This is a genomic window from Aeromonas sp. FDAARGOS 1402, assembly GCF_019046925.1.
Taxonomy (GTDB): domain Bacteria; phylum Pseudomonadota; class Gammaproteobacteria; order Enterobacterales; family Aeromonadaceae; genus Aeromonas; species Aeromonas caviae.
Genome location: NZ_CP077201.1, coordinates 1220172 through 1333645, shown reverse-complemented (window position 1 = coordinate 1333645; position 113474 = coordinate 1220172). Strand labels below are relative to the sequence as shown.

The window sequence follows — 113474 nt, the reverse complement described above, 5'->3', positions numbered from 1 at the left end:
GAGCGGGCTGGCCAAGTCCTTCTTCGGGGTGCTGGACGAGCTGATCCGGCACGTATGCGACGCCATGACCCTGGACGTGGCGCGCATCTCCCTGCATGGGGACTGCCACCCGGGCAACATCCTGTGGCGTGACGGCCCCCTGTTTGTCGACCTCGACGATTGCCGCACCGGCCCTGCCATCCAGGATCTCTGGATGATGCTGAACGGGGAGCGTCATGAGCAGCAGATCCAGCTCGATACCCTGCTGGCGGGGTATGAGGAGTTCATGGAGTTCGACCCGCGGGAGCTGGCGCTCATCGAGCCGCTGCGCGCCATGCGCATCGTCCACTACATGGCCTGGCTGGCAAGACGCTGGGAAGATCCCGCCTTCCCCCGCCACTTCTCCTGGTTCAACACCGAACACTACTGGCGCCAGCAGATTGCGACCCTGCATGATCAGCTCGAGGCATTGAAGGCCCCGCCGCTCAGCCTGATGCCGCAGTGGTAGGGGCGCGAACCCGGCAGATCGCCACGCCACGGGGCGTCCGTTGGTGGTGTCGCCCGCACCATTGCCACAGCGGCAAGGTGCCCGTGGGAGGCGGGATGGCGGTCCCGCCTGTCTGCCTTTGCCATTGACGGCACGAGGGTGAGGCAATAGGCTTGGACTGCTTCGGTTCGCCGGGCGTGCCTCACAGTGATCCCTTAACAGGAAACGTCATGAAAAAAGTACTATTTTTCCTCGCTGCCATGCTGATGATCCCCATGGTTCACGCCGCCCCGCAATTCAAGGAAGGTGTCAACTATGACGTGGTCAGCCAGACCGGCAGCGCCCAGCCGGAAGTGATGGAGTTCTTCTCCTATTTCTGCCCGCACTGCGCCAAGTTCGAGCCGATTGCCGAGGATCTGAAGAAGAGCCTGCCGGAAGGCGTGCCGATGAAGAAGAACCCGGTGGCCTTCCTGGGCCGTGAAATGGGCCCCGAGATGCAGCGTGCCTACGCCGTCGCCAATCTGCTGAACGTGGAAGGCAAGCTGACCCCGGCCATCTTCGACAAGATCCACACCCAGCGCCAGATCCCCCAGAGCCGCGCCGACGTGAAGCAGGTTTTCGTGGACAATGGCGTGCCGGCCGAGGAGTTCGACGGTGCCGTCGACAGCTTCGCCGTCTCCGGCATGGTCTCCCAGTTCGATCGCAACACCGAGAGCTACAATGTGCGCGGTGTGCCGGCCTTTCTGGTCAACGGCAAGTACATGGTGAAGATTGAATCCATCACTTCCCAGGAGCAGTTCAACCAGCTGGTGAAATTCCTGCTGGCCAAGAAGGACTGATCATTCCTGAGTCGATACAAAAGCCCGCCGGTGCAAACCGGCGGGCTTTTTGTTTGGCGTCTCGCGGGCCTGACTCAGACCCCGACGTGGAAGGCCTGTTTGAGGTTGCGAATGAAGTCCGCATCCCGGCAGAGGGTCTTGCCCGGGCTGTCGGAGATCTTGGCGACCGGGCCGCCGTTGCACTCCATCAGCTTGAACACGATGTTCATCGGGCTGACGCCGGGCAGATCGCAGGTGAGCTTGGTGCCGATGCCGAAGCTGGTGTTGATGCGGCCGCGGAAGTGGCGCAGCAGCTCGACGGCCTTGTCGAGGTTGAGCCCGTCGGAGAAGACCAGTGTCTTCTCGGCAGGGTCGATGCCGAGCCGCTGATAGTGGCTGATGGCTTTCTCGCCCCACACCACGGGATCGCCGGAGTCGTGGCGCAGCCCCTGGTAGCGGCTCGCCAGCTCGAAGTCGAAGTCACGCAGGAAAGCATCCATGGTGATGCAGTCGGTGAGCGCGATACCGAGGTGGTTGGTGAATTCGTCCAGCCAGCTGGTGAGGGCGGCGCGCTGGCTGAGCTCCAGCGGGAAGCCGAGCTGCTGGTGGGCCTGGAACCACTCGTGGGCCTGGGTGCCCACCGCGGGCAACCGGTACTTCTGGGCCAGCAGGTAGTTGCTGGTGCCGCGAAACGCCGGCAGCCGCTCCTTGAGGCGACCCACCACGGCGTCTTGTACCGCGAGGGAGAAGCGGCGACGGGTGCCGAAGTCGATGAGGTTGAACTCGCTCATCTCCTCCCGGCTCAGTTCCCGTTCCAGCTTGTCGATCTTCTGATCGAGCCGCTCCAGTGCCTGGCTGACACCGAACTGGGGATAACGGAAGCGGTTACGCATCTCGCTGATGATGGCGAGCACCGGGATCTCCCACAGGATCACGTCCTGCCAGGGGCCTTCGACCCGCACATTGATGCGGCCATTCTGCTCGAACACCTTGAGCAGGGAGGCGTCCAGCGGCTTGCGGCGCAGGTGGTCCAGGTAGTCGGGCGTGAAGAAGGGGCGTTCGGCCAGGAAGTCGAGTTCGGACCGGGTCAGGCGCAGGGAGCCGGCGAGGCGCAGTTGTTCCTCGATCTGGCCCATCATGGGCAGCAGGTCTTCTTCGTTGCGGCTGTGGAACTCGGCGACGACGTCGGCATCCGGATAGCGATGGAACACCGCCTGCTGCATGTGCAGCTTGTAGGCATCGGTGTCGAGCAGGCTGTGGAGGATGGGAGGCATATCAGGCTCCTGTGATGAGTGCTGCGCGGGCAACGCACTCTGGCTGCATCTGTGACGGGTGGGCGCCGGTGTCGGGTGGGCAGTGGAAAATGGAAGGCATGTCAGGCATCCAGCAGGCGTTGAATGTCGGCCAGGGTCTGGGCCAGCTCGGCGCCGGCCTCGATCATCCGGGTGCGGGCCTGGTCGATTGTCTCGGGGGCGATGCCGCGGCAGGCGTCGAGGTGGACGATGACCCGGAAACCGGCGCGACGCAGTTGCAGCACGCTGGTCTTGACGCAGTAGTCGGTGGCGAGACCGCCGACCAGCACGGTAGTGACGCCGCGGGCTTGCAGAAACTCGATGAGCCCGGTGCTGCGCCGCTCCGCCAGGTCGTGATAGCAGGCGCCATAGGGATGCAGGTCCGGCTCGACCCCCTTCCAGACGAAGAAGTCGTAGTCGATGGGGGCGGGCAGGCCGTCGAGCAGCTCGAACCCAGGTGTGCCGGGCACGCAGTGGGCCGGCCAGGTGAGATCGGCATTCGCCAGTGCAAGGGGTTGCAACATGGCGCCGGGTTCGGTCACCACCCAGGGGGCGTTCGCGGGGTGGGCATCCTTGCTGCCGGCTCGCAGGGTGGCGAGGGCAGCCTGGGCATTGAGCGCCGCTACTATGGTATCCCCGCCAGCGACGGGCAGCTCGTTCGGGCAGAGGGGGGTGAATCCCTTCTGCGCATCAATATCCAGGCTGGCGATGATTCCCATGGATGGCTCCTTCACATAATATTCTTGTGATATTATCTACCAAACATTATTAGAAGGCGAGCAGGTCGACCAGGATGCCGAGAATGAGTCTGGATATGGTGGTGCTGCGGTTGCGCGAGGAGCGGCTCGAGCTGCTTCTCGAGACCCGGGATCGCCCCCCCTTTGCCCACTGCTGGCAGTTGCCGGCCCTGCGCATCGACGAGGCCCGGGATCGGGATCTGGACGCGGCTCGCCATCGCCTGTTGGCAGAGTGGGGGCTGGAGCACTGCTACAGCGAGCAGGTCTGTACCCTCGGCAACCTGGAGCGGGATCCCCGCGGCTGGTCCACCACCCTCGTCTATCTCTGTCTGGCGGATCCCGATGGGGGGGCGGTGCGCGGTCGCTGGCATCCTCTGGACGATCTGCCCGGCCTGAAACTCGCCTTCGATCACGGCAAGCTGGTCGCCATGGGGCTGGAGCGGCTGCGCATCAAGAGCCGTTACAGCACCCTGCCGCTGCATCTGCTGGGGGCAGAATTCACCCTCTCCGAGGTGCAACGGGCGTTCGAGATCGTCCTGCAGACCCCCATGAACACGGCCGCCTTTCGCAAGCGGCTCCACCGTGCCGACATCCTGGTGGACACAGGGCGCAAGCGCACCGGCAAGCAACGTCCCGCCATCCTCTATCGGCTGGAGACCCCCTGCTGCGTCATGTTCGATCAGGTCATGCACGGTGCGGAAGCATAAGCTGATGTCTGCGAAAGCCGGATTGTTGCCCCATAGCGGGTCTGGTGCACTGGCACCTCACACAGGAAGTGAAAACATGGGAGAGACGGGAATGCACAAGGTGCTGGTGAGTGCCTGTCTGCTGGGGCAGCCAGTGCGTTACGACGGCCAGAGCAAGGGGATTGTCAGCGACTGGCTGCAGGCGCTGGGAGCCGAGGGGCGGGTACTGGCCTTCTGCCCCGAGGTGGCGGGTGGCCTGCCGACGCCACGCCCCCCTGCCGAGCGCCAGGGGGAGCGGGTGGTTACCGAAAGCGGGCTGGATGTGACGGAGGAGTTCGATCGGGGCGCTGCCCTTGCGCTGGCCCTCTGTCAGCAGCAGGACATTCGCTTCGCCCTTCTGAAGGAGGGGAGCCCCTCCTGCGGCAGCGGCCGCATCTATAATGGCCGCTTCGAAGGGGTTTCACTGGCGGGAGAGGGCAAGACCACGGCTTTGCTGCGCCGCCATGGCATCGCGGTGTTCAGCGAGGATCAGCTGCCCGAGCTGGCCTCGGCGCTCGCCTTGGCTGCCTGCGGATCGGTCTGAGCCGCCGCATCGGCCGCCTGCCACTGCGCCAGCACCTCGTCTTTTTCCTTCCAGCGTGCATTCAGCCACTCCTGGAAACCGCGTTTGAACTGCTTGTCGTTGAAGTAGTCCCCCACCAGTTGCTCGTCCACCGGCAGCTCCTCGATCCGCACCCGGATGCGCTTCATCTTCCCCATCAGGAAATCCTTGAAGGGGGTGTCGGGGTTGTCCGGGTAGCTGATGGTGACGTTGATCAGGCTGTCGAACTGATCCCCCATGGCTGCCAGGGTGAAGGCGAGTCCTGCCGCCTTGGGGGGCATGAGATGGCGATAGCGGGAGCGGGCGGCCTCGCGCTTCTGATCGGTGAAGCGGGTCCCCTCCACGAAGTTGATGACGGTGGTGGGTATGTGGCGAAACTTCTCGCAGGCGTTGCGGGTGGTCTCGATATCCTTGCCCCGCAGATGCGGATTTCTTAACAGAAACTCTCTCGAATAGCGGCGCATAAAGGGCATGTCCAGCCCCCAGCAGGCGAGCCCCAGCAGCGGGATGTAAATGAGCTCGTGCTTCATGAAGAACTTGGGCACCGGCAGCCGATTGCGAAACAGGTGGCCGAGCACCACGATATCGGTCCAGCTCATGTGGTTGCTGATGATGAGATACCAGCCATCCTTGCGCAGCCGGGTATTGTCCTCAATCTGCCAGTCGATGCGGGTAGTGAGGCGGATCACCAGGGCGTTGCAACCGAGCCACAGGCCCATGAAGCGATTGTTGAGCCGGCTGCAGGCGCGACCAAAGGCCGGCACGGGCAGCAGCAGTTTGGCCAGAGAAACCAGCAGGATCAGGCTGGCACACAGGGCGGTAAACAGTATGGTCAGGCCGGCGCTGATGAACAGCACCAGGGGGCCCGGGAGCAGGTTTGGCATGAGTGTCTTACTGCGTCTTGTCCGCCAGCAGCTTATCCAGGGTCTGGTCCTTCTCGTGCCAGATCCCGTTCAACCACTGTTGAAACTCTTGTTGGAACTCGGGGTCATTGAAGTAATCCCCCACCAGATTGCGTTCGATCGGCAGAAAGCGGACCCGAACCTTGATCTCCTTGACCCGACCACACATGAAGTCCCAGTAGCTGGGGACGCCGCCGGGATAGGCGATGGTCACATCCACCAGCTTGTGCAGTTGATCCCCCATGGCCGCCAGGGTGAAGGCGATGCCCCCTGCTCTCGGGTACAGCAGATGACGATAGGGTGCCTCTTGCCTGTCGTGCTTGCCGACGGTGAAGCGGGTCCCTTCCACGAAGTTCATCACACTCACCGGCATATGGCGGAAACGGGCACACGCCTTGCGCGTGGTTTCTATGTCTTTTCCCCTCAGATGCGGGTGCTTTTCCAGAAATTTTCGGGAATAACGCCGCATGAATGGGAAATCCAGCGCCCACCAGGCCAGACCGAGAAAAGGTACCCAAATCAGTTCTTTCTTGAGGAAAAACTTCAGGAAGGGGATTTTTTGATTAAAAATCCGCTGCAATACCAGTATGTCGACCCAGGATTGGTGGTTGGCAATCACCATATACCACTCATTCCGGCGCCCTTTGTCCACTCCGACCACATCGAAAGGGGTGTTGATGATGGTTTTCTGGATCAGATTGTTAAAACCTATCCAATGGGTGGCGCAGCCGTCCAGGAGTGTGTTGCAGAGACGTCGCGCCCCCTTGAAGGGCAGCAGCAGCTTGATGAGGCCAAGCAGCAGGACGGGGACAAACCAGAACAGGGTGTTGATGAAATAGAGCAGGGTCGAGAGGCTGCCGCGCAGTCGCTCTATCAGCTTGTTGGGCATGGTGGAATCCGTCTTCGTATCGGTGGATGGCAACCAAGTGGTCAGATCTGTTGCCATAATATCAGCCGGCCCACGACTAGACCATGGTGGCGCCCTTTCCGGGTCGGGTGGTGGCTGCTGTCGTTCCCCCGCTCACTGGCCCCCGCGCAGCCGCGACAACAGCCTGTCCATGGCACGATAGCCCAGGGCTTCGATCAGATGCGCTCTCTCGATGGTGGCGTGCCCCGCCAGATCGGCGATGGTGCGCGATACCCGCAGGATGCGGTGCCAGGCCCGGATGCTGAGCCCCAGCTTCTGGATGGCACCTTCCAGAAACTCGGCATCCTGTGGCGATAATCTGCAAACATCTTCGATTTCACGACTATCCAGCAGGTTGTTGAGTTTTCCGCTGCGACTCAGCATGCGCTCTCGCGCCCCCAGCACCCGTTCGCGTATCTGCTGGCTCGATTCCCCCCGCTCCGCCTTGCCGGTCAGGCTCCCCCTGGGCAAGAGCGGGACCTCTACCGTCAGATCGAACCGATCGAGAAAGGGGCCGGAGAGCTTGCCCAGATAGCGCAGGATCTGATCCGGGCTGGAGCGGGTCTGGCCGTCGCCATAATGGCCGCAGGGGCTGGGATTCATGGCACCCACCAGCTGGAAGCGGGCGGGAAAATCCACCTGGCGGGCGGCACGACTGATGGTAATGTGCCCGGTTTCCAGCGGCTCGCGAAGGGAGTCGAGCACCTTGCGCTCGAACTCCGGCAGTTCATCCAGAAACAGTACCCCGTTGTGGGCGAGGGAAATTTCGCCAGGCCTGGGATGGGTACCCCCGCCCACCAGCGCCACCGCCGAGGCGCTGTGATGGGGCGTGCGATACGGCCTGTGGTGCCAGTGGCCGGCGCGGGGGGTGAGGCCGCCGATGGAGTGGATGGCTGCGGTCTGCTGCGCCTCCTGTTCGCTCAGCGGTGGCAGAATGCCGGGCAGACGGCTGGCCAACATGCTCTTGCCGGTGCCGGGGGGGCCGATGAACAGCAGGTTGTGGCTGCCAGCTGCGGCGATCTCCAGCGCCCGCTTCGCCTGGGACTGACCGATCACATCCTGCAGATCCGGCACGTCGGGCAGGGTCTCCGCGCTCTGGGGTTCCGGCAGCGGCAGTTCGTACTGGCCCGCCAGCCAGGCGGTGACCGCCAGCAGCTGGTGGGCGGTGCGCACCTCGGCATCCTGTATGAGGGAAGCCTCCGGACCGTTCTCCCGTGGGACCAGCAGGGTGCGCCCTGCGTCGCGGCAGGCGAGCACCGAGGGGAGCACCCCAAGCACGGGGCGGATCTCGCCCGTCAGGGCCAATTCCCCTAAAAATTCGTGATCGAGCAGGTATTTTGCGGGTATCTGCTTGGATGCGGCGAGAATGCCGATGGCGATGGCCAGGTCGAAGCGGCCCCCCTCTTTGGGCAGATCCGCAGGGGCCAGGTTGACCGTGATGTGCTTGGCCGGAAATTCGAAATTGCCGTTGAGCAGGGCGCTGCGCACCCGATCCCGCGACTCTTTCACCGAGGTTTCCGGCAACCCCACCATGTTGAAGGCGGGCAGGCCGTTGGAGAGGTGCACCTCCACCGTGACTTGCGGCGCCGCAATCCCCAGGCTGGCACGGCTATAAACAACAGCTAATGACATAAATACCGTCCTTGGTTTGATGTATATGCTGGTTAACCGTTTTTTATTAGTTTTTTGTTCCAGTCGTCAGGTTTCAGAGCAGTTAAAATCAGAGTCTTGTCAGGTAAAAAGTGCTTGCCCAATAAAAATCACCGTGCTAGTTCTAATAGCCATTCGCGGCAAGCTCCGCTCCCATTTCACAGGATTTCCGGTTGTAACTATGAACATGGCCTCCCGTTTCGTCAGCATTATTGTGGTCCTAGTGGTGATTATTATCTCACCGCTCGGGGCTCGTTTGGCTGCACGGAACAAGGGATAGACCCACCACCGGACAGAACGAAACAAGCGACCCCCGAGCCTCACGGCCCGGGGGTTTTTTTTCGACCAAAGGACAGGATTTTCCACATGAACGGCGCGCAGTTTTTGGTACAGGCTCTCAAGAAACAGGGTGTGACCCAGGTGTTTGGTTACCCGGGCGGGGCCATCATGCCGGTCTACGACGCCCTGTATGACGGTGGCCTGGCCCATCAGCTCTGCCGCCACGAGCAGGGGGCCGCCATGGCCGCGGTGGGTTATGCCCGCGCTTCCGGTCAGGTGGGGGTCTGCATCGCCACCTCTGGCCCCGGCGCCACCAACCTGGTCACCGGCCTCGCGGAGGCACTGCTCGATTCGGTACCGCTGGTGGCCATCAGCGGCCAGGTGCCCTGCGCCGCCGTCGGTACCGATGCCTTTCAGGAAGTGGACGTGCTCGGCATGTCCCTTTCCTGCACCAAGCACTCCTTCATGGTGACGGACCCGGCGGATCTGGGACGGGTCATTGCCGAAGCCTTCGCCATCGCCACCGAAGGGCGTCCGGGCCCCGTGCTCATCGACCTGCCCAAGGATGTGCAACTGGCCGCCGTTCCCTCTCAAAGCCCGCTGTTTGCAGTGGAGGAACCCGACCCCCTGAATCCGGCCGAACTGACGGTCGCCCGCACGCTGCTGGCCGCTGCCGAGCGTCCGGTACTCTACGTTGGCGGCGGGGCGGGCATGGCCAATGCCGAGCAGCAGCTGCGCGACTTTGCCGCCACCACGGGGATGCCGGCGGTCACCACCCTCAAGGGGATAGGTGCCCTCGACCCCGACAGCCCCGTTTATCTGGGCATGCTCGGCATGCACGGTACCAAGGCCGCCAACCTGGCGGTGCAGCAGTGCGATCTGCTGGTGGTGGTAGGCGCCCGTTTCGATGATCGGGTGACCGGCAAGCTGGAAGAGTTTGCCCCCGAGGCGAAGGTGATCCACCTGGATGTGGACGCCGCCGAGTTCGGCAAGCGCCGCGCCGCCGATGTGGGCATCACCACGGATCTCAAGCGTGTGCTGCCCGCCCTGGCGATGACGCTGACCCTCGACCCCTGGCGCGAGCACTGCGCCACCATGGCTCGGGAATACGCCTTCCGCTACGACCATCCGGGTCAGGCCATCTACGCCCCGGCCCTGCTCAAAGAGCTTTCAAGCCAGCTGCCTGACACCAGCGTGGTGGCCTGCGACGTGGGTCAGCACCAGATGTGGGTGGCCCAGCACATGCGTTTCACCAGCCCGCGCAACCACCTGTCCAGTGCCGGTCTCGGCACCATGGGCTTCGGCCTGCCCGCCGCCATCGGCGCCAAGATGTCGCGCCCCGATGACGAGGTGGTGCTGGTGAGCGGTGACGGCTCCTTCATGATGAACGTGCAGGAGCTCGGCACCATCCGCCGGGCCCGGCTCAAGGTGAAGATGGTGCTGCTGGACAACCAGCGCCTCGGCATGGTGCGCCAATGGCAGGAGCTGTTCTTCGACGGTCGCTACAGCGAGACCAATCTGTCCGACAACCCCGATTTCGTCGCCCTGGCTGCCGCCTTCGGCATTCCCGGCGAGACCATCACATGCAAGGAAGAGATAGGTCCGGCACTGGATCGCCTGCTGGCGAGCGAGAGTGCCTATCTGCTGCATGTGGCTATTTCAGAGGAAGAAAATGTCTGGCCCCTGGTTCCGCCAGGAGTCGCCAACCACAAGATGATGGAGCAACGCCCATGAACCAGCTCAATACCAGCACCCTGGAAATCCATGCCCAACCCAGACCCGAAGTGATGGAACGGGTGCTGCGGGTGGTCCGTCACCGCGGTTTCAATCTCTGCGCCCTCAACATGGAGCAGGATTGCCAACAGCTGCGGATCACGGTTACTGTCGAATCGGTACGTCCCATCCAGCAGTTGTGGAGCCAGCTGGTGAAGCTGGTGGATGTCTCCCGGGTCGATGCACTGGAACAGCAACCCCGGATCAGAGCTTAAGGAGCCAAGCCAATGTCACAGCCTTCCCAATCCGCCGCCCACCCCCAATACATCTGGTTCAACGGCAAGCTGGTCCCCTGGCAGGATGCCCAGGTGCATGTCATGAGCCATGCCCTGCACTACGGCTCCTCGGTGTTCGAGGGGGTGCGGGCCTATGACACTCCCAAGGGGACCTGCATCTTCCGCCTGCAGGAGCACACCCGCCGCTTGTTCGACTCCGCCAAGATCTACTGGATGGACGTCCCCTACAGCGAGACCGAAGTGAATGAAGCCTGCCGCACCGTGGTGCGCGAGAACGGCCTGAAGAGCGGCTACCTGCGCCCGCTGGCCTTTGTCGGCAACGTGGGGCTGGGGCTGCATCCGCCGCTGGATGCCAAGGCCGACCTCATGGTCGCGGCCCTGCCCTGGGGCGCCTACCTCGGAGAAGAGGGGCTGAAAAACGGGGTGGATGTGTGCGTCACCTCCTGGAACCGGCTCGCTCCCAACACCATCCCGACCGGTGCCAAGGCGGGGGGCAACTATCTCTCTTCCCAGCTCATCAGCCGCGAGGCCAAGCGCAACGGCTTCGCCGAGGGGCTGGCGCTGGATGTGAACGGCTATCTGAGCGAAGGGGCGGGGGAGAACCTGTTTCTGGTGAAGAACGGCGTGCTGTTCACCCCGCCCGCCACCGCCGCCATCCTGCCCGGCATCACCCGCGACACCATCATGACGCTGGCGCGCGACTTGGGTTACGAGGTACGCGAGCAGGCGCTGCCCCGTGAAGCGCTGTACGTCGCAGACGAAATCTTCATGACCGGCACGGCGGCCGAGGTGACCCCGGTGCGCTCGGTGGATCGGATGAAGGTGGGCGCCGGTTGCCGTGGCCCGGTGACCGAGCAGTTGCAGAACGCCTTCTTCGGCCTGTTCAACGGCAAGACCGAAGACAAGTGGGGCTGGCTGACGCCGGTCAACGACTGATGAGAGCGGGGAGGCGTCACGCCTCCCCGAGTCGCTTCCGGTGAAGGCTCCCCGAGGTGCCTTCACCAGGATCGATTCCCGATCCGCGAATCACACATTCATGTTGAAAGACAATGCGCCCCAGGGGCATTCAGGGAGTAGAGACAATGCCGAAGTTGAGATCCGCCACCACCACCCACGGACGTAACATGGCCGGGGCCCGCGCCCTCTGGCGTGCCACCGGCATGACCGATCAGGATTTCGGCAAGCCCATCATCGCCGTGGTCAACTCTTTCACCCAGTTCGTGCCGGGCCACGTCCACCTCAAGGATCTGGGCCAACTGGTCGCCCGCGAAATCGAGGCGGCTGGCGGGGTCGCGAAGGAGTTCAACACCATCGCCGTGGATGACGGCATCGCCATGGGCCACGGTGGCATGCTCTATTCCCTGCCGTCCCGGGAGCTCATCGCCGACTCGGTGGAGTACATGGTCAACGCCCACTGCGCCGACGCCATGGTCTGCATCTCCAACTGCGACAAGATCACCCCGGGGATGCTGATGGCTGCCCTGCGCATCAACATCCCGGTGATCTTCGTCTCCGGCGGCCCCATGGAAGCGGGCAAGACCAAGCTCTCCGACCAGATCATCAAGCTGGATCTGGTGGACGCCATGATCCAGGGCGCCGACCCCAAGGTCTCCGATGCACAGAGCGATCAGATCGAGCGCAGCGCCTGCCCCACCTGCGGCTCCTGCTCCGGCATGTTCACCGCCAACTCCATGAACTGCCTGACCGAGGCACTGGGTCTCTCCCAACCGGGCAACGGCTCCCTGCTGGCGACCCACGCCGATCGTGAGCAACTGTTCAAGCTGGCGGGCCAGCGCATCGTCACTCTGGCCAAGCGCTGGTATGAGCAGGACGATGCCTCGGCACTGCCGCGCAACATCGCCACCAAGGCGGCGTTCGAGAACGCCATGGCGCTCGACATCGCCATGGGCGGCTCCACCAATACCGTGCTGCACCTGCTGGCGGCAGCCCAGGAGGCGGGCGTCGACTTCACCATGGCCGACATCGACCGCATGTCCCGCAAGGTGCCCCAGCTGTGTAAGGTGGCGCCTTCCACCCAGAAGTACCACATGGAAGATGTGCACCGCGCCGGCGGCGTGGTCGCCATCCTGGGTCAGCTGGAAAAAGCGGGCCTGGTGCACGGCGATGCCCGCAACGTGCTGGGCACCTCCCTGGTGGAGCTGCTGGCCGAATATGACGTCAGCCGCAGCAATGACAAGGGGGTTCACGACTTCTACCGTGCAGGCCCTGCCGGCATCCGTACCACCAAGGCGTTCAGTCAGGATTGCCGCTGGCCCGAGCTGGATCTGGACCGCGCCGAGGGGTGCATCCGCTCCTTCGATCACGCCTACAGCCAGGAAGGTGGCCTGGCGGTCCTCGCTGGCAACCTCGCCCTCAACGGGGCCATCGTCAAGACCGCCGGGGTGGACGAGGAGAACCTCACCTTCCGCGGCCCGGCCCGGGTATTCGAGAGCCAGGAGAGCGCGGTGAGCGGCATTCTGGACGGCACGGTGAAAGCCGGTGAAGTGGTGGTGATCCGCTACGAGGGCCCGAAAGGGGGCCCCGGCATGCAGGAGATGCTCTATCCCACCACCTATCTGAAATCCATGGGATTGGGCAAGGCGTGTGCCCTCATCACCGACGGTCGCTTCTCCGGCGGTACCTCGGGTCTCTCCATCGGTCATGTCTCCCCGGAGGCGGCCTCTGGCGGCACTATCGGTCTGGTAGAGGATGGCGACATCATCAACATCGACATCCCGGCCCGCAGCATGGTGCTGGAGGTGGCCGACAGCGTGCTGGCTGCTCGTCGCGCCGCCGTCTCTGCCCGTGGCTGGAAGCCGGTCGATCGTCAGCGCGAGGTCTCCTTTGCCCTGCGCGCCTACGCCATGTTCGCCACCAGCGCCGACAAAGGCGCGGTGCGCGATCGCACCCTGCTGGGGGAGTGAGAGAATGAACTGTCATGATATGGGCGCATTGCGCGCCCTTCGCCACGAGACGGGGGTATAAACCATGGTCTCTGCGGCGGATTATCTACGCAAGGTGCTGCTCTCCCCCGTCTACGAGGCGGCGCGGGTCACCCCCTTGCAAACCCTGAAGAAACTCTCCGACAGGCTCGGCAATCACGTCAGCCTGAAGCGGGAGGATCTGCAACCGGTTCACTCCTTCAAGCTGCGCGGCGCCTACCACAAGATCGCCACCCTGACCCAGGAGCAGAAAGAACGCGGCGTCATCGCCGCCTCTGCCGGCAACCACGCCCAGGGGGTCGCCCTGTCGGCCGCCAAGCTCGGCATCAAGGCGATCATCGTGATGCCCAAGACCACGCCGGACATCAAGATCGACGCGGTGCGCCGTCAGGGCGGCAACGTCATGCTGTTTGGCAACAGCTTCGATGAGGCCTACGGCGAGAGCCGCCGACTCGCCGAGTTGGAGGGCTACACCCTGATCCCGCCGTTCGACGACGTCGAGGTGATCGCGGGCCAGGGCACCATCGGCAAGGAGCTGCTGGAGCAGGATACCCACCTCACCCACGTCTTCGTGCCGGTGGGCGGCGGCGGCCTGGCCGCCGGGGTGGCGGTCTACATCAAGCAGCTGCTGCCGGATGTGAAGGTGATCGGGGTGGAGGCGGAGGGGTCCGCCTGCCTCAAGGCGGCGCTGGCGGCCGGTGAACCGGTCAATCTGGACCGGGTCTCCCTGTTTGCGGACGGGGTGGCGGTCAAGCGCATTGGTGAGGAGACCTTCCGCCTGTGCAACCAGTATCTGGACGAGGTGGTGACCGTCTCCAACGACCAGATCTGCGCCGCACTGAAAGACATCTTCGATGACTGCCGCGCCATCGCCGAGCCGTCGGGGGCCTTGTCCCTGGCGGGCCTCAAGGCCTACAGCGAGCGGGAGCAGGTGAAAGGGGGGCGGATGGCGGCCATTTTGTCCGGCGCCAACGTCAACTTCCACAGCCTGCGTTACGTGTCGGAGCGCTGCGAGATCGGCGAGAAGCGCGAGGGCATGCTGGCGGTGACCATCCCCGAGCGCAAGGGGGCCTTCCTCGACTTCTGCCGTCAGCTGGGGCCCCGCATGGTGACTGAGTTCAACTACCGCTACGCCGATGCCGAGCAGGCGTCGCTGTTCGTTTCGGTGCGCCTCACCGGCGGTGACGAGGAGCTGGGCCAGATCATCGATCAACTCGGCGGCAACGGTTATCCGGTGGTCAACATGACCGAGAGCGAACTGGCCAAGAACCACGTGCGCTACATGATTGGCGGCCGCCCGGCCCGGCCCCTCGGTGAGCGTCTTTACAGCTTCAAGTTCCCGGAGCAGCCGGGGGCCCTGATGCGCTTCCTGGAGACCCTGGGCTGTCGCTGGAACATCAGCCTGTTCCACTACCGCAACCACGGAGCCGACTATGGACGGGTGCTCTGCGCCTTCGAGCTGCCGGACGAGGACGTGGCGGCTTTCCACGACTACCTGCACGAGATTGGCTACGGCTGGAAAGAGGTGAGCGAGGATCCCGCCTACCGCCTGTTCCTGGCGAGCCAGGGCAGTCAGTGAGCGGGGAGCCATCCCCTTGCCAGATGAAAAACGAAGAGCCCGGCTCTTCGTTTTTTTATGGGCAACGCGCCGGCCCGCATGATTGGGGGCACGGTGGCCGATAATGTCGCCAATATCACACTCCTGAGTCCCTGGTCGTTTGAGGCTGGTTGCAGATGGGATAATCTGAATGCGGGGCTTGGGTTCAGGGCCCCGTCAGGGAAGAGAGACGCAGCCGCGTCATAACAATTCATTGCAGGGGCTCATCCATGAACAGATCTATGCTCGCCGTCCTGATCGGCGCTTTGATGGCAACAGGGACGGTGCAGGCTGCCGCCCAGGACAACACCTGGTATGTCGGCGGCAAGGCCGGCTGGTCAAATTATTACGGGGTGGATTACAACGCTCAGGTCGAAGAGCTGTTTGATGCGACCAAGGTGAACGAGAACAGCGATGATCTCGGTCTGGGGCTGTTTGCCGGTTATCAGGTGAACAGAAACGTGGCGGTTGAGCTCGGCTATGACTGGCTCGGCAAGTATCAGGTGGACAAGCACTACTCGGGCAACGGGGTTGATTTTGCACTCGATGGCGAGGCCAAGGCCCAGATGGTGCAGGCCACCATGAAGATCATCCTGCCTGCAACCTCGGCACTGGATATCTACGGCCGTCTCGGGGGGGCCTATGCCTGGACCGAGAGCTCACTCAACGTCAGGGCCAGCGATGGCACCAGCAGCCTCTCCGAATCCCATGAGGGCAACAAATATCATGGTGCCGCCTTTGTCGGGGCGCTGGGGGTCGAATACGCCATCGACAAGGATTGGGCCGCCCGCCTCGAATACCAGTACACCACACCCCTTGGCAAGACTTCCCTCGACGAGTCAGGCATCGAGATGGACAACGGCCTGCTGTCGGTCGGCATGCTCTATCGCTTCGGCCAGATCGGCGACGAGCCGGTGGCACCAACGCCTGCGCCCGAACCTGCGCCCGCCCCGGCCCCCGTGCTGGTGGAGAAACAGTTCAGCCTGGATTCCGATGTGCTGTTCGAGTTCAACAAGGCGACCCTGAAGCCAGCCGCCAGCCAGGCCCTCGACAACCTGTTTGCCCAGATCCTGGCGGCCAATCCGAAAGACGGGGTGGCGACGGTGATCGGTCATACCGACCGCATCGGCTCGGAGGCCTACAACCAGTCCCTCTCCGAACAGCGTGCCCGCACGGTGGCGGATTATCTCATCGCCAAGGGATTGTTTGCCGACAAGGTGCGTGCCGAAGGGCGGGGAGAGTCTTCGCCCGTGACCGGGGGCAGCTGCCCGGATGGCGCCAAGGCGCAGATGATCGCCTGTCTGGCCCCGGATCGCCGGGTCGAGGTGCGCCTGACCGGGGTCTCCCAGGTCGCCGAATAAGCCATCTTTGCCTTGCTATTGAACAACGAGGGGGCCTTGGCCCCCTCGTTGTTTATGTGGGTGTGAGCCGTGACGTTTGCAGCCGCCTGGCGCAATGACTCACCATGATCAGCAGCAAGGCGCCGGGCAGCACTGTTTGCCAGAGGAAAGGCCAGGACTGGGTGGTGAGCAGGATCAACAGTGGATTGGCTCCGGCGGGTGGGTGGATCAGCCCCAGTCCCTGCATGAGTGCAATGGACAGGCCCACACCCAGCGCCAGCTTGAGCTCCATCGGTAGCGGGAGCAATTGCACCACCAAACCCACGGTGGCCGATAACAGGTGGCCTCCCAGCACGTTCTGCGGACGGGCCAGCGGACTGTCCGGCAGGGAGAAGAGCAGCACACAGCTTGCCCCGAACGGTGCCATCAACAGGGTCGACTGCCAGCTCATGTCCAGCCAGCCGAGCAACATTATGGCCAGGCAGGCACCGAGCCCTGCCAGCCATGCACTTCGCCATCGTCTTGTTTCCATCTCCTGTCTCCTTGTCTGTGCCGGATCACTTGATCCAGCCTGCGACATTAGGTAGACAGATCGGTGTACTTCAAGAGGAAATTCACCATGAGCGAAAAACGGCAACAGCTGATGACGACAGCCTATCGGTTGTTCAATCGTCACGGCTTTCACGCCACCGGCATCGATCGCATCTGGGCCGAGGCAGGCAGTACCAAACGTACCCTCTATCGCCACTTCCCCACCAAGGATGCCTTGATCGAAGCCGTGCTGATGGCGCGGGATGCGGAGTTCTTTGCCCTGCTCGATGCCAGGATGGATGGGGTGTCGGGGCGGGAGGCCAGGTTGCTGGCGCTGCTCGATGGCTTTGCGGACTGGTTTGGCCGCAGCGACTTCTACGGCTGCAACTTCATCAACGCGAGCGCCGAGTTCTCCGATCCTCGCCACCCGGTGCGCAAGCTGGTGGTGGCCCACAAGCGTGCGTTGCTGAACTGGGTCAGGGAGGCCCTCGAATGCACCGAGGTGCAGGCCACCGGGTTATGCCTGCTGCTGGAAGGGGCCGTGGTGATGGCCCACAGCTATCAGCAGCCTCTGGCTCTGGAACAGGCCAGGGTGTTGGCGGAGGCCGTGCTGGCAGAGCCGCGCTAGTTCAGTTCCGTGGGGTCGATATCCAGACTCCAGCGCACCCGCTTGGTCTCGGGCCACCCCTCCAGCTCCTTCACCGCCCAGTCGAGCAGCTGGGCCAGCGGTGCCCGGCTGGGCCCCTGCACCAGCAGCTGCATGCGAAACTTGCCCGCCTTGCGCTCCATGAAGCCGCTGATGGGCCCCAGCACCTGCACCTGGGGATAGCGGGCGCTGCGCAGGGTATCGGCGAGACGACTGAGGAACAGCTGTACCTCGTCGCGGCCGTTGGCCTCGGCCCGGAACAGTCCCTGATGGCTGAACGGTGGCAGCCCCAGCAGGCGGCGCTCTTTCAGCGCCGTGTCGGCGAAGTGGCCATAGCCGTTCTGGGTCAGATCCTGCAGCAGAGCGTGTTCGGGATGGTGGCTCTGCAGCACCACCAGCCCCGGTTTGCTGGCGCGACCAGCCCGGCCCGCCACCTGGGTGTAGAGCTGGGCCAGCTTCTCGGCGGCGCGAAAATCGGCGCTGAACAGGGCGCCATCCACGTCCAGCAGGCCCACTAGCGTCACGTCGGGGAAGTGGTGGCCCTTGGCCAGCATCTGGGTGCCGATCAGGATCTTGTACTTGCCCGCCTTGATGTCGCCGAGGTGCGTCTCCAGCTCCCCCTTGCGGCGGGTGTTGTCCCGGTCGATGCGCACCACCGGATATTGGGGAAAAACGGTGCCAAGCAGCTGCTCCAGCTGCTCTGTGCCGACCCCGGATCCGATCAACTCGCTGCTGCCGCACTCTGGGCAGTGATGGGGCAGAGGGCGCACGCTGTCGCAGTGGTGGCAGTGCAGCCGTCGCCCGGCCTGGTGCCAGGTGTACCAGGCGTCACAGCGCTCGCAGGCGGCACTCCAGCCGCACTGGTGGCAGATGAGTGCCGGCGCATAGCCGCGGCGGTTGAGAAACAGCATTACCTGGTTGCCCGCTGCCAGATGCTCGGCCATCAGCTGTTCCAGCTGGGGGGAGAGCCCCGCCTGCAGCCGCACGTTCTTGATGTCCAGGATCACCTGGCGAGCGGTCTGGGCGTTGCCGGCGCGGCGAGTGAGAGTGAGGTGGTGATACTTGCCGCTGCGGGCGTTGTGCAGCGTCTCCAGCGACGGGGTGGCAGATCCAAGCAGGATGGGAATGCCGGCGCGATGGGCCCGCATCACCGCCAGATCCCGCGCGTGGTAGCGAAAGCCGTCCTGTTGCTTGAAGGAGCCGTCGTGCTCCTCGTCGATGATGATGATGCCGAGGTCCTTGAACGGCGTGAACACCGCGGATCGGGTGCCGATCAGAATGGCGGCACCACCGTCGCGGCAGGCGAGCCAGGCATCGAGCCGCTCCCTGTCGTTCATGGCGGAGTTCATCGCCACCACGGGCACGTTGAAGCGGCGGCGGAAGCGGTTGATGGTCTGGGGGGTGAGGCCGATTTCCGGCACCATCACCAGCGCCTGCTTGCCCGCCTTGAGCAGGGGCTCGAGGATGCTGAGGTAAACCTCGGTCTTGCCGGAGCCCGTGATGCCGTCCAGCAGGAAGGCACCGAACTTGTTGCTCTGGCTGGTGACGGCGGCCACCGCCAGCGCCTGCTCGCCGTTGAGGCGCAGCCCCTCACCCGGCTCGAAGCGGGTGGCCCAGTCGCCATCATGGCTCGGCTCCAGCGAGCGCTTCTCCAGCAGTCCCTTCTTCTCCAGCGCGGTGAGGGCCGCGCTCTGGATCTCCTCCTGCTTGAGGGCGGAGGGGGTCTGCGGCCCCTTGCGCAGCAAGGCGAGGGCCTGCTGCTGCTTGGCCGCCCGCTTGAGCTCGTTGAGGTCGATGGCCATACCCGCATCGGTAGCAAACCAGAACTCCAGCTCCCGATAGGCGGCGGGCTCCCCCTTGCGCACCAGCACAGGCAGGGCATGGGGCAGCACCTCCCCCTGCGGGTGCTGGTAGTAACCGGCGCTCCAGGCCATCAGCGCCAGAATGTCGGGCCCCAGCACGGGGGCGCTGTCGAGCACCCTCTTCAAGGGTTTTAATTTGTTGCGGGGGACCTGGCTCTCGGTCGGGTGATCCACCACCAGACCGACCAGGGTCTGCGGGCCGAACGGGATCTCGACCCGGCAACCAGGGGCAGGCAAGGGCAGGGGAGAGAGATAGTCGAAATGACGGCGTAACGGCACCGGCACAGCCACACGAACCAGATCCAGCGTTTGGGAAGAATTCACCAGGGGTTGCCTATTTTTTCTGCGAAGCCACTTGCCTGATCTCAGGCGTTTCCTATATTATTCGCAGCCTTTGAAACTGTGTTCAACAATCGTGTGGTGTCCGACAAGAGATCGGATGGCGACACGGCCTGATAATTGAGGTTGTCCATGAAAGCTGGTATCCATCCTGACTACGTAGCCATCACCGCCAAGTGCTCTTGCGGTAACGTCATCAACACCTTCTCTACCATCGGTAAAGATCTGAACCTGGACGTGTGCTCCGAGTGCCACCCGTTCTACACCGGCAAGCAGAAAGAAGTTTCTAGCGGCGGCCGCGTAGACAAGTTCAACAAGCGTTTCGGTGGCTTGACCTCCAAGAAGTAATCTTGCTTCTGAAGAATTCTGAAAAAGGCGCCCATCGGGTGCCTTTTTTATTGGCCGCCATTCTGTAATTCCCCGCTTTGCCCTATGGTGTTGGCTCAACCAAGGGAGAAGAGCCGATGCGCACATGTCTGGTGATGGGAGCTGCCGGGTACATAGGATCCTACCTGGTGCCCCATCTGCAGGGTCTGGGGTACAGGGTCATCGCCGGGGCCCGTCGTCCCTGCCGTCTGCCGGAGGGGGTGGCGTTTCGCCTCGCCGACAGCCTCAAGCCTGCCACCCTGCCCCCTGCGCTGGCGGGGGTCGACACCGTCTTCTATCTGGTACACGCCATGGGGGCGGGGGCCGGTTTTCACCGGCTGGAGCAGCAGGGAGTGAAGAACTTCGCCGCTGCCGCCCGTGCCGCCGGGGTGCGCCGCATCATCTATCTCGGCGCCATCCAGCCCGAGCCCTGCAACAGTCGCCACCTCAACTCCCGGCGCTACTGTGGCGAGCTGTTTCGCAGCGCAGGGGTGCCCACGGTAGAGCTGCGCGCCGGCATCATCATAGGCCCCGGCTCGGCGGCGTTCGAGGTGATGCGGGATCTGGTGTACAACCTGCCCATGATGGTGACGCCCAAGTGGGTGCGTTCCCGCACGCCCCCCATCGCCCTCTCCAACCTCTTGCACTATCTGGGCGGGCTGGTGGAAGCCGACGGGGTGGATGGCCAGATCTTCAATGCGGCCGGCCCCGAGCTGCTCAGCTACCAGCAGCAGCTCCAGAAATTCGCCGCCCATATCGGCAAACGCTGCCCCATCATTCCGATCCCCTTTTTGAGCCCCCGGCTCTCCGCCTGGTGGCTGCAGTTCGCCACCTCGGTTCCCCAACCCATCGCCAAGGCGCTGGTGGGGGGGCTCAAGCACGACATCCCGGCGGATGATGGCCCCTTGCGCGCCCTGTTGCCCCAGCATCTGCTCAGCTTCGACGAGGCGCTGGCGGAGAGCCTGGCGCTGGAGCAGAGGCTCGGTGCCGAGCAGCACGGGGAGGAGACGCCCCTGGGTCTGCGCTGGCGCCATCCTGAATATGGCTTCTACGACCGCACCGCCAGCGGGGAGGCGGATTGCCTCGCCGCCCCCGAGGTGGTGTGGCAGGTGCTGCAGCAGCTGGGGGGTGAGCAGCGCTACTTCTACATGAACGAGCTGTGGGTGGTGCGCGAATGGATGGATCATCTGATCGGCGGCCCGGCCCGGACCCGGGGACGCACCAACCCGGATTGCTTCGTGAAGGGGGACATGCTGGACTCCTGGCAGATCCTCGGGGTGGATGAAGGACGCAGGCTGGATCTGCTGTTCAACATGAAGGCCCCCGGCGTCGGTCGGCTGGAGTTCAACATCCAGCCCCTGGAGTCCGGCCTGACCCGGCTGCGGGTGACGGCCCACTGGCATCCGCAGGGGGCCTGGGGGCTGGCTTACTGGCTTGCCATGCTGCCGTTTCACCTCTTCATCTTCCAGGGGATGACGGAGGCCATCGCCCGGCAGGCAGAGGCAAAAGCCGGCATTCCAGTCATGGATTGAAATCGAATCTATAACTAATTAGGTAGTTTTGGGTGGCATGACATGCTACTGACTAGCGTGTCATTGCTATCCAGCGATATTTTATGCTGTGAAAGGGCAGGGGATTTCTTTATGATCCTCAGCCCTCGCCCGCTGGCGAGCCAACGCATCACTCATTCATTTCCGTATCGGGGTCCCCCATGTCCGATCAGCAGCACGATCTCCGCCAACAGGCACTCGACTACCACGCCCAACCTGTCCCGGGCAAAATCGCCATCGCCCTCACCAAGCCCGCCGAGACCGCTCGCGATCTGGCGCTGGCCTACAGCCCGGGCGTTGCCGAACCGGTACGCGAGATCGCCGCCAATCCGGCCGATGCCTACCGTTACACCGGCAAGGGCAACCTGGTGGCCGTCATCTCCAACGGCACCGCCATCCTGGGGCTGGGCAATCTGGGCCCGCTGGCCTCCAAGCCGGTGATGGAGGGCAAGGCCCTGCTGTTCAAGCGCTTTGCCGGCATCGACGCCATCGACATCGAGGTGAAGCACGAGACCAGCGCCCAGTTCATCGATACGGTGGCCGCCATCGCCGACACCTTCGGCGGCATCAACCTGGAAGACATCAAGGCCCCCGAGTGCTTCGAGATTGAAGAGGCGCTGATCGCCCGCTGCGACATCCCGGTGTTCCACGATGACCAGCACGGTACCGCCATCGTCACCGCAGCCGGGCTGCTCAACGCGCTGGAAGTGCAGGGCAAGGAGATTGGCACCAGCCGCATCGTCTGCATGGGCGCCGGTGCCGCCGCCACCGCCTGCATGGAGCTGCTGATCAAGTGCGGGGCTGCGCCGCACAACATCTTCATGCTGGACCGCCAGGGTGTGATCCACAGCGGCCGCACCGATCTCAACCAGTACAAGCAGCGTTTCGCCAACGACACCCCTCTGCGCACTCTTATGGATGTCATCGACGGGGCTGACGTCTTCGTCGGCGTCTCCGGCCCGGACGTACTGCCCGCCGAGGCGGTGGCCCTGATGGCCCCCAACCCGGTGATCTTCGCCTGTTCCAACCCGGACCCCGAGATCAAGCCTGCCCTGGCTCACGCAGTGCGCGGGGATCTCATCATGGGAACCGGCCGTTCGGACTACCCGAACCAGATCAACAACGTGCTCTGCTTCCCCTTCATCTTCCGCGGCGCCCTCGACGCCCGTGCCAGCCGCATCAACGATGCCATGAAGATCGCGGCAGTGGAGGCGATCCGTGCTCTGGCCAAGGAGCCGGTGCCCGCCGAGGTGCTGACCGCCGCTGGCGTGAGTGAACTCGCCTTCGGCAAGGATTACGTCATTCCCAAGCCCATGGACGCCCGCCTGCTGCCGCGGGTTGCCCGTGCCGTGGCACTGGCGGCGGTTGCCTCCGGGGTGGCCCGCATCGAACTGCCGGCGGATTACATGCTGGGTTGAGTCACGGCAAGCGCGTAAAAAACAGAAGGGGCCCCCTGTCGGGGGCCCCTTTTTCATGGCGGAAGCGGGCGGCTTACTTGGTCTTGGGGGCAACCTTGACGGCCGGCGCCTTGGCGTGGGCAGCCTTGTGATGCTTTTTCACGACCTTGGTCTGGGTGGCGTGGGGAGCGGCGGCCTTGGTCGGGGTGGCGGCCATGGTGAAGCCGGAGGTCAGGGCGAAGACAGCGGCCAGAGTCAGGGGGATCAGCTTGTTCATATTCCAGTTCCTCGTTCGGTTTGATGACATGGAGCGTTTCTCCATGACTTCATCCTAGGGCTGTTCGACCTGCGGTTCAGTGAGCGACTGGTGACGGTTTGTATCCAAATGTACGGGCAGGGTCAGGCAGAAACGGGCACCGCTGCTGCTTGGCAGCAGTTGCACCTCGCCGCCGTGGTGGTGGGCGATGCTGCGCACGATGGCCAGCCCCAGCCCGGCGCCGCCGGTGCGTCTGTCCCGGCTCTGATCCAGGCGCACGAAGGGCTCGAAGATTTGCGGGGCCAGCGCGGGATCGATGCCGGGGCCATCGTCGGCGACCTCCAGCAGATAGTCGTCCCCCTGTCGCGCTATGCAGAGGCTTGCCTGGCTGGTGGCATGGCGCAGGGCGTTGCCGATGAGGTTTTCCAGCGCCCGGTCCAGCAATCGGGTGTCGCCGCGCCAGGGCAGAGCCATGGCCGGGCGCACGAAGTCGAGCCGCTTGTCCGGTCGCAGGGCCTGCCAGTCGGCCAGGCGGCTGCCGGCCCAACTGCCGAGCTCCAGATCGCTGCATTGCAGCGGCAGTTCGGGGCGATCGAGCCTGGCATAGGTGAGCATCTCCTCGATGAGGGCATCGAGGGCGCCGAGGTCCCGCTCCAGTCCCTGCTGCTCCTCGGGTGAGGGAGGCTCGGCCAGCATGGCGAGGCGATAGCGCAGCCGCACCAGGGGGGAGCGCAGCTCGTGGGCGATGGCGTCGGTCAACTGCTTGCGACTGGCCAGCATGGCCTGCAACTGCTCCGCCATCTGGTCGAAGGTGCGGCCGACCCGGCCCAGGCTGCTGCCGGGCGGCAAACCGGTGCGACAGGAGAGATCCCCGTCGCCGACCCGGCGGGCGGTCTGTTCGAGCTGTTGCAGGCCGCGCCAGTGAGGGCGCAGCCAGAGCAGGATGGGCAGGCCGAGGGAAAGGCCGATGAGCAGCAGCAACCCCACGTCCACCCAGTGCAGCTCGTGCAGGTAGGAGAGGTAGGGGACGGGGCCGACGATCAGCACCTTGTCGGTGTTCGGGATGCGCTGCAGGAAGGTGTCATCCTCTTCGACGATGACGATGTTGCCCGCCTCGAGGAAGGCCTGATCCTCGCTGGCCAGGGGCTGGTTGGCGAGGACGCCGATCTGCAGCGGCAGATTGAGCTGGCGGCTCTGCTCGCCGGTGCGGGTGGCCCAGTGTTCCGGCGGCAGCCGGGCCAGCTCGCCAGTGAGCAGGCCGAGGGAGCCTTGCATCATCCGCTCCAGATAACGGTCCCCCGCCCGCTCTGCACTGACCTGATAGACCAGCCCGATGAGCAGAATGGCGAGGGTGAAGCAGCCTATCAGCAGCAGATAGAACTGGATAAACAGGCGTCGCATCGGGGCTCTCCTCTTGCCTGGATTGCGTCTGGGCATTGCCTTGTTGCCCCTCATCCCCAACCCTTCTCCCGCAAGGGGAGAAGGGCGCTGAGAGCATCAAGGTCATTCGGCGGGGCTTATTCCCAGGCCTGGGGTACTAGCAGGTAACCCTTCTGGCGCACCGTCTTGATCCAGATCGAGTTGTTGCTGTCATTCCCTGGCTTCTGGTGTGCAGGCGTGTGAGACACCAGCTCATTCCCAGGCCTGGGGTACGAGTAGATAACCCTTCTGGCGCACCGTCTTGATGCGGGTCGGGTTGTTGCTGTCATCCCCGAGCCGGCGGCGCAGACGGGAGATGGCCACGTCCATGCTGCGATCCTGGCCGTCGTAGTCGCGCCCCCGCAGGCTGCGAAACAGCGCCTCCCGCCCCAGGATCTGGCCCGCGTGGCAGGCCAGCTCCCACAGGAGGTCGAAATCGGCGGTGGAGAGGGGGATGCTCTCCCCATCGAGGCGCACGTCCCGACCCGGGCCGTCTATCTGGAGGCGGCCGAACTGCAGGCGCTGGGGTGGGGCGGCGGGGACCACGGCCTGCTGGCTCTGCCCCTGCTGGCGAAACTGGACCCGCAGCCGGGCCAGCAGCACCGGGGGGGGCGTGGTCTTGAGGATGTAGTCGTTGGCCCCCAGCTCCAGGCTCAGGATCTGGTTCATGTCGCTGTCGAGCGAGGTGAGCATGACGATGGGGCCGGCAAAGCGCGGACGCAGATCCCGGCACAGGGAGAGGCCATCCTGCCCCGGCAGCATGATGTCGAGCAGCACCAGATCCGGCTGCTCGGCCAGGGCCCTGTCGAGAGCCCGGTCACCCCGGGTCTCCAGCAGCACCTCGATGTCGTGGCGACCGAGCCAGCTGCTGATGAGCTGGCCTATCTCGGGATCGTCTTCAACAAACAGAACGCGTGGCATGGTGGCGTGATTCCCCGGTCATGGCGTGAGTGGGCGTGTCGCCAGCATAACGGCTGCGTCCGCGCTCTGCACCGGGATAACTAATCAATGCGGGGGTTTTTGCCCCTTCTCCCGGGGGGATGGGGGGCAGGATGAAGCGGTTGGCATCGGGCCGCCCCCACTTGTCCCGTGGCGGGTCGGGGCAGCGCGATGAGGCAGGATCCGTGCCCTTCAGTGGCCATAGCGGCCCCTGCTGCCATGGAGCAGCCGGGGAACCACCCGGATCAGCCGCCCTTGCGCTTCAGGTACACCCCGGCTTCCATGTGGTGGGTCCAGGGGAACTGGTCGAACAGGGCGAAGCGGGCGATCTCGTGGGTTTCACCGAGCACGGCCATGTTGGCCTGCAGGGTCTCGGGGTTGCAGGAGATGTAGAGGATGTTGTCGTAATCCTGCACCAGCTTGACGGTGGCGTCGTCCAGACCGGCCCGGGGCGGGTCGACGAAGATGGTGTTGCACTGGTAGGCGCGAAGATCGACCCCCTTGAGGCGGTTGAACTCCCGCTCGCCGCGCATCGCCATGGTGAACTCCTCCGCCGACATGCGCAGGATGATCAGGTTGTCGACACCGTTGGCGGCGATGTTGAACTGGGCGGAGTCCACGCTCGGCTTGGCGATCTCGGTGGCCAGCACCTTGCGAAAGTTCTGCGCCAGAGCGATGGAGAAGTTGCCGTTGCCGCAGTAGAGCTCCAGCAGGTCCCCCTCGCTCCCCTTGGTCACGTCCAGGGCCCAGCCCAGCATCTGTTCGTTGATGGCGGCGTTGGGCTGGGTGAAGCTGTTTTCCACCTGCTTGTAGACCAGCTCGCGCCCCTGCACGGTCAGGCGTTCGATGACGAAGTCATCCCCGAGACAGATCTTCTGCTTGTGGGCGCGGCCAATCAGTTGCAGCTCGAACCCCTTGGCCCGCAGGTCGGCCTGCAGGGCCTCGGCGGCCTGCTGCCACTCGGCTTCCAGCTTGCGGTGGTAGAGCAGGCTGACGCAGATCTGGCCGGACTGGGTGGAGAGATAGTCGATCTGGAACAGCTTCTTGCGCAGCACGGGGTGCGGGCGTAGCCCGGCCAGCAGCACCGGCATCAGCCGGTTGATGAGCAGGCTGGCGGTGGGGAAGCTGTCGACCCGGATGATCTCCTTGGTGGCCGGTGCATACATGCAGTGGAAGAGGTCGTCCCCCTCGTGCCAGATGCGGAACTCGGCGCGCATCCGGTAGTGTTCGGCGGGAGAGGCGTGCAGCTCCAGCGCAGGCGGATTGAAGGGGGCGAACAGCTGGGTGAGGCGATCGCGCTTCTCGTCGAGCTGGGCCTGGTAGTCGGCAGGAGTCCGTCTGCCCTGGGCGTCGGCGGAAGAGGGCTGGGATTGAGTCATGGATACCTCGCATGCACCGGGCTGAGCCGGGGAAAGACCGGGGGAAGGCCGCAGCCAACCAAAGGGTGGGGATTTTAAAAGGCCGTTGCGGATTGTCCAAGTTTTTTGTGGTCAAGAAGTGGCCAGTCGGGCCGATAACCGATCCACCACTATAGGCGGGAGAGTAATGATGCAAATTGATGGCATGGGCACAGCCCAACCCAAGGGAGTGGGCATTGCTCCCAAATCGCCTCAACAGACGGAGTCGAAGACGGCGGACAAGGGGGATGAGGTCTCCCTGAACAAGCCCCCGAAATGGGCCCAGGTGCTGATCCAGCAGGCGCTGCAATTTGCGCTGGAGATCAATGGCCAGGGCTACAAGGCACCCAAGGTGCAGGAGCCCCAGGAGATCACCCCGGAGACCCTGTTCGATTTCCAGTCGGTGGCGGACAACGTGTTGCAGTTCGTCACCGGGCGGATAGGCGCGGCCCGTGCCGACGGCAAGTCCGACGACGACCTGACCAAGATGATGGAGCAGGCCCGCAAGGGGGTGGACAAGGGCTTCGGTGACGCCAGGAAGCAGCTCGGTGACTGGGCGGACAACGAGGACATCAAGACCGGCATGGATCAGAGCTACAAGCTGATCCAGAAGGGGCTCGACGAGTTCGAGAAGGAGTTCTTCGGCAAGGTGTCGACCACGGATCTGGGGGATGCCAGGATGGCCAGCCGCCAGCAGGCCCTCCTCGAGATCGAGACCCGGGACGGGGACAAGGTGATGCTGCGCTTCAGCGACAGCTGGCAGTTCAAGTCCCAGAGCGACGGGGGTGGCAGCCAGTTCAGCCTCAAGTCGAGCCAGAGCTTCGACTTCTCCCTGGAGGGGGATCTCGACAGTGCCGAGATGGATGCCATCGGCACCCTGGTCAAGGGGCTGGACGAGCTGGCCGGGCAGTTCTTCAAGGGGGGCGACGGCAAGACCCTGGCGGACGGGCTGAACGGGCTGCAACTGGATGACAGCCAGCTGGTCTCCTACTCCCTCAAGCTCAAGCAATCGGCCAAGTTGAGTCAGACCTACCAGGGGGCCAGTTCCCTGCAGGAGAGCCTCAAGCCCCTGGCGGACTACCTGCCGAGGCTCAGCCGGTTGCAGCAGCAGGCCGACGCCCTGCTGCCCCCTTCCCAGCAGGAGGCGCTGACACCCACCGTGCTGGCGGCGCGGGGTCAGGACGGGGCGACCCAGGGGGCAGGCTTCATGGGCTTCAACCAGCGGATGCTGGAGGCCATGAGGCTGCTTGGCCAGCAGATGGCGACCGGCTAGTCTGGCGACGCCCCCGTGATGCTGGCGGGGGCGGGGTGTTTGCCAGCCCGTCCCCGGGCTGGCACACTGCCCTTTTCCCCAGCCCGGCGATGCCATGAACCCCAAGAAGCCAAGAGACAAGCGCGAGCTCTGCTACCCCTTCATCTTCGAAACCCAGTTCCAGTGCGACTACGAGATCGCCACCGACGAGCTCTGCTGCCAGGTGGGGGCCGTGCTCTCTCATCTGATGCCGGATGAGGATACCCGGCCCGTGATGGCGGATCTGGCGACCCTGCAGCGGCTCATCTACAACCTCAACGGCTCGGTGCGGGGACGGCTCGGCATCTTCGAGGAGGATCTGGACTGGCTGAAGGGGCGGTACGATCACTACAACGAGGCGAGTCGCGGCCGGGTGACCGGCTTCGTGCTGCCCCAGGGGCCCCAGCCCATTCCCACCCTGCACCTGTGCCGCTGTGGCAGCAAGAAGGTGGTGCGTCTGCTGGTGCGCCTGGAAGAGAGCGGCGTGCGCTTCGATCCTATCCTCTATCGCTTCGCCAACCTGCTGGCCAACTTCTTCTTCGTGCTCACCGTCTACCTCAAGCAGGCGTGGGATGTGACCGAAGTCCCCTATGTCAGCATCAACTACTGATGAAGAGATGATGTTTGATGCATTCGTCGCATCACACATGGCGACGTAGGGTTATTGGATCGAAAAACAGCGATGAGGCAGCATCCGTCACTTCGGGGGATGCAGGCATAAAAAAACCGGCGCCCCGAGCGCCGGTTTTCTATTGCCGCTATCCCTAGCTCGACAGCAGTACCCTGGCCGAGTTGGCCGGGATGGTGAGCTGCACCTCCCCCTGCACCACCTCGAACTTGTCGCCGTTGAAGGCGTCGGTGAAGCGGCTGGCGGGGCTGGCGGTCTGCCACAGGGGCAGGCTGATGGTGCGCGGCTCCGTGGGGTGGCGGTTGCAGGCGACCACCACCTGATCGCTTTGCAGGGTACGGGCGAACACATAGCTGTGAGGGCCGGCGTAGAGGGTCTGGATGTCTCCCCGACGCAGGGCCGGGCGCTGGCGGCGCAGCTGGATCAGGCGGCGATAGTGGTCGTGCAGCACGTGATCCCAGTCGGTGGTATCCCAGGGGAAGCAGCGGCGGCAGTCCGGGTCGTTGCCGCCGGAGAGCCCCACCTCGTCGCCGTAGTAGATGGAGGGCACGCCGATGTAGGTGATGAGCAGGGTGGCGGCGAGTCGCATCCGCTGCTTGTCTTCCCCCAGCAGGTGCAGGAAGCGGGCGGTGTCGTGGCTGTCCAGCAGGTTGAACTGGGCCAGCTGGTTCTTGAACGGAATATGGGCCCGCGCCAGCTTGAGCCAGTGATCCAGCTCGGTGGCGCTGATCTTGATGGGGTGATAGGCGATGTCCTGCCCCGCCAGGAAGGCGCGGATGGGGTGGGCGAAGCCGTAGTAGTTCATCGCGCCATCCTCCTGATCCCCCTGCAGCCACTGGCTCGCCTCGAAGAAGTGCTCGCCCAGCACGTAGGCGTCCGGATTCTCCTGCTTCACCGCGCCGCGAATGGCGCGCACATGGCCGCGATTGCCCTCGGCAGTGCCCCGCTCCCCCAGCATGTGGATGACGTCAAAGCGCCAGCCATCGATCTGGTAGGGGGCGCGCATCCAGTAGCGCAGAATGGCGTTGTCTGCCCGATAAACGGCGTCCTGCACCTGTTCACTTGAGAAATCCAGCTTGGGCAGGCTGCGGATCCCTTTCCAGCTAACATAATCCCCTTCCTGATCGAAGGTGTAGAAGCTGCGCCAGGGGGAGTCCGGGTTGCTCTGGGCGCCCAGCGGCGGGCAGAACCAGGGGTGCTCGGTGGAGGTGTGGTTGACCACCGCATCCAGGATGATCCGCATGCCGCGCTGGTGCAGGTTGCGGGTCAGCTCGGCAAACTGGGCATTGGTACCGAGGTGCGCATCCACCTTGAAGTAGTCCTGGGTGTCGTACTTGTGGTTGCTCGGCGAATCGAAGATGGGGTTGAGGTAGAGCGCCGTCACCCCCAGGGATTGCAGGTAGTGCAGTTTGGCGTCGATGCCCGCCAGATCCCCGCCGTAGAATTCACAGGCGCCGTGCCCCTCTTCGTGGCGGCTGACCGGCTCGCCCCAGGCCTTGCTGATGACCGCCTTGCCCCTGTACTCGTACTCGTGATGCTTGACGCTCAGCGACGGGTCGCCGTTGCAGAAGCGGTCGGGGAAGATCTGGTAGAACACCTGATCCTGCACCCAGGCCGGGGGCTGGTGATGGCTGTTGAAGCGGAAATGCTGCTCCCGTGGCGGCATGGCGGCGCTGACGCCTGCCCCGTGCAGCCACCACTGCTCCTCGTCGGTGAGGCACTTGAAGCAGTAGAGGTGGATCTCCTGCCCCCTGGCCAGCGGCAGTTCGACCTGCCAGACCTGAAGCCTGTCCCGGGTGGCGACCGGCGTCATGGCGACCAGATACTCCTCGTTGTCCGGCTCGTGGCGCAGCCACACCTCGCGGATGGGGGCGTCCAGCTCGCTGAACAGGGTGAGCTGCAGGGTGTCGGCACTCTCTTTGAACCAGGGTGCCGCCTGGGGGTGAAACAGGAAGGGATGGGTCATGGTATCTACTGTGTCAGAGAGGCTCAGGAATGGGGGATGGGCGCAGGCCATCTTATCCCGTCCATGGGCGTGTGTATGTGACGACCGGCCAGAATGAGACGGTGCTTCCGGCTTGGCTGGGCGGTCTGCCGTGACGCTATTGGGTCAGCAAATCGGCCAGGGCGTTGCCTTGTTCGTGCAGCTGTTCGAGCTGATCCGCCAGAATGAGACGGGGATCCGGCTCCTGCTGATCGGCCGTTGTACATCTACTGGGTCAGCAAATCGGCCAGGGCGTTGCCCTGCTCGTGGAGCTGCTCCAGCTGATCCGCCAGGCTGGCGGGATCCAGCCCCAGCTGGTCAGCCAGGGTTCTGGGGAAACGGGCGATGATGGCCTGTGCCGGTACGCCGGCCTGCCAGGCGAAGGAGACGAAGACGGCGAGCCGGATGAGCACGGCCTCCTTGCTGACCGGATCGTGGGAGAGGGGGTCGAGCTGCTGGGCGATGGCATCCACGAAGGCGGGCGACAGGTTCCAGCGCCGCGCCAGCTCTGCGCCGAGCTGGGCATAGTCGTAACCCAGCATCTCCCGCTGGGCATCGACCCGGCTGCTGCCTTTCTCGATGGCCAGATTGATGAGCCCCGCCTCTTCCGGCAGGGTGCTCTGGATCAGCAGCTCGCCGATGTTGTGAATGAGGGCGCAGGTGAAGGCGGTCTCGGGATCCACCGAGGTGGTCTGCTGTGCCAGGGTGCGGGCAATGGTGGCGACCTGGAAGGTCTGGGTCCAGAAGTGGAGCTTGTCAAAGCCGGGAGGGGCCTTGAAGCTGCTGATGATACCGGAGGCGACCACCACGGAGCGCAGGCGGTTGAAACCGAGGCGGATCACCGCCTGTTCGATGGAGGTGATTTCATTGCCACGGCGCAGGGCGGCGGAGTTGGCCATCCGCAGTACCTTGACGCTGATCACCTGGTCCATGGCGATCTTGGCCGCGATCTCGTCGATGCGGGCATTCTCGTCGTTGAAACTCTGCATCAGCTCGTGCAGCAGTTTCGGAATTGTGGGCAGTTGCTTGATCTTGCCAAACAGGCGATCCATCGACATGGCTGAGGCAGCCTCCATTGCTAACAATGCCTCATATTGTGCCACAGCCTGGCCAGTTGTTCCTGCTGGCGAGCGGTTTTGTGAGCCCTAGTACACCCAGTCTTGCAGCCTGTATTCCAAACGGTGCCGTTTTCCCTGGAGGATCAGGGTCTGGGTGGAACCGCTCAGTGTGGCCCCCTCCGTCAGGGTGGCGAGCACGGCCTGCTCTATCAGATCGAGTTCGGGGGGGCAGGCCATGGCGGTGCTGCCGAGGCTGGTGACCCAGAGCTTGTTCCCCTTGAGGTGACCCTGGCCGAAGTAGCGGTTGCAACCGGCGATGCCGTTGACGGTGAAGTGTTCACCGATCTCGATGTCGGGGGGATTGCTGCGGCGGCTGGCGATGGCCTGGCCATCCAGCCGATCGAGCACCCAGTGATGGTGTTGCAGATCTTGCGAGGCAAAGCGGGGAGCACTGCTGCAGGCGCTGAGCAGAAGCAGGGCGAGCAGCAGTAGCAGGTATCTGGGCATTGAAGGGGCTCCGGTGGTGGGTATGACAAGCATACCCGTCCCCGGGCCCGGGCGGCAGGGCGAGGGGGGAGGAGCCCGACCGCTTCTGTCGCCCCGGGGGAAGAGGGGGTGTCGGCAAATGGCAACACCCGCCCCGAGCGAACCTGTCTACCGGTTGCCCATGGCTCCCCTGGCCGTCTCAGTCCGCAAACAGGCGCTCGGCATAGCGGGCGAGGCCCGAGGCCACCGAACCGAAGTCATCACCCCCCTCCAGCGGTACCTTGGGCAGTTTCTGCTGGATGAAGGCCTTGATGAGGGGGGAGCGGGCACTGCCGCCGGTGACGAAGACCCGGTCAGGCTGCACGCCTGCCGCCAGGATAGCCTCGTCCATCAGCTCGCCAATCTTCTCCAGCAAGGGGGCGGAAGCACTGGCCAGCTGGGGGCGGGTGAGTGCCGCCTCCAGCCCTTTTTCCAGCTCGTTCAGGGTCTGGTGATTGTGCTCGTGGTCGGAGAGGGCGATCTTGCCCTGCTCGGCGCGCCACACCAGTTGATGGCTCAGCTTGTGGGCCCGCAGGCTGGCGAGGCGCGGGAGCTTGCTGCCTGGCTGGCTGTCGAGCTGGAGATCCTGCAACTGGCGGGCGGTATCCAGGCTGTAGAAACGGCTCTGGGCACTGACGTCATTGATGGCGGCGGCATCCCAGAACAGGGGATGGGGCAGCGGCTTGCCGGTCTTGAGGGTCTCGTGCATGCCGAGCAGCGGCATCATGCCCTCCACGGTCAGGCGGATGTCGAAGTCGTTGCCCCCGATGCGCTGGCCGCTGTGACCGAGCAGATCGCCGCTGCGATCCAGCTGGTCACGGTGGCTCGGGCCCATGCGCAGTACGGAGCAGTCGGTGGTCCCGCCCCCGATGTCCACCACCAGCACCACCGCATCCTCGGTGAGGCGCGCTTCGAACTCGAAGCCGGCGGCCACCGGCTCATAGAGGAACTCCACCCGCTCGAACCCGGCGAGGCGTGCCGCCTCCCTCAGGATGGCGATGGCCTGGCGGTTGCTCTCTTCCCCCGCCAGTCCCTGGAAGTTGACCGGTCGGCCGATCACCGCCTGGCGGATGGTGCTGCCCGTCTGCTGCTCCGCCTCCCGGCGCACGTGCAGCATCATGGCGCAGACAATGTCCTCGAACAGGGCGATCTGGGGAGCCTTGAGGCCATAGGCCCCGAGAAAGGATTTGGGTGACTTGATGTAGTAGCCCTCGTCCGGCTCTTCCAGATAGCGCGCCAGCGCCGCACCGCCGAAGCTCAGCTCGTCGATGAGTCCCTCTTCGCGCATCTGGCGGCGCACCGCTTGTGCCCGGGTCACCACGGGACCGCGCAGCTTGAGGTATTCGCTCTGCTGGACGGGGGCCAGGCCTTCGGCCAGGAGGCCGGCGATGGCGTCCCGGTGGGGGGCGTGCAGGGTGGAGGGAAGGTAATGGGAACCGGAGAGGGTCAGCAGCCTGGGGCTGCCCTGTTCCATCACGGCGACGGCACAGTTGGAGGTACCGTAATCAAATCCGATGAACATGCTGGCCAGACTCCTGTACAAAAAAGGGCTGGTAGCCTACCCGATGCCGCCGGGTCTCACAACCCGGCGGCGGGATCAATGGCGTGGCGACAACGCCTCAGGGATCACTCCACTTCGTTGTCAGAGCGGCCCTGGCTCTCGATGGCCTGGATGTTGCTGAGGGTGGTGTCGGCGATGGCGTGCAGCGCCTCCCGGGTCAGGAAGGCCTGGTGACCGGTGAACAGCACGTTGTGGCAGGCAGACAGGCGGCGGAAGACGTCGTCGGTGATCACCTCGTTGGACTTGTCCTCGAAGAAGAGGTCTTCCTCCTCCTCGTAGACGTCCAGCCCCAGGGCGCCGATGCGGGAGGTCTTGAGGGCCTCGATGGCGGCGTTGGAGTCGAGCAGGCCGCCCCGGCTGGTGTTGATGATCATCACCCCGTCCTTCATCTTGGCGAAGGCCTCCTTGTTCAGCAGGTGATAGTTCTCCTTGAACAGGGGGCAGTGCAGGCTGATGACATCGGACTGGCGGAACAGAGTATCGAGATCCACGTACTCGGCGCCCAGATCGATGGCCGCCTGGTTCGGATAGGGATCGCTCACCAGCAGGCGCATGCCGAACCCCTTGAGGATGCGCAAGGTGGCGATGCCGATCTTGCCGGTGCCTATGATGCCGGCGGTGCGGCCATGCATGTTGAAGCCGACCAGCCCCTCCAGGGAGAAGTTGGCGTCCCGGGTGCGCTGATACGCCTTATGGATGCGGCGGTTGAGGGTCATCATCAGGCCCACCGCATGTTCGGCAACGGCCTCGGGGGAGTAGGCAGGCACCCGCACCACCTTGAGTCCCAGCTCCTTGGCAGCGGCCAGATCCACGTTGTTGTAACCGGCGCAGCGCAGGGCGATGACCCTGGTGCCGTACTGCGCCAGCTCGGTCAGCACTTCGCGGTCGGCATCATCGTTGACGAACAGGCAGACCACGGGGAAGCCGTGGGCGAGACGGGCCGTCTTGGCCTCCAGCCGCACGTCGAAGAACTCCAGATCGAAACCGTACTGGGTGTTGGCCTGGTGGAAATGTTCCTTGTCGTAGCTCTTGGTACTGAAAACGGCGACTCTCATGGTGCGCTCTCCGTAGATAATGATGTGGTTAAATTACAACAAATAGTGACCGTCATCACGGGATAAGTGGTGCTGTTTCAACCCCAGGGCATGATGGGGACGGCACTCACCGCACTCTTGTACGAACCATCCACCAACTTGGTGCTGTAAGTCAGATAGACAAGGGCATTGCGCTTCTCGTCGTAAAAACGCACCACCTTCTGCTCCTTGAACACCAGCGAGGTGCTGACATCGAACACCTCTTCCCCCGCCTTCAGCTTGGTGGGCAGGGTGATGGGGCCGATCTGGTGGCAGGAGAGGGAGGCGTGGGAGGGATCTTCCGCCAGCCCAAGGCCACCCTTGACGCCGCCGGTCTTGGGGCGGGCCAGATAGCAGGCGACACCGGCGATTTTCGGGTCGTCGAACGCCTCCACCAGGATCTTGTGGTTGGGGCCGAGCAGCTTGAAAGCGGTGCTCACCTCGCCGACGGGATCTGCCTTGTCGGCCAGCACCGGGCCGGCCATCAGTGCCCCCAGCAGCAGGGGCAGGGGGCGAGCAAGGGTCTGAAGATGTCTCATGGTCTCTCCTGTTGGCCTCCCTCAGAAAGGGATGCCCAAACGACGATAGAGGCTGGCCAGCACCCAGGCGGGGCCTACCAGCAGAAATTGCAGGTCGGTGAGAAAGGAGGGGCGTTTCCCCTCGATATGGTGACCGACGAACTGGGCTATCCAGAACAGCACGAACCCGATGAGGGCAGGCCACAGCAGCGGCCCCTGCCAGACGTGGCAGAAGGCCAGTCCCAGGGCGGTCAGGGCCGTCATCCCCGTAAAGATCGTCAACGACAGCCGCAGGTAGAAGACCAGCACCGGGATGGCCGCCAGCCCCGCCCAGTTGAGGGACGCTGGCAGGGGACCGGCGGGCAGGCACCAGAGCAGTGCCAGGATGCAGAGGTAGATGCCTGGCACCGCCACCTTGTGGATGGCCACATTGACGGGGTGTTGATGGCTCTGGCCGTAGTCGCGAAACCAGTCATCCAGTCGTTTCATGGCACCTCCCTGGTGCGCGTATTGAGGCCGGGCGACCTCGCGTTCCTGTGCGTCTGCGGCGGGCTGCGCCCACCGGATGGGATGACCCGCGGCTGATCACGCTCCCGGCGGCGGATATTCTCAACGCCGGATATTGTGTCCGTTTACTCCTGCGACGGTGGATATTCCCAATATTGGGCCGGAATGCTTTTGAGCAAGGGGGTCATGTCGGGATTGGGCAGGGCGATGGTGACTCTCTGCTCCAGATTGGCGCTGGCCAGGGCCTCGCGGATCTTGGGGTTCTCCCGAAAGAACGCCATGAAGCTGCCGTCGGCATAGGCACGCTCGAGGCCGGTCTGGATCGCCTTGGCCAGCTTCGGCGACTCCGGGCTGACGAAGAAGAACTCGGCGAAGGGGTAGCGGATCAGCAGGTGCTGATCGATCACCAGGTTGGGATATTGTGCCGCCAGCTCGCTGCGTTCGGCGAAGATTTCCACCAGGCCACGGGGGAAGAAGTCCAGCTTGTCGCCGTCATTCATCAGGCGAAACAGGTTGCTGTAGCGCCCGGCATAGGTGGGAATGCCTGCCAGTTCCAGGATCTTGTTGTCGGCCCAGCCCACCCCCTGTGCGGCTTTCAGTTTCTTGAGGTCTGCCAGGGTGTTGATCTGGTTGAACCGCTCCTGGGCATCGGCGTGGATGAAGGAGAGGCGCAGCCCTTCCAGGCCACGAAACAGCGGGATTGGTACTGCGGTGAGGGAGGATTCCAGCGCGCTGGAGGTACCCATCCAGAACACATTGATGACCTTGCCCTTGGCAAGCGCCTGCTGGAGGCTGTACTGGTTGAGATTGAGGTCGACCCGCTCCAGCTTGTAGGGCTGCCCGGCGTGGTTGAGCGCCAGTTCCAGCAGCTTGAGCTGGTATTCGTTGTCGAGATCGTTGATCGGTCGGCTGGGGACCTTGACGGTGAGCGTCTGTGCTTGTGCCAGCAATGGCAGGCACAAGCACAGCCTGATGAGCCATTTCACGCTTTGATCTCCTGTAGGATCCGGGACTTGCCCGGAGTCTAACAGAAGTTGTCACGCTCTTGCTGTGAAAGGGGCCGGGGATCACCCGGCCGCGTCATCTTCGGGCATGACCTGCCCTGTGCCCGGCTCGTACCGAGGCCGGGCTTGTTCGCCGTATCAGGCGACGCGACGGAACACGTGAGTGTCGTTGAATTCCTTGGTGCTCTGGCATTCAACACAGAAGCGGGACTCGGGACGGGCCTGCAGCCGCTTGAGAGAGATCTCGTCGCCACAGGATTCGCAATAGCCGAAATCCCCTTCATTGATGCGCTTCAACGCCCCTTTCAGCTTGCGCAGGTGCAACTTGTCGTGCTCGATGCGGTTCAGCTCCAGGCGACGGGCCTCCTCGACACTGGCACGGTCAATTTCATCCGCCATCTCGTTGGTATCGGTGGCGATAGCCTGGCTGGCCTGGGAGTTGAGACGTTCTTCGAGCTCAAGGATTTGTCGCTCGATCTGGCCTTTGTAGAAGGTCAGTTGGTCTTCTGTCATGAAATCACACATACGGTTTGCTACCAGTCAGTTTCCCAATGTTACCCATTGATGGGGGCTGTCTGTCGTCAGACCAAGCCCTTGTATCCCGTTTTGCACCAAATCCATGCAGGAGAGTGCAAATCAGGGCGGGCCTTGTACCAAAAAAATGCAGACATGCAAAGGAAATTGGATAAGGAGTGTGCGCCCTTGCAAAGAAATGGGCCTTCTCCGACAGGGTCTGACTGAGTATCGAACGAGATCCCGCCGCCGTTGGCATCGAGCTTGCAGTGGGCTGATCGTGACACAAAGTGTTTAGTATTTGGTGCCGCGCTGGTCATTATACAGGCCGTTGTTTATAGTTTTTTAAACACCGCTGCTTGACAAAGGCCTTTATCACGGGCTTTTATGGTGTGGTCGATTACATTTTCTTAACAAGGGTGTTCCTTATATTAGACACCCTTGACAATGGCAACCGTAAAGTCGGGGTTTAACATGGACAGTATCAAGGGCTGGATGGAGAGCAATCGCATCACGGAAGTGGAGTGCCTGTTTCCGGATTTCACCGGCAATGCCCGAGGCAAGATCATTCCAGCCAACAAGTTTCTGCGCGAGGGGGGCATGCGGCTGCCCGAGGTCATCTTCACCCAGACGGTGACCGGCGAGTACCCGGATGACGACAGCATGATAGACCCGCTGGAGCGGGACATGCAGCTCTATCCCGATCCCAACACCATTCGTTTCGTACCCTGGGCGCTGGAGCCCACCGCCCAGGTGATCCACGACTGCTTTGACGTCAACGGCAAGCTCATCGACATCGCTCCCCGCTCCGTGCTGCGCCGGGTTCTGTCATTCTACGAGAAGCAGGGCTGGAAGCCGGTGGTGGCGCCGGAGCTGGAGTTCTACCTGGTGACCCGCAACGAAGATCCCGACTATCCGCTGGTACCGCCGGTGGGCCGCAACGGCCGCCCGGAAACGGCCCGCCAGTCGTTCAGCATCGATGCGGTGAACGAATTCGACCCCATCTTCGAGGACATGTACGACTACTGCGAGGCCCAGGAGCTGGAGGTGGACACCCTGATCCACGAATCCGGTGCCGCCCAGATGGAGATCAACTTCCTGCACGGGGATGCCATCGATCTCGCCGACCAGGTGTTTCTGTTCAAGCGCACCATGCGCGAGGCCGCCCATCGCCACGGCATCTATGCCACCTTCATGGCCAAGCCCATGAGCAACGAACCGGGTTCCGCCATGCACATCCACCAGAGCCTGGAAGACATGGATGGCAACAACCTGTTTGGTACCAGCGAAGGGGGCAACTCCGATCTGTTCATGCATTTCATCGCCGGCCTGCAGAAATACACCCCGGCAGTGACCGCCCTGCTGGCGCCGAACGTCAACTCCTACCGCCGCCTCACCTTTGGCGAGAGTGCGCCGCGCAACGTGCAGTGGGGGGTGGAAAACCGCACCTGCGGCCTGCGGGTACCCTTCTCCGAACCGAGCGCACGTCGGGTCGAGAACCGCTTCGCCGGGGCCGATGCCAACCCGTATCTGGCCCTGGCCGCCACCCTGGCCTGCGGCTACCTCGGCATGCTGGAGAAGCTGGAACCCATGCAGGAGATGAAGGCGAGTGCCTATGACCTGCCCTACAGCCTGCCCCGCTCGCTGGAGGAATCGCTGAGCCACCTGGAGCAGTGTGAACCCATCAAGGACATGCTGGGGGAGCGCTTCATCCGCGCTTTCGTGGCCGTCAAGCGCAAGGAGTACGAGACCTATTTCGGCGTGATCAGCCGCTGGGAACGGGAATTCCTGCTGCTGAACGTCTGATCTGTCCCCGGGGGAGGCGAGGTCTCTCCCCGTCATATCGCAAGCAAGGGGCCGAAGGCCCGTCTCGCGGCGGCGCCCGCGACCCGGAAGGCACCGAGTAAAGGTGAGGCCCGCTCCCACAATGGAGAGGGGGATCACCTGCAATCAACTGGCGACGATGTTCGCCCCACGGAAAGGCATCGAGCAGGCAAGAGAGTGCCAGCCCCGTGAATGGCAGTGACCGGGCAGGCCATCCGAGCCCTCATGAATGGCGACAAGATTCGCCGAATCGAAGGAACCGAGGAGCAAGCAATGCAGCACACCACCCGTGAGTGGCAGCAACTGGAAGCCAGCCATCATCTGCATCCGTTTACCGATTTTCAGGCCCTGAACAAGAAGGGCAGTCGCATCATCACCAAGGCCGAAGGCGTCTATCTGGAAGACTCCGAAGGCAAGCGCATTCTGGACGGGATGGCAGGTCTGTGGTGCGTCAACATGGGCTACGGCCGTCAGGAGCTGGTGGATGCCGCCACTCGCCAGATGCAGCAGCTGCCCTACTACAACCTTTTCTTCCAGACCAGCCACCCCCCTGCTGCCGAGCTGGCCACCCTGCTGGCCGAGATCACGCCTTCCCACCTCAACCACGTCTTCTTCACCGGCTCGGGTTCCGAGTGCAACGACACCGTGCTGCGCATGGTGCGCCATTACTGGGCCAGCAAGGGACAACCTGACAAGCAGGTGATCATCAGCCGCCACAATGCCTATCACGGCTCCACCGTGGCGGGGGCCAGTCTGGGCGGCATGAAGGGGATGCACGCCCAGGGCGGCTTGCCCATTCCGGGCATAGTACACATCGACCAGCCCTATCACTTCGGTGAGGGAGAGGGCATGAGCGCCCACGAGTTCGGTCTGGCCCGTGCCCGCCAGTTGGAAGAGAAGATCCTGGAGCTGGGGGTGGACAAGGTAGCCGCCTTCATCGGCGAGCCTATCCAGGGTGCGGGGGGAGTCATCATTCCCCCCGAGAGCTACTGGCCCGAGATCCAGCGCATCTGCGACCAGTACGGCATCCTGCTCATCGCCGACGAGGTGATCTGCGGCTTTGGCCGCACCGGCCACTGGTTTGCCAGTGAAGGTTTTGGCATCAAACCCGATCTCATGTGCCTGGCCAAGGGCATTACCTCCGGCTATCTGCCGATGGGCGCCGTGATGGTGGGGGACAGGGTCGCCAGGGTGCTGGTGGAAGAGGGGGGGGAGTTCAACCATGGCTTCACCTATTCCGGTCATCCGGTCGCCTGCGCCGTGGCCATTGCCAACATCCAGCTTATGCAAAGGGAGAGCATAGTTAAGCGAGTTCATGATAGTATCGGCCCCTATTTGCAGCGCCGCTGGGCTGAGCTGGCGGACCATCCGCTGGTGGGGGAAACCCGTGGAAAAGGCCTGGTCGCCGCGCTGGAAATAGTGCAGGACAAGCAGACGAAACGTCGCTTCCCGGCCGAGCTCCATGCCGGGATGACCTGTCGGGAGTTCTGTTTTAACAATGGCTTGGTGATGAGGGCTGTCGGCGATACCATGATCATATCGCCCCCCTTGGTGATCACCGAGGAACAGGTGGATGAATTGGTCAAACTGGCCAGGCTCAGTCTGGACCTGACGGCTGCAAAGCTGCGGGAATAGGCGGGAACCGGGCAGGTTGGCTTACGCATACAATTTGCTTAGGAGACAAGGACTATGTCTTTTAAAAAGGGAATGATGGCTGCTTCCGTGGCGCTGGTCATGATGAGTACCGGGGCGATGGCCGACGAGAAGGTGCTGCACGTCTACAACTGGAGCGACTATATCGCGCCGGATACGCTGGAAAACTTCCAGAAGGAGACGGGCATCAAGGTGGTCTACGACGTGTTCGACAGCAACGAAGTGCTGGAAGCCAAGTTGCTGGCAGGCAAGTCGGGCTATGACATCGTCGTACCGTCCAACCCCTTCCTGGCCAAGCAGATCAAGGCAGGTGTCTTCCAGAAGCTGGACAAGTCCAAACTCTCCAACTGGCAGAACCTGGACGTCGACCTGCTCAAGGCGCTCGAACCGAGCGATCCGGGCAACCAATACTCCATCCCTTACCTGTGGGGCACCATCGGCTATGCCTACAACGCCGAGAAGGTGAAGGCCGTGCTGGGGGCCGATGCCCCGGTGGACTCCTGGGATCTGGTGTTCAAGCCGGAGAACATGGCCAAGCTGAAGGAGTGCGGTGTCTCCTTCCTCGACTCGCCGACCGAAATGCTGCCGGCCGCCCTGCAATACCTGGGCTTCAAGCCGGACAGCCAGAAGCCGGATGAGCTGAAGAAGGCAGAGGCGTTGTTCCTCTCCATCCGTCCCTATACTGCCTACTTCCACTCCTCCAAGTACATTTCGGATCTGGCCAACGGCAACCTGTGCGTGGCGGTCGGTTACTCCGGTGACCTGCAGCAGTCCAAGGCGCGTGCCGCCGAGGCCAAGAACGGTGTCAGCCTGACTTACACCATTCCGAAAGAGGGGGCAGGCAGCTTCTTCGACATGATCGCCATCCCGGCGGATGCCAAGAACGTCGAGGCGGCCCACACCTTCATCAATTACCTGATGAAGCCGGACGTGATCGCGAACATCACCAACGTGGTGCAGTTCCCGAACGGCAACAAGGCGGCCACGCCGCTGGTGGACGAGGCGATCCGTACCGACCCGGGTATCTACCCGACGCCGGATACCCTCAAGAAGATCTACACCTTCCCGGATCTGCCGGCCAAGGTGCAGCGTCTGATGACCCGCAGCTGGACCAAGATCAAGTCAGGCAAGTAAGAGTGACGAGTACCCCTCCCGGTCCGCAGTTCGGCCGGGAGGGTGGTGACCACCCGACAGGTTGGACGGCGCGTATGGATGCGCGACTGGCAAAATCACACAAATGAGGACTGATAAGTGCACATGACCAAGATGGCAACGCTGGCCCTGACCCTGGGGTTTGCAAATCTGACCCAGGCAGCCCCTGTGGTTCATTTTTACAACTGGTCCGATTATATCGGCGAGACCACCCTCAGTGACTTTCAGCAGAAGACCGGGATCAAGACCGTCTACGACGTGTTTGACTCCAACGAGACGCTGGAAGGCAAGCTGCTGACCGGACGCACCGGCTACGATCTGGTCGTGCCCTCCAACAATTTCCTGGCCAAGCAGATCAAGGCGGGGGCCTTCCAGAAGCTGGACCTCACCCTGCTGCCAAACCTGAGCAACCTGGACCCCATGCTGCTCAAGCAGCTCGAGAAGGTGGATCCGGGCCATCAGTACGCCGTGCCCTACCTCTGGGGCACCAACGGCATCGGCTACAACGTCGACAAGATCAAGGAAGTGCTGGGTGTCGACAAGATTGACTCCTGGGCGACCATCTTCGAGCCGGAAAACATGAAGAAGCTCTCCCAGTGCGGCGTGGCCTTCCTCGATTCGGCGGACGAGATGATCCCGGCTGCCCTCAACTACCTGGGGCTCAACCCCAACAGCCATGAGCCGGCGGATATCAAGCGGGCCGAAGAGCAGCTGCTCAAGGTGCGCCCCTATGTGGCCTACTTCCACTCCTCCAAGTACATCGGTGACCTCGCCAACGGCAACATCTGCGTGGCGGCGGGTTTCTCCGGCGACATCCTGCAGGCGGCGTCCCGGGCCGAGGAGGCGGGCAAGGGGATCAATATTGCCTACAGCATCCCCAAGGAGGGTGGCAATCTCTGGTTCGACATGATGGCGATCCCGGCCGATGCCACCAACGTGAAAGAGGCTCACGCCCTGATCAACTACATTCTCGAACCGCAGGTCATCGCCAAGGTGAGCGACTATGTGGGTTACGCGAACCCGAACATCAAGGCGGGAGAGTTCATGGACAAGGCCGTGCGCGAGGACGAGTCTGTCTATCCCCCCCAGGCGGTGCTTGAGCGTCTGTATGTGCAGGAAGCACATCCCCGCTCGGTGCAGCGCCTGATCACCCGGAGTTGGACCAAGATCAAATCCGGAACCTAACCTTGGCGCCCATCCCGGGGCGCCAGATTGTATTGATGGATCGGCCCAGGCCGGAATCACCTTTGGGAGTTTGGTAATGGCGATAGCCTCCAGTGCCTACAAGAAAGCCCTCGAGGGCAGCCAGCAGCGTAAAGAAGTGCTGGTCAAAATAGACAGGGTAAGCAAGCAGTTCGACGAAACGCTGGCGGTCGACAACGTGTCTCTCAACATCCACAAGGGCGAGATCTTCGCCCTGCTGGGTGGGTCCGGCTCCGGCAAGTCCACCTTGTTGCGGATGCTGGCCGGGTTCGAGCGACCCACGGAAGGACGGCTGTTCCTCGACGGCGTCGACATTACCGACATGCCGCCCTATGAACGCCCCATCAACATGATGTTCCAGTCCTACGCCCTGTTCCCCCACATGACGGTGGCCCAGAACATCGCCTTCGGCCTCAAGCAGGATGGCCTGCCCAAGGCGGAGATCGATGCCCGGGTGGAAGAGATGCTCAAGCTGGTGCAGATGACCCAGTACGCCCGCCGCAAGCCGCACCAGCTCTCCGGTGGTCAGCGTCAGCGGGTGGCCCTGGCCCGTTCCCTGGCCAAGCGTCCCAAGCTGCTGCTGCTGGACGAGCCCATGGGGGCGCTGGACAAGAAGCTGCGCTCCACCATGCAGCTCGAGCTGGTCGAGATCATCGAGCGGGTGGGTGTGACCTGCGTCATGGTGACCCACGATCAGGAAGAAGCCATGACCATGGCCGAGCGGATCGCCATCATGCACCTCGGTTGCATCGAGCAGATCGGCAGCCCGATGGACATCTACGAGACCCCGGCCAGCCGGCTGGTGTGCGAGTTCATCGGCAACGTCAACCTGTTTGACGGCCTGCTGGTGGAGGATGAGCAGGACCACGCCATCATCGCCTGTGCGGATCTGGAGCAGCCCATCTATGTGGGTCACGGCATCAGCTCCCGGGCGGAGAACAAGAAGGTCACCTATGCCCTGCGTCCGGAAAAACTGCTGATGAGCCTGCAAAAGCCGGAAGAGATCGAGCATCCGGACTTCAACTGGACCAAGGGCGAGGTTTATGACATCGCCTATCTGGGCGGCCATTCCGTGTATCACATCCAGTTGCCCTCGGGCAAAATCGTTCAGGCTTTCATCGCCAATGCCGAACGCCACGGCAAACGGCCGACCTGGGATGACCAGGTGTTCCTCTACTGGGAAGATGACAGCGGCGTGGTGCTGCAATCATGAAGGCATTGAGACGACTCAAACAGGTGGGAGGGCGGCAGCTGGTCATCGGCATCCCCTTCTTCTGGCTGTTCCTCTTCTTCCTGCTGCCCTTCATCATCGTCGTGAAGATCAGCTTCGCCGAAGCGGACGTGGCCATCCCGCCCTACACGGACGTGGTGAGCTGGGCAGACAATCAGCTCACCATACTGCTCAACCTGGGCAACTACCTGCTGCTGCAGGAGGATGAGCTCTACATCGCGGCTTATCTTGGGTCCCTCAAGATAGCCCTGGTCAGCACCCTGCTCTGCCTGTTGATCGGTTATCCCATGGCTTACGCCATTTCGCGGGCCAACAAGGAGACCCAGACCGTTCTGCTGCTGCTCATCATGATGCCGACCTGGACGGCGATCCTGATCCGGGTCTACGCCTGGATGGGGATCCTCAGCAACAACGGCCTGCTCAACAGCGTCCTGCTGGGCATCGGGGTGATCGACGAACCGCTGCAGATCCTCAATACCAACCTGGCGGTCTATATCGGCATCGTTTACTCCTACCTGCCGTTCATGGTGCTGCCGCTTTATGCCAACCTGGTCAAGCACGACCAGAGCCTGCTGGAGGCGGCCTCCGATCTGGGTGCCCGCAACCTGACCCGGTTCTGGCAGATCACGGTGCCACTCTCCAAGAACGGCATCATCGCCGGTTGCATGCTGGTCTTCATCCCGGTGGTGGGCGAGTTCGTCATCCCCGAGATGCTGGGTGGCCCGGAGACCCTGATGATCGGCAAGGTGTTGTGGCAGGAGTTCTTCAACAACCGTGACTGGCCGGTGGCCTCCGCCCTGGCGGTGGTGATGCTGGCAGTGCTGATCATTCCCATCATCCTGTTCAACCGCAACCAGGCCAAAGAGCTGGAGGGCAAGGCATGAGACGTTTCGGTTTTGCCAAGCTGATGCTGTGGCTGGGGCTGCTGTTCATCTACCTGCCCATGATCATCATGGTCATCTACTCCTTCAACGCCTCCAAGCTGGTGACGGTGTGGGGGGGCTGGTCGCTCAAGTGGTACTTCGGCCTGCTCGACAACAAACAGTTGATCGGGTCCGTGTTCCGCTCCCTGGAGATCGCCTTCTACACCGCCATCGCGGCGGTGGCGCTGGGGACGGTGGCGGCCTTCGTGCTGACCCGGATCCCGCACTTCCGTGGCCGGACCCTGTTCGGCGGCATGGTGACGGCGCCGCTGGTGATGCCCGAGGTGATCACCGGTCTCTCCCTGCTGCTGCTGTTCGTGGCCATGGCCCAGCTGGTGGGTTGGCCCGCGGAGCGGGGCATGCTGACCATCTGGATAGCACATACCACCTTCTGTACCGCCTATGTGGCGATTGTGGTGTCGGCGCGGCTGCGGGAGCTGGATCTCTCCATCGAGGAGGCGGCCATGGACCTGGGTGCCAAGCCCTGGAAGGTGTTCTTCCTGATCACCATCCCGATGATCGCCCCGTCGCTGGCGGCGGGTGGCATGATGTCGTTCGCCCTGTCGCTGGATGATCTGGTGCTGGCGAGCTTCGTCTCCGGCCCGGGTTCGACCACCTTGCCGATGGAGGTGTTCTCGGCGGTGCGTCTCGGCGTGAAGCCCGAGATCAACGCCATCGCGAGTCTGATCCTGCTGTCGGTATCCCTGTTCACCTTCGGTAGCTGGTATCTGATGGCCCGGGCGGAGAAACGCCGCCGTGCCGAAATCGCCATGACCACCCAGATGCAGGCAGTTGCCTGACTTGCCCCGTGATAAGATCCGCATTCCCCCATCCGTCAGGAGAATGGAATGCGGATCTCCCTCTTCATCGGCCAGAGCGCCGAACTGAACCCAGAGCAGGCCCCCGGCCTCATCAGTGCCATCCACAAGCAGCCTGCCGACGCCCCTCTGTGGTGCGATTTCCTCGGCCTTCGCGGAGATGAGCAGAGTGACAGACGCCATCATGGCGGCCCGGATCGAGCCCTGCACCATTACCCTGCGGAGCACTACGCCTGGTGGAAAACCTGGCAAACCGCGCTGGGACTGCCTGTACCACGCACACCCTGGCAGCCTGCCGCCTTTGGCGAGAATCTCTCTGGTTCGGGGCTGACGGAGGCGCAGGCCTGCATCGGCGATGTCTATCGACTTGGGGAGGCGCTGATCCAGATAAGCCAGCCCAGATCCCCCTGTTTCAAGCTCAACCAGCGCTTTGGCTATGGCCAGCTCTCCCAGGTGATGCAGCTGAGTGGTCGCTGTGGCTGGCTGCTGCGGGTGCTGGAAGAGGGAAGGGTGGATCCGCAGGGGGAGCTGACACTGGTGGACAGACCCTACCCTGAGCTGACGGTGAAGCGCACCGCCGATATCCTGTTCAACCAGGCCCGCAATGAGGAAGATCTGCAACTGCTGCTGGAGAACCCGGCGCTCTCTCCCAACTGGCGCCAGCATGCGGCCCATTGGCTTGAACATGGTGTGGTGGCGGATTGGAGCCGGCGTTTGCTGGGGCCGACCGAGTTCAGGTTGCCTCGACAGGGCTGAAGGCAGGCGGAAAGATACCTTGTGGCGATTTTTGCTGCGACTAGCTGAATTATTGAGCGTAAAGCCATTTTTTTAGAGTGAATGCAAAAAAAGGCTTGTGTCGGGTCGGGGCTTTCGGTAAATTCTCGCCCCGCAGACATCGGTGTGTAGCGCAGCTTGGTAGCGCACTTCGTTCGGGACGAAGGGGTCGGAGGTTCGAATCCTCTCACACCGACCACATTTGAAAAGGCCGCTCAATGAGCGGCCTTTTCGCATTTGGTTTGTTGAAGCAAAGCTGACATTTCCATTGTCGATTGCTGCTCCTGCTCCGATCTTCCTCATTTGCCCAACTAAAAGGGCCACCGCTCGGTGGCCCCACTGGTGGAGTCTTATCCTGACTCCGGCACTCTAGATTGTGACAATCTCGTTATGGGTCTTGTCGATGGTGCCCTCCTTGCGCCCCAGGCGCTCATTCAGATATGCCAGTGTTGATGCCGCAATGCCTTGAAACCGTGTTGGGTTTGCAGGGCCGCATGCTTGGGGTACTCACTAATGAAATGTGCTATTCCCTCCATCAGTTGTGAACGCAGCGAAGACACGGGCTCATGCCAGGCTTGCAGGCAGAGATGACCAGGGATCAGCTGCTCTCGATACGCTTCCAGCAGCGATTCCGGCCAGGGCTCGATATGGGAATCGTGACGCAGTAAATAGTGGGCGGCGGGTTCACGGGCATAGATGAACTGAACTTGGGCCAGGTCGCGTTGGCTTAGCGTTTGGCTGCCGATATGGCAAGTCAGATATTTTCCCGTCTTCAGATTCAGGAAGTGACCGCGTTGCCGACAGGCAATGATGCGATACCAGGGCAGGGGTGAACAGAGAGAATACCCCTCCAGCTCCTGTTCCAACCAGTGACGGCACTCTGGGGTCTGCACTTCTTCGCGCATGGCCTCAAGTCGTGTCAGCAAGGCTCTGGATGGTTGGGTAGCCAGTATCGCGCTCATCGTCTGCAATCCTCCCTCTGCACAGAATCCCGACTTTCAGTATGGACCCTGAGCGGAGGAGGGGGTAAGAATTCTAATGATTAAAATCAGCTTAGAAGCGCACTTTTTATGCAATAAAAACCATTAGCCGACGAGGTAGGTCCCCGTGCCGAAGGCGATGTGAGTGCCCTCTTCGTTGTGCAGCTCCATGCGGGCGACCGCGACCTTGCTGCCTGCCCGGATGATGTGGGCGGTGGCGATGAACTCGTTGCCGCGACCGGGACGAAGATAGTCCACCCGCAGATCGATGGTGCCAAGCCGCGAGAAGCGCTCCTTGAGATAGCTGGGGGAGAAGTCCTCCAGCTCGTCGATGCAGGAGGCTGCGACTATCATGCCGCCCGCCACGTCGAGCAGGCTGGCGGTGACGCCGCCGTGCAGTATGTTGTGGAAAGGGTTGCCGATGAGCTTCTGTTCCATCTTGATGCGCAGCTCCACTTTATCGAAGTCGTAGTGGGTGACTTGCATGCCGATCAGCTTGTTGAAGGGCATCTTTTCGGCGAACAGGTTGGCTATGCCACTGAGCGCCATCTTCTTGAGCATCTGTTTCATTCCTTGAGTCCGCCCTGTCATCAAAGCCGAGTAAAAACACCAGCCAGTCTGCAACACTTCCTTAACACTCGCAATGGCAGGTTTATTGTGGGCGGCGGCTGCTTTAGAATGGCGACCCCAAAGGAGAGCCCATGACCGTCATTGCCGAAACCCTGCCTGACCCTCAGCCAGAGAATCCCCTTGCCCTGTTGCAGGCGGTGTTTGGCTATCAGCAGTTTCGGCCGGGCCAGCTCGAGATCATCGAGCAGATAGTGGCGGGGCGCGATGCCCTGGTGCTCAAACCCACCGGCGGCGGCAAGTCGCTTTGCTACCAGATCCCGGCGCTGCTGCGACCCGGGCTCGGTGTGGTGGTCTCCCCCCTCATCTCGCTGATGAAGGATCAGGTCGACACCCTGCGCGCCAACGGCGTGGCGGCGGTCTACATCAACTCGGCACTGAGCCGGGAAGAGATGATCCAGAACTTCGCCGCCATGCGCCGGGGCGAGATCAAGCTGGTTTATGTTTCCCCCGAGCGTTTGCTGCAGCACGAGTTCATGGACCGGTTGGCGGAGCTGCCCCTCGGCCTGTTCGCCATCGACGAGGCGCACTGCGTCTCCCAGTGGGGGCACGATTTTCGGCCGGAATACGCGGCGCTGGGACGGCTCAAGCAGTGGTTCCCCCAGGTGCCGGTGGTAGCGCTCACCGCCACCGCCGACGAGGCGACCCGCAGCGACATGCTGCACCGGCTGGAACTGAACGATCCCTTCATCCACACCGCCAGCTTCGATCGGCCCAATATCCGCTACAGCCTGGTGGAAAAGTTCAAGGCGGCGGAGCAGCTGCTGCGCTACGTGCAGAGCCAGAAGGGCAACTGCGGCATCGTCTACTGCTCCAGCCGCAATCGGGTGGAGGAGGTGGCCGAGCGGCTATCCCGTCACGGCTGCAAGGCGGCACCCTATCATGCCGGTCTGCCGCTGGAGCTGCGTCAGCAGACCCAGGAGGCCTTCCTCAAGGATGACATCGAGATCGTGGTGGCGACGGTGGCGTTCGGCATGGGCATCGACAAGCCCAACGTGCGCTTCGTGGTGCACTACGACATCCCGAAGAACATCGAATCCTACTATCAGGAAACCGGCCGTGCCGGGCGCGACGGCACCCCGGCCGAGGCGCTGCTGCTCTACGATCCCGCCGACATCGGTCGGGTGCGCCGGCTGCTCGACAACATCGAAAACCCACAGCAGTTGCAGGTGGAGCAGTACAAGCTCAACGTGATGGCGGCCTTCGCCGAGGCGCAGACTTGCCGCCGTCAGGTGCTGCTCAACTACTTCGGCGAGTACAACGACAAGCCGTGCGGCAACTGCGACATCTGCCTCGATCCGCCCCAGAGTTATGACGGCACCGAAGACGCCCAGAAAGCGCTCTCCTGCGTCTGGCGGGTGGGACAGAATTTCGGGGTGGGTTATGTGGTGGAGGTGCTGCGCGGATCGCTGAACCAGCGCATCAAGGATCACGGTCACGACAAGCTGTCGACCTACGGCATCGGCAAGGATCAGAGCCACGAATACTGGATGAGCGTCATCCGCCAGCTGATCCACAAGGGGTTGCTGACCCAGAACATCACCCGCAATCTGGTGTTGCAGCTGACCGAAGCGGCTCGACCCGTGCTGCGTGGCGAGATGAAGCTTGAACTGGCAGTCCCCCGCCTGCAGCCCATCTCCAGTCGCAAGGAGAAGCGCAACGGCCTGCTCGACAACGCCAACTATGACAAGCGGCTGTTCAAGGAGCTGCGCGCCCTGCGCAAGCAGATCGCCGAGGATGAAGAGGTGCCGCCCTATGTGGTGTTCAACGACGCCACCCTGGTTGAGATGGCACAGCTCATGCCGATGACCGAGGAGGAAATGCTGGCGGTCAACGGTGTCGGTCACCGCAAGCTGGAGCGCTTCGGTGAGGCCTTTATGGACCTGATCATCGACTACTGCCGCCGGTAGGGTCGGCCCAGGTAGACCTTGTCATCGACCGCTGCAGGCCCAGGCCGGTAGGCTGGCACAACAAACAGTGGAAAGGCGCCCGTTGGTCGGCGCCATGCATTATTTCAGGCTGGCGTAATAGGCTGCCAGATTCTCCATGTCCGCCTCGGTCAGCATCGCCATGAAGGGAACCATCAGCGGCTCGGTACGGGAACCCTCCTTGAACGCTTTCATCTGCTTGAGCAAATAGGCCTGGTTCTGGCCCGCGAGGTGGGGGTAGGTCGGGACGCTCGCCTTGCCATCCGCGCCATGACAGGCGGCACAGACCACGGATTTGGCCTTGCCTGCGTCTATGTCGGCCGCCTTGGCCTGATGGCCCCAGGCAAGCGCCAGCAGGGGCAGGGTATAGACCCACTTTGGCATCGTCTTCTCCTTGAAATGAATAATCGTGATCGCCTGTTAGCCTCGACGAGCCGACGGCGGTATAAAGAGTGACACGAGCATACGCAGGGACAACCTCCATCACCATGAAGTTGATCAACACTTTTGCCACCGAACTCCCTTGGGCTTGCGAGCCCGTTGCCCCGCAGCCGCTGCATGGCCCCAGATTGCTGCATCTGAACCGTGCGCTGCTTGGTGAGCTGGGGTTTGGGGAGGTGAGCGAGGCGCAGTGGCTCGCTTGTTGCGGCCAGGGGCAGTCCCTGCCGGGCATGCAGCCGGTGGCCCAGGTCTATGCGGGCCACCAGTTCGGTGGTTACAGCCCGCGCCTCGGGGATGGCCGCGCCCTGCTGCTGGGGGAGCAGCTGGCGCCGGATGGCAGCCGCTGGGACCTGCACCTGAAAGGGGCGGGCAAGACGCCATTCTCCCGCTTTGGCGACGGCCGTGCCGTGCTGCGATCCAGCATTCGCGAGTACCTGGCTTCCGAGGCGCTGCATGCCCTCGGCATTCCCACCACCCGGGCTCTGGTGCTGCTGGGCAGTGACGAGCCTGTCTACCGGGAGCAGGTGGAGAGCGGGGCGACCGTGCTGCGCACCGCGCCGAGCCATCTGCGCTTCGGTCATTTCGAGTATTTCGCCTGGAGCGGGCAGGGGGAGAAGATCCCCGCCCTCATCGACTATGTGCGGCGTTACCACTTCCCCGAGCTGGCCGATGGCGCCGAGCTGTTTGCCGAAGTAGTGCGCCGCACCGCGCGGCTCATCGCCAAGTGGCAGGCGGCGGGGTTCTGTCACGGGGTGATGAACACCGACAACATGTCCCTGCTCGGGCTGACCCTGGATTACGGCCCCTACGGTTTCATCGACGCCTATGTGCCGGACTTCGTCTGCAACCACTCGGATCCGGATGGTCGCTATGCGCTGGATCAGCAGCCTGCGGTCGGATACTGGAACCTGCAGAAGCTGGCACAGGCGCTGGCCGGCCATGTGGATGGCGACGCGCTCGCGTCGGCCCTGGCCCAGTACGAGCACCAGCTGATGTTGCACTACTCCGAGCTGATGCGCGCCAAGCTGGGGCTGGCGGTGTGGGAAGAGGAGGATCCGGCGCTGTTCCGCGAGTTGTTCCGGCTGCTGGCGGCGCACAAGGTGGATTACCACCTCTTCCTGCGACGTCTCGGTGAGGTGACGCGAGAGGGAGCGTGGCCCGCCAGCCTGCTGGCCCTGTTGCCGGATCCTGCCGTCTGGCAGGGGTGGCTTGAGGTCTATCGGGCACGCCTCGCCCGGGAAGGGAGCGAGGATGGCGTGCGCAAGGGGCAGATGGATGCAGTCAATCCCAAGTATGTGCTGCGCAACGCGCTGGCCCAGCAGGTGATCGAGGCGGCAGAGCAGGGCGACATGGCGCCGTTCGAGCGGCTGTTTGCGGCCCTGCAGCATCCCTATGATGAGCAACCGGCATACGAGGATCTCGCCACTCCGCATCCGGGCTGGTATTGCGGGGGCGAGCTCTCGTGCAGCAGTTGAGGAACCACAGATGAACTGGCGTATCACGCAGACAGACAGGGAAGCCGGGGTGGTGATGCTGACCTGCCCGGGCCTTGACTGGGACAGCTTCCCGACCTTGGCCGAGGCCCTGTTGCAGGAGTGGGAGCTGGCGGCCCTCGAGCGGGAGTGGGGGGCGGATCGCCACAGCTGGCTGCTGGAGTTTGAAGGCAGCCGCTTTCGGCTCGAGTACGAGCATTACAGCGGCTGCTGGCTGGCGGCGGTGCAGCCGGACGACGCGGAGGCGCTGCTCTGGCTGGCTCGGCAGTCCCGGGAGTGAGCTTGGCGTGCGATGCGAGTCAATCCCTTGAGATAACCGCATAAAGATTGAACTATCAATTTTGGGGCGTATAATCTCGCCCCTTGATTATCGCCATGGTGGCGATATGGGTTCCCTAACCCCATTAACCAAAAAGGTCACAATATGAACCTGACTCCGGCTCAGTACCAGACGGCACTGATGCGTCTCTCGTTGTTCCACATCCTGATCATTGCCAGCAGCAACTACCTGGTGCAGCTGCCGATCACCATCTTTGGCTTCCACACCACCTGGGGTGCCTTCAGCTTCCCGTTCATTTTCCTGGCCACCGATCTGACGGTGCGGATCTTCGGCGCCGGCCTGGCGCGCAAGATCATCCAGACCGTGATGCTGCCGGCATTGACCGTGTCCTACGTGCTCTCGGTGCTCTTCTTCGAAGGGAGCTTCCAGGGGGTGGGCAATCTGGCAGAGTTCAATCTCTTTGTTGCCCGGATCGCGTTAGCCAGCTTTATGGCCTATCTGGTGGGCCAGTTCATGGATGTGGTGGTGTTCAACCGCCTGCGCCTGCTGAAAGCCTGGTGGGTGGCACCGGCGGCCTCCACCCTGTTCGGCAATCTGGTGGATACCATCGCCTTCTTCAGCATCGCCTTCTGGCGCAGCACGGATCCCTTCATGGCCGAGCACTGGGTCGAGATCGCGACCGTGGATTACGTATTCAAGTTGCTGATAAGTCTGGGGTTGTTTGTGCCGCTTTACGGTGTGCTGCTGCGCTATCTCAGCCGCAAGCTGGTGGGGGAGGCCGGATTGGCTGACCTGCAAGCTGCTACGCGACAAGCCTGATGAGATTGACCCCCCCATGGGTGGTCAATTTTTTTGCGATCTTCGCAAATAAGGCTTGCACAGTTAAATGAGAATGATTATTGTTACCTTGTTTTCCGGGAAAGACTTCATTTGTTCCAACGTGATGGACTTCTTGTGAAGGCACGACATTGCTCACATTGCTTCCAGTTAAGGGGCCAGTAGTTTACTGGCCCTCTTTTTTTTGCGTCTTTTCCGCCATCAGCGGGCATAAAAAATGGGAGCCAGGGCTCCCATTTTCACTCAGCGTTATTTACTCGATGTCGAGGGCATCGGGGGAGAGGATCACCCCTGTGGTATCGGCATAGAGGTGGTCATCCGGCAGGAAGGTGACGCCGCCGAAGTTGACCGGCAGATCGGTTTCCCCGATATCCTTGCTGTCGGCGCCCACCGGAATGGCCGCCAGGGCCTGAATGCCGATGTCGAGATCTTCCAGGATATCGACCTCACGGACGCAACCGTAGCAGACGATCCCTTCCCACTCATTTTCCGCTGCCGTGGTGGCGATCTCGCTGTCGATCAGGGCACGACGCATGGAGCCGCCACCGTCGATCAACAGCACGCGACCAACGCCGTTCTCCTTGACCAGTTCACGGATAAGACCGTTCGATTCGAAGCATTTGACTGTGGTGATGACGCCGCCGAAAGAGGCGCGGCCGCCGAAGGAGCAGAGCATGGGTTCGAGTACATCCACCATGTCCTGATAGATGTCGCACAGTTCTGAAGTGTTGTATTCCATTGTGTCAGATCCACCGCTGGAAACAGGTGGATCCAGTATAAGGAGTGGGGTTGGCATTTCAACGACTATTCCTTGCCCAGTGGCGGGAAATGCCGTTTTTGCGCGAAAGCGGCCCCGCGTCATGGCAGGAGCCGCAGACGGTCAGCCTCGGGCCCTAGAGCAGGAACAGGGTCGCCAGCCCCAGGAAGATGAAGAAGCCGCCGGTGTCGGTGATGGCGGTGATCATCACGCTGGCCCCCACCGCCGGGTCGCGCCCCAGCCGGCTCATGGTCATGGGGATGATGACCCCCATCAGGGCCGCCACCAGCAGGTTGAGGATCATGGCGAGCGTCATCACGCCCCCCAGCGCCGCATCCTGATAGAGCAGGAAGGTGGCGATGCCCATGATGCCGCCCCACACCAGGCCGTTGATCAGGGCCACCCCCAGCTCGCGCCACAGCAGGAAGGAGACGTTGCCTGTCTGGATGTGCTGCAGCGCCAGCGCCCGCACTATCATGGTGATGGTCTGGTTGCCGGTGTTGCCGCCGATCCCGGCGACGATGGGCATCAGGGCCGCCAGTGCCACCAGCTGGGAGATGGTGTGCTCGAACAGGCCGATCACCCGCGATGCCACGAAGGCGGTGCAGAGGTTGATGGCGAGCCAGGCCCAGCGGGTCTTGACCGCCTTGGATACGGGGGCGAACACGTCTTCTTCCTCGCTGATCCCCCCCATCCGGCGCAGATCGGTGTCGCTCTCTTCATAGACCAGATCCACCACCTCGGCGACGGTGAGCCGGCCCATCAGCTTGCCCCTGGCATCCACCACGGCGGCGGAGACCAGGTCGTCCCGCTCGAAGGTGCGGGCGGCGGCCTCGTCGTTGTCTTCCGGATCGAAGGTGACCGGATCCTTCTCCATCGCGTCGCTCACCAGGGTCTCGGGCTTGTGCAGCAGCACGGCGGTGAGGGGTAGCTCCCCCTGCAGCCGGTTGCGCCGATCGGTGACAAACAGCTTGTCGGTGTTCTCGGGGATCTGGCCGCGCAGGCGCAGATAGCGCTGGACGGTGGCCAGGGTCACGTCGGGCCGCACCGTGATGAGCTCGAAGTCCATCATGGCGCCGACCGTGTGCTTGCCGTAGCGGATCACCTCCCGCACCTTGTCCCTGTCCACCGGCGCCATGGAGGTGAGCAGCCGCCCCATCAGGTTGCGGGGCAGGTGCTGGCCCAGGTAGATCTGGTCGTCGATGTCGAGGGTGCTCAGGGCGTGCAGGAGTTCTTTGTCGCTCATGCCGCTGATGAGGCTGTCCCACACCGTCTCCGACGCTTCCACCAGGATCTGGCCGTGCTTGTCTGCATCCACTTGCTGCCACAGCACGTGGCGCTCGTCCGGCGGCAGGGACTCCAGCGCATCGGCGATATCGGCGGCGGGCAGGCTGTTGACCAGCCGGGTCAGCTCGCTGGTCTGGTCCCGCAGCTCTGCGTCCTGCTCCCCTTGCGGGTCGAGCAGGCTCTCGGTGAGGGCGTCATCGGCCAGCAGCAGCGTGAGGATGCGGGCTCTGTCGTGTTCACGCTGTTTAGCGCTGTTCTTGGGGGGGAGGGACATGAAGCAGAATTCCTGAATTCGGTGATCCGGCGGACAGTCCCCATAGGATACCAGACTCAAAACAAGAGGTTATGACAGTAAATGCAGAAAAAGAAACGCCACCCGAGGGTGGCGTTGGAATAGATGCAGCGATCAGGCCGAGGCCAGGGCCGCGTCGGCGGCGCCTCCTTGCCCGAACCAGGCAAGCTGGTCCGCCAGGGTCACAACAGATCCCACCATGATCAGCGCCGGGCTCTCGACGCCCACCGCCAGCGCGGGCAACTGATCGAGGGTACCGCGAATGACCCGCTGGCTTGGCTGGGTGCCACGCTCAATCAGCGCCACCGGGGTGTCGCCCCCCTTGCCGTGGGTCAGCAACTGTTCGCGGATGGTGGCGCAGGAGGAGAGTCCCATATAGAACACCAGCGTCTGTTTGTCCTTGGCCAGCAGCGGCCAGTCGAGATCCCGGGCGCCCCCCTTGCCGTGGGCGGTGACGAAACGGACGCTCTGGGCGTGATCGCGGTGGGTCAGCGGAATACCGGCGTAGGCCGCGCAGCCGCTGGCCGCCGTGATCCCCGGCACCACCTGAAAACCGATGCCGCTGCCGACCAGCGTCTCCAGCTCCTCGCCGCCACGGCCGAAGATGAAGGGGTCGCCCCCCTTCAGCCGCACCACCCGCTGGCCCTTCTTCGCCTCCTCCAGCAACAGCTGGTTGATCCCCTCCTGCGGCACGCAGTGGTTGCCCGCCTGCTTGCCGACGAAGATGCGCTTGGCGTCGCGGCGCACCAGCGCCATCACCTCGTCGGAGACCAGCCGGTCATAGACCACCACGTCCGCCTGCTGCATCTGGCGCAGGGCGTGCAGGGTGAGCAGGCCCGGATCGCCGGGGCCTGCCCCCACCAGTACCACCTCGCCACCGCTCTGGCTTTCGTCGGCAAACAGGCTGTCGGCCAGCTGATTGGCAGAGGCGCTATCGCCCCGTGCCAGTGCCTGCCCGAGCCGGTCCGCCCCGAGCAGCCGTTCCCAGAAGCGGCGCCGCTCGCCCATGCTGGCGAAGCGGGCCTTGACCCGCTCCCGCAGGCTGCCGGCGAAGGCCGCGACGGCGCCCAGATGCTGGGGCAGCAGGGCCTCGAGTTTTTCCCGCAGCAGCCGGGCCAGCACCGGTGCCTTGCCGCCGGAGGAGATGGCCACCATCAGGGGCGAGCGGTCGATGATCGACGGCATGATGAAGCTGGAGCGTTTCGGGTCATCCACGACGTTGGCAAAGATCCGCGCCTGATTGGCGCTCTGGTAGACCAGTGCGTTCACCTCGCGCCGATCGGTGGCGGCCACCACCAGCCACTTGCCCGTCAGTTGTGCCGGCGCGAATTCACCGGCCAGCCACTCGATGCTGCCGTTGGCAGCCAGCTCTGCCAGCTCGGGGTCGAGCTCGGGCGCGACCACGGTGAGCTGGGCACCGGCATCCAGCAGCAGGCGCGCCTTGCGCTGTGCTACCTCGCCGCCGCCGACCAGCAGCACGGGTTTGTTGTCGAGTCGGCAAAAGATGGGCAAGTAGTCCATGGGGCCTCCTGATCAGGCGGTTTGGGTCTGGCTGGCAGTGGTGGCGGTCTCGCTCACAGCGACCGGGCGCTCAGCCTTGGGGGTGGCATACCAGTAGCCGAGGCCCATGAAGAGGGCGCCGGAGACGGTGTTGCCCAGGGTCACCCACAGCAGGTTGTGGCCGATGCCACCCAGGGTGTAGGCCTCGGAATGGGCACCAAACCAGGAGAGGGCAAACAGGGTCATGTTGGCGACCGAGTGCTCGTAGCCGGAGGCGATGAAGGCCAGCAGGCACCACCAGATGGCGATGAAGCGGGCGGCACCCTCGGTGCGCAGCGCCATCCAGATGGCGAGGCAGACCAGCCAGTTGCAGAGGATCCCCTTCATAAACAGGGTCAGCGCCGGTGCCTGGGTCTTGGCCAGCGCCACCTTGTGGGCCAGGCTGCCTGCGTCCGGCAGCAGGCTGCCGCCGTAGGAGTAGATGAGCGCCACCGCGATGGAGCCGAGCAGGTTGCCGGCCCAGGTTTGCGGCAGGATGCGCAGCAGGTCGGCCATGCTGATCTTGCCCGTTTTCACCCCGAAGGTGAGGAACATGGTGTGGCCGGTAAACAGCTCGGAGCCGGCGATGATCACCAGGGTCAGGGCGATGCCAAAGGTGGCCCCCATCACCAGCGGACGGATGGCGGGATCCAGCAGGTTGCCCAGGGTGAAGATGAGGATGATGCCAAGGCCAACATAGGCCCCCGCCATGGCCGAGCTGAGCCAGAAGCCGAGCTTGTCGCTGCGCTCGAAGCGATTGATGCGGGCCGCGTTGGCGGCGCACTTGTTGATGGTTTCGGTATACATCTTTGTTTCCTTCAAGAGGGCCGCCCGCGGGCAGCCCTGACTGTTTTTGAACCCCCTCCCTGCCTCCCCCTTGTCAAGGGGGAGGGGCTTTTTGCTCCCTCCCCTGTGAAGGGGAGGGCCGGGGTGGGGTCTGGTGTTAGACGGCGACCCAGACCTGCTGGTCGCGCACTTCAACGGGGTAGCTCTGCACCGACATCTCAGGGTTGTCGAAACAGTGGCCGTCGCTCAGGCGAAAGCGCTGCTTCTTGAGCGGGCTGGCCACCCAGAGCTCGCCGTCGTGTTCGCAAATCAGGCCCCGCGACAGCACGTTGGCGGCGAAGAAGGGATCCCGGTTGTCGATGGCGAACACCTCGGCGGCCGCGCTCGGGCGGAACAGAGCGATCTGACGACCCTCAATGAGTGCGCAGACGCCGGTTCCCGGCAGGATGTCGTTGAGTTGGCAGGCAAGTTTCATCGCTTAATCTCCACCTCGAGTTGGATGGACTGGCTATCGAGCAGGGCGCAAACGTCCATGCAGCCCATCAGGATGCCGTTGAGTTGGCAGGCTAATTTCATCATTTGGTCTCCACCTCGATCTGGTAGACGGGGATGCGCTCGGCCGGAGTGGCGGGTCTGTGCTGGTCGCGCTCGCTGACGAACTGAACGTCCGGATCGCGCTTGTCGCTGTTGATGAAGTGGCTGAAGCGCTTGAGCGCCTCCTCTTCATTAAGGGTGCGCGACCATTCGCACTCGTAACTGTCGATGAGGGTCTGGATATCGCGCTCCAGCGTCTCGGCCAGCCCCAGCTTGTCGTCGACGATCACCTCGCGCAGGTAGTCGACGCCCCCTTCCAGATTGCCGAGCCAGACCGAGGTGCGCTGCAGTTTGTCGGCGCTGGTGACGTAGAACATCATAAAGCGGTCGATCAGCTTGATGAGGGTCTCTCGGTCGAGGTCAGACGCCAGCAGGTCGGCGTGGCGCGGCTTCATGCCGCCGTTGCCGCCCACATAGAGGTTCCAGCCCGCGTCGGTGGCGATGATGCCGACATCCTTACCTTGGGCTTCCGCACATTCGCGGGTACAGCCGGAGACGCCGAACTTCATCTTGTGCGGGGTGCGAATGCCCTTGTAGCGGTTCTCGAGGAAGACCCCGAGGCCAACGCTGTCCTGTACGCCGAAGCGGCACCAGGTGCTGCCGACGCAGGTTTTGGCCATGCGCAGTGCCTTGGCGTAGGCCTGACCTGTCTCGAATCCGGCTGCCAGCAGCTTGCGCCAGATGGCGGGCAGGTCATCCTTCTGGGCCCCGAACAGACCGATGCGCTGGGCGCCGGTGATCTTGGTGTAGAGCTGGTAGTCGCGGGCCACTTCGGCCACCGCCAGCAGCCCCTCCGGGGTCACTTCGCCACCGGCCATGCGCGGGATGACGGAGTAGCTGCCGTCCTTCTGCATGTTGCCGAGGAAGATGTCGTTGGTGTCCTGCAGCGGGGTGTTGCGCGGGCTCAGCACATGCTCGTTCCAGCAGGAGGCGAGGATGGAGCCGACGGTCGGTTTGCACACCTCGCAGCCATAGCCCTGACCGTGTTTGGCCAGCAGCTCGTCGAAGCTCTTGATCCCCTCCACCTTGACCAGATGGAACAGCTCCTGACGGGAGTGGGGGAAGTGGGCGCAGAGGTGGTTGTTGACCTCGATGCCCTGCTTCACCAGCTCGGCGTTGAGCACCTGACTGATGAGCGGCACACAGCCGCCACAGCCGGTACCGGCCTTGGTGTGCTGCTTGATGGCGGCAAGGGTGGTGTGACCTTCGGCCACCGCCTTGGCGATGTCGCCTTTGGAGACGTCGAAGCAGGAGCAGATCTGGGCGCTTTCCGGCAGGGCATCCACCCCCAGCGTCGGCTTAGCACCGGCGTAGGCGGGCAGGATCAGGGTGTCCGGGTGGCTCGGTAGCGGCAGGGCGTTGAGCATCATCTGCAGCAGGTTGCCGTAATCTTCCACGTCACCCACCAGCACGGCGCCGAGCAATCGGCTGTTGTCCTCGCTCACCACGATCTTCTTGTAGACGCCGGCCTGATCGTCCTGGAACACATAGCTGTGGCTGCCCGGGGTGCGGCCGTGGGCATCACCGATGGAGCCGACGGAGACGCCGAGCAGCTTGAGCTTGGCGCTCATGTCCGCCCCTTCGAAGCGGCTGTCGCCGCCGAGCAGATGGTCGACGGTGATCTGGGCCATCTTGTAGCCCGGCGCCACCAGCCCGAAGAAGCGGCCCTGCCAGGCGGCGCACTCGCCGATGGCGTAGATGTCGGGGTCGGAGGTGAGGCAGTGATCGTCGATGACGATGCCGCCGCGCTCGGCGATGGCGAGATCACCGTAACGGCCGAGGGTATCTTGCGGGCGAATGCCGGTGGAGAAGACCACCACGTCCACTTCCAGCTGGCTGCCGTCGGCGAAGGCGAGGCGGTGTTTCGCCTGCTCGCCGCCATGCATCAGGATCTCGCTGGTGCTCTTGCTGGTGTGTACCTGCACGCCCATGGATTCAATCTTGCGGCGCAGCAGCTGGCCGCCCTGACCGTCGAGCTGCTCGGCCATCAGCACAGGAGCAAACTCCACCACGTGGGTTTCGAGACCCAGCGCCTTGAGGGCACCGGCGGCTTCGAGGCCAAGCAGACCGCCCCCGATCACCACCCCGCTCTTGCCGCTCTTGGCGGCGCTGCGGATGGCTTTCAGATCCTCGATGGTGCGATAGACGAAGCACTCGTGGTGCTGGCTGCCCTGGATGGGCGGCACCCAGGGGTAGGAGCCGGTGGCCAGCACCAGCTTGTCGTACCCGACCACAGTGTCCTTGTTGGAGTGCACTTCGCGGTTGGCCCTGTCGATTTTTTTCACCGCTTCGCCGAGCAGCAGGCGGATGCCGTGCTTGTCGTAGAAACCGGGTTTGACGAGGGAGAGATCTTCGCTGGTGTGATGGGAGAAGTAGGAGGAGAGATGGACGCGATCGTAGGCGGGACGGGGTTCTGCACCGAAGACGGTGATCTCGTAGCGGCCCGGGTCGGCCCGCTCGATCAGCTCTTCGATAAAGCGGTGCCCCACCATGCCGTTGCCCACAACGACCAGTCTGACTTTGCTCATAGTTGCCTCAAGTTTGGAGTAATAAAACATCATTCTGGGGCTAGGCTACCCAGTCGGCAGGGGTGGGCGATTGATGCAAATCAAGTGTCTATTTATATATCTCCTCAGGGGTAATTCGAGAAAATTCAGCACTATACAAAAATAGGTATACCAGTTAATAATTTCTGCGTTAGCTCGGGGTGAGGGATGGTGGAGGGTAAGCCCGGTTTACCAACTGCCGGAGAGTGAAAACTTATGTCGGAAAAAGGCCGGTCTCGCACTGGGCGAGACCGGCATCAGCTGATCAAGGCGGCACGTCAGGCGATATGGCGGCGGAACATGGCGAGCGCCAGCGACAGGGTGACGCCGGCGATGGCGAGCAGCGGCCAGAGCAGGGGCCAGGCGGCCGACCAGTCGAACCCCTTGAGGAAGACCCCCTTGAGCAGCACGATGAAGTGGGTGAGGGGGTCGATGGCCGCCAGCCACTGGAACACCTGCGGCATGTTCTCCACCGGCGAGATGTAGCCCGAGAGGATCACCGCCGGTACGGTGAAGGAGAAGACCCCGAGAAAGGCCTGCTGCTGGGTCGAGCAGAACGACGAGATGAAGAGCCCGATCCCGGCCAGCGCCAGCCCGTAGCAGACCATGCCCGCCAGCAGCAGACTGAGGCTCCCCGCGAAGGGGAGGTGAAAGACGAAGCGGGCGGCCAGCGCGACTATGCACCCTTGTCCCACCGCCACCAGGATGCCGGGCACCGCCTTGCCTGCCATGATCCAGCCCGCGGTGAGGGGGGAAACCAGCAGCTGGTCGAAGGTGCCCTCTTCCCGCTCCCGCGCCACCGAGAGGGCGGTGACAATCAGACAGCCGGTGGTGGTGATGATGGCCACCAGCGCCGGCAGGATATGCCAGTGGAACTCGACGTTGGGGTTGTAGAGGTTGCGTACCGCCAGCTCGGGTTGCCCCTTGCCCTCACTTTGCCAGCGGGCGATCACCTGACTGATGTAGCCCGCCGCCACCTGACCACCATTGGAGCGGCGGCCGTCGATGATCAGCTGCACCCTGGCCGGTTCGCCCCGCGCCAGCCGGCGCGAAAAATCCCCCGGAATAATCAGCCCGAGCAGTGCCTGTTGCTCGGTGATGGCCTCGGTCATGCCCGCTTCGCCTTGCACCGGGATGATGGTGGTGAAGGCGGGCATATGGGTAAGGCGCTCCAGCAGCTCGCGGCTCTGGGCACCGCCATCCTGGTTGTAGATGGCCAGCGTGTTGCCGGTCACCTCCAGGGTGGCGGCGAACGGGAAGAGGGCGGTCTGCAGCAGCACCGGCATGATGAGCAGAAAGCGCCCCTGAGTATTGCCCATCAGGGCCTGCAGCTCTTTTCGGATCAGCCACCAGAGTCGGATCAGCATGGGTTACTCCAGAGTGCGCCGCGTCTTGCGGGCGGTCAGGGCCAGCCAGAAACCGGCCAGCAGCAGCAGACAAAAACCGTTGACCAGCAGGATCGAGAAGACGCTGCCCGCCTGATAGAGGGTCTGCAGGGAGCTTGCGAAGTAACGGGCCGGAATGAGGTGGGTGATGGCCCGAAGCCAAGGCGGCATGCTGGCGATCTCGAACACGAAGCCCGACAGCATCACCGCGGGCAGAAACGCAGCGATCAGCGCCGCCTGTGCGGCATTGAACTGGCTGCGCATCACGGTGGAGAGGAACAGCCCGAGCCCGAGGGCGCTGCCGAGAAAGACGCTGGTGACCAGAAAGAGCAGCAGCAGGGAGCCGCGCCAGGGCACGCCCATCACCGCCACTGAGAAGAGCAGGCAGAGCAGCATGGCAATGATGCCAAGGCCATAGTAGGGCAGCAGTTTGGAGAGCAGCAGCTCTCCCTTGGTGACCGGGGTGGCGAGCAGCGCCTCCATGGTGCCGCGCTCCCACTCCCGCGCCACCACCAGCGAGGTGAGCAGGGCCCCTATGATGGTCATCACCACCGCAATGGAGCCAGGCACCAGAAAGTTGCGGCTCACCAGCGCCGGGTTGAACCAGGCGCGGCTCTCTATCGACACGGGCATGGCGACCCCCTCGCCAGCGAGCCACCCCTGCCAGATCCCCTGCACATAGTTGGTGACGAAGTTGGCGGTGTTGGGCTCGGAGCCGTCGGTCAGCAGCAGCGCCTGCGGCGTGCCATTGCCCTGACCGGCCAGCGCGCGGGAGAAGCCGTCATCGATCACCAGCAGGCCGCGGATCTCGCCACGGGCCAGACTGGCGAGCAGGGACTCCTTGCTCGGCCCGCTGTGGATCTCCAGCGCGGTAGAGCCGCGCAGGGCCTGCTCCAGCCGCACCGCCGGGGCGCCGCTGTCGGTGCGCCAGATGCCGAGGCGCAGGTGGTCCACATCCAGATTGATGGCGTAACCCATCACCACCAGCAGCACCACCGGCATGATGAAGGCGATGAGGATGCTGCTCGGGTCGCGGACGATTTGCAGTGTCTCCTTGCGGCAGAGGGCCAGCAGTCGCCGACGGTTGATGCTCATGCTTCCTCCTCGCTGGCCCGCTCGACCAGGGTGATAAAGGCCTCTTCCATTGTTGGCAAAGAACAGGTCGGCAAGGAACCGGTTGGCAAAGAGGTCGCCGCCTCTTTGGCCGCCAGCCCCTTGAGATCGTCCGGGGTGCCGAGTGCCAGCAGCTTGCCGCGATAGATGAGGGCAATACGGTCGCAATACTCCGCCTCATCCATAAAGTGGGTGGTGACCAGCACGGTGACGCCGTGGTCGGCCAGTGCGTTGATGTGCGACCAGAACTCGCGCCGGGTCACCGGATCGACCCCGGAGGTGGGCTCGTCGAGAAACAGCTGCGGTGGCTCGTGCAGCAGGGCGCAGGCCAGCGATAAGCGCTGGCGCAGACCGAGCGGCAGGGATTCCGCCTTCTGATCGAGCCACGGGGCGAGGGCAAAGGCAGTCACCATGGCATCGATCCGCGTCTGCTGGTGGCGGCCGAACAGGCCGTAGATACCGGCGAAGAAGGAGAGGTTCTGCGCCACGGTGAGCTGCTTGTAGAGGGAGAACTTCTGCGCCATGTAGCCGAGGCGCTGGCGCGCCGCCGAGGGGCTGTGGGCCAGATCGATGCCGGTCACCAGCGCCTGTCCCTCGCTCGGGCGCAGCAGGCCGCACTCCATCTTGAAGGTGGTGGACTTGCCCGCCCCGTTGGGGCCGAGCAGGCCGAAGATCTCGCCGCGGCGCACCGCAAAGCTGACATCATCGGTGGCGGCAAAATCGCCGAAGCGCTTGGTGAGGTGGCGCGCCTCGATCACCGCCTCGGGGGAGACCCCCTGCGGCAGTTCGGCTTCCCGCATCCCGGCTGCCAGACTCGACTCCCCGCCGGGGCCGCCGCCGAGCAGGTCGATAAAGGCATCCTCCAGCCGGGGCTGGGCCGGTTGAAAGGCGCCGTTGGCGAGATGCAGCTCCGGGAGCGGTGGGGGCGTCATGCCCGGGTGCAGCAGCAGGCGCACCCGCTCCCCCGCTACCGCGCCATCCATTACCGCCGGATGAGCCAGTGCCCGGCGTAGCAGGGCGCGCCGCTCGCGGCCATCCAGTTGCCCCGCCTCCAGCAGCCAGCAGCGGCTGGCCATGGCCCCCATCAGATCGGCTGGCGTGCCGCTGGTGCGCACCTCGCCATCCGCCATCAGCAGCACGTGGTCGCACAGCTCCGCCTCGTCGAGGTAGGCGGTGCTCCAGAGCACCGTCATCCCCCCCTTGGCCAGCTCGCGCACCATCTGCCAGAGGGCGCGGCGAGAGATGGGATCGACCCCGACTCCCGGTTCGTCGAGCAGCAGTACATCCGGGGTGCCGAGCAGGGCGCATGCTAGCCCGAGTTTCTGCTTCATCCCGCCAGAGAGCTTGCCCGCCGGTCGTGCGGTGAAGCGGGCGAGATCGGTGAAGGCGAGCAGCCGCGCGAAGGTGGGTGTGCGTTCCGGCTCCAGTACGCCGCGCAAGTCAGCGTAGAGGGTGAGGTTCTCCAGCACGCTGAGATCCTCGTAGAGGCCGAACTGCTGGGGCATGTAGCCGAGGCGCTGGCGCAGCAGGTCTCCCTCGCTCACCGGATCCAGCCCCAGCACCCGGATGGTGCCCGCTTCGGGGATCAGCAGACCGGCCAGCAGGCGCAGCAAAGTGCTCTTGCCCGCGCCGTCGGGGCCGACCAGTCCGGTGATGCCGCCAGCCGGAATGGTGGCCGAGATGGCGTTGAGGGCGACCCGCTCGCCAAAGCGTTTGGTGAGCCCCTCGAGGGAGATGGCGCAGCTCATGGGGCCAGCCTGACAGTGACCGGCATCCCCTGTCGCAGGGCCGGGTCGGGATCCTGCACCACGATGCGCAGCCGGTAGACGAGGTGGGTGCGAAGATCCGGCGTTTCCACCGATTTCGGAGTGAACTCGGCGGTGGGCGAGACAAATCCCACTACTCCGTGATAGGGCTTGTCCGGCCGCGAGTCGGTGGTGAGGGTCACCTTGGCGCCGCTCGGGAAGTGGCCGAGCCAGGGCTCCTCCACATAGGCGCGCACCCAGACCGGCGCGGTCAGGGAGAGGTTGAAGGCGGTCGCTCCGCTCTGCACCATGCTGCCGTTCTCGATGGCGCGGCTGATGATGATGCCGTCGCTGGGGGCGGTCAGGCTGACATCTGCCAGCGCCAGTTCGGCGCTGGCGAGCGCCGCTTTGGCCCCTTCCAGCTGGGCATCGGACTGGGCGATTTCCTCCGGGCGGTAGCCGGTTTCGAGCTGGGCGAGCTGCTCGCGGGCGGAGCGTACCTGTGCCTGGGTCTGATCTCGCTGGGAGCGGGCTGTATCGAGCTGACCGCGGGAGATGGCGCCGTTGGCGGCCAATGCGCTCTGGCGGCGCCACTGCTGGTCGGCTTCCAGTGCAGCGGCTTCGGCGGCGGCCAGTGCGGCCCGGGCGCGGTCGGTCTCTTCGCTGCGATAGCCTTTGTGGATCAGGGCGTTGGCGGCAGTGAGCGCCGCCAGATTGGCGCGGGCGCTGTCGCGGCTGTGGGTGAGGGGCGCCGGATCCAGGCGTGCCAGCAGTTGACCGGCTTTTACGCTATCCCCTTCGTCTACCAGCACCTGATCGACGCGGCCGCCGACCCGAAAGGCCAGACTGACGTCACGAATATCGACGTTGCCGTAGAGGATGGAGCCGTCGGCCGGGCGCCCTTGCCACCAGAGGTAGCCACCGATAACGGTTAGCAGCAGGGCCACGATTGCAATGCGTTGCTTCATACCGCTTCTCCTTGAGGATGGCTCTGCCAACAGAGGTAACCACCGAGAACGGCCAGCAGCAGAGCTGCCATAGGGATGATGGCGATGGATTGTTTCATGCCGTTTTTCCTTCCTTGATGTCGGTGGGGCGCAGGCCGCGCAGGGCCCATACCAGCCGCTGTCTGGCGGCCTCTGGGTTGTCTATCTGGCTGAGAAAGGGGGCAGCCTGTTCGGGCAGCCAGCCGAGCTGACGACCGCTGCCGGCGATCACCAGCGGCAGGCCGACCGACCCCATGATGAAGATCATCAGCTGGAGCGGGTGACCCGCGACCAGCGACCCTTCCGCCTGCGCCATCCGTACCTGCTCGATCAGCAGCAGGGGATGACGGCGCGGCAGGCTGAGCAGAAAGCGCTGGGCCGCCCCTTCCCCCGCCAGGGCATCGCCAAACAGGTGGTTGATGAAGCCGCGCTGGCGCGCCACCAGCCCGATCAGCGCCTCCATGGTCGCCTCGAACATGGCGATGGCGGAGGGGTAGGAGCCTTTGGCTGCCACCGCCTTGAGCTCGTCATAGAGGGGGGCGTACCAGAGCTCCACCAGCTCGTCGATAAAGGCGTCGCGGTTGCCGAAGTGGTAGACGAAGGAGCCGAGGTTCACCTCGGCCGCTGCCGCCAGCTCGCGCACCGTCAGGCCGCGCAGCCCCTTGTCGGTGGCGATGGCGAGGCCGGTATCGAGCAGTTTCTGACGGGTGGGGTGCATCTGGCTGGTGCTCCTGGTGTATGCATTTTGTACGCAATTATACGACCGTATAAAAAATGCGGAAGCGGGCGACAGGATCTTTTTGCCCGCAATGTGATCCGCCCCGCTCTGAGGGGCCGTGATCCCCGTCCGGCAGGGGGAAGGATCCACCGATTGTGCCCAAGCCACGGGCATGTCGGTGTGATGGGGTGGTGAAAGGCGCTTTTGGGCGCTCGGGCCACAAGGGGCCTGTGATGGAGCCGGGCGCTGCCTGACCCGGATCAGGGGGTGTCGGTGGCCCCGGTGTGATAGGGGGGCCGGGCACAGGTGTCCCGTATCAGGGCGCGCAGCCAGCGGTGGCCCGGATCGGCATCCTGACTGGGGTGCCAGAGCAGGGCGACCCGGATCCCTGGCAGAGCGAAGGGCAGGGGCAGGGTGACCAGATCGCCGAGCAGGCTGGCGCAGTGCAGGCGCGGCACCGTCGCCACCAGATTGCTCTCCCTGACCAGGGCCAGCGCCGTCGCAAACCCGGGAACCAGGGTGGTGATGGTGCGCCGCTTCCCCTGGCCTGCGAGGATCTCGTCGATGAGGCTGTGTGGCTGGCCCCGGCGGGAGACCAGCACGTGGCGGGCGGCGGCATAGCGCGCCACGGTCAGGGTGCCGTCGCAGAGGGGGTGGTCCGGGTGCACCACGGCGACGAAGTGGTCCTGGAACAGGGCCTGGGTGCGCAGCTCGGGGGCCGTGGTGGCGCCGATGACCCCGGTCTCGAAGTCCAGCTCGCCACGGCGCAGGGGGCCGCTCTCCTTGTCGGGTTTGGCCAGAAAGTGCAGCCGCACCCCGGGGGCCTCGACGGCGAGGCGCGCCAGCAGGGCGGGGCCTACCGCCTCCACGAAGCCGTCGCTGGATCGCAGGCGGAAGGTGCGCTCCAGGCTCGCCGGGTCTACTTCCTGCTGGGGGCGCAGCACGGCCCGGGTCTCCTGAACCAGGCGGGCGACCTCATCCCGCAGGATCTGCGCCCGAGGTGTGGGGATCAGGCCGCGTCCCGCCCGCACGAGCAGCGGATCCCCCGTGGTCTCCCGCAGCCTTGCCAGGGCCCGGCTCATGGCGGAAGCACTCAGGCCTAGCCGTCTGGCGGCGCCCGCCACACTGCCCTCTTCCAGCAGGGCATCCAGGGTGATCAGCAGGTTGAAATCCGGGGTCATGGTCGTCTCCTCGCAGGCGGCGCCTGACGGGCCGACCCCTTCATGATACGCGAGTTGCCATCTCTTCATATGGCGTCTGGTGCAACTATAAGCTGCAAATCGTGCGTCTTCCGCCTTGTCACTACCCCCGCTAGCCTGGGTGCATCATCACTTGCCGGAGAGACTGCCATGTCCACACCACTTCTTGTTTCCCCTCCCGTGACGCGCCGTCTTGGTCTCGCGGGGCTCGGGCTCGCCACCCTGCTGCCCATGCTGGCGGGCAGCATGGCCAACCTGGTGCTGCCTGCCCTGGGGCAGGACTTCGGCGTGCCCTTCGCCAGCCTGCAATGGGTGCTGGTGGCCTACCTGCTTGGGATCACCAGTCTGACGGTGGTGGCGGGTCGGCTCGGGGATCGTCTGGGGCGGCGTCGCCTGCTGCTCTGGGGGACCGGGGTCTTTGCGCTGGCTTCCCTGCTGTGCGCCCTGGCCCCTTCCATCGGCTGGCTCATTGCCGCTCGCACCCTGCAAGGGGCGGGTGCGGCCTGCATGCTGGTGCTCTCGCTGGCCATGGCAGGAGAGCTGGTGCCGCCAGCCCGACGGGGCTGGAGCATGGGATTGCTCGGCACCCTGTCGGCCTGCGGCACGGCGCTCGGCCCCTCCTTCGGCGGCCTGTTGATCGGCGGATTTGGCTGGCAGGCACCCTTCCTGCTGCTGCTCCCCCTGGCGTTGCTGGCGCTGGGGTGTGCCTGGCGGGATCTGCCCCGGGATGAGGCGGGCTCTGCCGAGGGAAGCCTCCCGCTCACCAGTCTGTTGCTGCTGGTGACGGCGCTGCTTTGCTACGGGCTGGCACTGACCCGGGGCAGCCCGCTCGGAGCCTGGCCGGGGATAGGGGCGCTCGTCGCCATGGCGCTCTTCGTACGTGCCGACTCGGGCGCCCGTCGCCCCCTGCTGCCCCTGGTGTTGCTGGGGGCGCCCAGGCGAAGAGGCGGGATCATCGCCAGTGCGCTGGTGGCCAGCGTCATGGTGGCGACGCTGCTGATCGGTCCTTTCTACCTGCACGGCGCCTTTGCCCTCGACATGGGGACGGTGGGGCTGATGATCTCCATGGGCCCGCTGCTGGCGGCGCTGTCCGGCATGCCCGCTGGCTGGCTGGCTGGTGGACAGGGTGGGGGCGACCCCTGTGGTGCGCCTCGGCCTGGGACTCATGGTGGTGGCCGCCGTCTTGCTGGCCCTGCTGGACAGGGCGCTCGGGCCCCTCGGCTACCTGCTGCCCATCCTGCTGCTCACCGCCGGTTATGCCCTGTTCCAGACCGCCAACAACAGCGCCGTGGTGGGGGAGGCGGAGGGGGCGAGCCGTGGCGCCGTGGCCGGGCTGCTGACCCTGTCGCGCAACCTGGGCCAGCTGACGGGGGCGGCGGGGCTGGGGGGCCTGTTCGCCGCCCTGGCGGGGCGGCCCGATCTCGCCCTCGCGACGGCGGACGAGCTGGCGTTCGCCACCCGGGCCACCTTCGCCCTGACGGCCTTGCTGCTGATGAGTGCGCTCTGGTTGGCGGGAAGGGAGGAGCGTGTCGTGCAGGGTGATGTGGCCCGGGACGGCTGCGAGTCGGGAGAACGCTGAAAATGAAGACGCCTCCACAGGGGAGGCGTCTTGCTATGGGATTGAGCAGGATAGTAAACCGCTCAGCTCCTCGTTATCGATCAACCTGTTACAGAATGAAGCGGCTCAGGTCCTCGTCTTCAATCAGTTTGCCGAGGTGGGCGTTGACGTAGTCGGTGTCGATGACGAAGGTCTCGCCGGATTTCTCGGAGGCGTCATAGGAGATGTCTTCCATCAGCCGTTCCATCACGGTGTGCAGGCGGCGGGCGCCGATGTTCTCGGTGCGCTCGTTGACCTGCCAGGCCGCTTCGGCCAGACGGCGGATGCCATCCTGGGTGAACTCGATGTTGACCCCTTCGGTGGCCATCAGCGCCTTGTACTGATCGGTCAGGGAGGCGTTCGGCTCGGTCAGGATGCGCTCGAAGTCTTCGGTGGTCAGGGCGGTCAGCTCGACCCGGATCGGCAGACGGCCCTGCAGCTCGGGGATGAGGTCGGACGGCTTGGCGATCTGGAAGGCACCGGAGGCGACAAACAGGATGTGATCGGTCTTGACCATGCCGTGCTTGGTGTTGACGGTGCAGCCCTCGACCAGCGGCAGCAGGTCGCGCTGAACCCCTTCACGGGAAACGTCCGGGCCCGAGCTCTCGCCGCGCTTGCAGATCTTGTCGATCTCGTCGAGGAAGACGATGCCATTGTTCTCGACGGAGGCGATGGCCTTCTGCTTCAGCTCTTCCGGGTTGACCAGGCGGGCCGCTTCCTCTTCGATCAGCGCCTTCATGGCCTCCTTGACCTTGATCTTGCGCTTCTTCTTCTGGTTCTGGCCCAGGTTCTGGAACAGCCCCTGCAACTGGTTGGCCATCTCTTCCATGCCCGGCGGGGTCATGATTTCGACACCCATGGGGGAGGCGGCCAGATCCAGCTCGATCTCCTTGTCATCCAGCTGACCTTCCCGCAGTTTCTTGCGGAAAATCTGGCGGGTGTTGGAGTTGTCGGCTTTCTCTTCCTCACCCCAGCTGTTGCGCGGGTTGGGCAGCAGGGCGTCGAGGATGCGCTCTTCGGCGGCTTCCTCGGCGCGGTATTTCATCTTCTCCATCTCGGTCTCGCGCACCAGCTTGATGGCGACATCGGTCAGATCGCGGATGATGCTGTCCACTTCCTTGCCCACATAGCCCACTTCGGTGAACTTGGTCGCTTCCACCTTGATGAAGGGGGCGTTGGCCAGCTTGGCCAGGCGACGGGCGATCTCGGTCTTGCCGACGCCGGTCGGGCCGATCATCAGAATGTTCTTCGGGGTCACCTCGTGGCGCATCTCCTCGGAGAGCTGCATCCGGCGCCAGCGGTTGCGCAGGGCGACGGCGACCGCGCGCTTGGCGTCGGCCTGACCAATGATGTGTCTGTCCAGCTCGTGGACGATTTCTCTCGGGGTCATCTCGGACATGATGGCGTTCCTGTATCCGGGGCGGGCAGGGCCCACCCCTTGGAAAATGGGGTTTGGCTGGCGGCCTTATTTTGCGGCCCTATTTCGCCGACTTATTTAGCTGAATAATCCAGCACTTCGATGGTGTGGTTGCCGTTGGTGAACACACAGATGTCGCCCGCAATCTTGAGGGACTTCTCGACAATGCTCTTGGCGTCGAGCTCGGTGTTCTCCAGCAGGGCGATGGCGGCGGACTGGGCAAAGTTGCCGCCGCTGCCGATGGCGATGAGATCGTGCTCCGGCTGCACCACGTCACCGTTGCCGGTGATGATGAAGGATTTGTGCTCGTCGGCGACGGCCAGCAGCGCCTCGAGGCGGCGCAGGGCGCGATCGGTGCGCCAGTCCTTGGCCAGCGCCACGGCGGCGCGCTCCAGGTTGCCCTGATGGGCCTGCAGTTTGGCTTCGAAGCGCTCGAGCAGGGTGAAGGCGTCGGCGGTGCCGCCGGCGAAACCAGCCAGTACCTTGCCGTTGTAGAGGCGATGAACCTTGCGGGCGTTGCCCTTCATGACGGTGTTGCCAAGAGAAACCTGGCCATCGCCACCGATGACGACCTGACCGTTGCGGCGAACTGAAACTATGGTAGTCACTTTACTTACCTCGCTTGAGCCGAATGACGGCCTGACTGTGCATGGAGGAAAAGATGGGGATGGCAAAACGGCTTTTCAAGCCTGTGCCGAGCACGGATCGCGGAGGAGGGATCGGGTGGGTGCGGGATGGCGCCAAAAGAAACAGGGCCAGGTGTTGCCACCCGGCCCTGTGCATGAACGCGGCGATCACCCCTTCTTGGGGATGCAGCCGCTGATGCCCGAGCCCTGCAGCTTGCGGTTGGCCGCGTCGGCCGCCGCCTTGCCGTTGAAGGGGCCCACCATCACCTTGTAGACGGCGCCACCGGCCCCGTTCACCACCTGCAGGCTTGAAGAGAGCCCGGCGGTGAAGGCGATGCGCGCCTTGAGGGATTCCGCGGAATCCTGGGAGCGCAGGGCGGCACACTGCATCATGTAGCGACCGCCGTCGGCGGCTGCGGTCTGGGCAGTCTGGGTCGCCGCCTTGGCCCTGGCGGCCTCGGCACGCTCCCGCTCCAGTTCGGCGCGGATCTCCCGCTCCATCCGCTCACGCTCGGCCTTCTGGTCGATCACCTGCTCCCGGGCGCTGGCGACCGGGGCGCCGGTGGCCGGCTTGGTCGGCTGCACCGGTTGCGGCTGATAGGGCTTCACCTGACCGATGGGGGTCCCCGGCTGGGGGATGTCGGTCGCGACCGGCTTGGGCAGCTTCTCCGGTTGCAGGGTCATGGTCTCGGCGGGCGGGGGCGGCAGCACGCCCGGCTGGGGCGGCGGCTCTATGATGTCCACCTGCTTGTTCTCCAGCCGCTCGATGTAGCTCCACTTCTCCTGGGGCAGGGTATTGCCCTGTGCCTTGGGTTTGTTGGCCTTCACCTGCTCTTCGATGGTGGGGGCATCGGCGCCCTTGCCGTTGATGAGGTAGAGGAAGGCGCCGAAACCGACGACCAGGGCCCCGGCCAGCAGTGCCGGGATAACAGGAAAGCGGCGAGGGGCCGCTTTCTTGATGTTACGGCCACCCGCCCGTCGTCTCGGGCTGTTGCCGACGTAATCCCGGGTCGCCATCTATTACATGCGCTCCAGGGTGTGGATGCCCAGCACGCCCAGGCCCAGCTTGAGCACCTTGGCGGTGGCGGCGCACAGCAGCAGACGGCTCTGGCGGGTCGCCTCGTCCACGCCGTCCTTGTTGATCGGGCAGGCTTCGTAGAAGGTCATAAAGTTGCCGGACAGCTCATACAGATAGGTACAGAGCAGGTGCGGCATCCCCTTGTCCGCCACGCCGTTGACCGCGTCGGAGAACTGGATCAGCTTCTGGGCCAGGGTCTCTTCGGCGTCTTCGCTCAGGACCACCTTGCCGCTCAGGGTATCGGCATCGACGCCAGCCTTGCGGAAGATGGACTGGATACGGGTGTAGGCGTATTGCAGGTACGGCGCCGTGTTGCCTTCAAAGGAGAGCATCAGATCCCAGTCGAAGATGTAGTCGGTGGTGCGGTTCTTGGAGAGATCCGCATACTTGACCGCGCCCATGGCGATGGCGTGCACCACCTGGGCCTTCTCTTCGGCAGAGAGGTCGCTGTTGCGGCTCTCCAGCAGGGCGCTGGCGCGCTCTTCCGCTTCGTTCAGCAGGTCGACCAGCTTGACGGTGCCGCCGGAGCGGGTCTTGTAGGGACGGCCGTCCTTGCCCAGCATCATGCCGAAGGCGTGGTGCTCGAGGGGCACGGATTCCGGCACATAGCCCGCCTTGCGGGTGATGGTCCAGGCCTGCATCAGGTGCTGGTGCTGACGGGAGTCGATGAAGTACATGACCCGGTCGGCGCCCAGGTTCTCGTAACGGTATTTGGCGCAGGCGATGTCGGTGGTGGTGTAGAGGAAACCGCCGTCGCTCTTCTGGATGATGACGCCCATGGGCTCGCCATCCTTGTTCTTGAACTCGTCCAGGAAGACCACGGTGGCCCCTTCGCTCTCGACTGCCAGCCCCTTGGCTTTCAGGTCGGCAACGATCTGCGGCAGCATGTCGTTGTACATGGACTCGCCCATGATGTCCTTGTTGGACAGGGAGATGTTCAGACGGTCGTAGTTGCGCTGGTTCTGCTCCATGGTCATGTCGACCAGCTTCTTCCACATGGTGCGGCAGTACTCATCGCCACCTTGCAGTTTCACCACGTAGTTGCGGGCGCGCTCGGCGAAGGCTTCGTCTTCGTCATAGTGACGCTTGGCCTGGGTGTAGAAGGCTTCCAGGTCCTTGAGCTCCATGTCGGAGGCGTGCTCGTTGGCCATCTTCTCCAGATAGGCGATCAGCATGCCGAACTGGGTGCCCCAGTCGCCGATGTGGTTGGCACGCACCACCTTGTGGCCCAGGAATTCGAGGGCGCGGGCGGCCACGTCACCGAGCACGGTGGAGCGGATGTGGTGCACCGCCATCTCCTTGGCCACGTTGGGGGCGGAGTAGTCCACCACCACGGTCTGCGGCGCCGGCAGCTTCACGTTGGCGTTGTCGGAGGTCACCATGGCTTCCACCTGACCGGCCAGCCAGCTCGGGTCGAAGAAGAAGTTGATGAAGCCGGGGCCGGCGATCTCGACCTTGGCGATCAGATCGGAGGCAGGCAGGTGCTCGATGATGGCAGCGGCCAGCTCGCGGGGATTCTTGCGGGCCGGTTTGGCCAGCAGCATGGCCAGGTTGGTGGCCAGGTCGCCGTGAGCCTTCTCCTTGCATCGGTCTACTTGCACCCGGGCTTCCAGGTCGGCGGGCAGGACGCCTGCGGACTTGAGATTGGCTACCGTTTGTTCAAGTAGATGATGAATATGCTCTTTCATAACTGACCACCGAGGTTGCGCGTCGAAAAGTGACTGACTGGATAAGGGCGTGAATTTTACCCGCATCGGGCCGAGAAAACTATAGGAACGGCCCGCACCCGTGGGCGTGGCGGATATTTCACTGCGTTTTCCACCACATTGCAGGATATTGATTTGGGTAAGTGATGGTTATCCATTTCTACTGCATAACGAAACGGCTTGTCCAGGCTATTTTCCCCTGTTTATGACAGGGTTATTTATACCGATTCGATCTGAATGATCCCGCTTCCCGTGGCGGTCGTATCCTTTGAGGACGCCGTTGGAGGATGATTCCCATGACACTGGTACTGTTTCCACTCTCCGCTCACCTGCTGCCGGGCGGCATCATGCCGCTGCGCATCTTCGAGCCCAGATACCAGCGCATGATCGCCGAGTCCCGGGAGCGGGAGTTCGCGCTCTGCATGCTGGACCCCCGCCAGCCCGACGCGCTGCGCAACATGTACCCCATCGCCACCCGGGTGCGCATCATCGATTTCGATCTGCTGCCCGATGGTTTGCTCGGCATCACGGTGCTCGGGGTGGAGCGGGTGCGCATCACGGATCTCTGGCAGGAAGAGGACGGTCTGCGGGTCGGCGAGGTGGAGCCCCTTCCCCCCTGGCAGAGCGGCAGGCTCCAGGCGGATCAGCACTCACTGGCCAAGGCGTTGCAGGATGTGTTCAACGACTATCCGGAGTACGCGGCCCTCTATCCGGAGCCGGACTGGGAGGATGCGAGCTGGGTCGCCCAGCGCTGGCTGGAGGTGCTGCCCATCCCGGTGGAGCAAAAGCAGTGGCTGGTGGCGGCCAAGGACAACCAGCCCACCCTCTCCCTGCTGAGCGGTCTGCTGGTCGCGAGCCATTGAATTCCCCTTCCCGGTGATCCTTTTTCCTCGCTCACCGTATTGGGGGTGAACACCACACGCGAGGGATGGCGCAATGGCATATACTGGCCAACCACAATCGGCTCCACGCAGGACATCGCCCCCCATGGACAACCCAGACGGCGACCTCACATCTTTGCTGGTCCGGGTGGCCGAGCGTGCCGACAAGGCTGCCTTCGCCACCCTGTTCCACCACTTCGCGCCGCGCATCCGCAGCTACGGGCTGCGCCACCTCGGCAGCGAGGCCAACGCCATGGAACTGGTGCAGGAGACCATGCTGCTGGTCTGGCAGAAGGCACGGCTCTATCACCCCGACAAGGGCGCCGCCACCACCTGGATCTACACAGTGATGCGCAACCAGAGCTTTGACATGCTGCGCCGCCGCCGCGCCAGCAAGGAGGAGCTCTGCGCCGAGGAGATCTGGCCGCTGCTGGAATTCCGGGCCGAAGAGGAGCACCTGAGCGGCGGTGAAGACGCGGTGCTGACCCGCCAGATGGCCCACTATGTCGCCACGCTGCCGGAGCCGCAGCAGCAGGTGGTGCGCGGCATCTACCTGCAGGAGCTCTCTCAGCAGGAGCTGGCCGACCGGCTCGGCGTGCCCCTTGGCACCATCAAGTCCCGGCTGCGGCTGGCACTACAGAAACTGAAGGAACAAGTGGAGCAAGGCCATGATTAAGACCCATCCGACTGAACCCATGCTGCGCGCCTTCGCTGCCGACGAGCTGCCTCTGCCGCTGGCCGTCGGTGTCTCCGCCCATTGCGAGTTCTGCCCCGAGTGCGCCGCCCGGGTGAAGGAATTTGAAGAGGCGCTGGCGTGCCAGCATCTCGCCCCTGACGCGCCGGACGAGGCGCTGCCCGCCGGATTCGATGCCATGCTGGCGGGCATACTGCAACAGCCGGTGGCGACGGAGGCGGCGCTCGCCCTTCCCGAGAGCCCGAGGCCAGAGCTCAGGGTGGCGGGTCACAGTTACCGGCTGCCGCGGGCATTGGCACGGCATCATGCCCCCAGGTGGCGTCATCTCGGGGCCATCCGCCAGGTCAGCCTGCCCCTGGACGAGATGGGGGCGCGGGCCAACCTGCTCCACATCGAGGCGGGGGGGCGGATCCCCGAGCACACCCACAAGGGATATGAGCTGACCCTGCTGCTGGCGGGCACCATCGAGGATGGCGACACCCGCTATCAGGCGGGGGATTTCATCTGGCGCGACGCCAGCCACGCCCACAGCCCCCGAACCCCGGACGGCTGCCTCTGCTACACGGTGCAAGATGCCCCCGTGCAGTTCACCAAGGGGCTGTCACGGCTGCTCAACGGCATCAGCCAGCACCTCTATTGAGTTGGGATCACGGCTGCTCGGCGATAGCGGGCTGCCGCGCGACTGAGGCGGTATCACGGCATGAAAAAAGGGACCCTCGGGTCCCTTTTGTGTTGCTTGGGGGCGAAGCCCATCAGGCCACGAAGACCAGGTAGACGACGAAGGCCAGCAGGAAGCGGTAGATGGCGAACGGAATGAAGTCGAGACGACGGATCAGCGCCAGGAAGGTCTTGATGGCGACCATGGCCACCACGAAGGCGGTGACGAAGCCCACCGCAAACATGGGGAAGTCCGCCATGGAGAGGAAGTCGCGGCTCTTGTAGAGATCCAGGCCGCTGGCCGCGATCATCATGGGCACCGCCATGATGAAGGAGAATTCCGCTGCCGCGTGGCGGCTGATGCCCATCAGCATGCCGCCGCTGATGGTGGCGCCGGAGCGGGAGAAACCGGGCCAGAGTGCCAGGCACTGGAACAGGCCGATGCCGAAGGCCTGCTTGTAGCTGATGTCGTCCAGGGTCTCCGCGGTCACGGCGGGGCGGAACTTTTCGGCGATGATGAGCAGGATGCCACCGGCCACCAGGGCATACATCACGGTTTCCGGCCCGAACAGATTGGCCTTGATCCAGCTGTGGATGGCCAGCCCGACGACCACGGCGGGCAGCATGCCGAGGATGACGTGCACCAGGGAGAGGGTCGCGTGGCCCGGGGTCGGTTTCTGACCGAAGTGAATGCCGATGAGTCCGAACAGGCGGCGCCAGAACATGACGACCACTGCCAGGATGGAGCCGAGCTGGATCACCACCTCGAAGGTGGCGGCCTTGGGTCCTTCAAACCCGAGGAGGTGGCCGACGATGATCATGTGGCCGGTGGAGGAGACGGGGAGGAACTCGGTCAGGCCTTCCACTATGCCCAGCACAAAGGCGACGAACAGGGCGTAGGATTCGGTCATGGTGCAGATCTCTTGGTTATGGGGTCTGGATAAAATCAACCCCGAACGGGTCGGGGCGGCCAATGATGGCGGAAAATCGCGCGGGCAACCAGTGAATATTGGGGATTTCAGCGCCCTGTTCCGGCCGGGAAAGGGCGCTGGCGGACCATGCAGGGCGCGGCTTGCCGCATGCTGTCAGAAGCCATGACTGCCCCGTCACGTTCTGACAGGGCAGTCACGCCAGATGCCCTCTGTTTTATGATCTCTTTGTGCTGTCAGGCCAATATGGACAGGATTTTCTGTTGAAGATCATCGTCCAGGGGGGGCTGCCCCAGGGCGTCGACGGCGCTCGTTATCTGTTGGGGATGGCTGGCGCCGATCAGGGCGCAGCTCACCACGGGGTCGCGCAGCACCCATTGCAGTGCGAGTTGCGACAGGGACTGACCCCGTTGCAGGGCCAGTGCATGCAGGGCGCGGACGGTGGCGAGCTTCTCCTCGGTGATCTGGTCCGCCGTGAGGAAGGGGCTGGCACTGGCGGCGCGGGAATCCGCGGGAATGCCCGCCAGGTAGCGATCGCTCAGCAGCCCCCCCGCCAGGGGCGAGAAGGCGACCACCCCCATGCCGTGCTCCCGGCAGACCGGCAGGGTGTCGGGCTCAATATCGCGCTGGAACAGGGAGTATTTGAGCTGGTTGACCAGGCAGGGGGTGCCGAGCTCTGCCAGCCGGGCGGCAGCCTTGGCCGCGAGCGGGGCCGGGTAGTTGGAGAGGCCGATGTAGAGCGCCTTGCCCTGGCGCACCATCAGGGCCAGGGCCTGGCAGGTCTCCTCGAGCGGGGTGCGGGGATCCGGCCTGTGGTGATAGAAGATGTCCACGTAGTCGAGGCCCAGACGGCGCAGGCTCTGGTGCAGGCTGGCGAAGAGGTACTTGGCGCTGCCGCCATCGCCGTAGGGGCCGTCCCACATCACGTAGCCCGCCTTGCTGGCGATGATGAGCTCGTCCCGATAGGGAGCTAGGCTCCTCTTGAGCAGCGTGCCGAAGGCCAGTTCGGCAGATCCCGGCGGCGGCCCGTAGTTGTTGGCGAGATCGAAGTGAGTGATCCCCAGATCGAACGCCTGGTGCACCATGGCCTTCGCGGTGGCGGGATCGCTCCCGGCGCCGAAGTTGTGCCAAAGGCCCAGACCGATGCCGGGCAGGCGCAGGCCGTGGCGGCCCGCCGCTCGGTAGGGCTGGCGCTGGTAGCGGTCGGGGGCGGCGAGGTAGTTGTCATCCATCACGGTGCGGTTCCTTGGGCTGGTGTGCAATGAGGAGCGACGGGCCCTGCGGCGGGCCTCACTCCGGCTGATTCGGCGGTGCCATCGGGGCCGCCATGACGTGGCGGCGCGCCCGGGCCCCTTCGTCTGCCCGAGCGGGGCTGTCAGGGGGCAGGAATAAAGCGATAACGGGTCTGGTGGCGATAACGCTGCCCCGGCAGCAACCAGGGATCGCCGAGGGCGGGCCGGTTCGGGCTGTCGGGCAATTGCTGGGCCTCCAGGCAGAAGCCGTCGTAATCCCGGTAGGGTCGGCCCTGACGATCCGGTGTGCCGGTCAGCCAGTTGCCGCTGTAGAACTGCAGGGAGGGCTGATTGGTGTAGACCGCCATGGTCAGCTTGCCATCCCCCGAGATCACCCGGGCGGCCCATGGCTGATTGGATCCACCAAACGGCTCATCAGCAGGCTCAAAATCGCTGTTGTTGAGCAGAAATGCGTGATCGTACCCCTTGGCCAACTGCTGCTGAGGGTGGTCCAGCCACGCCTGGCCGATGGGGCGGGGGGCGCGCAGATCGAAGGGGCCTTCCACCGGGGCGATGGCCAGCGGCAGGCTCTGGTCATCCGTGGGCAGGTAGCGGTCGGCGTCGAGGCTGATGGTGTGGTGGCGGATGTCGCCACCGCCATCCAGGTTGAAGTAGGCGTGGCTGGTGAGGCTGACCGGACTGGGGGCGTCCGTGCTGGCGCAGAAGTCGACCACCAGATCGCACTGCTCCAGCCGATACTCCAGGCTCACCCTCAGATTGCCGGGAAAGCCCTGATCCCCCGCCCGGGAGAGGAGCGCCAGCTTGACCCTGTCCGCCTCCTGCTCCTTGATCTGCCAGGTGCGGCGATGGAACCCGTCGCGCCCGCCGTGCAGGCAGTTGGCCCCCTGGTTGGCGTCCAGCGTCCAGCACTGGCCTTCCCGCTCAAGGCGGGCGCCGCCGATGCGGTTGGCAAAGCGCCCCGCCACGGCCCCCAGCCATACCTGCTGGGTGAGGTAGGCCTCGTCGGCGCAGCCCAGCAGCACCTCCCGCCGCTCTCCCGCCACCGGCAGGGTGAGGGAGGTGAGGGTGGCCCCGTATGTGAGACCGCGCAGCCGCAGTCCCTCCTCGTTTTCCAGCTCGAATCTCATCATGGTTTGCGGTTCCCCGTCGTGATCCCGTCGCCCCCTGCCGGCGTCGCGAGTGCCGGGCAGGGGGCGTCACCCGTTGTCAGGCGTGCGTTACAGTCTGCCGGCCCCTGCGCTGGCACGGCAGACGTAGCAGTCCGCCTTGAGGCCGAAACGGGCCGGGTATTCCGCCTCCACCACGGCGATCACCTCGGCCACCTTCTCGGGGCGCAGCAGGGCGACCACGCAGCCGCCAAAACCGCCGCCGGTCATGCGCACACCGCCTTCGCTGCCGATCCGGGCCTTGATGATCTCCACCAGGCCGTCGATGGAGGGCACGGTGATCTCGAAGTCATCGCGCATGGCGGCGTGGGACTGGCCCATCAGCTCACCGAGGCGCACCAGATCGCCCTGTGCCAGCGCATCGGCCGCCGCCAGAGTGCGGGCGTTCTCGCCGACCACGTGGCGGGCACGGCGATAGCAGGCCTCGTCCAGACCGGCCTTGCCCGCTTCCAGCGTCGCCAGATCCAGGTCGCGCAGGGCTTTGACCCCGTAGTGACGGGCGGCGGTTTCGCACTGCTGGCGACGGGTGTTGTATTCGCTGTCCACCAGGCCGCGGCGCACGTTGGAGTTGACGATGAGCACCGCCAGATCGGTGGGCATGGGGATGAGCCGGGTCTCCAGGGAACGGCAATCGAGCAACAGGGCGTGATCCTGCTTGCCGCTCGCGGAGATCATCTGATCCATGATGCCGCAGTTGCAGCCGACGAACTGGTTCTCCGCCTGCTGGCCGTTGAGGGCGATTTCCGCCTGGCTGATGGCCAGCCCCTGGGCCTCCTTGAAGGCCTGGCCGATGGCCACCTCCAGGGAAGCAGAGGAGGAGAGACCCGTCCCCTGGGGCACGTTGCCGGAGACCACCAGATTGAGGCCGCGCAGGGCGTGGCCCCGTGCCTGCAGGTGTTTCACCACGCCGCGGATGTAGTCGCTCCAGCGCTGGCTGGGGTGGTGCTCGATGGGGTGATCGAGACTGAACCGGTCGCGCTGGTTGTCGTAGTCGGCGGCGATCACTTCGACCAGGTTGTCGCCGCGCAGGCCGATGGCGACGCAGGTCTCGTAGTCGATGGCGCAGGGCAGCACGAAGCCGTCGTTGTAGTCGGTGTGCTCGCCGATGAGGTTGACGCGGCCTGGAGCCCGTACCAGCAGGTCGGGTTGTTGCTCAAACTGTTCGGCAAACACGGCGCTGACGCGCTGGCTCGGGGTCATAGGGCCTCCTCGTTGGACTGGTTCTGGTCGTTGTAGTGGATGGGACTGAGGGCGCGCAGCCGTTCCGCCGCCTGTTCCGGGGTGAGATCGCGCTGGGTTTCGGCCAGCATCTCGAAGCCCACCATGAATTTGCGCACCGTGGCGGAGCGCAGCAGGGGCGGATAGAAGTGGGCGTGCAGTTGCCACGCCTCGGGGCAGTCGGAACGGGGCGGGGCGAAGTGCCAGCCCATGGAGTAGGGGAAGCTGCACTGGAACAGATTGTCGTAGCGGCTGGTGAGCTCCTTGAGCGCGATGGCCAGGTCCTGTTGCTGTTCCCGGGTGAGATCCAGCATGGAGGGGACATGGGCCTTGGGCAGCAGCAGGGTCTCGAACGGCCAGGCCGCCCAGAAGGGCACCACCGCCAGCCAGTGAGCGGTCTCCACCACGATGCGGGAGCGATCCGCCAGCTCCCGCTCCACATAGTCCAGCAGCAGGGGGCGGCCGTGTTCGGCCAGCCAGGCGCGCTGGTGCGCCTCTTCCCGGACAATCTCGTTGGGCAGGAAGTCGCTGCCCCAGAGCTGGCCGTGAGGGTGCGGGTTGGAGCAGCCCATGACGGCGCCCTTGTTTTCAAAGACTTGCACCCATTCCCACTGGTCAGAGAGCTCGGCCACCTGGTCCATCCAGGTGGTGATCACCTGCTCGATGGCAGGCAGGGGCAGCTCGGGCAGGGTCTTGCCGTGATCCGGCGAGAAGCAGATGACCCGGCTGGTGCCCCGGGCGGCTTCCAGCTTCAGCAGGGGATCCGGCGCCGCGTCAGCGGCCGGGGTGTCCTGCATCAGGGCGGCGAAGTCGTTGGTAAAGACGAAGGTGCCCTGATAGTCGGGGTTGATATCGCCGGTCACCCGGGTGTTGCCCGCACAGAGGAAGCAGTCGGGATCATGGGCCTGGCTCGGCGCCAGGCTCACCTTCTCGACCTGGCCTTGCCAGGGGCGCTTGGCCCTGTGAGGGGAGACCAGCACGTACTGGCCGGTGAGCGGGTTGAAGCGGCGGTGGGGGTGATCAACGGGGTTGAACATCATCACTCCAGTGTGTGAATTGAATACATCCGAAGGCGCAGGCCAGGGCCTACGCCTCGTAACCATTGGGGTTGGCGGACTGCCAGCGCCAGCTGTCGGCGCACATGGCGGCGAGATCCCGGCTGGCGTGCCAGTCCAGTTCCCGAGCGGCCTTGGCGGGATCGGCCCAGCACTCGGCGATGTCGCCGGGGCGCCGTGGCTCGATCCGGTAGGGAAGGGGCCGACCGCAGGCGGCCTCGAACGCCGCGACCATCTGCAACACGCTCTGGCCCTGGCCCGTGCCCAGGTTGTAGGCGTGGACACCGCCCCGTCCGGCGCAGTGTTCCAGAGCCTTGACGTGTCCTTCGGCGAGATCCATCACGTGGATGTAGTCGCGCACCCCGGTGCCGTCGACGGTTGGGTAATCGTTACCAAAGACCGAGAGGCAGTCGCGCCGGCCGATGGCGACCTGGGTCAAAAACGGCATCAGATTGTTGGGGATGCCCTGGGGATCCTCCCCCAGGGTGCCGGACTCGTGGGCGCCGACGGGGTTGAAATAGCGCAGCAGGGTCATGCTCCAGTGGGGCTCGGCCCGCTGCAGATCCTCGAGGATCTCCTCGATGATCAGCTTGGATCGGCCGTAGGGGTTGGTGGCGCTGCGGGGGAAATCTTCCCGGATCGGGGTGCTGGCGGGATCGCCGTAGACGGTGGCCGACGAGCTGAACACCAGATTGCGTACCCCGGCCAGTTTCATCGCCTGCAGCAATACCAGGGTGCCGCTCAGGTTGTTCTCGTAGTAGTCCAGCGGGATGCGGGTCGACTCGCCGACCGCCTTGAGGGCGGCGAAGTGGATCACGGCGTCGATGTGCTGCTCGCTGAAGATGCGATCCAGTAGGGCCGGGTCACGGATGTCCCCTTCGTAGAAACGGGGCTCGCGCCCGCTGATGGCGGCGACACGGGTCAGGACGCCCGCCTTGCTGTTGCAGAGGTTGTCCACCACCACGGGCTCCATGCCTGCGGCCTGCAAGGCCAGACAGGTGTGGCTGCCGATGTAGCCGCAACCGCCGGTGACCAGTACTTTCATCCGTTGTTCCACCCTCAACTCCTCGCATCAGGAAAGCCTGAGCAGGAGTCTAGCCGAGGGGCTGACGGGCAAACTGTGAGCTGCTTAACAAATATGTGTAAACGATTACACTTGTTTTCATCGACCAATGTGGCAAGTTCTGATTTTTCCCCCTGTTATCAGTGACATTGAACGGTATAATGCGGCCAGTCGCAGCGTGAAATAAGTGAAAACAGTATGAGCACCATCAAGGATGTCGCCCGTTTGGCCAATGTGTCAGTGGCAACGGTTTCACGGGTGATGAACAACTCACCCAAGGCCAGTGCCGCCTCCCGCGAGGTGGTGCTGAAGGCCATGGCCGAGCTGGGCTATACCCCCAACGCCAACGCGCGGGCCCTGGTCAGCCAGACCTGTGACACCATGGGAGTGGTGGTGGGGGACGTGGCGGATCCCTTCTTCGGCGCCCTGGTCAAAGGGGTCGCGGCAGTGGCGGTGGAGCAGGGCTTGCACCTGTTGATGGGTAATGGTTTTCACCGCGCCCAGCAGGAGCGGGAGGCCATCGAGCTGCTCATCGGCAAACGCTGCGAGGCACTGGTGGTGCACAGCAAGGCGCTCGGCGACGAGGAGCTGGTCGACTACGCCCTGCGCGCCCCCGGCATGGTGCTGATCAACCGCGACATTCCGAGTCTGAGGGGGCGCTGCATCGCCCTCAACAACCGCCAGGGTGCGGCGACAGCCACCCGTCATCTGCTGGATCTCGGCCACCGCCATATCGCCTTCCTGAGCTCGGATCACGCCATCGAGGATGCGCTGTTGCGCCACCAGGGCTATCAGGATGCCCTGGCGGAGGCGGAGGTCTTCGCCGATCCCGAGCTGGTGGAGAGCGGCATGCCCAATGAAGAGGGGGGCGAGCGCGCCATGCTCAACCTGCTGGCCAAGGGGTTGCCCATCACGGCGGTGGTGGCCTACAACGACGCCATGGCGGCAGGGGCCATCTCCGTGCTGGCGGACAACGGCCTCAAGGTGCCGGAAGAGGTCTCGGTGGTAGGCTTCGATGACATCATCTACGCCAGATACCTGAGACCCAAGCTCTCCACCATGCGCTATCCCATCGAGCTGATGGCGGCCCAGGCGGCCAAGCTGGCGCTGCAACTCGCCGCAGGGGAGAGCGAATCGGTGCAGAGCCGCATCTATACCCCCACCCTGATCAACCGCCATTCGGTCGCTCCCGTCAGGTCCTGATCGCAGCGCTTGCGCCCCCGTCGGCGCAAGCGCTGCGCCTGGCGAGCCCGGACTGCAGCCCATAAAGCGCCCCATAGCTCAGACGATAGGTAGCTCAGAGCATGGCTAGCGCAGACCATAAAGGACTGTCTGAGGAGTGACAACCGTCCCCTCACACTCCCTGCCTACCGAACTCGGCAGCTCTTCCCGCTCGTCTGTCACGAGCACCTCTCCCCCGGCCTGCCGAGCCTCACTTCCGGCCAGATCCTGCCAGACGCTCGCCATGGCTTTTCTCTGCGCCGGGCAGGGGCGCTCGTGGCCTCTGCACACTCCTTCGAGAGGCCGGGCTGCGTGCGTGCCCGGAACCGGGTTGAGGCGCTCCAGCGCCTGATGAGGCGAGGGGGGCGCGATGTCGGGTCTTTGCCATGGCTTGCTCCGCTGGCTCGGCCATTGCCTCCCGGTTTCACACTCCCGGGCATCTTCTGCCCTTCCGAAGGTCCGCTTTTTCCCCGTGGGGTCATTTACCCGGATTTATCCGATTTTTACTCCGTTTTACTTAACAAAACGAGTGTAATCGTTTACATCTGTGTGAGCGGGATCGCCGATCACCGGGCAAAACTCTCCTACACTGCAGTGGTTTTCAGCGTGAATGCAGGGAGAAGTGAAGCATGCTCAGGGAGATAGTGGCCCGTCAGGATTGGCAGACCCAGGGGATCACCGCCGTGAACCGGTTGCCAGCCCATACCCCCTTGTCCAGTTGGCGCAGTGAAGGGGAAGCCAGGATGGGGGGGTTGTCACCTTCCCGCCTGCTGCTGGACGGCGAGTGGCAGTTCTCCTGGTTCGAGGCCCCGGAGCGGGTGCCGGAGCAGTGGCTGGTGGAGGATCTGCCGGATGCCTGCCCCATCAAGGTGCCGGGCAACTGGCAACTGGCTGCGGCCTATCCGGGGGCGCGGCCCGTCACGGATGTGCCCATCTACACCAACATCAAGTACCCCTTTCCCTGCGACCCGCCCCGGGTGCCTGCCGAGAATCCCACCGGTTGCTACTCCCGCGAGTTCACCGTTGCTGCGGACTGGCTGGCCGAGGGGCAGACCCGGATCATCTTCGACGGGGTGGACAGCGCGTTTCATCTCTTCTGCAACGGCCGCTGGGTCGGTTACTCCCAGGACAGCCGGCTGCCGGCGGAATTCGATCTGACCCCCTTCCTTCAGGCCGGGGCCAACCGCCTCGCCGTCCTGGTGCTGCGCTGGTCTGACGGCTCCTATCTGGAAGATCAGGACATGTGGCGCATGAGCGGCATCTTCCGCTCCGTCAGCCTGCTGCACAAACCGGCCCGTCATCTGATGGATATCCGGGTGACGCCCGAGCTCGACGCCTGCTACCGGGATGCCCGCCTCAAGGTTGAATTGCAGGCGGCCAACGGAGCCGGTCTGTCGGTGGAGGCCAACCTCTATGATGGCGACGAGCGGGTTGCGACCCTGCGCCAGCGGATCGGCACCCAGGCCATCGACGAGAAAGGGGTGTATGACGATCGCGCCGAGCTGTGGCTGACGGTAACGGCCCCACACAAGTGGAGCGCCGAGACCCCGCACCTCTATCGCCTGACCCTGACCCTGCTGGGCGAGCAGGGAAGCGTCCTCGAGAGCGAGGCCCATGACGTGGGCTTTCGGGCGGTGGAGATCCGTGGCGGCCTGCTGCGGGTCAACGGCCAACCCCTGCTGATTCGTGGTGCCAATCGCCATGAACACCATCCCGCCACGGGTCACGTGGTGACCCCGGCCGACATGGAGCAGGATCTGCTGCTGATGAAGCGGCACAACTTCAACGCGGTGCGCTGCTCTCACTATCCCAATCACCCCGAGCTCTATCGCCTGTGCGACCGGCTCGGCCTCTATGTGGTGGACGAGGCGAACCTGGAGACCCACGGCATGACCCCCATGGGGCGGCTGGCGCGGGATCCCGCCTGGAGCAACGCCTTCCTGGAGCGGGTTACCCGCATGGTGGCCCGGGACTTCAACCACCCCTGCATCATCATCTGGTCCCTGGGGAATGAATCCGGTTATGGCCCGGCCCACGACGCCATGTATCGCTGGGTGAAGGGGGCGGATCCCAGCCGCCCGGTGCAGTACGAAGGGGGCGGGGCCGACACCCCGGCCACCGACATCATCTGCCCCATGTATGCCCGTACCCATCAGGATCAACCCTTCCCGGCGGTGCCCAAGTGGGCGCTGGCCAAGTGGATCGGCCTGCCGGAAGAGACCCGGCCGCTGATCCTGTGCGAATACGCCCACGCCATGGGCAACAGCCTGGGGGGCTATGCCCATTACTGGCAGGCATTTCGCGATCATCCGCGGCTGCAGGGTGGGTTTGTCTGGGATTGGGTCGATCAGGGGCTGGACAAGCAGACCGACGATGGCCGCCATTTCTGGGCCTATGGTGGCGATTTCGGCGACACTCCGAACGATCGCCAGTTCTGCTGCAACGGCCTGCTGTTCCCCGATCGCACCCCCCATCCCTCCCTGTTTGAAGCCCGGCGTGCCCAGCAGCCCTTTGTTCTGACCCTGCAGGGTCGCCAGCCGCTGACGGTGGAGATCCGCAGCGAATACCTGTTCCGCGAGACGGACAACGAACGCCTGCTGTGGCGTCTGTGTGAAGACGGCGTGGTGGTGAGCCAGGGTGAATGCCCGCTCGAGCTGGCCCCCCGGGGGAGCATGACGCTGACCCTGCTGGAGCAATTGCCGGCCTTTGCGCCGGGGGCGCTCGCCTGGCTGGATCTCGCCATCGTGCAGCCCACCGCCACGGCCTGGGCCGGAGCGGGTCACGAGGTGGCTCGCCAGCAATGCCTGTTGCCCGCGCCCCTGGCGCTGCCGTCGGCCTGCCCGGCGGTCAGCCTGACCGAGCAGCGCGATCACTGGGTGCTTGGCGCCGCAGATTCCCTGTGGCAGCTCGACAAAGCCAGTGGTCGCATCGTCAGCTGGCAGAAGCAGGGCCGCGAGCGGCTGTGCGACGCCATCGCCGATCACTTCTATCGGGCGCCGCTCGACAACGATATCGGCACCAGCGAGGCGGATCACGCCGATCCCAACGCCTGGATTGCCCGCTGGCAGGAGGCCGGACTCAATGATCTGCAGCACCGCTGTCTCGGCCTGGAGGCGAGTCCGGAGCTGGGTCTCATCACGGCGCACCACGGCTACTTCGTGGGTGACGAGCCGAAGATCCTGACCCGCTGGCATCACAGGGTGGACGGGGAGGGCGCCATGCACCTCGCCATCGAGGTGGAGGTGGCCGCCGACATGCCCTCCCTGCCGCGCATCGGTGCCCGGCTCTGGCTGGCTGATGAACCGGCCGAAGGTGCCCCGGTGAGCTGGCTGGGGCTTGGCCCCCACGAGAATTACCCGGATCGCCGGCTCGCCGCCGATCTCGGTCGCTGGCAATTGCCCATCGAGGCGTTGCACACCCCTTATGTCTTCCCGACCGACAACGGACTGCGCTGCGATACCCGCGCACTGCAACTGGGGGATCTGGCGGTGGAGGGGCGCTTCCACTTCAGCGTCAGCCGCTACAGTCAGCAGCAGCTGGCCGAAGCCCGTCACCAGACCGATCTGGTGGCTCTGGGGGGCACGCACCTGTGCCTCGATGGCTTCCACATGGGGGTGGGAGGCGACGACTCCTGGAGCCAGAGCGTGCGGCCCGAGTTCTGGCTGTTGCCGGGGCGTTATCAGTGGCACTGCCGTCTGAGCTAGCCGGACCCGCCGTCGCGAGATGGCGAGACTCAAAGGCAGTTTCTCACGTAACTATTTAATTTTTAACAATATTACGGCTATGTAACAGAGTGTAAACGTTTTCATTTTGTTGCCAGGATCACAGACCGCCTCACAACAAACTGATTACATTAGGCTGGCGCCAGCTCAAACGGTGTACAGCATTCCCTACAAAAAACAGATAGAGATCGGAGCATAACAATGAAAAAACTCACGACAGTTGCCACCTTGCTGATGGGACTGATGGCGGGAGCCCAAGCCCAGGCCGATACCCGTATCGGGGTCACCGTCTACAAGTACGACGACAACTTCATGGCCGTGGTGCGCAAGGCCATCGAGAAAGAAGCGGCGGCCACCCCGGGTGTGGAACTGCTGATGAACGACTCCCAGAACGACCAGTCCAAGCAGAACGACCAGATCGACGTGCTGCTGGCCAAGGGCGTGAAGGCCCTGGCCATCAACCTGGTTGACCCGGCGGCGGCCCCTGTCGTGATTGAGAAAGCCCGTGCGGACGAGATCCCCGTGGTCTTCTACAACAAGGAACCGAGCGCGGCCGACCTGGCCAGCTATGACAAGGCCTACTACGTGGGCACCGACTCCAAGGAGTCCGGAATCATTCAGGGCCAGCTGATCGCCAAGCACTGGAAAGCGCACCCCGAGTGGGATCTGAACAAGGATGGCGTCATCCAGTTCGTGCTGCTCAAGGGTGAGCCTGGTCACCCGGATGCGGAAGCCCGCACCACCTACGTCGTCAAGACCTTGAACGATGGCGGCATCAAGACCGAGCAGCTGCACATGGATACCGGTATGTGGGATACCGCCATGGCCAAGGACAAGATGGACGCCTGGATCTCCGGTCCGAACGCCAACAAGATCGAAGTGGTCATCGCCAACAACGACGGCATGGCGATGGGCGCCGTGGAATCCCTGAAGGCCCAGGGCAAGACCGCCATCCCGGTGTTCGGTGTTGACGCCCTGCCGGAAGCCCTGGCCATGGTCAAGAGCGGTGCCATGGCTGGTACCGTGCTGAACGATGCGGCCAACCAGGCCAAGGCCACCTTCGAGCTGACCAAGAACCTGGCCGAAGGCAAGCCGGCCGGTGAAGGCACCAACTGGAAGATCGACAACAAGGTCGTCCGCGTTGCCTACGTGGGCGTAGACAAAGACAACCTGTCCCAATTCGAGTAATTCCTCCCCTCAGGGCAAGGGAGATCCCCTTGCCCTCTTTTCAACCAGATGTGATGGCTGATATGACAACACGGCAACAATCAGAATGGCTGTTGGAGATGATTGACGTCAGTAAGAGCTTTCCTGGCGTCAAGGCACTCGATAATGTCAATTTACGGGTCCGTCCTCATTCTGTGCATGCGTTGATGGGCGAGAATGGCGCAGGGAAGTCCACGCTGCTCAAGTGCCTGTTCGGCATCTACGAGAAGGATCAGGGCAAGATCTTCTTCAAGGGACAGGAGATCAACTTCACCTCGTCCAAAGAGGCGCTGGAGAATGGCGTTTCCATGGTGCACCAGGAGCTGAACCTGGTACTGCAACGCACCGTGATGGACAACATGTGGCTCGGCCGCTATCCCACCAAGGGACTGTTTGTCGACCACGGCAAGATGTATCAGGACACCAAGCATATCTTCGAGGAGCTGGACATCGACATCGACCCCAGGGTCAAGGTCGGCACCCTGTCGGTTTCCCAGATGCAGATGATCGAGATTGCCAAGGCATTCTCCTATGACGCCAAGATCGTCATCATGGACGAACCCACCTCCTCCCTGACCGAGAAAGAGGTCAACCATCTCTTCAAGATCATCAACAAGCTCAAGGAGAAGGGGTGCGGCATCGTCTACATCTCCCACAAGATGGAAGAGATCTTCCAGCTCTGTGACGAGATCACCATATTGCGGGATGGCCAGTGGGTGGCGACCCAGCCCCTCAAGGGCATGACCATGGATCAGATCATCGGCATGATGGTCGGCCGCGAGCTCACCCAGCGCTTCCCGGAAAAAACCAACCAGCCCAAAGAGGTGATCCTCGAGGTCGAGCACCTGACGGCCAAGAACCAGCCTTCCATCAAGGACGTGACCTTCAACCTGCACAAGGGGGAGATCCTCGGCATCGCCGGTCTGGTGGGGGCCAAGCGCACCGACATCGTGGAGACCCTGTTCGGCATCCGCGATCGCAGCGAAGGGACCATCAAGCTGCACGGCAAAGAGGTGGCGAACCACAACGCCCACGAGGCGATCCAGAACGGCTTCGCCCTGGTGACCGAGGAGCGCCGCTCCACCGGGATCTATTCACGCCTCGACATCGCCTTCAACTCCCTGATCGCCAACATGGACAACTACAAGGGATCCATGGGGCTGCTCAGCGACAACAAGATGAAGAGCGATACCCAGTGGGTCATCGACTCCATGCGGGTCAAGACACCGACCCAGCAGACTCAGATCGGCTCCCTCTCCGGTGGCAACCAGCAGAAGGTGATCATCGGTCGCTGGCTGCTGACCCAGCCCGAGATCCTGATGCTGGATGAACCGACCCGGGGTATCGACGTCGGCGCCAAGTTCGAGATCTACCAGCTCATCCTGGAGCTGGCGAAGAAGGACAAGGGCATCGTCATCATCTCCTCCGAAATGCCGGAACTGCTCGGCATCACGGACCGCATCATGGTCATGAGCAATGGCCGGGTCGCGGGGATCGTCAACACCAAAGAAACTGACCAGAGCGAGATCCTGCGCCTGGCATCTCTGTACCTATAAAGACAGGAAGACATTATGGAGTCGGCTAAAAATTTCAATCTGATGCAGGCGCTCAAAGAGAACGGCATCTATGTGGTGTTGCTGGTGTTGCTCATGATCATCGTGATCAAGGAGCCATCCTTCCTCAGCCTCACCAACCTCAGCAACATCCTGACCCAGTCCTCGGTACGGGTCATCATTGCCCTCGGGGTGGCGGGCATCATCATCACCCAGGGTACTGACCTGTCGGCCGGTCGTCAGGTCGGTCTGGCGGCGCTGATCGCGGCCACCATGCTGCAGGCCCTGACCAACGTGAACAAGGTCTTCCCCACCCTGGGGGAGGTGCCCATTCCGGCGGTGATCCTCCTGGTGTGCGTGGTGGGGGCCCTGATTGGTCTGGTCAACGGCCTGATCGTCGCCTACCTGAACGTGACGCCCTTCATCACCACCCTGGGCACCATGATCATCGTCTACGGTATCAACTCCCTCTATTTCGACTCCGTGGGTGCTTCTCCGGTGGCCGGGTTTGATCCTCGCTTCTCCAACTTTGCGCAGGGCTTCATCCGGATTGGCGGGTTCAAGCTCTCGTACCTGACCTTCTATGCGGCCATCGCCAGCGTCTTCGTCTGGGTGCTGTGGAACAAGACCCGCTTTGGCAAGAACATCTTCGCCATCGGTGGCAACCCGGAAGCGGCCAAGGTGTCCGGTGTCAACGTCGCCGTCAACCTGGTGGTCATCTATGCCCTGGCCGGTGTCTTCTACGCCTTCGGCGGCATGCTGGAAGCGGGGCGGATCGGCAGTGCCACCAACAACCTCGGCTTCATGTACGAGCTGGATGCCATCGCGGCCTGCGTGGTGGGGGGCGTTTCGTTTGCCGGCGGTGTGGGAACTGTCGCGGGTGTGATCACCGGCGTACTTATCTTCACGCTGATCAACTATGGTTTGACCTACATCGGTGTCAGCCCTTACTGGCAGTTCATCATCAAGGGCGGCATCATCATCCTGGCGGTAGCCCTGGACTCCATGAAGTACGCCAAGAAGAAGTAAGCATTGGCAGGGAGGGCCGGGTCATCCCGGCCCTTTCTCTTTGGAGGGACCCATACCATGGCATTCAAAGTCAAAATCAACGTGCTGTTGCTGCTCGCCATTCTGGTCACCATCGGTACCGCCTGGTTCAGCGTCAACCACTTCATCAGCGGCTACATCCGCACCCAGGCCACCCAGAACATCAACGAGCAGATCACCCTGGTCAGGGAGAAGCTGGCGGGTGACATCAACCAGAAGGTGCTGCTGGCCGCCAACCTCAACCTCGGGGTGACCAGCGTCAAGAAGGCGCTGCAGGAGACCGGCTTTCACAACATCGTCAAGCTCATTGGCGACATGGCATTCGACGCGAACGGGGTCATCGACGACAAGGCCAGGGTTGACGCCCTGCGCAAGCTGATCCCCGCCGCCAACAACCAGATCACCGTCAGCCCGCTGGAGCAGCTGGACGGCAAACCCGTCATCTCCATCCTGGTGCCGCGCGGTGCAGACTCCGCCTACCTCTACTACCTCGACATGAGCGAATTCAAGACGCTGCTGACCAAGGTAAGCGGAGAAGGGCGTTACTTCTCCCTCACCGACAGTCAGGGACAGGTGCTCTACAGCAGCAAGCCCCAGGGAGAGAGCGAGAGCCGCCCCAACAAGCTGGATATTCGCGGCAGCGAGTGGACCCTGACCGGTTATGTGGATCTCGACTATATCCGGGCCATGACCCAGGCGCTCAACGGCAAGATCACCCTGGCCCTGCTCGGGGTGGCGGCGCTGGTACTGGCCCTCTCCATGGTGGCCCTCAACCTGGCCTATAGACCCATCCTCTCCCTGCGCGACCTGGTGCAGGAGCTCTCCCAGGGCAATGGGGATCTGACCCGTCGGCTCACGGTGACCAGCAAGGATGATCTCGGCCAGATCTCGGCGGGCATCAACCGTTTCATCGAGCAGTTGCAGGGCATGATGGGGGAGGTGAGACAAGCGAGCGGCCAGCTCAATGAAGGGATATCGGCATTGGCGAGGCAGACGGGGTCAGCCCAGGGCCTGCTGGCCGAGCATGTGCGGGAGACCGAACAGGTGGTCACCGCCATCAACGAGATGAGCCGTACTGCCGTCTCGGTATCGGAGAGCGCGGCCAATACTGCCCAGCTGACTGGCCAGAGCCAGCAACTGGCCAACCAGTCGCGTCATGTGGTGGATCAGGCCATGGCCAGCGTCACTGCGCTGGTGACGGAGGTGGAGACCACGGCACACTCCATCGAAGCCATGCAGCAGGATGTGCAGCAGATAGGCTCGATTCTCGGGGTCATCGGTGGCATCGCAGAGCAGACCAACCTGCTGGCCCTCAACGCCGCCATCGAGGCGGCCCGGGCCGGGGAGCAGGGGCGGGGGTTTGCGGTGGTGGCGGACGAAGTGCGCTCTCTGGCGGGGCGCACCCAGAAGAGCACTGCCGAGATCCAGACCATGCTGACCAGGCTGCAACGGGGCACCCAGACCGTGGTGGCCGCCATGGGCAACACCCGGCAGAGTTGCCAGGATGCGGCGGAAAACACCAGCAAGGTGAATGCGTCACTGGATCTGATGGCGGGAGAAGTGGTGGAGATCAACGATCTCATCAGCCATATTGCCACGGCCGCGGAGGAGCAGAGTGCCGTCGCCGAGGAGATCAATCGCAACATGAGTGCCATCGCCGAGGTGATCACCCAGCTCAAGGGGAATGGCGAGCGCACCGTGGACAGCTCGAACGCCATGCAGCGCACCTATGACAGGCTGCGGGAGATAGTGGGGCACTTCCGGCTGGAATAGCGCCGGCTGGGCGAATCCGGGGCATCCTGGCCAGCAACGCCGTGGCCGGGGTAACCCATCAGCGGGCAGACGTGAAAAAAACCCAAAAAAAGATGGGGGCGACTTGCGTCGCCCCCGATAGTCTTATCGCTCATATCCTTGAACGAAGTTGCTCCCTGCAATCCCTGACTATACCTCTTCCTTTAGGTTTCCCCTTCCCAATCCTTTGGGGTGTCCTTTAGCCATCATGGCCTGACGAGTCATCCGTTCCCGTCGCACTTTCTCCGTCCTGGGAGGTGTCCTTTACCACATCCTGTGGTGAGTCCATTTGCCCAACCCTGGCAGCCAGTCTTCCTGACCGACTTCATTGCGTCCGTGCAGGAGTAACTATAAGGATTTCGCGCAGGGCGACAATGACATGCTGAAAAACGTTTTTTTCAAACTGGTTTCCCGAGAAAGGATAATGAAGTTATCTTTTTTAAAATCATGGCTTTAATGATCTATTGTGCTGTTTTTTCACGCGCATCTTCCGACTATGGCGAGAATTTTGTTGGCACTTTGCTTACGCAGTCTATGGCGAATGTCTCACAAGGCGTTTAACTGCGGTTCAGAATCCGGGGAGGCCGGTCAGTGTCGATCGCAGATGAGGGGGGAGGAGGGCAACGGGCATGATGCAGGTGGCGTGGTCCGGATCCCATTCAGGAGGTAAAGGAGGGAAAGCTGAGATGACCCAAGAGGAGATCGCCTCCCCTTGGGCGAGAGGGTCAGGGGTGCTGGCTGCCACCGTACCATTGGCATAGGTAGGCGGGTACCAGCATCTGGGGTGCCTGGTCAACGTGACAGACCACCAGCGGCATGGCGGGGGCTCCCTGGGCATGCACCAGGGCCGGTGTCATGGGCAGGACCAGGGCGACGAACAGAAACAGCGACGGGATCTTCATGGTTATCTCCTTGGTGACGGGAACGAATGTGACAAGCATCACTTTTTGAGTTAAGGCGAACCCGAAATCGGCGCAAGGTGACTGAAAAAATTCAACTAATGAAAAAACTTTGAATCCCGGTTGCACTCCGGTCGGTGAAAAAGTCGCCATCAGGATGCGTGCAAAATGCATATCCATATAAAAGAGATAGTGCACACGACTTGGCGATGAGGCTCGCCATCTGGCCCGGGCGGGCCGCCATGATCTGGGACAAGAGATGGATTATTCAGCGATAAAGGAGCAGGTGATTATTTATGTGAGAGCAAACGGGATGATAAGCGAGGATAAATTCAAAGGTGGGTGAACTTTATTCAAAAAATGAGCGTTTTGATTTTAATGCATTGATTTATTTGATATTTTTTATTGGTGGCTATCCATTTGTGGATACCATAGATGAATGAAATTGCGCTCTTTGTGGAATATATTGGGGCTTTATTGCGTATTTATGCCGGATGGAGGGTGAGGGAAATGTCAGATATGTAAACTCCATCATAAATTAACTTCTGAATTTATGCAGTCTGGGGTGAATGTGATCAATGTCCAAGTTTGGTGGAGTTGCCAGACCTAATCTCTGCATCGAAAGGCAAGGGCAGGATAGAACACAAGCCGAGTACCCTACATAAAGAATATCCCGCCTTAGCCACGAGCCTGAATAGAAGGAATCTATTCAATCACTCGCAGGGACCACTGCTAGACGGAATATCATCATGAGCAAATTTTATGTGGGTTCTGAAGTTGGCCAGTTGCGCCGTGTCATGTTGCACCGCCCCAACCTCAGTCTGAAGCGTCTGACCCCTTCCAACTGCCAGGATCTGCTGTTTGACGACGTCCTGTCCGTGGAACGTGCCGGTCAGGAGCACGACAAATTCGCTCAGGTACTGCGCGATCAGAATGTCGAAGTCTTCCTCCTGACCAATCTGCTGGCGGAAACCCTGGACGTGCCGGAAGCCAAAGCCTGGCTGCTGCAACACCAGGTCTCCGACTATCGCCTCGGCACTGCCCTGGCCAACGACGTGCGCTGCTTCCTGGCGGACATGCCTCACCGCGAGCTGGCCCGCATCCTCTCCGGCGGCCTCACCTACTCCGAGATGCCCTACAGCGGCGTCAACATGGTGGTCGGCATGCATGCACCGACCGATTTCATCATCGAACCGCTGCCCAACCACCTCTTCACCCGCGATACCTCCTGCTGGGTCTATGGCGGCGTCTCCATCAACCCCATGGCCAAGGCCGCCCGTCGTCGCGAGACCAACCACGTGAAGGCCATCTACCGCTGGCACCCGCAATTTGCCGGTCAGGAGTTCATCAAGTACTTCGGTGACGAGGAGCGCGACTACGACAACTCCACCATCGAAGGGGGCGACGTCCTGGTCATCGGCCGAGGCGCCGTGCTCATCGGCATGTCCGAGCGCACCACGCCGCAAGGGGTGGAGCATCTGGCCCGCAGCCTGTTCAAGCACGGTCAGGCCAAGCAGGTCATCGCCATGGAGCTGCCGAAACACCGCAGCTGCATGCACCTCGACACCGTCATGACCCACATGGATGTCGACACCTTCTCCGTCTATCCGGAAGTCATCCGCAAGGATGTGAACTGCTGGAGCCTGACCCCGGGCGGTGCCACCGGGATGAACATCAAGGAAGAGGGTTACTTCGTGACCGCCATCGAGAAGGCGCTGGGGGTGGATCAGCTCAGGCTCATCACCACTGGCGGCGACAGCTTCGAGGCCGAGCGGGAGCAGTGGAACGACGCCAACAACGTGCTGACCGTGCGCCCCGGCGTGGTGGTGGGTTACGAGCGCAACACCTACACCAACGAGAAGTACGACAAGGCCGGCATCACTGTGCTGCCCATCCCGGGTGAAGAGCTGGGACGTGGCCGCGGCGGCGCCCGCTGCATGAGCTGCCCGATGGAACGCGACGGCATCTGACAAGACGGCGTGGCGCCGGCAGAGGCTGGCGCCACACACACCAGAATTCGAGAGTAACACCCATGAAAAAACCAACTGTCGTCGTCGCCCTGGGGGGCAATGCCCTGCTCCGCCGCGGTGAACCTCTGGAAGCCGACATCCAGCGCAAGAACATCGCCACCGCCGCCAAGACCATCGCCCGCATCGCCGAGGATTACAACGTGGTGCTGGTGCACGGCAACGGCCCGCAAGTCGGCCTGCTGGCCCTGCAAAACAGCGCCTACACCAAGGTCTCTCCCTATCCCCTGGATGTGCTGGGTGCCGAGTCCCAGGGCATGATCGGCTACATGCTGATCCAGGAGCTGAAGAACCTGATGCCGAGCCGCAACGTCACCGCGCTGCTGACCCAGGTGCAGGTTGATCCCCAGGATCCGGCGTTTGCCAATCCGACCAAATTTATCGGCCCCGTCTACGAAGAGGCGGAAGCCCGCACTCTGGCTGCCGAGAAGCACTGGGTGGTCAAGGCAGACGGCAAGTTTTTCCGCCGCGTGGTGCCGTCCCCGCTGCCCCAGCGCATCGTCGAAGGCGACGCCATCGAAACCTTGATCGCCCAGGGTCACCTCATCATCTGTACCGGCGGTGGTGGCATCCCGGTGACCTGGGATGGCCAGAGCCTGACCGGCATCGAAGCCGTCATCGACAAGGACATGTCAGCCGCCTACCTGGCCAAGCAGATCAAGGCCGACGCCCTGCTGATCCTGACCGATGCCGATGCCGTCTATCTGGATTGGGGTAAACCGACCCAGCGTCCGCTGCGGGTCACCAGCCCGGACGAGCTGGCCGGGGTCAAGTTCGATGCAGGCTCCATGGGGCCCAAGGTCGAAGCCTCCTGTGAATTCGTCAAGGCGACCGGCGGCATGGTCGGCATCGGCGCCCTGGAAGATGGCCTCGCCATCCTCAAGGGGGAAGCCGGCACCAACATCGTCGCCACCAATACCGTCAATGCCTGAGCCAAGGCTCTGGTCTGAACAACTGCGTAGTCAATGACACTGCCAAATTGGTCTGAACAAATATAGAGAGAACTCATCATGGCTTTTAATCTGCGTAACCGTAACTTCCTGAAACTGCTGGACTTCACCCCTCGCGAAATCCAATACATGATCGATCTGGCCATCGACCTGAAGAAAGCCAAATACGGTGGCTATGAGCGCAAGCATCTGGTCGGCAAGAACATTGCCCTGATCTTCGAGAAGACCTCCACCCGCACCCGCTGTGCGTTCGAAGTGGCGGCCTTCGACCAGGGCGCCCAGGTCTCCTACCTCGGCCCGAGCGGTTCCCAAATCGGTCACAAGGAGTCCATGAAGGACACCGCCCGGGTGCTGGGCCGCATGTATGACGGCATCGAATACCGCGGCTACGGCCAGGAGATCGTCGAAGAGCTGGGGGCCCACGCCGGTGTGCCGGTCTGGAACGGCCTGACCAACGAATTCCACCCGACCCAGATCCTGGCGGACTTCATGACCATGCTGGAGCACGGCAAGGGCAAACGTCTGAATCAGATCAAGTTCGCCTACCTGGGTGACGCCCGCAACAACATGGGCAACTCCCTGATGGTGGGTGCCGCCAAGATGGGCATGGACATCCGCCTGGTGGCGCCGAAAGCCTTCTGGCCGGAAGAGGAGCTGGTTGCCACCTGCCGCCTCATCGCCGAAGAGACCGGTGCGCGCATCCACCTGACCGAAGACGTGAAAGAGGGTGTGCTGGGTGCCGACTTCCTCTACACCGACGTCTGGGTCTCCATGGGCGAAGCGAAGGAAGCCTGGGATCAACGGGTCAAACTGATGACCCCGTATCAGGTCAACATGGACGTCATCAACGCGACCAAGAACCCGGATGTGAAGTTCATGCACTGCCTGCCGGCGTTCCACAACGACGAGACCACCATGGGCAAGGAAGTGGCCGACAAATATGGCATGAAGGGCCTGGAAGTGACCGAGGACGTGTTCGAATCCGAGCACAGCATCGTGTTCGACGAGGCGGAAAACCGGATGCACACCATCAAGGCAGTGATGGTGGCTACGCTGGGCGACTGACGTCGTCAGTGGTGCCGGGGGGTGACCCCCGGCTTTTCAACCATGTGACAGCGGCATAATACCTCCAACCCTACGACCCGCAGCCTGCATGGATACCACACCCACAGAAGGAAGCTGGACCATGACCAAATTCAAGTTCCCGTCAGCCTACACGATACTGTTTGTGCTGATCGCCCTGGTGGCCGCCCTGAGCTGGATAGTGCCGGCCGGCAAATACGAGATGACCATGAACGAGGCCCTCGGCAAGGAAGTGCCGGTGGCCGGTACCTACAAACTGGTGGATGCCAATCCCCAGGGGATCGTCGACGTGCTGCTGGCACCCATCGACGGTCTCTACAACCACGACACCTATGAGGCTGGCGCCATCGACGTCTCCCTCTTCATCCTGATCATCGGTGGCTTCCTTGGCATCGTGACCAAGACAGGTGCCATCGATGCGGGTATCGAGCGCGTCACCGATCGCCTGCGTGGCCGTGAAGAGTGGATGATCCCCATCCTGATGGCGCTGTTCGCCGCAGGGGGCACCATCTACGGCATGGCGGAAGAGTCTCTGCCGTTCTACACCCTGCTGGTGCCGGTGATGATGGCGGCCCGCTTCGACCCCGTGGTCGCTGCCGCGACCGTGCTGCTGGGGGCCGGTATCGGTACCCTGGGCTCCACCATCAACCCGTTCGCCACCGTGATCGCCGCCAACGCGGCCGGCATCTCCTTCACCGACGGCATCTGGTTGCGGGTCGCCATGCTGGTGGCCGGCTGGCTGATCTGCGTGGCCTATGTGATGCGTTACGCCAAGATGGTGCGAAGCGATCCCAGCAAGTCCCTGGTGGCCGACAAGTGGGAAGAGAACCGTGCCCACTTCCTCGGCAACAAGAGCGACCAGATGCTGGAGTTCACCACCACCCGCAAGATCGTGCTGGGTATCTTCGTCGCCGCCTTTGCCGTGATGATCTACGGGGTGGCCGTGCTGGGCTGGTGGATGGCGCAGATCTCCGGTGTCTTCCTGGCTGCCGCCATCATCGTCGGCGTCATCTCCCGCATGAGCGAGGAGGAGCTGACCTCCAACTTCATCGACGGTGCCCGCGATCTGCTCGGCGTGGCCCTCATCATCGGTATCGCCCGCGGTATCGTGGTGGTGATGGACAACGGCATGATCACCCACACCATCTTGCACAGCGCAGAGGGGATAGTGACCGGCCTCTCCACCATCGTCTTCATCAACGTGATGTTCGTGCTGGAAGTGGTGCTCTCCTTCCTGGTGCCCTCCTCCTCCGGTCTGGCGGTGCTGACCATGCCGATCATGGCGCCGCTCGCCGACTTCGCCAACGTGGGCCGCGAGCTGGTGGTCACCGCCTACCAGTCCGCTTCCGGCCTGGTGAACCTGGTGACCCCGACCTCCGCCGTGGTCATGGGGGGGCTGGCCATTGCCAAGGTGCCCTATGTGCGCTGGCTGAAGTGGGTGGCCCCGCTGCTCGGCATGCTGACTGTGCTGATCGTGCTCTGCCTGAGCCTGGGTGCCGTGCTGGCATGAATGCCGACAGACATAGGGACAACAACGGGAGCCTGGGGCTCCCGTTTTTGATGGCTGGCAAGGCGGGGCGCCCGGGCTCTCCCGTGGTCTGGCTCCTTGCCGCGCGGGCAACAAAAAGGCGACCCCAGGGTCGCCTTCTGGCATCCAGCAGGGGTCAGCGGGCGTTTTCCAGGGTGCGCACCACGGCGGCGTGAGCCTGGCGGGTTCGGCTGATGTGGCGCGGGGCGATCAGTACCACGTCGTTGCCGGCCACGGCCCCCAGGATCTCGGGATTGGCGTTGCGATCCAGCAGGCGAGCCACCACGGTAGCGGCCCCCGGGGTGGTATGCACCAGCACCATCTGCTGGTTGTGGACCACGGCGCGCACCATGTCGTGGATGGAGCGGGTGCTGCCGGCGGGCTCCAGCTGCTCGTCCACCAGGGTGTAGACCTTCTTGCCGTTGGCGTTCTGGGCCTTGGCGACCCCGAGACGGCGCAGCAGGCGGGAGATGGTGGACTGGCTGATGTCCGCAAAACCGCGGGCGGAGAGCTCGCGGCGGATCTCCTCCTGGGTGCTGTAGCAGTGCTGGCCGATGATCTGGCGGCAGGCGTCGAGCTGGGCCAGATCGGACTCTGGTTCTGCTGGGCGGCTGAGGGTGTTGACCATGGCGACTTCCTTTGGCGATGAGCGATGGCGGTCTCGCCCAGTCTGTCGTTCCGGCTTTTCATAGCGAAAAACACTAATGAGGAGCACTCAAGCAGGGGATGAGCGAGGTATATCCATTACGGGATGGCAAATTATAACCAAAGGGGGAATAAGTGATGTGACAGGGTTCAAAAATGGGCCCGATGGGGCCCACATGGATATCCTTTGTCGGCAGGAAATCAGTAGCGTTCGCTGACGATGTCCTGGGTGAAGGACTTCTCGCAGTATTTGCACTTCATCCGCACCGCCCCTTTCACCTCGCGCACCCGGAAGTAGCTTTCCACCGGTTCGTTGTGGGAGATGCAGTTGGAGTTGGGGCAGTGGAAGACCCCTTCGATGAACTCCGGCAGCGCCAGTTGGTGCTTCTTCACCACCACGAAGTCTTCGATGATGTTGACGGTGGCCTTGGGGGCGAACAGGGCGAGCTGGTTGGCCTGCTGCTCGGTCAGACGGGTGTTCTCGATCTTGATGAGATCCTTCTTGCCGAGGGCGCCGGATTTGAGGTTGAAGCCGACGGTGATCCGCTCCTGGGTCTCGATCAGCTGGAACAGCTTGAGGATCTTGATGCCCTGGCCGGCGGGGACGTGGTCGATGACGGAGCCGTGACGGATGGCTTCGACTTGCAGTTGGTTCTTCTCGGACATGATGTTCCCCTTTCCCTTAGACGGTTTCGTTCAGTACCAGTGCCAGCAGTGCCTGGCGGGCATAGACCCCGTTCTCCGCCTGCTGGAAGTAGTAGGCGTGAGGGGTCTTGTCGACGGCGACCTCGATCTCGTCAACCCGGGGCAGGGGATGGAGGATCTTCATGGTGGGCTTGGCCCCTTCCAGGGTCGCCAGCTCCAGCACGAACTTGGCGGCCATGTGCTTGTACTCGGTCTCGTCGAAGCGCTCCTTCTGGACGCGGGTCATGTAGAGGATGTCGAGCTCCGGCATCACCTCTTCCATGGTCTCGTGCACGCTGAAGCGGATGCCCTTCTCTTCCAGCTCCTCACAGAGGTAGTCCGGCATGGCCAGCGCCTCCGGGGAGATGAAGAAGAAGCGGCAGTTGAACAGGCTCAGGGCCTGGGCCAGGGAGTGGACGGTGCGGCCGTACTTCAGGTCACCGACGAAGGCGACGTTGAGGCCGTCCAGCTTGCCTTGGGTCTCGTGGATGGAGAAGAGGTCGAGCAGGGTCTGGGTGGGATGCTGGTTGGAGCCGTCACCGCCGTTGATGACCGGCACCCGGGAGAACTCGGAGGCCAGGCGGGCTGCCCCTTCCTTCGGGTGGCGCATCACCACCGCATCGGTGTAGGAGCTGATGATCTTGATGGAGTCGGCCAAAGTCTCGCCCTTCTTGGCGCTGGTGTTGCCGCCGTCGGCGAAGCCGATGATGTTGCCGCCCAGGCGCTGGACCGCGGTCTCGAAGGAGAGACGGGTGCGGGTGGAGGCTTCGAAGAAGCAACTGGCGACCAGCTTGTCTTTCAGCAGGCGGCTGTCGGGTTCGGCCTTCAACCGCTGTGCGGTGGCGACCACCAGTTCCATGTCGGACCGGGTCAGATCCGAGATGGAGATGACGTGTTTGTTATAGAGTGGATTGGTCATCGTCTGCATTCCCTTTGGCATCAATGAAGGTTTTTCCGGCACAAAAAAAAGCCCCTGAAACAGGGGCTCTTTTCAAAAAAAACGGGGGATCTGTGGGACGGGAACCGGAAACAACGGGGCCGCTCTGGTGCGCTCCACCCGTCTGCAAGGCTGCTTTTTTCATCAAAAACGGCATTGTCCTGTCCCGACCTTTTTCAAAACCGCACCGATTATAGGGCTGGTTTTTGAATTGTCAAAAATTTATTTCAGAGGCAGGATTTGGTCGGAAAAACGTTTAAGTGTCGCGAACGGGTCGACAAATCCAGAGTGCGTGCTGCGCCTGCAAGGGGGCGCCATCGGCGGCCATGCTGCGCAGGTAGCCGAGCCTGTGGTGCCCCTCCAGCAGGCAGTAGGGATGGGGCAGGGGGTAACCGTCCGGGTAGCTGCTGCCCGCCTCCGATGCCAGCACTATGATGGGCTCGGACCAGGTGCCCCGGCGCAGCATGTCATCGCCGAGCCAGGAGCGGCGCACGTAGCGGTTGCTGCGCAGCATCTCGCCCCAGCGATCGATCACCTCCATGTGGCGGGAGTCTATCTGCTCGATAATCTGCGCGGTGGGCCAGTGCTCGCACTCGAACTGGTGGCTGGCGAGATCGATAAAGCTCCAGTTGGATTCAAAACCGCGCCAATGACGGTAAATCCACTGGGCGAGCACATTGGAAGGAATGGAGGGCACCAGGGGAGAGACTCTGTCCAGATAGTCGGCCAGGGTCTCCGTCTTGCGCTCATCCCGGAAGTTGAGGGGCGCAAGCTGTTGCAGCAGTCGGTAATTGAGCATGGGCAGCCTCCCTGAGCCTGGTTTCACCCTACCCCCATTTGTGTCCCATTCCTACCCCGTCGGGGCTGCAAATACAGCAGCTTACCCCCGCTCCTTGTTGGAATTGCGGGGATCTGCTCGTCATTTGTTCGATCGCATCGAAAGTAAGAAAAAAAGCCTTTACCTTTGACCTCCGCTTTGTATACTACGCCTCGTTTGTTGCAGGGGCGTAGTTCCAATTGGTAGAACAGCGGTCTCCAAAACCGATGGTTGCGGGTTCGAGTCCTGCCGCCCCTGCCATTTTTCAGAAAGGCCAGCTCATTGAGCTGGCCTTTCGCATTTGCGGCGTTTGCCACCGCCTCCGTTAGCCTCTTTTTCCCCGCTTCGCCGCTGCCATTTCTTTCAATGGAGGCCCTTTTCCCCTGTGCTACACCTTGCTTCCTGCCAGATGGCGCCCTCAGGCGCATCGCATCCGGCGGGCCCAAGGCGCTTCAACAAGGAGAGAGCGATGAACAAGGCAGTGGATACGCGTCCCCCCCATGCCCATGCCGGTGGCTGGGTCCCCCGGGATCAGGCCCATGTGGCGCGCTGGGTGCAGCGGCTGCGTCAGGCGGTCACCCGCCAGCCTCGCCCGCTGGTGGCCCCGATCGCCGGATTGAAGGCGCTGGTGGAGCAGGATCCTCTCCTGCATCAGCAGGCCCAGGGGATGTTTGACGAGGCGTGGCAGCACGAGCACAGCACGCCGCTCGGTCAGGTCCAGGTGCGCAGCTTCGATGAGTTCCTGCAGCTGCTCAACGGCATCATGACCACGGCCCCGGAAGCCTATCAGGATGTGCAGACCCAGGAGCCCGCCGGGCTGATCGGATTCCCCATCAATGCCCTGCTCAACTGGCCCATGGCGACGGCCGCCGGGTACGACTTCTTCGCCAATGCGCTGGTGAACCAGCAATTACGCAAGATCCTCGGTTACTGGGCCGACTTCCTGCAAAGTCCCGCGTCCCGTTATGTGCTGACCGAGTCGGTGAGCCCCCTGGATCGCCAGACCCTGATCGTCCCCTGGCTGGGTGACGTGGCGAAACGGGAGATGGTCAAGGTGGCGCAGGGGGCGCTCGGGGCCGGCGACAACCCCACCCCAGAGCGCTTCGAGGGGATCTTCCACACCGCGCCGGGAGAGGAATACGAGGGCTTCGCCAGCTGGGACGACTTCTTCACCCGCCGCTTCTGCCCCGGCGTGCGGCCGGTGACGGCCCCGGACGATGACAGCGTGATCGCCAACGCCTGCGAGTCGGCCCCGCTGCAGGTGGTGACCGGGGTAAGGCGGCAGGACGCCTTCTGGCTCAAGGGGCAGCCCTATTCCCTGGACAACCTGCTGGACTTCGACCCGCGAGCCGCCGCGTTCGAGGGGGGCACCCTCTATCAGGCCTTCCTCAGCGCCCTCAGCTATCACCGCTGGCACAGCCCGGTGAGCGGCACGGTGCGCTCGGTCAAGGTGGTCAACGGCAGCTACTACCTGGCCAACCGCCACCAGGGTTTCGACAGCCCGGCGGGGCCCGACCCCAGCGCCCCGAACCAGTCCCAGCCCTTCCTCACCGCGGTGGCGACCCGGGCACTCATCTTCATCGAGGCGGACAACCCCAAAATCGGCCTGATGTGCGTGGTGCCGGTGGGCATGGCGGAGGTGTCGAGCTGCGAGGTGACGGTGCAGCCGGGGCAGCGGATCGCGAAGGGGGAGCAGCTCGGCATGTTCCACTTCGGCGGCTCCACCCACTGCCTGCTGTTTCGCCCCGGGGTCGAGCTGGCGTTCGACTTTTACGGCCAGCAGCCGGGGCTGGAGGCGACCAACCTGAGGATCAACACGGCGCTGGCACGGGTCAAATAACCCAGCCGCCGGACAGTAAAAGGCCGCCCTTGAGGCGGCCTTGTTGTTGTGAATCCCTCAGGGTTGTCGTTGCAGCAGGAGATCCAGATAGGCGCCTTCGATCAACCGGGAGTGCTCGATACCGAGACGCGCCATGATGTCGTGAGCTTCCTGCATCCCCACCTCGCGCGGCTCGTCATCTTCCAGCACCACTTCCAGTTCGAGGAAGTGACCCAGCCCTTCAACCCGGTCGAGATGGATCCGGGTTCTGCCCACCAGAAACAGGGTCCGCTGTTTTCGCACTCTGCCAATCTGGCCGCAAGCCAGGGTGAGCGTTTCCCGCAGCTTGTCCGGCTCGTTCGTTGGCGTGATGTGGTAGTAGCTCTCCTTCGGACCCTGTTGATCAGGCCTGCGGTAGAAGATGAGCTGGCCTGCCGACGGGGAGAGCGTCCGCAATTTGAAGCGGCCCGATTCACAGCGAAAGAAGGTATCGTCCTGGGCGATGTCGACGGGGCCCTTGTCGGCGATGGCCGCGGCTCTGGGGATAAGGTCATCGACCCCGGCTATGCGGGCTTTGATCTCGATATTTCGTGGCATGGCAGCGGGTTCTCCTTGAAAACGGGATACCCAATCTAGCACAGCCCACGTTGTCGAGAGGGGGGCAACAGGGGGAGCACCAGCTCGGTTCCTGATGGATGCTCAACCCTGCCCGCCAACCCTCTTTTCAGACGCCTGAAACCGCCCTCAAGAGACAGGTCAGCGGGTGCTGGCCTGCTCTGCCGGTGCCTGCCCGTCATCCGCGACCTGACCTCATGGCCGCCTTAGGGCGGCCTTGTGGTGTCTGCGGGTGTCAGCATGGAATAGTGAACAGTCTGTTGCTGGTAGTGCGTTCTGTTGTTGATAGATGAAAAAATATCAGGATTCACTAAAGACCGTTCATGATTGTGCCGATAGAACTACCAAGATGGGGGTATTCCCGGCCCCCGGCTACCACAAGGATTCGTTGTCATGACTCTCTCGTTGCGCGGCAAGCTGCTCGCGGCCAGCCTGGGGGTAGTGCTGCTGATGGCAGCCCTGCTCGGTATTGTCGCCTTCCACACCCTCAAATCCCGCACCCTTGACGCCATCCAGAGCGAGGCGGTCAACTACGGCCACGCCCACTCGGTGGCCATCGGCAACTGGCTGGAGGATCGCAAGCACGCGGTCGACGCCCTGGCCGCCGTCATTGCGCGCGACCCCGACACGGCCCTGGTGCCCCACCTGTTGCAAACCCGCACCTCCGGCGGTTTCGGCCTCACCTATTTTGGTTCGGCGCAGGGGGAGATGACCCGCCACGATCCCGCCCTCAACACCGCCAACTATGACCCCAGGGCCCGCCCCTGGTACCAGAACGCCGACAAGGCGGGCAAGCTCATCGTCACGCCGCCCTATGTCAGCGTGACCATGCAGCAGATGGTGGTGACCCTGGCCGAGCCGGTGAGCCATCAGGGCCGGGTGATCGGGGTGGCCGGGGCGGATCTCTCCCTCGACGCCCTCATCGACGAGGTGCTGGCCATGAAGGTACAGGGAGAGGGCTACGCCATGCTGCTCGATCGCACCGGCCTCATCGTCGGCCACCCGAACAAGGAGCTGGCGCTCAAGCAGGTGGCGGAGCTGGATCCCGGTCTCACCGGGGCGGCGCTGGATGCGTGGAGCCGCGACGGCGAGCTGCACGGCGCCAACCTGAACGGGCGCGAGGTGCTGCTCTCGGTGCAAGGCGTGCCCGGCACCGACTGGCTGCTCGCCATGGTGATGTACAAGGAGGTGCTGGAGGCGCCGCTCGCCTCCCTGCTGTGGCAACTGGTGGGGCTGACCCTGGTGCTGCTGCTGGTGTTCGGTGCCCTGCTCATCGCCATGTTCAACTACCTGTTCGCGGATCTGGGGCGGGTCTCCAGGGCGCTCGCCGACATCGCCCACGGGGAGGGGGATCTCACGGTGCAGATCGCCACCCGCAGCCAGGATGAGGTGGGGCAGCTGGCTCAGAACTTCAACCAGTTCGTGGCGCGACTGCACGGTATTGTCAGCCGGTTGCGGGACGTCACCGTCGAGCTGGCGGCCCAGTCCCGCACCCAAGCGGCGGGGGCCGAGGCCCGCAGCCAGCGGGTGCGCCAGCAGCAGGACGAGATCGTCATGGTAGCGACCGCGGTGACCGAGATGGCCTCCGCCACCCAGGAGATCGCCGGCAACGCCGAGTTTGCCGCCAACACCGCCGGCGATGCGGTGCGCCTCGCGGTGGCCGGCCAGTCCCAGGTCGGCCAGAGCCAGCGCAGCATCAGCGGCCTGGCAGGGGAGGTGGCCGACGCCAGCCAGACCATCCACGAACTGGATGGCCATGCCCAGCAGATCAGCGGCATTCTGGCCACCATCAGCGGCATCGCCGAGCAGACCAATCTGCTGGCCCTGAACGCCGCCATCGAGGCGGCCAGGGCCGGGGAGCAGGGGCGCGGCTTCGCCGTGGTGGCGGACGAGGTGCGGGTGCTGTCGCGCCGCACCCACGACTCCACCGCCGAGATCCAGCAGATGATCGAGGCGTTGCAGCAGACCACCCGCAAGGCGGTGGGCGGCATGGAGACCAGCCGCCAGCTGGCGGGCACCAGCGTGGAGGACGCCGAAGCGGCGAATCTCAGCCTGGGCCGGATCAACGAGGCCATCGGCGCCATCAGCGACATGGCGACCCAGATCGCGGCGGCGGCCGAGGAGCAGACCTCGGTGACCGGCGAGATCAGCCGCAACACCGAGAATATCCGCCACGTCTCCCAGGCGCTGGCGGCCCAGGCCGGCGAAGAGGCCGCCCAGGCGGCCCAGCTCAAGTCTCTCACCGAGCGGCTGGAGCAGGAGATCGGGCGCTTCCGGCTCTAGGCTGCGACCCGGATGTGACAAAGGCGACCCCGGGGTCGCCTTTATTCATTCTGTGTATGGATATTATTTCGCCATGCACCCACTGAATAATGCCGGGGCCTGGCCCTGCAACGGGTGCAGGCAGAGGCTCAGAGAGGCTTGATGTAGCTGTAGAACTCATTGTCCCGCTGGTAGCCGTGCCCTTCGTAGAGGGCCTGAGCCTGCCGGTTGTCGGTGGCGGTGCTCAGCATCAGGAAGGCGGCGCCCGTCTCCTGGCCGTGGCGATCGGCCCGCGCCAGCAGCGCCTGGGCCACCCCCTGCTGGCGGGCCGCCGGCGCCACGAACAGATCGTACAGCAGCCAGATGGGTTTCAGGGCGAGGGAGCAGAACAGGGGATAGAGGTGGGCAAATCCCAGCACCTCTCCCGCCTCGCTCTGGGCCACGAAGAGCACCGACTCCCCGGCGGTGCAGCGCTCCAGCAGGAAGGCTTCGGCGGCCTCGGGCCGGGCAGGCAGCCTGTAGAACGCCCGGTATTCCACGAACAGGGGGGTGACCCGGGGAATGTCCCCGGGGGTGGCCTGGAAGATCCTCATGGGGCGTTCCCCGCCGGATCCTGGCTGACCCAGATCAGCCGGTCGGTGGCAAAGCCGAGCCCCCGGGCCCGCTCGACCAGGGCCTCTACCTTCTCTTTGGGGGGGTGGGGCGTGCGGGAGAGGATCCAGAGGTACTGGAGGTTGTAACTGCTCACCAGGGAGAGGTCATAGTCCGTCGCCAGCACGTTGTAGCTGCCGTAGAAGGGGCCGAAGAAGCTCACCTTGAGGCGCCCCTCGTCGCTGTCGCCCACGAAGTAGGCGCGCCCCTCGGCCTCGCGCCATTCCCCCTGTTCGTCCTGCCCCCGGTTGATCACCCTGACACCGCCGTCATCCCGCAGGCTGTAGGTGGCGGTGACCCGGTTCAGGCCGCGCTCGAAACCGTGATCGAGGCGGGCCACCTCGTACCAGGTGCCCAGGTAGCGGTCGAGCTGGAAGGGCTTGACCACCTGGTGCCCCGGCGGAATGCCGGTGCAGGCGGTGGCCAGCAGGGTCAGAACGAGCAGGATCAGTGTGCGCATGTCATCCCTCCACGATACGCAGTTGTCCCGAGCGGAAGCGTGCCGCGTGTTCGCTCGGGGTGTTGCCAAAGAAGCGTTTGTATTCGCGGCTGAACTGGGAGCCGCTCTCGTAGCCTACCTTGTCCGCCGCCACCCCGGCCTTGAGGCCGTCGTGCAGCATCATCAGCCGCGCCCGGTGCAGGCGCAGGGTCTTGATGTACTGCAGGGGCGAGGTGGCGGTGGCCGCCTTGAAGTGGTGGTGGAAGGCCGAGATGCTCATGTTCGCCTCCCGGGCCAGCTCCTCCACCGTCAGGTTCTCGGTAAAGCGCTGCTCCATGATACGCAGCACCCGGGCTATCTGGCTCACCTGGCTGTGACGGCTGGCCATGGCCAGCAGGGCGGGGGCCCCCCCTTCGTGCAGGGCGTGGAACAGGATCTCGCGCACGATCTGGGGCCCCAGCACCCGGGCGTGGAGCGGTTTGTCCATCACGTCGATGAGGCGCTCCACCGCGCAGAGCATGGTCTCGGAGAGGGGCACGGAGACCACGCCGCGACCCGGCTCCGCCGGGGCGGGGGCCGCGTCCCCCATCTCCAGCAGCAGGGCCTGCAGCGCCGCCACGTCGATCTCCACCGAGAGCCCCACCAGGGGGGATTCGGGGGAGGCGAAGCACTCGCACTCGCAGGGCAGCGGCAGGGTCATCATCAGGTAGTGCTCGGGGTCGTAGCGGAAGGTGAAGTCCGAGAGATAGCCCACCTTGTGCCCCTGCAGGATGATGATCATGCGCGGGCGGTAGAGCACCGGGATGCGGTCGTGATGCTCCGTGGTGTAGATGAGGTGCACGCCGGGCACGGGGGCGGCGGTGATCCCCGGGTGGGGGGCCAGGGCGGCGAGTCGGCTGGCGAGGGCGGACTGGTGGGTCGCCGCGATGGGCTGATTTGTACTCATTTATCCAGGCTCAGTAGAAATAGGCAAGAAATCGGCAGAAAGTTCCCTTGATGGTAGGGGGTTATAAGAGAAAAATGCAACCCATACCTTACCGACTACGACCACCCCGGGAGATCCCATGAACAACTTCATCCTGCACACCCCCACCAAGGTGCTGTTCGGCAAGGGCCAGGTGGCCCAGCTGCGCGGCCAGATCCCCAGCGACGCCCGCATCCTCGTCACCTACGGCGGTGGCAGCGTGGTGCGCAGCGGCCTGCTGGACCAGATCCGCAGCGAGCTGGCCGGCCTGACCCTGTTTGAATTTGGCGGCATCGAGCCCAACCCCACCTACGAGACCCTGATGGGCGCCGTCGAACTGGCCCGCGCCGGGAAGGTCGACTTCCTGCTGGCAGTGGGTGGCGGCTCCGTGCTGGACGGCTCCAAGTTCATCGCCGCGGCCGCCCACTACGATCCGGCCAGGGATCCCTGGCACATCCTCGAGACCGTCGGGGGCGAGGTGGCCTCCGCCATTCCCCTGGGCAGCGTGCTGACCCTGCCGGCCACCGGTTCCGAGATGAACATGGGCGCCGTCATCACCCGCAAGAGCACAGGGGACAAGCAGCACTTCTTCTCGCCCTTCGTGATGCCGCGCTTCGCCGTGCTCGACCCCGTGCTCACCTACACCCTGCCCGCCCGTCAGGTGGCCAATGGGGTGGTGGATGCCTTCATCCACACCCTGGAGCAGTACCTCACCTACCCGGTGGATGCCAAGGTGCAGGATCGCTTCGCAGAAGGGCTGCTGCTGACCCTGGCGGAAGAGGGGCCCAAGGCGCTGGTGGAGCCGGAAAACTACGACGTGCGTGCCAACATCATGTGGAGCGCCACCCTGGCGCTGAACGGCCTGATCGGAGCCGGCGTGCCCCAGGACTGGGCCACCCACATGCTGGGCCACGAGATCACCGCCCTGCACGGTCTGGACCACGCCCAGACCCTGGCGGTGGTGCTGCCCGCCCTGCTGCAGGCCAAGCGCGAGCAGAAGCGCGCCAAGCTGCTGCAATACGCCGAGCGGGTCTGGGATCTGCGCAGCGGCAGTGACGAGGCGCGTATCGACGGTGCCATCGCCGCCACCCGCGATTTCTTCGAGCGGATGGGGATCAAGACCCGGCTGCGGGATTACGTGGCCGACGCCCGGATCGACGCCCTGCTGGCCAAGCTCGAAGAGCACGGCATGACCGCCCTGGGTGAGCACGGCGACATCGACCTGGCCCAGAGCCGGCATATTTATGAGGCTGCCTGGTAAGCAGAGCACGCCTGAACCGGGCCCAAGGCCCGGTTGCACCAGGGGGCCCGAACCCGCCAGCAGGCGGGGACGCGGCCCCCTGATCGTTGCAAAATGGTTACTTTTTCCCTTTTCATCTCATCAGATGAGCCAACGGCAGATTTCGTAAGAACAAAAAACGCTAAGGTAGAGGCCGGGTTAAACATTTTTTTTGACTGGTTGGATCACTTTTTTTAGCGCTTTTTGCTGGTATAAGCCCCTAATTTGGTTTGTTTTTTTTAATCATGGTCCGGGATGGGCTGAATTCTGTACCCGCCCGCCCGGGGCCGTGGTTGTAATAAAACTCCAAAATTTGATACTAATCACCCTCGCGCCTGAAAAGCGGGGGCCTGACCGTGACAGGAGGTCGAGGTGAAGCCTGCTGATTTTCATAACAAAGGGCCCGTGACCTGCACTTTGATCATGCCTTGTCCCCTCAGACATGAGAGACTTGGCGATGATTGTTTATTAACCATCAGGGAATAGTCATGCAGATTGGAATACCGAGAGAGAGTCTCGCCGGTGAGACCCGGGTCGCAGCGACCCCGGCCACTGTCGAGCAGCTGAAAAAGCTCGGCTTCGAGGTTGCCATCGAGGCCGGTGCCGGCCTGCGAGCCAGCTTCGATGATGCCGCCTTCGAGGCTGCCGGTGCCAGCGTGGTACCGAACGTCTGGCAAGCCGACCTTGTCTTCAAGGTCAACGCGCCGACCGAGGCCGAAATCGCACAAATTAAGGATGGTGCCACCCTGGTGAGCTTCATCTGGCCCGCCCAGAACCCCGAGCTGGTCAAGAAGCTTTCCGAGCGCAACATCAATGTGATGGCGATGGACATGGTGCCGCGGATCTCCCGTGCCCAGTCCCTCGACGCCCTCTCTTCCATGGCCAACATCGGTGGCTATCGCGCCGTCGTGGAAGCCGCGCACCAGTTCGGTCGCTTCTTCACCGGCCAGATCACCGCCGCCGGTAAAGTACCGCCCGCCAAGGTGCTGGTCATCGGTGCCGGTGTGGCCGGTCTGGCCGCCATCGGGACCGCCGGTTCCCTCGGTGCCATCGTGCGTGCCTTCGATACCCGCCTGGAAGTGGCCGAGCAGATCGAGTCCATGGGTGGGGAATTCCTCAAGCTGGACTTCGGCGGCGAAGATGGCGCTTCCAGCGACGGTTACGCCAAGGTGATGAGCGAAGAGTTCATCAAGGCCGAGATGGAGCTGTTCGCCCAGCAGGCCAAGGAAGTGGACATCATCATCACTACCGCCCTGATCCCGGGCAAGCCGGCACCCAAGCTCATCACCAAGGA

The 113474-nt window shown here is 63.4% G+C and carries 99 protein-coding genes, 2 tRNA genes and 2 pseudogenes (2 of these 103 cut by a window edge); 48 read left to right on the top strand and 55 right to left on the bottom strand.

Going from position 1 to position 113474, the window contains the following annotated elements; all coding sequences use genetic code 11:
• Together I6L32_RS06365 and I6L32_RS06360 are read left to right on the top strand one after the other, a co-directional pair.
• On the top strand, positions 1-487 hold the 3' end of the coding sequence (locus tag I6L32_RS06365) for a serine/threonine protein kinase (RefSeq protein ID WP_216944833.1). The gene continues 503 nt to the left of window position 1, outside the view; 487 of the gene's 990 nt are visible here — the last part of the coding sequence; its start codon lies off the left edge, out of view; the stop codon is at positions 485-487.
• 209 nt (positions 488-696) lie between these two features.
• Positions 697-1305 carry a thiol:disulfide interchange protein DsbA/DsbL gene (locus I6L32_RS06360; RefSeq protein ID WP_010676095.1) on the top strand — a complete coding sequence of 203 codons (609 nt, stop codon included), beginning with the start codon at positions 697-699 and terminating at the stop codon, positions 1303-1305.
• Positions 1306-1379: 74 nt separating this feature from the next.
• On the opposite strand, the gene pncB is transcribed toward I6L32_RS06360, so the two are convergent.
• Both pncB and I6L32_RS06350 read right to left on the bottom strand, forming a co-directional pair.
• Positions 1380-2558: a nicotinate phosphoribosyltransferase gene (gene pncB, locus I6L32_RS06355; protein WP_049636083.1), complete on the bottom strand. Its 1179-nt coding sequence runs from the start codon at positions 2556-2558 to the stop codon at positions 1380-1382.
• 101 nt (positions 2559-2659) lie between these two features.
• Positions 2660-3295 carry a nicotinamidase gene (locus I6L32_RS06350; protein ID WP_041214225.1) on the bottom strand — a complete coding sequence of 212 codons (636 nt, stop codon included), beginning with the start codon at positions 3293-3295 and terminating at the stop codon, positions 2660-2662.
• A 74-nt stretch (positions 3296-3369) separates the two neighbouring features.
• Between I6L32_RS06350 and I6L32_RS06345 the strand changes: the two genes are divergently transcribed.
• Both I6L32_RS06345 and I6L32_RS06340 read left to right on the top strand, forming a co-directional pair.
• The gene (locus tag I6L32_RS06345) at positions 3370-4020 is read left to right on the top strand and encodes a DNA mismatch repair protein MutT (RefSeq protein WP_216944832.1); all 651 of its coding nucleotides are present in this window, start codon (positions 3370-3372) and stop codon (positions 4018-4020) included.
• A gap of 76 nt (positions 4021-4096) precedes the next feature.
• Entirely contained in the window at positions 4097-4582 is a 486-nt protein-coding gene (locus I6L32_RS06340) for a DUF523 domain-containing protein (RefSeq protein ID WP_049636081.1), read from the top strand.
• Here I6L32_RS06340 and I6L32_RS06335 read toward each other — a convergent pair.
• The 3 genes from I6L32_RS06335 to I6L32_RS06325 form a co-directional block, all read right to left on the bottom strand.
• A complete protein-coding gene (locus I6L32_RS06335) occupies positions 4528-5484 on the bottom strand; it encodes an acyltransferase (RefSeq protein ID WP_039039684.1) in 957 nt (318 codons plus the stop codon). The two genes, I6L32_RS06340 and I6L32_RS06335, sit on opposite strands and share 55 nt — an antisense overlap.
• 7 nt (positions 5485-5491) lie before the next feature.
• Positions 5492-6391, bottom strand: coding sequence for an acyltransferase (locus I6L32_RS06330; protein WP_216944831.1), 900 nt, complete (start codon positions 6389-6391; stop codon positions 5492-5494).
• A gap of 132 nt (positions 6392-6523) precedes the next feature.
• Positions 6524-8041 (bottom strand): YifB family Mg chelatase-like AAA ATPase, encoded by a 1518-nt coding sequence (locus I6L32_RS06325; protein WP_052815775.1) that lies wholly within the window; start codon positions 8039-8041, stop codon positions 6524-6526.
• Between the two features lie 384 nt (positions 8042-8425).
• Between I6L32_RS06325 and ilvG the strand changes: the two genes are divergently transcribed.
• From ilvG to ompA, 6 genes are all read left to right on the top strand, one after another.
• Entirely contained in the window at positions 8426-10072 is a 1647-nt protein-coding gene (ilvG, locus tag I6L32_RS06320) for an acetolactate synthase 2 catalytic subunit (RefSeq protein ID WP_216944830.1), read from the top strand.
• The gene (ilvM, locus tag I6L32_RS06315) at positions 10069-10326 is read left to right on the top strand and encodes an acetolactate synthase 2 small subunit (RefSeq protein ID WP_010676086.1); all 258 of its coding nucleotides are present in this window, start codon (positions 10069-10071) and stop codon (positions 10324-10326) included. The genes ilvG and ilvM overlap by 4 nt, the downstream gene beginning before the upstream one ends.
• Before the next feature lie 12 nt (positions 10327-10338).
• Positions 10339-11283 carry a branched-chain amino acid transaminase gene (locus tag I6L32_RS06310; protein WP_052815778.1) on the top strand — a complete coding sequence of 315 codons (945 nt, stop codon included), beginning with the start codon at positions 10339-10341 and terminating at the stop codon, positions 11281-11283.
• Between the two features lie 146 nt (positions 11284-11429).
• On the top strand, positions 11430-13271 hold the full coding sequence (ilvD, locus tag I6L32_RS06305; RefSeq protein ID WP_216944829.1) for a dihydroxy-acid dehydratase: 1842 nt from the start codon (positions 11430-11432) through the stop codon (positions 13269-13271).
• Between the two features lie 64 nt (positions 13272-13335).
• Entirely contained in the window at positions 13336-14868 is a 1533-nt protein-coding gene (gene ilvA, locus I6L32_RS06300; protein ID WP_216944828.1) for a threonine ammonia-lyase, biosynthetic, read from the top strand.
• 248 nt (positions 14869-15116) lie between these two features.
• Positions 15117-16247, top strand: a complete 1131-nt coding sequence (ompA, locus tag I6L32_RS06295; RefSeq protein ID WP_048209598.1) for a porin OmpA — start codon at positions 15117-15119, stop codon at positions 16245-16247.
• A gap of 52 nt (positions 16248-16299) precedes the next feature.
• Here ompA and I6L32_RS06290 read toward each other — a convergent pair whose 3' ends face one another.
• Positions 16300-16695, bottom strand: coding sequence for an HPP family protein (locus I6L32_RS06290; protein ID WP_041201741.1), 396 nt, complete (start codon positions 16693-16695; stop codon positions 16300-16302).
• Between the two features lie 150 nt (positions 16696-16845).
• Here I6L32_RS06290 and I6L32_RS06285 point away from each other — a divergent pair, with 150 nt between their 5' ends.
• Positions 16846-17385 carry a TetR/AcrR family transcriptional regulator gene (locus I6L32_RS06285; protein ID WP_043153422.1) on the top strand — a complete coding sequence of 180 codons (540 nt, stop codon included), beginning with the start codon at positions 16846-16848 and terminating at the stop codon, positions 17383-17385.
• Here the strand turns inward: I6L32_RS06285 and priA are convergent.
• Positions 17382-19589, bottom strand: coding sequence for a primosomal protein N' (gene priA / locus I6L32_RS06280; RefSeq protein WP_216944827.1), 2208 nt, complete (start codon positions 19587-19589; stop codon positions 17382-17384). The two genes, I6L32_RS06285 and priA, sit on opposite strands and share 4 nt — an antisense overlap.
• 147 nt (positions 19590-19736) lie before the next feature.
• Here priA and rpmE point away from each other — a divergent pair, with 147 nt between their 5' ends.
• From rpmE to I6L32_RS06265, 3 genes are all read left to right on the top strand, one after another.
• Positions 19737-19952 (top strand): 50S ribosomal protein L31, encoded by a 216-nt coding sequence (gene rpmE / locus I6L32_RS06275; RefSeq protein ID WP_010676078.1) that lies wholly within the window; start codon positions 19737-19739, stop codon positions 19950-19952.
• Positions 19953-20068: 116 nt separating this feature from the next.
• Positions 20069-21502, top strand: coding sequence for a DUF2867 domain-containing protein (locus tag I6L32_RS06270; RefSeq protein ID WP_216944826.1), 1434 nt, complete (start codon positions 20069-20071; stop codon positions 21500-21502).
• Positions 21503-21681: 179 nt separating this feature from the next.
• Positions 21682-22938, top strand: coding sequence for a malic enzyme-like NAD(P)-binding protein (locus I6L32_RS06265; protein WP_041214231.1), 1257 nt, complete (start codon positions 21682-21684; stop codon positions 22936-22938).
• A 73-nt stretch (positions 22939-23011) separates the two neighbouring features.
• Here the strand turns inward: I6L32_RS06265 and I6L32_RS06260 are convergent, their stop codons facing one another.
• From I6L32_RS06260 to trmA, 5 genes and pseudogenes are all read right to left on the bottom strand, one after another.
• Entirely contained in the window at positions 23012-23194 is a 183-nt protein-coding gene (locus I6L32_RS06260; RefSeq protein WP_010676075.1) for a hypothetical protein, read from the bottom strand.
• A 54-nt stretch (positions 23195-23248) separates the two neighbouring features.
• Complete coding sequence (rstB, locus tag I6L32_RS06255) at positions 23249-24574, bottom strand: two-component system sensor histidine kinase RstB (RefSeq protein ID WP_048209594.1); 1326 nt, start codon at positions 24572-24574, stop codon at positions 23249-23251.
• Positions 24575-24690: 116 nt separating this feature from the next.
• A pseudogene (locus I6L32_RS23060) lies at positions 24691-24780 on the bottom strand (two-component system response regulator RstA); the annotation flags it as partial.
• Between the two features lie 25 nt (positions 24781-24805).
• A complete protein-coding gene (gene rstA, locus I6L32_RS06250) occupies positions 24806-25513 on the bottom strand; it encodes a two-component system response regulator RstA (RefSeq protein ID WP_010676073.1) in 708 nt (235 codons plus the stop codon).
• 263 nt (positions 25514-25776) lie between these two features.
• Positions 25777-26910 (bottom strand): tRNA (uridine(54)-C5)-methyltransferase TrmA, encoded by a 1134-nt coding sequence (trmA, locus tag I6L32_RS06245; protein WP_134997227.1) that lies wholly within the window; start codon positions 26908-26910, stop codon positions 25777-25779.
• 169 nt (positions 26911-27079) lie between these two features.
• Between trmA and I6L32_RS06240 the strand changes: the two genes are divergently transcribed.
• Together I6L32_RS06240 and I6L32_RS06235 are read left to right on the top strand one after the other, a co-directional pair.
• Entirely contained in the window at positions 27080-28201 is a 1122-nt protein-coding gene (locus tag I6L32_RS06240; RefSeq protein ID WP_069784986.1) for a DUF5610 domain-containing protein, read from the top strand.
• A 94-nt stretch (positions 28202-28295) separates the two neighbouring features.
• On the top strand, positions 28296-28829 hold the full coding sequence (locus tag I6L32_RS06235) for an ATP--cob(I)alamin adenosyltransferase (protein WP_042016441.1): 534 nt from the start codon (positions 28296-28298) through the stop codon (positions 28827-28829).
• Between the two features lie 154 nt (positions 28830-28983).
• Here the strand turns inward: I6L32_RS06235 and malZ are convergent, their stop codons facing one another.
• The 9 genes from malZ to I6L32_RS06190 form a co-directional block, all read right to left on the bottom strand.
• Positions 28984-30813 carry a maltodextrin glucosidase gene (gene malZ, locus I6L32_RS06230; protein ID WP_029314873.1) on the bottom strand — a complete coding sequence of 610 codons (1830 nt, stop codon included), beginning with the start codon at positions 30811-30813 and terminating at the stop codon, positions 28984-28986.
• A 245-nt stretch (positions 30814-31058) separates the two neighbouring features.
• A complete protein-coding gene (locus I6L32_RS06225; RefSeq protein ID WP_039039670.1) occupies positions 31059-31907 on the bottom strand; it encodes an HDOD domain-containing protein in 849 nt (282 codons plus the stop codon).
• 69 nt (positions 31908-31976) lie between these two features.
• Positions 31977-32396, bottom strand: a complete 420-nt coding sequence (locus tag I6L32_RS06220; RefSeq protein ID WP_010676067.1) for an META domain-containing protein — start codon at positions 32394-32396, stop codon at positions 31977-31979.
• 178 nt (positions 32397-32574) lie between these two features.
• Positions 32575-33936 (bottom strand): molecular chaperone, encoded by a 1362-nt coding sequence (gene yegD / locus I6L32_RS06215; RefSeq protein ID WP_039039669.1) that lies wholly within the window; start codon positions 33934-33936, stop codon positions 32575-32577.
• A 104-nt stretch (positions 33937-34040) separates the two neighbouring features.
• Positions 34041-35030, bottom strand: coding sequence for a 2-hydroxyacid dehydrogenase (locus tag I6L32_RS06210; RefSeq protein ID WP_010676065.1), 990 nt, complete (start codon positions 35028-35030; stop codon positions 34041-34043).
• Positions 35031-35107: 77 nt separating this feature from the next.
• Complete coding sequence (locus tag I6L32_RS06205) at positions 35108-35587, bottom strand: CreA family protein (protein ID WP_216944825.1); 480 nt, start codon at positions 35585-35587, stop codon at positions 35108-35110.
• 21 nt (positions 35588-35608) lie between these two features.
• Positions 35609-36055 (bottom strand): DUF962 domain-containing protein, encoded by a 447-nt coding sequence (locus I6L32_RS06200; protein ID WP_010676063.1) that lies wholly within the window; start codon positions 36053-36055, stop codon positions 35609-35611.
• A 143-nt stretch (positions 36056-36198) separates the two neighbouring features.
• On the bottom strand, positions 36199-37059 hold the full coding sequence (locus tag I6L32_RS06195; protein ID WP_010676062.1) for a hypothetical protein: 861 nt from the start codon (positions 37057-37059) through the stop codon (positions 36199-36201).
• Positions 37060-37215: 156 nt separating this feature from the next.
• Entirely contained in the window at positions 37216-37602 is a 387-nt protein-coding gene (locus tag I6L32_RS06190) for a TraR/DksA C4-type zinc finger protein (RefSeq protein WP_010676061.1), read from the bottom strand.
• 462 nt (positions 37603-38064) lie between these two features.
• On the opposite strand from I6L32_RS06190, the gene I6L32_RS06185 reads away from it, so the two are divergent.
• The 9 genes from I6L32_RS06185 (at position 38065) to I6L32_RS06145 (ending at position 47367) form a co-directional block, all read left to right on the top strand.
• On the top strand, positions 38065-39396 hold the full coding sequence (locus tag I6L32_RS06185; protein ID WP_010676060.1) for a glutamine synthetase family protein: 1332 nt from the start codon (positions 38065-38067) through the stop codon (positions 39394-39396).
• Positions 39397-39687: 291 nt separating this feature from the next.
• On the top strand, positions 39688-41049 hold the full coding sequence (locus I6L32_RS06180) for an aspartate aminotransferase family protein (protein WP_042878608.1): 1362 nt from the start codon (positions 39688-39690) through the stop codon (positions 41047-41049).
• A gap of 54 nt (positions 41050-41103) precedes the next feature.
• Positions 41104-42201 (top strand): polyamine ABC transporter substrate-binding protein, encoded by a 1098-nt coding sequence (locus I6L32_RS06175; RefSeq protein ID WP_029314872.1) that lies wholly within the window; start codon positions 41104-41106, stop codon positions 42199-42201.
• Between the two features lie 117 nt (positions 42202-42318).
• Positions 42319-43404 (top strand): polyamine ABC transporter substrate-binding protein, encoded by a 1086-nt coding sequence (locus I6L32_RS06170; RefSeq protein WP_043153440.1) that lies wholly within the window; start codon positions 42319-42321, stop codon positions 43402-43404.
• A 76-nt stretch (positions 43405-43480) separates the two neighbouring features.
• On the top strand, positions 43481-44635 hold the full coding sequence (potA, locus tag I6L32_RS06165; protein ID WP_010676056.1) for a polyamine ABC transporter ATP-binding protein: 1155 nt from the start codon (positions 43481-43483) through the stop codon (positions 44633-44635).
• Positions 44632-45537: an ABC transporter permease subunit gene (locus I6L32_RS06160; RefSeq protein ID WP_010676055.1), complete on the top strand. Its 906-nt coding sequence runs from the start codon at positions 44632-44634 to the stop codon at positions 45535-45537. Before potA ends, I6L32_RS06160 begins: the two co-directional genes overlap by 4 nt.
• Positions 45534-46376, top strand: coding sequence for an ABC transporter permease subunit (locus tag I6L32_RS06155; RefSeq protein WP_010676054.1), 843 nt, complete (start codon positions 45534-45536; stop codon positions 46374-46376). Before I6L32_RS06160 ends, I6L32_RS06155 begins: the two co-directional genes overlap by 4 nt.
• 48 nt (positions 46377-46424) lie before the next feature.
• Positions 46425-47150: an MOSC domain-containing protein gene (locus I6L32_RS06150; RefSeq protein WP_202043270.1), complete on the top strand. Its 726-nt coding sequence runs from the start codon at positions 46425-46427 to the stop codon at positions 47148-47150.
• 140 nt (positions 47151-47290) lie between these two features.
• Positions 47291-47367 (top strand) — tRNA-Pro (locus I6L32_RS06145).
• Positions 47368-47602: 235 nt separating this feature from the next.
• On the opposite strand, the gene I6L32_RS06140 is transcribed toward I6L32_RS06145, so the two are convergent.
• A complete protein-coding gene (locus tag I6L32_RS06140; protein ID WP_010676052.1) occupies positions 47603-48130 on the bottom strand; it encodes a hypothetical protein in 528 nt (175 codons plus the stop codon).
• A gap of 123 nt (positions 48131-48253) precedes the next feature.
• Positions 48254-48718 carry a thioesterase family protein gene (locus I6L32_RS06135; protein ID WP_039039661.1) on the bottom strand — a complete coding sequence of 155 codons (465 nt, stop codon included), beginning with the start codon at positions 48716-48718 and terminating at the stop codon, positions 48254-48256.
• A 131-nt stretch (positions 48719-48849) separates the two neighbouring features.
• On the opposite strand from I6L32_RS06135, the gene recQ reads away from it, so the two are divergent.
• Positions 48850-50685 (top strand): ATP-dependent DNA helicase RecQ, encoded by a 1836-nt coding sequence (recQ, locus tag I6L32_RS06130; RefSeq protein ID WP_039039660.1) that lies wholly within the window; start codon positions 48850-48852, stop codon positions 50683-50685.
• A gap of 99 nt (positions 50686-50784) precedes the next feature.
• On the opposite strand, the gene I6L32_RS06125 is transcribed toward recQ, so the two are convergent.
• The gene (locus tag I6L32_RS06125) at positions 50785-51087 is read right to left on the bottom strand and encodes a cytochrome c (protein WP_043153448.1); all 303 of its coding nucleotides are present in this window, start codon (positions 51085-51087) and stop codon (positions 50785-50787) included.
• A gap of 104 nt (positions 51088-51191) precedes the next feature.
• Here I6L32_RS06125 and I6L32_RS06120 point away from each other — a divergent pair, with 104 nt between their 5' ends.
• The 3 genes from I6L32_RS06120 to I6L32_RS06110 all read left to right on the top strand — a co-directional run bounded on the left by I6L32_RS06120 (position 51192) and on the right by I6L32_RS06110 (position 53736).
• Positions 51192-52619: a YdiU family protein gene (locus I6L32_RS06120; RefSeq protein WP_216944824.1), complete on the top strand. Its 1428-nt coding sequence runs from the start codon at positions 51192-51194 to the stop codon at positions 52617-52619.
• A 10-nt stretch (positions 52620-52629) separates the two neighbouring features.
• A complete protein-coding gene (locus I6L32_RS06115; protein WP_041211964.1) occupies positions 52630-52917 on the top strand; it encodes a DUF3630 family protein in 288 nt (95 codons plus the stop codon).
• A gap of 144 nt (positions 52918-53061) precedes the next feature.
• A complete protein-coding gene (locus tag I6L32_RS06110; protein WP_103261660.1) occupies positions 53062-53736 on the top strand; it encodes a 7-cyano-7-deazaguanine/7-aminomethyl-7-deazaguanine transporter in 675 nt (224 codons plus the stop codon).
• A gap of 271 nt (positions 53737-54007) precedes the next feature.
• Here I6L32_RS06110 and rraA read toward each other — a convergent pair whose 3' ends face one another.
• The 12 genes from rraA to I6L32_RS06050 form a co-directional block, all read right to left on the bottom strand.
• Positions 54008-54493, bottom strand: coding sequence for a ribonuclease E activity regulator RraA (gene rraA, locus I6L32_RS06105; RefSeq protein ID WP_010676045.1), 486 nt, complete (start codon positions 54491-54493; stop codon positions 54008-54010).
• 154 nt (positions 54494-54647) lie between these two features.
• On the bottom strand, positions 54648-56072 hold the full coding sequence (mgtE, locus tag I6L32_RS06100; protein ID WP_045522860.1) for a magnesium transporter: 1425 nt from the start codon (positions 56070-56072) through the stop codon (positions 54648-54650).
• 132 nt (positions 56073-56204) lie between these two features.
• Positions 56205-57611 carry a siroheme synthase CysG gene (gene cysG / locus I6L32_RS06095; RefSeq protein WP_216944823.1) on the bottom strand — a complete coding sequence of 469 codons (1407 nt, stop codon included), beginning with the start codon at positions 57609-57611 and terminating at the stop codon, positions 56205-56207.
• A gap of 12 nt (positions 57612-57623) precedes the next feature.
• Positions 57624-58436 carry a nitrite transporter NirC gene (nirC, locus tag I6L32_RS06090; protein WP_216944822.1) on the bottom strand — a complete coding sequence of 271 codons (813 nt, stop codon included), beginning with the start codon at positions 58434-58436 and terminating at the stop codon, positions 57624-57626.
• A 136-nt stretch (positions 58437-58572) separates the two neighbouring features.
• Positions 58573-58890, bottom strand: a complete 318-nt coding sequence (gene nirD / locus I6L32_RS06085; RefSeq protein WP_029314869.1) for a nitrite reductase small subunit NirD — start codon at positions 58888-58890, stop codon at positions 58573-58575.
• Between the two features lie 100 nt (positions 58891-58990).
• Positions 58991-61537 carry a nitrite reductase large subunit NirB gene (nirB, locus tag I6L32_RS06080; protein WP_216944821.1) on the bottom strand — a complete coding sequence of 849 codons (2547 nt, stop codon included), beginning with the start codon at positions 61535-61537 and terminating at the stop codon, positions 58991-58993.
• A gap of 296 nt (positions 61538-61833) precedes the next feature.
• A complete protein-coding gene (locus I6L32_RS06075) occupies positions 61834-62922 on the bottom strand; it encodes an ABC transporter permease (protein WP_216944820.1) in 1089 nt (362 codons plus the stop codon).
• Between the two features lie 3 nt (positions 62923-62925).
• Complete coding sequence (locus tag I6L32_RS06070) at positions 62926-64035, bottom strand: ABC transporter permease (protein WP_213320503.1); 1110 nt, start codon at positions 64033-64035, stop codon at positions 62926-62928.
• Positions 64032-65801 carry an ATP-binding cassette domain-containing protein gene (locus I6L32_RS06065; protein ID WP_216944819.1) on the bottom strand — a complete coding sequence of 590 codons (1770 nt, stop codon included), beginning with the start codon at positions 65799-65801 and terminating at the stop codon, positions 64032-64034. Before I6L32_RS06065 ends, I6L32_RS06070 begins: the two co-directional genes overlap by 4 nt.
• A complete protein-coding gene (hlyD, locus tag I6L32_RS06060) occupies positions 65798-66766 on the bottom strand; it encodes a secretion protein HlyD (protein WP_216944818.1) in 969 nt (322 codons plus the stop codon). Before hlyD ends, I6L32_RS06065 begins: the two co-directional genes overlap by 4 nt.
• Positions 66767-66860: 94 nt before the next feature.
• Positions 66861-67502, bottom strand: a complete 642-nt coding sequence (locus tag I6L32_RS06055) for a TetR/AcrR family transcriptional regulator (RefSeq protein ID WP_216944817.1) — start codon at positions 67500-67502, stop codon at positions 66861-66863.
• A 260-nt stretch (positions 67503-67762) separates the two neighbouring features.
• Positions 67763-68683 (bottom strand): LysR family transcriptional regulator, encoded by a 921-nt coding sequence (locus I6L32_RS06050; RefSeq protein ID WP_114522921.1) that lies wholly within the window; start codon positions 68681-68683, stop codon positions 67763-67765.
• A gap of 168 nt (positions 68684-68851) precedes the next feature.
• On the opposite strand from I6L32_RS06050, the pseudogene I6L32_RS06045 reads away from it, so the two are divergent.
• A pseudogene (locus I6L32_RS06045) lies at positions 68852-70280 on the top strand (MFS transporter).
• An 88-nt stretch (positions 70281-70368) separates the two neighbouring features.
• On the opposite strand, the gene hslU reads toward I6L32_RS06045, so the two are convergent.
• From hslU to argS, 4 genes are all read right to left on the bottom strand, one after another.
• Positions 70369-71697 carry an HslU--HslV peptidase ATPase subunit gene (gene hslU, locus I6L32_RS06040; protein WP_069652381.1) on the bottom strand — a complete coding sequence of 443 codons (1329 nt, stop codon included), beginning with the start codon at positions 71695-71697 and terminating at the stop codon, positions 70369-70371.
• 92 nt (positions 71698-71789) lie between these two features.
• Positions 71790-72323: an ATP-dependent protease subunit HslV gene (gene hslV / locus I6L32_RS06035; protein WP_005306539.1), complete on the bottom strand. Its 534-nt coding sequence runs from the start codon at positions 72321-72323 to the stop codon at positions 71790-71792.
• A gap of 186 nt (positions 72324-72509) precedes the next feature.
• On the bottom strand, positions 72510-73358 hold the full coding sequence (locus I6L32_RS06030) for an SPOR domain-containing protein (RefSeq protein WP_010676029.1): 849 nt from the start codon (positions 73356-73358) through the stop codon (positions 72510-72512).
• Between the two features lie 3 nt (positions 73359-73361).
• Positions 73362-75107, bottom strand: coding sequence for an arginine--tRNA ligase (gene argS / locus I6L32_RS06025; RefSeq protein WP_010676028.1), 1746 nt, complete (start codon positions 75105-75107; stop codon positions 73362-73364).
• A 314-nt stretch (positions 75108-75421) separates the two neighbouring features.
• On the opposite strand from argS, the gene I6L32_RS06020 reads away from it, so the two are divergent.
• The 3 genes from I6L32_RS06020 (at position 75422) to I6L32_RS06010 (ending at position 77340) form a co-directional block, all read left to right on the top strand.
• Positions 75422-75988 carry an LON peptidase substrate-binding domain-containing protein gene (locus I6L32_RS06020; RefSeq protein ID WP_010676027.1) on the top strand — a complete coding sequence of 189 codons (567 nt, stop codon included), beginning with the start codon at positions 75422-75424 and terminating at the stop codon, positions 75986-75988.
• Positions 75989-76112: 124 nt separating this feature from the next.
• Positions 76113-76682, top strand: a complete 570-nt coding sequence (locus I6L32_RS06015; protein ID WP_010676026.1) for a sigma-70 family RNA polymerase sigma factor — start codon at positions 76113-76115, stop codon at positions 76680-76682.
• Positions 76675-77340, top strand: coding sequence for a ChrR family anti-sigma-E factor (locus tag I6L32_RS06010; RefSeq protein WP_010676025.1), 666 nt, complete (start codon positions 76675-76677; stop codon positions 77338-77340). Before I6L32_RS06015 ends, I6L32_RS06010 begins: the two co-directional genes overlap by 8 nt.
• A 112-nt stretch (positions 77341-77452) precedes the next feature.
• Here I6L32_RS06010 and bacA read toward each other — a convergent pair whose 3' ends face one another.
• The 6 genes from bacA to galE all read right to left on the bottom strand — a co-directional run bounded on the left by bacA (position 77453) and on the right by galE (position 84023).
• A complete protein-coding gene (gene bacA / locus I6L32_RS06005) occupies positions 77453-78268 on the bottom strand; it encodes an undecaprenyl-diphosphate phosphatase (protein WP_010676024.1) in 816 nt (271 codons plus the stop codon).
• 254 nt (positions 78269-78522) lie between these two features.
• Entirely contained in the window at positions 78523-79518 is a 996-nt protein-coding gene (locus I6L32_RS06000; protein ID WP_216944816.1) for an aldo/keto reductase, read from the bottom strand.
• 143 nt (positions 79519-79661) lie between these two features.
• Positions 79662-80669: a galactose-1-epimerase gene (locus tag I6L32_RS05995; RefSeq protein ID WP_043153964.1), complete on the bottom strand. Its 1008-nt coding sequence runs from the start codon at positions 80667-80669 to the stop codon at positions 79662-79664.
• Positions 80670-80756: 87 nt separating this feature from the next.
• A complete protein-coding gene (gene galK, locus I6L32_RS05990) occupies positions 80757-81905 on the bottom strand; it encodes a galactokinase (protein WP_143236928.1) in 1149 nt (382 codons plus the stop codon).
• The gene (locus tag I6L32_RS05985) at positions 81902-82960 is read right to left on the bottom strand and encodes a UDP-glucose--hexose-1-phosphate uridylyltransferase (RefSeq protein ID WP_216944815.1); all 1059 of its coding nucleotides are present in this window, start codon (positions 82958-82960) and stop codon (positions 81902-81904) included. Before I6L32_RS05985 ends, galK begins: the two co-directional genes overlap by 4 nt.
• 49 nt (positions 82961-83009) lie before the next feature.
• Positions 83010-84023, bottom strand: coding sequence for a UDP-glucose 4-epimerase GalE (galE, locus tag I6L32_RS05980; protein ID WP_143236930.1), 1014 nt, complete (start codon positions 84021-84023; stop codon positions 83010-83012).
• Positions 84024-84239: 216 nt separating this feature from the next.
• On the opposite strand from galE, the gene I6L32_RS05975 reads away from it, so the two are divergent.
• The 6 genes from I6L32_RS05975 to I6L32_RS05950 all read left to right on the top strand — a co-directional run bounded on the left by I6L32_RS05975 (position 84240) and on the right by I6L32_RS05950 (position 94563).
• Positions 84240-85244: a substrate-binding domain-containing protein gene (locus tag I6L32_RS05975; protein ID WP_010676018.1), complete on the top strand. Its 1005-nt coding sequence runs from the start codon at positions 84240-84242 to the stop codon at positions 85242-85244.
• A gap of 647 nt (positions 85245-85891) precedes the next feature.
• Positions 85892-88966 (top strand): beta-galactosidase, encoded by a 3075-nt coding sequence (locus I6L32_RS05970; protein ID WP_216944814.1) that lies wholly within the window; start codon positions 85892-85894, stop codon positions 88964-88966.
• A gap of 219 nt (positions 88967-89185) precedes the next feature.
• A complete protein-coding gene (gene mglB / locus I6L32_RS05965; RefSeq protein WP_010676016.1) occupies positions 89186-90172 on the top strand; it encodes a galactose/glucose ABC transporter substrate-binding protein MglB in 987 nt (328 codons plus the stop codon).
• Positions 90173-90225: 53 nt separating this feature from the next.
• Positions 90226-91746 (top strand): galactose/methyl galactoside ABC transporter ATP-binding protein MglA, encoded by a 1521-nt coding sequence (mglA, locus tag I6L32_RS05960; RefSeq protein ID WP_010676015.1) that lies wholly within the window; start codon positions 90226-90228, stop codon positions 91744-91746.
• 15 nt (positions 91747-91761) lie between these two features.
• Entirely contained in the window at positions 91762-92772 is a 1011-nt protein-coding gene (gene mglC, locus I6L32_RS05955; RefSeq protein WP_010676014.1) for a galactose/methyl galactoside ABC transporter permease MglC, read from the top strand.
• Between the two features lie 57 nt (positions 92773-92829).
• A complete protein-coding gene (locus I6L32_RS05950) occupies positions 92830-94563 on the top strand; it encodes a methyl-accepting chemotaxis protein (RefSeq protein WP_216944813.1) in 1734 nt (577 codons plus the stop codon).
• A 743-nt stretch (positions 94564-95306) separates the two neighbouring features.
• Here I6L32_RS05950 and I6L32_RS05945 read toward each other — a convergent pair.
• Complete coding sequence (locus tag I6L32_RS05945) at positions 95307-95483, bottom strand: hypothetical protein (protein ID WP_102983722.1); 177 nt, start codon at positions 95481-95483, stop codon at positions 95307-95309.
• A gap of 746 nt (positions 95484-96229) precedes the next feature.
• On the opposite strand from I6L32_RS05945, the gene arcA reads away from it, so the two are divergent.
• The 4 genes from arcA to I6L32_RS05925 all read left to right on the top strand — a co-directional run bounded on the left by arcA (position 96230) and on the right by I6L32_RS05925 (position 101050).
• Positions 96230-97450 carry an arginine deiminase gene (gene arcA / locus I6L32_RS05940; protein WP_010676011.1) on the top strand — a complete coding sequence of 407 codons (1221 nt, stop codon included), beginning with the start codon at positions 96230-96232 and terminating at the stop codon, positions 97448-97450.
• Positions 97451-97512: 62 nt separating this feature from the next.
• The gene (locus I6L32_RS05935) at positions 97513-98439 is read left to right on the top strand and encodes a carbamate kinase (protein WP_041214259.1); all 927 of its coding nucleotides are present in this window, start codon (positions 97513-97515) and stop codon (positions 98437-98439) included.
• Between the two features lie 78 nt (positions 98440-98517).
• On the top strand, positions 98518-99522 hold the full coding sequence (gene argF, locus I6L32_RS05930; RefSeq protein ID WP_216944812.1) for an ornithine carbamoyltransferase: 1005 nt from the start codon (positions 98518-98520) through the stop codon (positions 99520-99522).
• Between the two features lie 121 nt (positions 99523-99643).
• A complete protein-coding gene (locus I6L32_RS05925; RefSeq protein WP_010676008.1) occupies positions 99644-101050 on the top strand; it encodes a YfcC family protein in 1407 nt (468 codons plus the stop codon).
• 154 nt (positions 101051-101204) lie between these two features.
• Here the strand turns inward: I6L32_RS05925 and I6L32_RS05920 are convergent, their stop codons facing one another.
• From I6L32_RS05920 to I6L32_RS05905, 4 genes are all read right to left on the bottom strand, one after another.
• Positions 101205-101696: an arginine repressor gene (locus I6L32_RS05920; protein ID WP_039039633.1), complete on the bottom strand. Its 492-nt coding sequence runs from the start codon at positions 101694-101696 to the stop codon at positions 101205-101207.
• 218 nt (positions 101697-101914) lie between these two features.
• Positions 101915-102379 carry an aspartate carbamoyltransferase regulatory subunit gene (gene pyrI, locus I6L32_RS05915; RefSeq protein WP_010676006.1) on the bottom strand — a complete coding sequence of 155 codons (465 nt, stop codon included), beginning with the start codon at positions 102377-102379 and terminating at the stop codon, positions 101915-101917.
• Positions 102380-102395: 16 nt separating this feature from the next.
• A complete protein-coding gene (pyrB, locus tag I6L32_RS05910; RefSeq protein ID WP_010676005.1) occupies positions 102396-103316 on the bottom strand; it encodes an aspartate carbamoyltransferase in 921 nt (306 codons plus the stop codon).
• A gap of 274 nt (positions 103317-103590) precedes the next feature.
• The gene (locus I6L32_RS05905) at positions 103591-104133 is read right to left on the bottom strand and encodes a hypothetical protein (RefSeq protein ID WP_216944811.1); all 543 of its coding nucleotides are present in this window, start codon (positions 104131-104133) and stop codon (positions 103591-103593) included.
• Between the two features lie 202 nt (positions 104134-104335).
• Here I6L32_RS05905 and I6L32_RS05900 point away from each other — a divergent pair.
• Positions 104336-104412 (top strand) — tRNA-Trp (locus I6L32_RS05900).
• A 208-nt stretch (positions 104413-104620) separates the two neighbouring features.
• Positions 104621-105991, top strand: coding sequence for a phosphatidylserine decarboxylase family protein (locus I6L32_RS05895; RefSeq protein WP_167826183.1), 1371 nt, complete (start codon positions 104621-104623; stop codon positions 105989-105991).
• A 57-nt stretch (positions 105992-106048) separates the two neighbouring features.
• Here I6L32_RS05895 and I6L32_RS05890 read toward each other — a convergent pair whose 3' ends face one another.
• Positions 106049-106567, bottom strand: a complete 519-nt coding sequence (locus I6L32_RS05890) for a class IV adenylate cyclase (RefSeq protein WP_216944810.1) — start codon at positions 106565-106567, stop codon at positions 106049-106051.
• 411 nt (positions 106568-106978) lie between these two features.
• Here I6L32_RS05890 and I6L32_RS05885 point away from each other — a divergent pair, with 411 nt between their 5' ends.
• Positions 106979-108868, top strand: coding sequence for a methyl-accepting chemotaxis protein (locus I6L32_RS05885; RefSeq protein WP_216944809.1), 1890 nt, complete (start codon positions 106979-106981; stop codon positions 108866-108868).
• Positions 108869-108996: 128 nt separating this feature from the next.
• Here I6L32_RS05885 and I6L32_RS05880 read toward each other — a convergent pair whose 3' ends face one another.
• The 3 genes from I6L32_RS05880 to I6L32_RS05870 are packed head-to-tail and all read right to left on the bottom strand — an operon-like array spanning position 108997 to position 110883.
• Positions 108997-109440 (bottom strand): GNAT family N-acetyltransferase, encoded by a 444-nt coding sequence (locus I6L32_RS05880; RefSeq protein ID WP_042015636.1) that lies wholly within the window; start codon positions 109438-109440, stop codon positions 108997-108999.
• On the bottom strand, positions 109437-109958 hold the full coding sequence (locus I6L32_RS05875; protein ID WP_039039627.1) for a lipocalin family protein: 522 nt from the start codon (positions 109956-109958) through the stop codon (positions 109437-109439). The genes I6L32_RS05880 and I6L32_RS05875 overlap by 4 nt, the downstream gene beginning before the upstream one ends.
• A gap of 1 nt (position 109959) precedes the next feature.
• Complete coding sequence (locus I6L32_RS05870) at positions 109960-110883, bottom strand: AraC family transcriptional regulator (protein ID WP_104454932.1); 924 nt, start codon at positions 110881-110883, stop codon at positions 109960-109962.
• A 118-nt stretch (positions 110884-111001) separates the two neighbouring features.
• Between I6L32_RS05870 and yqhD the strand changes: the two genes are divergently transcribed.
• Positions 111002-112162: an alcohol dehydrogenase gene (yqhD, locus tag I6L32_RS05865; protein ID WP_216944808.1), complete on the top strand. Its 1161-nt coding sequence runs from the start codon at positions 111002-111004 to the stop codon at positions 112160-112162.
• 506 nt (positions 112163-112668) lie between these two features.
• Positions 112669-113474: the 5' portion of a Re/Si-specific NAD(P)(+) transhydrogenase subunit alpha gene (locus I6L32_RS05860; protein ID WP_010675996.1), read on the top strand. Its footprint extends 721 nt past the window's final position; only the first 806 of its 1527 coding nucleotides appear in the window; the start codon lies at positions 112669-112671; its stop codon lies off the right edge, out of view.

What these genes read in the sequence shown, in the direction of transcription:
- I6L32_RS06360 (WP_010676095.1), top strand. Translation starts at nt 697, where the DNA reads ATGAAAAAAGTACTATTTTTCCTCGCTGCCATGCTGATGATCCCCATG.
- pncB (WP_049636083.1), bottom strand. Translation starts at nt 2,558, where the DNA reads ATGCCTCCCATCCTCCACAGCCTGCTCGACACCGATGCCTACAAGCTG.
- I6L32_RS06350 (WP_041214225.1), bottom strand. Translation starts at nt 3,295, where the DNA reads ATGGGAATCATCGCCAGCCTGGATATTGATGCGCAGAAGGGATTCACC.
- I6L32_RS06345 (WP_216944832.1), top strand. Translation starts at nt 3,370, where the DNA reads ATGCCGAGAATGAGTCTGGATATGGTGGTGCTGCGGTTGCGCGAGGAG.
- I6L32_RS06340 (WP_049636081.1), top strand. Translation starts at nt 4,097, where the DNA reads ATGGGAGAGACGGGAATGCACAAGGTGCTGGTGAGTGCCTGTCTGCTG.
- I6L32_RS06335 (WP_039039684.1), bottom strand. Translation starts at nt 5,484, where the DNA reads ATGCCAAACCTGCTCCCGGGCCCCCTGGTGCTGTTCATCAGCGCCGGC.
- I6L32_RS06330 (WP_216944831.1), bottom strand. Translation starts at nt 6,391, where the DNA reads ATGCCCAACAAGCTGATAGAGCGACTGCGCGGCAGCCTCTCGACCCTG.
- I6L32_RS06325 (WP_052815775.1), bottom strand. Translation starts at nt 8,041, where the DNA reads ATGTCATTAGCTGTTGTTTATAGCCGTGCCAGCCTGGGGATTGCGGCG.
- ilvG (WP_216944830.1), top strand. Translation starts at nt 8,426, where the DNA reads ATGAACGGCGCGCAGTTTTTGGTACAGGCTCTCAAGAAACAGGGTGTG.
- ilvM (WP_010676086.1), top strand. Translation starts at nt 10,069, where the DNA reads ATGAACCAGCTCAATACCAGCACCCTGGAAATCCATGCCCAACCCAGA.
- I6L32_RS06310 (WP_052815778.1), top strand. Translation starts at nt 10,339, where the DNA reads ATGTCACAGCCTTCCCAATCCGCCGCCCACCCCCAATACATCTGGTTC.
- ilvD (WP_216944829.1), top strand. Translation starts at nt 11,430, where the DNA reads ATGCCGAAGTTGAGATCCGCCACCACCACCCACGGACGTAACATGGCC.
- ilvA (WP_216944828.1), top strand. Translation starts at nt 13,336, where the DNA reads ATGGTCTCTGCGGCGGATTATCTACGCAAGGTGCTGCTCTCCCCCGTC.
- ompA (WP_048209598.1), top strand. Translation starts at nt 15,117, where the DNA reads ATGAACAGATCTATGCTCGCCGTCCTGATCGGCGCTTTGATGGCAACA.
- I6L32_RS06285 (WP_043153422.1), top strand. Translation starts at nt 16,846, where the DNA reads ATGAGCGAAAAACGGCAACAGCTGATGACGACAGCCTATCGGTTGTTC.
- rpmE (WP_010676078.1), top strand. Translation starts at nt 19,737, where the DNA reads ATGAAAGCTGGTATCCATCCTGACTACGTAGCCATCACCGCCAAGTGC.
- I6L32_RS06270 (WP_216944826.1), top strand. Translation starts at nt 20,069, where the DNA reads ATGCGCACATGTCTGGTGATGGGAGCTGCCGGGTACATAGGATCCTAC.
- I6L32_RS06265 (WP_041214231.1), top strand. Translation starts at nt 21,682, where the DNA reads ATGTCCGATCAGCAGCACGATCTCCGCCAACAGGCACTCGACTACCAC.
- I6L32_RS06260 (WP_010676075.1), bottom strand. Translation starts at nt 23,194, where the DNA reads ATGAACAAGCTGATCCCCCTGACTCTGGCCGCTGTCTTCGCCCTGACC.
- rstB (WP_048209594.1), bottom strand. Translation starts at nt 24,574, where the DNA reads ATGCGACGCCTGTTTATCCAGTTCTATCTGCTGCTGATAGGCTGCTTC.
- rstA (WP_010676073.1), bottom strand. Translation starts at nt 25,513, where the DNA reads ATGCCACGCGTTCTGTTTGTTGAAGACGATCCCGAGATAGGCCAGCTC.
- trmA (WP_134997227.1), bottom strand. Translation starts at nt 26,910, where the DNA reads ATGACTCAATCCCAGCCCTCTTCCGCCGACGCCCAGGGCAGACGGACT.
- I6L32_RS06240 (WP_069784986.1), top strand. Translation starts at nt 27,080, where the DNA reads ATGCAAATTGATGGCATGGGCACAGCCCAACCCAAGGGAGTGGGCATT.
- I6L32_RS06235 (WP_042016441.1), top strand. Translation starts at nt 28,296, where the DNA reads ATGAACCCCAAGAAGCCAAGAGACAAGCGCGAGCTCTGCTACCCCTTC.
- malZ (WP_029314873.1), bottom strand. Translation starts at nt 30,813, where the DNA reads ATGACCCATCCCTTCCTGTTTCACCCCCAGGCGGCACCCTGGTTCAAA.
- I6L32_RS06225 (WP_039039670.1), bottom strand. Translation starts at nt 31,907, where the DNA reads ATGGAGGCTGCCTCAGCCATGTCGATGGATCGCCTGTTTGGCAAGATC.
- I6L32_RS06220 (WP_010676067.1), bottom strand. Translation starts at nt 32,396, where the DNA reads ATGCCCAGATACCTGCTACTGCTGCTCGCCCTGCTTCTGCTCAGCGCC.
- yegD (WP_039039669.1), bottom strand. Translation starts at nt 33,936, where the DNA reads ATGTTCATCGGATTTGATTACGGTACCTCCAACTGTGCCGTCGCCGTG.
- I6L32_RS06210 (WP_010676065.1), bottom strand. Translation starts at nt 35,030, where the DNA reads ATGAGAGTCGCCGTTTTCAGTACCAAGAGCTACGACAAGGAACATTTC.
- I6L32_RS06205 (WP_216944825.1), bottom strand. Translation starts at nt 35,587, where the DNA reads ATGAGACATCTTCAGACCCTTGCTCGCCCCCTGCCCCTGCTGCTGGGG.
- I6L32_RS06200 (WP_010676063.1), bottom strand. Translation starts at nt 36,055, where the DNA reads ATGAAACGACTGGATGACTGGTTTCGCGACTACGGCCAGAGCCATCAA.
- I6L32_RS06190 (WP_010676061.1), bottom strand. Translation starts at nt 37,602, where the DNA reads ATGTGTGATTTCATGACAGAAGACCAACTGACCTTCTACAAAGGCCAG.
- I6L32_RS06185 (WP_010676060.1), top strand. Translation starts at nt 38,065, where the DNA reads ATGGACAGTATCAAGGGCTGGATGGAGAGCAATCGCATCACGGAAGTG.
- I6L32_RS06180 (WP_042878608.1), top strand. Translation starts at nt 39,688, where the DNA reads ATGCAGCACACCACCCGTGAGTGGCAGCAACTGGAAGCCAGCCATCAT.
- I6L32_RS06175 (WP_029314872.1), top strand. Translation starts at nt 41,104, where the DNA reads ATGTCTTTTAAAAAGGGAATGATGGCTGCTTCCGTGGCGCTGGTCATG.
- potA (WP_010676056.1), top strand. Translation starts at nt 43,481, where the DNA reads ATGGCGATAGCCTCCAGTGCCTACAAGAAAGCCCTCGAGGGCAGCCAG.
- I6L32_RS06160 (WP_010676055.1), top strand. Translation starts at nt 44,632, where the DNA reads ATGAAGGCATTGAGACGACTCAAACAGGTGGGAGGGCGGCAGCTGGTC.
- I6L32_RS06155 (WP_010676054.1), top strand. Translation starts at nt 45,534, where the DNA reads ATGAGACGTTTCGGTTTTGCCAAGCTGATGCTGTGGCTGGGGCTGCTG.
- I6L32_RS06150 (WP_202043270.1), top strand. Translation starts at nt 46,425, where the DNA reads ATGCGGATCTCCCTCTTCATCGGCCAGAGCGCCGAACTGAACCCAGAG.
- I6L32_RS06140 (WP_010676052.1), bottom strand. Translation starts at nt 48,130, where the DNA reads ATGAGCGCGATACTGGCTACCCAACCATCCAGAGCCTTGCTGACACGA.
- I6L32_RS06135 (WP_039039661.1), bottom strand. Translation starts at nt 48,718, where the DNA reads ATGAAACAGATGCTCAAGAAGATGGCGCTCAGTGGCATAGCCAACCTG.
- recQ (WP_039039660.1), top strand. Translation starts at nt 48,850, where the DNA reads ATGACCGTCATTGCCGAAACCCTGCCTGACCCTCAGCCAGAGAATCCC.
- I6L32_RS06125 (WP_043153448.1), bottom strand. Translation starts at nt 51,087, where the DNA reads ATGCCAAAGTGGGTCTATACCCTGCCCCTGCTGGCGCTTGCCTGGGGC.
- I6L32_RS06120 (WP_216944824.1), top strand. Translation starts at nt 51,192, where the DNA reads ATGAAGTTGATCAACACTTTTGCCACCGAACTCCCTTGGGCTTGCGAG.
- I6L32_RS06115 (WP_041211964.1), top strand. Translation starts at nt 52,630, where the DNA reads ATGAACTGGCGTATCACGCAGACAGACAGGGAAGCCGGGGTGGTGATG.
- I6L32_RS06110 (WP_103261660.1), top strand. Translation starts at nt 53,062, where the DNA reads ATGAACCTGACTCCGGCTCAGTACCAGACGGCACTGATGCGTCTCTCG.
- rraA (WP_010676045.1), bottom strand. Translation starts at nt 54,493, where the DNA reads ATGGAATACAACACTTCAGAACTGTGCGACATCTATCAGGACATGGTG.
- mgtE (WP_045522860.1), bottom strand. Translation starts at nt 56,072, where the DNA reads ATGTCCCTCCCCCCCAAGAACAGCGCTAAACAGCGTGAACACGACAGA.
- cysG (WP_216944823.1), bottom strand. Translation starts at nt 57,611, where the DNA reads ATGGACTACTTGCCCATCTTTTGCCGACTCGACAACAAACCCGTGCTG.
- nirC (WP_216944822.1), bottom strand. Translation starts at nt 58,436, where the DNA reads ATGTATACCGAAACCATCAACAAGTGCGCCGCCAACGCGGCCCGCATC.
- nirD (WP_029314869.1), bottom strand. Translation starts at nt 58,890, where the DNA reads ATGAAACTTGCCTGCCAACTCAACGACATCCTGCCGGGAACCGGCGTC.
- nirB (WP_216944821.1), bottom strand. Translation starts at nt 61,537, where the DNA reads ATGAGCAAAGTCAGACTGGTCGTTGTGGGCAACGGCATGGTGGGGCAC.
- I6L32_RS06075 (WP_216944820.1), bottom strand. Translation starts at nt 62,922, where the DNA reads ATGCTGATCCGACTCTGGTGGCTGATCCGAAAAGAGCTGCAGGCCCTG.
- I6L32_RS06070 (WP_213320503.1), bottom strand. Translation starts at nt 64,035, where the DNA reads ATGAGCATCAACCGTCGGCGACTGCTGGCCCTCTGCCGCAAGGAGACA.
- I6L32_RS06065 (WP_216944819.1), bottom strand. Translation starts at nt 65,801, where the DNA reads ATGAGCTGCGCCATCTCCCTCGAGGGGCTCACCAAACGCTTTGGCGAG.
- hlyD (WP_216944818.1), bottom strand. Translation starts at nt 66,766, where the DNA reads ATGAAGCAACGCATTGCAATCGTGGCCCTGCTGCTAACCGTTATCGGT.
- I6L32_RS06055 (WP_216944817.1), bottom strand. Translation starts at nt 67,502, where the DNA reads ATGCACCCCACCCGTCAGAAACTGCTCGATACCGGCCTCGCCATCGCC.
- I6L32_RS06050 (WP_114522921.1), bottom strand. Translation starts at nt 68,683, where the DNA reads ATGACCCCGGATTTCAACCTGCTGATCACCCTGGATGCCCTGCTGGAA.
- hslU (WP_069652381.1), bottom strand. Translation starts at nt 71,697, where the DNA reads ATGTCCGAGATGACCCCGAGAGAAATCGTCCACGAGCTGGACAGACAC.
- I6L32_RS06030 (WP_010676029.1), bottom strand. Translation starts at nt 73,358, where the DNA reads ATGGCGACCCGGGATTACGTCGGCAACAGCCCGAGACGACGGGCGGGT.
- argS (WP_010676028.1), bottom strand. Translation starts at nt 75,107, where the DNA reads ATGAAAGAGCATATTCATCATCTACTTGAACAAACGGTAGCCAATCTC.
- I6L32_RS06020 (WP_010676027.1), top strand. Translation starts at nt 75,422, where the DNA reads ATGACACTGGTACTGTTTCCACTCTCCGCTCACCTGCTGCCGGGCGGC.
- I6L32_RS06015 (WP_010676026.1), top strand. Translation starts at nt 76,113, where the DNA reads ATGGACAACCCAGACGGCGACCTCACATCTTTGCTGGTCCGGGTGGCC.
- I6L32_RS06010 (WP_010676025.1), top strand. Translation starts at nt 76,675, where the DNA reads ATGATTAAGACCCATCCGACTGAACCCATGCTGCGCGCCTTCGCTGCC.
- bacA (WP_010676024.1), bottom strand. Translation starts at nt 78,268, where the DNA reads ATGACCGAATCCTACGCCCTGTTCGTCGCCTTTGTGCTGGGCATAGTG.
- I6L32_RS06000 (WP_216944816.1), bottom strand. Translation starts at nt 79,518, where the DNA reads ATGGATGACAACTACCTCGCCGCCCCCGACCGCTACCAGCGCCAGCCC.
- I6L32_RS05995 (WP_043153964.1), bottom strand. Translation starts at nt 80,669, where the DNA reads ATGATGAGATTCGAGCTGGAAAACGAGGAGGGACTGCGGCTGCGCGGT.
- galK (WP_143236928.1), bottom strand. Translation starts at nt 81,905, where the DNA reads ATGACCCCGAGCCAGCGCGTCAGCGCCGTGTTTGCCGAACAGTTTGAG.
- I6L32_RS05985 (WP_216944815.1), bottom strand. Translation starts at nt 82,960, where the DNA reads ATGTTCAACCCCGTTGATCACCCCCACCGCCGCTTCAACCCGCTCACC.
- galE (WP_143236930.1), bottom strand. Translation starts at nt 84,023, where the DNA reads ATGAAAGTACTGGTCACCGGCGGTTGCGGCTACATCGGCAGCCACACC.
- I6L32_RS05975 (WP_010676018.1), top strand. Translation starts at nt 84,240, where the DNA reads ATGAGCACCATCAAGGATGTCGCCCGTTTGGCCAATGTGTCAGTGGCA.
- I6L32_RS05970 (WP_216944814.1), top strand. Translation starts at nt 85,892, where the DNA reads ATGCTCAGGGAGATAGTGGCCCGTCAGGATTGGCAGACCCAGGGGATC.
- mglB (WP_010676016.1), top strand. Translation starts at nt 89,186, where the DNA reads ATGAAAAAACTCACGACAGTTGCCACCTTGCTGATGGGACTGATGGCG.
- mglA (WP_010676015.1), top strand. Translation starts at nt 90,226, where the DNA reads ATGGCTGATATGACAACACGGCAACAATCAGAATGGCTGTTGGAGATG.
- mglC (WP_010676014.1), top strand. Translation starts at nt 91,762, where the DNA reads ATGGAGTCGGCTAAAAATTTCAATCTGATGCAGGCGCTCAAAGAGAAC.
- I6L32_RS05950 (WP_216944813.1), top strand. Translation starts at nt 92,830, where the DNA reads ATGGCATTCAAAGTCAAAATCAACGTGCTGTTGCTGCTCGCCATTCTG.
- I6L32_RS05945 (WP_102983722.1), bottom strand. Translation starts at nt 95,483, where the DNA reads ATGAAGATCCCGTCGCTGTTTCTGTTCGTCGCCCTGGTCCTGCCCATG.
- arcA (WP_010676011.1), top strand. Translation starts at nt 96,230, where the DNA reads ATGAGCAAATTTTATGTGGGTTCTGAAGTTGGCCAGTTGCGCCGTGTC.
- I6L32_RS05935 (WP_041214259.1), top strand. Translation starts at nt 97,513, where the DNA reads ATGAAAAAACCAACTGTCGTCGTCGCCCTGGGGGGCAATGCCCTGCTC.
- argF (WP_216944812.1), top strand. Translation starts at nt 98,518, where the DNA reads ATGGCTTTTAATCTGCGTAACCGTAACTTCCTGAAACTGCTGGACTTC.
- I6L32_RS05925 (WP_010676008.1), top strand. Translation starts at nt 99,644, where the DNA reads ATGACCAAATTCAAGTTCCCGTCAGCCTACACGATACTGTTTGTGCTG.
- I6L32_RS05920 (WP_039039633.1), bottom strand. Translation starts at nt 101,696, where the DNA reads ATGGTCAACACCCTCAGCCGCCCAGCAGAACCAGAGTCCGATCTGGCC.
- pyrI (WP_010676006.1), bottom strand. Translation starts at nt 102,379, where the DNA reads ATGTCCGAGAAGAACCAACTGCAAGTCGAAGCCATCCGTCACGGCTCC.
- pyrB (WP_010676005.1), bottom strand. Translation starts at nt 103,316, where the DNA reads ATGACCAATCCACTCTATAACAAACACGTCATCTCCATCTCGGATCTG.
- I6L32_RS05905 (WP_216944811.1), bottom strand. Translation starts at nt 104,133, where the DNA reads ATGCTCAATTACCGACTGCTGCAACAGCTTGCGCCCCTCAACTTCCGG.
- I6L32_RS05895 (WP_167826183.1), top strand. Translation starts at nt 104,621, where the DNA reads ATGAACAAGGCAGTGGATACGCGTCCCCCCCATGCCCATGCCGGTGGC.
- I6L32_RS05890 (WP_216944810.1), bottom strand. Translation starts at nt 106,567, where the DNA reads ATGCCACGAAATATCGAGATCAAAGCCCGCATAGCCGGGGTCGATGAC.
- I6L32_RS05885 (WP_216944809.1), top strand. Translation starts at nt 106,979, where the DNA reads ATGACTCTCTCGTTGCGCGGCAAGCTGCTCGCGGCCAGCCTGGGGGTA.
- I6L32_RS05880 (WP_042015636.1), bottom strand. Translation starts at nt 109,440, where the DNA reads ATGAGGATCTTCCAGGCCACCCCCGGGGACATTCCCCGGGTCACCCCC.
- I6L32_RS05875 (WP_039039627.1), bottom strand. Translation starts at nt 109,958, where the DNA reads ATGCGCACACTGATCCTGCTCGTTCTGACCCTGCTGGCCACCGCCTGC.
- I6L32_RS05870 (WP_104454932.1), bottom strand. Translation starts at nt 110,883, where the DNA reads ATGAGTACAAATCAGCCCATCGCGGCGACCCACCAGTCCGCCCTCGCC.
- yqhD (WP_216944808.1), top strand. Translation starts at nt 111,002, where the DNA reads ATGAACAACTTCATCCTGCACACCCCCACCAAGGTGCTGTTCGGCAAG.